This window comes from Solidesulfovibrio sp. C21 (genome assembly GCF_047785625.1).
Lineage (GTDB): Bacteria > Desulfobacterota > Desulfovibrionia > Desulfovibrionales > Desulfovibrionaceae > Solidesulfovibrio.
On record NZ_JBLODY010000010.1, the window covers coordinates 1 to 86,990 of the forward strand.

Below are 86,990 nucleotides of genomic sequence, written 5' to 3' on the forward strand. Positions count from 1 at the left end.
ATGATGGTCCGGCTGCGGTTGCAAAAGCCGAACAGATGGCCCGCGAACGGATCGAGTTGCATCTGCCGCGAAACCAGGATGGACAGGCCGTCGATGGATTTGCGCATGTCCGTGGCTCCCAGGGCCAGGTAGACCCGGACGCCGTTTACCGGCAACATCATAGCCGCGTCAGTGTGCGAACGAGTTTCTCAAGCACCGGTGCGGCGAAATCGCCGCGTATCTCGATGCGAAAGGCGTTGCCCACATGCACCAGCATCGGTTCCGGTGCGGTGGCAATGTCTGGTTGAGTCGACGCGGACAGCGGCACGGGGACGATGGTGACGAAAGACGCGGCATCCCTGTCATTCTTTGCGCCTAAACGCTTGCGCCAATAGCTCAGGGAACTCTGGGAAAGGCCATGCTGCCGACAGTATGTTCCCTGGCTCAGACCGCTACGCTGACAAGCTGCAACATGCTCCGACCAATACGCCGCCTTCAAGGAACGCACTTCTGTAGCTGGTGCTGCCATGGTCGTCCTCCTGTGGGATAAACCATGGCAGAAAATTCAAGCGACGTAAGAAGGACCTATTTGGACGCTTACAACGAGACTCCCCTGCTATAGAAATCTCCCCTTTGCCAATAACTATAGATAAATCGTCTACTTTGATCTAAGTTTTTCTGCGAGAGCTTCTCTCAGGAGCTTGAGGTCATAATTGACGTTAAACCAGTATTCATTGAGTTCATCCGTATTTGCCAGAATTGTGTCTAATGTGCCGAGAATCTTTATATCGTCCTTGGTAATTTTCTTTGATTTTGCGTAATCACATTTAAAGTAGTTCTTTTTTATATAGTCTTACATGTTGTGAATCGTTCCCATAATCTGACCTTTCTTAAATAATAGTTGATTGTTATTCAAACAAATAAGGCGGAAAACCTTTGCTCAGGAATCCCGCCTTCGCCTCTTACGCAACCGCTAAACCCGGCAGCAGCCGGACAGCGCGTTCCTTTTCCCCTGACATGTAGTGGTAGTAGGTATCAGCAGTCAGTTTTACGGTCGAATGCCCCATCATCTTCGACACGGCGGCCAGATCTGCCCCTTTGTTGAGCAAAGTGGTCGCGAACAGGTGCCGCAGGTCGTACATCCTGGTCGGGTAGGTGATCCCCGCCCGTTGACAAGCGTTCTTGAAGGCCTTTCGGATGGTGGTGAGCCCTCGGCCCATGTACTCGATGACATACCCGGACACCGAATCCTTCTTCTCGTCCTCCATCCGTTTCAGGAAGTCAGGGTTAATCGGAACCGTCCGATAGGTCTTGGTCTTGCTGGCATAAATCCTGACGGTACCGGCAGCGAAGTCCACGTCATCCCATCGCAAGGACAAGAGTTCGGACTCCCCAGGACGAGTGCCCAGGTTGAAGCAGACCTCCTACCCGGGTCCACCTCGATCTTGATGGTGTCGGCCTGGATGGACTTCATGCCGGCCGTCTCGGGCAAGGGGATTGCCCCAAGAGCCTTTGGGGCCCTACTGTTGTTACATTTGGGATAACCTTTTTACTAAAGAAAGCTCTCTTAAGTAATAAGGGCTACCACGGCTTGACGACGGAGCACGAGGTGGACATTATCCAGAGAAATGCTTCATTGGGGGTTGTATGAACGACACACTGGATGCACTACGCATCGACAAATCAGATAAGTTTCGACCTAACTCCAACCATAGACGACAAAATAAACGCAAATTCTGGCCAGCAATTTTGGCGCTACTGATCATTTTTTGTCTTGTCGTCTGGACACTGTCGCCGCGAACCGTTGCAGTACAGGCCGTAACCGTGGTCCTGGCCTATCCTTCCCGCACCATCACCACCCTGACCGCCAGCGGCTATATTGTGGCCCAGCGCAAGGCCGCCCTGGCCACCAAGGCCACGGCCCAACTCGTCTGGCTCGGGGTGGAGGAAGGCAACCGAGTGGAAAAAGGGCAAATCCTGGCCCGCCTGGAGAGCGCCGATCTGCAAGCGGCCCGCGATCTGGCCCGCCATGACCTGGAGGCGGCCCAATACCAGATCGCCGCGAACACGGCCGAACTGACCGACGCCCGGCTGCACTTCACCCGCATGGGAAAGCTTGTGGCCGGCGACTATGTGGCCCACTCCGAGTACGATACGGCCAAGGCCCGCCTGGACAAGGCCATCGCCACCCTGGACCAGGCCAAAGCCACCCAGGCCTCTCGCATCGAGGCCTTCAACCAGGCCGAGGCCACCCTGGCCTACACCGACCTCGAAGCGCCCTTCGACGCCGTGGTGCTGACCAAAAACGCCGACGTGGGCGACATCATCTCGCCCCTTGGCGCGTCCACCACGTCCAAGGCGGCCGTGGTCACCATCGCGGACATGGGATCCCTGGCCGCCGAGGTCGATGTGGCCGAGTCCAGCCTGCACCTCGTGAAAGTGGGCGAGCCGTGCGAGATCACCCTCGACGCCATCCCGAGCGAACGCTTTCCCGGCAAGGTGCACATGATCGTGCCCACGGCCGACCGCACCAAGGCGACCGTGCTGGTCAAGGTGACCTTCGACAAACTGGACCCGCGCGTGCTGCCGGAAATGAGCGCCAAGGTGGCCTTTCTCTCCCGTCCCCTGACCGCCGCCGAAACCACCCCCCGGGTGGCCATTCCGGACACGGCCGTGGTCACGCGGAATGGAAAGCCGGAAGTCTTCGTCATCCAGGACGGCAAGGCGGTGCGCACCGGCGTGGCCCTGGGCGAGGCCCTGGGCGACATGCGGGTCGTGACCTCGGGCCTGGCCACCGGCCAGCGGCTGATCCTCTCGCCTCCGGACAAGCTGCAAAGCGGGGACGCCGTGACCCTGGCCGAAGGATAGCCGGAGCCCGCCATGCCCATCCATCCCGGAATGACACCTCCCCCCAAGGACAACGCCTTTTCCCGTCCCGCCATCAAAGCGCGTGAAAACGCCCGGGCCGGGTCCACCCTGTACCCCCGGCAGGCAGCATGAACACCCCGCTTATCGCCATCGACCGACTCTCCAAATCCTACCGGCGCGGTGACCAGATCCTGCCGGTGCTGACCGATATCACCTTCGACATCGCGGCCGGAGAATTCCTGGCCCTCATCGGTCCCTCGGGATCGGGCAAATCGACCCTGCTCAACTGCATCGCCGGCATCGACGGCGTCAATGGCGGCAGCATCGTCATCAACGGCACGGACATTACCACCCTAAGCGAAGGCGAGCTGGCCGAATGGCGCAGCCGGCACGTGGGATTCATCTTCCAGTTCTACAATCTCATTCCCGTGCTGTCGGCCCTGGAAAACGTGGAGCTGCCGCTCCTGCTCACCACGCTCCCCGCCCGCCAGCGCCGGGACCACGCCCGGGCCGCCCTCGAGGCCGTGGGCCTTCCCGACCGCAGCGACCACAAGCCCTCCCAGCTCTCCGGCGGCCAGCAGCAACGCGTGGCCATCGCCCGGGCCATCGTCACCGATCCGGACATCATCGTGGCCGACGAACCCACGGGCGATCTGGACCGCACCTCCGCGACCGACATCATGCATCTGCTCGGCCGCCTCAACAGGGAGCTTGGCAAGACCATCATCATGGTGACCCACGACCAGCGGGCCGCCGCGGCCGCACATCTGGTGCGCACATTCGAAAAGGGTGAACTGCGTGTTGCTCCTTAAGCTGATTCTCAAAAACGCCTTCCGGCACCGTTTGCGCTCGATCCTGACCATTGTGGGCGTGGCCGTGGCCCTGCTCGCCTTCGGCCTCATGCGCACGGTGCTCGACGCCTGGAATGCCGGCTCCTCGGCCGCGGCGGCCAACCGGCTGGTGACCCGAAACGCCGTGTCCCTGGCCCAGCCCCTGCCCTATCCCTACAAGGAACGCATCCGCCGGACATCCGGGGTGGATGTGGTCATCGCCGGCAACTGGTTCAGCGGCGTCTACAAGGACAAGAAAAACTTTTTCGCCAACCTGGCGGTGGAATCGGACGGCTTTTTCCGCCTCTACCCGGAGATTCAGGTCACACCGGCCGAGCGCAAGGCCTTTGTCACGGACCGCAAGGGCGCCATCATCGGCCGCAAACTGGCCGAACGCTTCCACTGGCGCGTGGGCGACACCATCACCCTGCGCGGCACCCTTTTTCCCGGCGACTGGCCGCTGACCATCCGGGGGATCTATACCGGGGGACGACCGGACACCAACGAGTCCGTGCTGTATTTCCAGTGGGCCTATCTCAACGAAACCATGAAGCAGCGCAGTCCGAGCCGGGCCGGCCAAGCGGGCTTTTTCATCATCGGCATCGCCGACCCCAACCGGGCGGCGGAAGTCTCCAAGACCATCGACGCCCTGTTCGTCAATTCCCAGGCCGAAACCCTGACCGAGACCGAACGCGCCTTCCAGCTCGGTTTCCTGTCCATGAGCGAAACCATCCTCCTGGCCGTCAAAATGGTGTCCTTCATGATCATTTTCATCATCCTGGCCGTGGCGGCCAACACCATGACCATGTCGGCCCGGGAACGTCTGGGAGAATTCGCGGCCCTCAAGACCCTCGGCTTTCGCGGCCGGCCCCTCGGACTCATGTTCCTGGCCGAATCCCTTCTCCTGTCCCTTACCGGCGCCGCCCTGGGCATGGCCATGCTGCCGCCCCTGGCCCGGGCCTTCGGCGCCAGCCTGGCCCAATACTTTCCCGTCTTTCTCGTCTCACCCCAAACCATCGCCTTGGTATTCGCCTTCGGGCTGCTGGTCGGCGTGTGTGCTGCCATCGTGCCGGCCTGGCGGGTCTCATCGGTACGCATTGCCGAGGCGTTCCGGAGGATCGGCTGATGCCCGTGCCCCTGGCCTATTCCTGGCGCAATCTGCGCACCCGCTGGCTGACCACCCTGCTCACCGCCGGAGGCATGGCCCTGGTGGTCTTCGTGTTCACGGCCACCCTCATGCTGGCCGAGGGGCTGCGCCGGACGCTCGTGACCACTGGGTCCCCGGGCAACGCCATCGTCCTGCGCAAAGGCTCGGATACGGAAATCAAAAGCAGCATCGAACGTCCCACCGCCTCGGCCATGGCCACCCAGCCGGAGATCGCCTTTGACGGCCAAGGCCGGACCATGGTCGCCAGGGAAACCGTGGTCCTGATCGGCCTCCCCAAAAAATCCACGGGCAAAGTCGCCAACGTGACCATCCGGGGCACGGACGCGGCTTCCCTGGAACTGCGGCCCCAGGTGCGCCTCATCGCGGGCCGTCTGCCCCGGCCCGGGACGCCGGAAGTCATGGTGGGCAAGGCCGTGGCCTCGGGATTTACAGGCGCCGGGCTTGGCCAAAGCCTGCACTTCGGCAAGCGGGAATGGCCCGTGGTCGGCGTCTTTGACGCCGGAACCACGGGATTTTCCTCGGAAATATGGGGCGACGCCAACCAGCTCATGCCGGCCTTCGGCCGCAACGCCTATTCCACGGTGGTGGCCGGATTGCGCGACCCCGCGCTTTTTGCCGCCTACAGGCAGGCCATCGAAACCGATCCCCGGCTCCAGGCCGAGACCTGGCGAGAAACGCGCTACTACGAGAAGCAGTCGGACAGGATGCGCAAGTTTCTCACGGTGCTCGGCGTGACCCTGACGGTGATCTTTTCCCTCGGCGCCGTCATCGGGGCCACCATCACCATGTATTCGGCCGTGGCCAACCGGGTTCCCGAGATCGGCACCTTGCGGGCCATCGGCTTCCGACGCGGGGCCATCCTGACCGCCTTTCTGCTGGAATCCCTCTTCCTGGGCCTGCTTGGGGGCATCTCCGGGGTGGCCCTGGCCTCCTGTCTGTCGTTTCTGACCTTTTCCACGACCAATTTCCAAACCTTCTCCGAACTCTCCTTCAAGTTCACCCTGACCCCCTGGATCACCGGCCTGTCCCTGGCCTTTGCGGCGATCATGGGCGTGGCGGGCGGCTTTTTCCCGGCGGTGCGGGCGGCCCGCCTCAACATCGTGGCAGCGTTGCGGGACGACTAGGACCGGCTTCCAGCCAACGGGGGAAAAGACGCCTCCGGCGGCCAAAGGACTCCGTCCTTTGGAATCCTGTCATGCTTGGAGCTGCTCACGCAGGCGGCCCGACGTTCGGAAAAGCCGGCCCGCCTGCGTTTCTCAGGGGGTTCCCCAACGCTGCCTCAAAACGGATGGGCGAGGCGCGCTACCCCCAATGTTCCCCCTGCCAAGGGGTCCGGGGGAAGGCTTGCCCCCCGGCCGCCGCAGGCGATTCCATCCGCTGGCGGCCCGGCGCGGCTGCCTTCGATCGCCGGCAACGAGGCCGAAGACGGTTGCGGTATTGCCGCGGACACACGCCGAATCGATCCCGAAAAGCCCGGCTGAACGAGGGAAGGCTCTGGTAGCCCACGGTGAAGGCGGCGTCCGTGATGTTGATGTCGCTGCTTTCCAACAGGCGTCGGGCCTCTTCCAGCCGCAGGACGCGCAAATAGCCGAAAACCGTGGCCCCGAAGTGATGCCGGAATTCCCGGTTGAGCCGTGGGGGGGAAACGCCCACCCTGCGGGCGAGATCCATCAGGCGGGGGGGCGTTTCGATGTTGTCGCGCAGGATATCGGCCGCCTCCAGGGCTGCCGGCATGGCGGCGCCGGGGCATGCGTTCGCAAAGGACGTACTTTCACATCGCATCATGTCGTCTCCTTTCGGCCGCGATCCAAGTGGCACTGCCCTGGCGAGCCAAGACGCGCGGTTTCGGGAGCGCCGTCAACGTTCCGGGAAGGCAACCCCCTCCCGGACAGGCATCCCGTTCCCGATTTCGTCCGGGCACTTGCCCGAAGCATCTTGCCTTTGACCTTGGCAGCCCAAGGATCTAATTTAAAAAATAAAATCGACATATTACCCAAACACCGAATCTGGGTTCACCTTGCTGTCGGGTTGTACAGGATTCCCCGTGTTATTGAAAATGAAATTCATTATCCATCAATTATTGTTCTGGAACAGTTAGTGGTCCCAAAGGGGCCCTGCTATCGTACGTCAGCATCCGAACATACTCTTTGATGGATATGGTGAACTATGCTGTCTGATTTTTGTGAATACCCGGATCATTTCAAACAACACTACCGAGACAAAGGCTACTGGTTGCCAAAATCCCTCTCAGACCACTTGCGAGAGTGGGCGATGACCCAAGGCAGCCGCATTGCCATTGTGGAACGCAACAGTCGTCTGAGCTATGCCGAGCTGGATATCAAGGCGACATCCTTTGCCAACGGCCTGCGCCGCCTGGGTATTAAAAAAGGGGACCGTGTCCTGGTCCAGTTGCCGAACAGCCTGCGGTTTGCCGTCTGCGTCTTTGCCCTGCTGCGCCTCGGCGCCATCCCCATCCTGTCCATGATGGCCAACCGGGAATCGGACATCCACGCCTTTTGCTCCCTGGCAAAACCCGTGGCCGCCATCACCGTGGAAAATTTCCTGGGCTTCGACCACGGGACGCTCGCCCGCAACGCGGCCCGGCGGCATGCCTGCCTGCGCCATGTCATTACCGATGCGGGACTGCAGGGCTCCCTGGCCTGGGACGCCCTTTTCCTGGATACGCAAGACATGCCCGGCCCTGCCCCCGACGACATAGCGGTCCTGCTCCTGTCCGGCGGCACCACGGGCACGCCCAAGCTCATTCCGCGCACCCACGCCGACTATTCGCTCAATGCCCGGGCCTCGGCAGCGCGTTGCGGCTTCACCAAGGACACCGTCTACCTGGCGGCGCTTCCCATGGCCCACAATTTCCCGCTCTGCAGCCCCGGGCTCCTCGGCACCCTGTCCCAGGGCGGGCGGGTCGTGTGCATCCAGACGCCCAGTACGGACGAAGCCTTCCCGGCCATCGCCAGGGAACGGGTCAACGTCACCGCCCTGGTGCCGCCCCTGGTCAATCTCTGGCTGCCGGCCGTGCAATGGGACAAAAACGACCTGTCCAGCCTCAAAACGCTCCAGGTTGGCGGCGCGAGGATGGAGCCGGAGCTTGCCGCACGGGTCAAGCCCACCCTGGGCTGCGACCTGCAGCAGGTGTTCGGCATGGCCGAGGGAGTGCTGTGCTTCACCCGGCCGGGCGCTGACGACGACGAAGTCCTTTTCACCCAGGGAAAGCCGCTTTGCCCTGCCGACGAGATCCGGGTCGTGGACGAGGACGGCCAGGACGTGCCCCCGGGCGCCGTGGGCGAACTCATGGTGCGCGGCCCCTACACCATTCGCGGCTACTACCGGGCCCCGGAGCACAACGCCCGCTCGTTTTCGCCCGACGGTTTCTACCGATCCGGGGACAGGGTCCGTTTCACCCCGGAAGGCAACATCCAGGTCATGGGCCGCATCAAGGACCACATCAACCGGGCGGGCGAAAAGATTTCCGCCGTGGAGATCGAAACCCACCTGCGCTGCCATCCCCAGGTGGTGGATGCCGCCCTTGTGCCGCTGCCGGACGCGGACCTCGGCGAACGCAGTTGCGCCTTTCTCATGCCGGCGGGGGGAGAGCTTTCCCTGCGCGACATCCATGATTTTCTGCGGCAACGCGGCGTGGCCCGCCACTGCATGCCCGACCAGTTGGAGCACATCGCCATGTGGCCGCTGACCGCGGTGGGAAAAATCGACAAACGAAAGCTCGCTGCCATGGCCGGATGACCAGCGCGGCCAGATCGGCGCGCCCCGCGCCCTTGGCCGGGAACACCGCCATGGCCGGTCGCCGGCCCGCCCGGTTCTTGCGGCACGTCAGGGACGGCCCGGGGGCCGGCGACATCCTTCCAACGGTGGCACGAACAAGACCACACAACAACGGAGTGTGTTCCATGGGTAATGTTGCTCCGGCAGCAGCCGTAATGCGCCCCGAAGACGTTTCCATCCTCAAGGAACCCGGCGCGTCCGGGGGCGAAGCGCGCCACGGCCAACTGGTCGAATACGGCAGGCGGAAGGTGGCCGCGGTGCTGCACATCGACGGCGCCATGCTGGAGCAGAGCACGCATCTGATGCTCTACGGCATGGATTCGCTGCTCTTTTTCAGGCTGCTGGAAAGCATCGCCACCCAGTTGCGGATCGCCATAACGCCAAGCGAGGCCATCGCAGCGTTTCAGCACCTGACCCTCGACACCCTGGCCGCCCTGCTTGCACGCGCCCTGGAGACACAAAACCCGCAGGACGGTCCCACGGGCATGGCCCAGGCCCTGGGCGCTCCCATCGTCCCCGACCCGGCCAACCGCCACAAGCCCTTTGCCCTCACCGACATCCAGTACGCCTACTGGATCGGCCAAAGCGGCGCCATCGGCTGGGGCAACGTGCCCTGCCACGCCTACGCGGAGTTTGACAGGACCGACCAGGGTCTGGACTTCGACCGGCTAAGCCGCGCCCTGCGGCAGGTGATAAAGCGGCACGACATGCTGCGCGCCGTGGTTCTGCCAAGCGGGGAGCAGCAGATCCTCGAACACGTCCCGGACTACGCCGTGCAGGTGCGCGACCTGCGGGGCACAGACGGAAAAATAACCCGCCAGGCCCTGGAGGCGATCAGGCGGGAGATGACGGAAGCGGGGCCGCGAAGCGACACCTGGCCCCTGTTCGAATTTCGAGCCAGCCGTTTTGGCGACGGCATGGTCCGCTTTCACATCAGCCTGGATCTGCTCGTCTTCGACGGCCAGAGCATCCAGATCCTGTTTCGGGACCTGGCGCGCTGCTACGAGAACCCCGAGTCCCTGCCCGCGCCCCTGTCCCTGTCCTTTCGCGACTACGTGACCTGCCTGGCCGGCCTGCCCGCCACCGAGCACTACCAACGTTCCCGGCAGTATTGGCTGGACAAGCTCCCGACCATGCCCCAGCCGCCCGAGTTGCCCATGGTCAAGGACATGGCCACGGTGTCCGATTTCCATTTCTCTGGACGCCAGTGCGACCTTTCTCCCGAACAATGGCGCCGCTTCAAGGAACAGGCCGCCCGGGCCGGTCTGACCCCGTCCGCGGCCCTGCTCACAGCCTACGCCAAGGTGCTAGGCGCCTGGAACCGGCATGACAGCTTCACCCTGAACCTGACCCAGTACAACCGCCAGGGGCTGCACCCGGAAGTGACGGAAATACTGGGCGACTTCACCTCCATCCTGCTCGTGGCCGTGCGCAACCACAGCGCGGACAGTTTCGCCGCCGCCGGCCGTCGCCTCCAGCGGGAAATCTTGGAGGGCATGGAGCACCGCGCCTACAGCGGCATCGAGGTCATGCGGGAGCTGGCCAGGCGTCAGGAGGGCAACGCCCCCTACATCGTGCCCTATGTCTTCACCAGCATCACGGGTGTGGGCGGCAGCATCGACCAGGACGGACAAGAGGAAACCTGGGAAAGCCTGATGGGCGAGTGCGCCTTCATGTCCGTGCGCACGCCCCAGGTGGTCCTGGACCACCAGATCCGCGAAAGGCACGGAGCCCTGTCCTGCCGCTGGGATGTGGTGGAGGAACTCTTCCCCCAGGGGCTCATCGACGACATGTTCGCCGCCTACCGCTCCCTGCTTGGGCGCCTGGCCGACGACGCCTCGGCCTGGGAGCGTCCGGCCGAGATGGCCCTGCCCGCGCACCAGGAATCCAGACGGCTTGCCCGCAACAGCACCGACGGCGAATGCGCCACCGACCTGCTCCACACCCTTTTTGCCCGCAAGGCCCAACAACAGCCGGACGCGCCGGCAATCATCACACCCCGACGGACCCTCGGCTACGGCGAACTGGACCATCGGGCCCGCCATCTGGCCAGGGAACTCGTGGCGCTCGGCGCGGGCCCCAACCGTCTGGTGGCCGTAGTCATGCACAAGGGCTGGGAGCAGGTGGTGGCGGTGTTGGGCATTTTGTACGCCGGAGCGGCCTACCTGCCCATTGACGCGGATTTTCCGGAAGCGCGCATCCGGCACTTGCTGGCAAACGGCGAAGCCGAACTCGTGGTCACCCAACCGGAAATGCGGGAACGGATGGGCTGGCCCCAAAAGACGCATGTTTGCGTTGTGGAATCCACGCAGCCGGCCGCCACCGACCTGCCTGTCCCGGAAACCCGACAAACCGGGGGCGACCTGGCCTATGTCATCTACACCTCCGGTTCCACCGGGATGCCCAAGGGGGTCATGATCGACCACCACGGCGCCGTGAACACGGTGCTGGACGTCAATGCCCGCTTCGGGGTCACGCACCGGGACCGGGTGTTCGCCCTTTCCGAACTCAACTTCGACCTTTCGGTCTACGACATCTTCGGCACCCTGGCCGCGGGCGGGGCTTTGGTCATCCCCGAGGCCGGCCGGCGCAAGGACCCGTCCCATTGGCTGGAGCTTATGGGCAGGGAGCGGGTGACCATCTGGAACTCGGTGCCTGCGCTCATGCAGATGCTGGTCGAGCACGCGGCTTCCCGGCCGGATCAGCCCTTTGCGCCCCTGCGTCTCGCCCTGCTCAGCGGCGACTGGATTCCCCTGGACCTGCCCGAACGCATCCGCCACCTGACCAAGGACACGACCATCATCGGCCTGGGCGGCGCCACCGAAGCCTCCATCTGGTCGGTCCTCTACCCCATCGGGGAGGTAGACGCCGCCTGGAAGAGCATTCCCTACGGCTACCCCATGAAAAATCAACGCCTGTACGTGCTGGGTCCCTCCCTGGAACAACGCCCGGACTGGGCCGTGGGCCAGATTTATATCGGCGGCCTGGGGCTGGCCAAAGGCTATTGGAAGGACAAGGCAAAAACCGATGCCAGCTTCGTGGTCCACCCCGTCACCGGGGAACGCCTCTACCGCACGGGCGACCTGGGTCGGTTCACGCCCCACGGCTCCATCGAGTTTCTGGGCAGGGAGGACTCTCAGGTCAAGATTGGGGGCTATCGCATCGAACTGGGCGAGATCGAAACCACCCTGCTCGGCCATCCCGAAGTCCGGGAGGCCGCCGTGGTGGTCAGCGGGACAGCCCAGGGCAATGGTCGCCTGGTAGGCTATGTGGTGGCCGGGAACGGTTCGGGCCTGACATCGGAGAGTTTACGCGCCTTTGTGGGGCAAAAGCTCCCTGACTACATGGTGCCGCCGGCGGTCATCCGGCTGGACAAACTCCCCCTGACCCCCAACGGGAAACTGGACAAGAAACAGCTCGCCCGCGACGCGGCCCGCCATCTCGAAGCCAACCGTCCGCCACGGGTTTTGCCCCGGGACGCCACGGAAAAGCAGGTGGCTGCCATCTGGCGCGACCTGCTGAAGTGCGAACATGTGGGCGTCCACGACAACTTCTTCGAGATGGGGGGCAATTCCCTGCTCGCCCTGCGCCTGCACGCCCGGTTGCAGGAGCATGCGCTCCGGGAACTCTCCATCGTCAACATCTTCGAATATCCCACGGTCAACGCCCTGGCCCGCTTCATGACCGCCAACCAGGACGCCGGGGCCGACGCCGCAAGAACCACCCGCCGGGGCGGGCAGCGCCGGGAAAGAATGCAAAACGCCCTGCGCGGCCGGCAACAGACCGCGTAAGATTCCAGCGCGATTTGCCGTCAGCAAACCGGAGCCAGTCAGGTCTCCAGGGGAAAAGACTTTGCCATGAGCACACCAACTCTGGAAAACGCATTCGGCGTCGCCATCATCGGCATGGCCGGACGTTTTCCCGGCGCCCGGGACATCGACCAATTCTGGGATAACATCCAAAACGGGGTCAATTCCTTACGCCGGTTCTCGGACGAGGAACTGCTCGCCAGCAACATCGCCCCGGAACTGCTCCGGCATCCGGATTTTATCAAGGCCGGGTACATCCTGGACGACGTGGAGCTCTTCGACGCCGGTTTCTTTAATATTTCCCACGGCGAGGCGGAATACATCGACCCCCAGCAACGCCTGTTCCTGGAATGCGCCTGGCAGGCCATGGAAAACGCCGGCTATGTGCCCGGCACCGGAGACGCCGTGGTGGGCGTGTTTGCCAGCGCCGCCTTCAGCACCTATTTCCTGAACCTGCTCCAGGACTTTTCCCTGGCCAAACCAACCCGCGCCCTGAACGTGCTGCTGGGCAACGACAAGGACTACCTGGCCAGCCGGGTGAGCTACAAGCTCAATCTCCGGGGGCCGGCCGTGCTCGCCCAAACCGCCTGCTCCAGCTCCCTGGTCGGCATCTGCATGGCCTGCCAGGCGCTTATGGAATACCAGGTGGACATGGCCCTGGCCGGCGGGGTCAGCGTGGATATCCCCAGCAAGCACGGTTTCCTGCACCAGGCAGCCGACGGCGCCATTTCCCGCGACTGTCTGTGCCGCGCCTTCGACGCCGAGGCCTCGGGCGTGGCCACCGGCAACGGCCTGGGCATCCTGGTGCTCAAACGCCTCCAGGACGCCCTGGAGGACCGGGACACCATCCATGCCGTGATCCGGGGCTTTGCCACCAACAACGACGGTTCGGACAAGGTGGGTTTCACCGCCCCCAGCGTGCGCGGCCAGCGGGAGGCCATTGCCGAGGCCGTGGCCATGGCCGACGTGTCCCCGGCCACCATCGGGTACGTGGAGACCCACGGCACGGGCACGGTCATGGGCGATCCCATCGAGATCCAGGCCCTGACCGCAGGCTACGACGGCACGAAACTGCCCCGGCAAAGCTGCGCCATCGGCTCGGTGAAAACCAACGTCGGCCACCTAAACGCGGCGGCGGGTGTGGCCTCGGCCATCAAGGCCGCCCTGTGCCTTCGGGACGCCAAACAGGTCCCCAGCCTGCATTTCCACACCCCCAACCCGGCCATCGATTTCGAAAACGGCCCGTTTTACGTCAACACGCGCCTTGTGGACTGGCAAGGCGGGGACACGCCCCGGCGGGCCGGGGTCAGTTCCTTTGGCCTGGGCGGGAACAATGCCCACATCATCATGGAGGAGCCGCCACGAACGGACATGTCTGACGCCCCGCCCAGGCAATGGCACCTCCTGCCCCTGTCCGCCCGTTCGGAAAGCGCTCTGGAAACGGCCAGCCACCAACTGCGCGACGCCCTTGAACGCATTCCGGACGCCGATCTTTTCCACGCAGCCCACACGTTGCAAAATGGCCGCACCCCCTTTCCCCACAGAAAGGCGATCCTGTGCCGGGACCGGCAGGACGCGATCCGGATACTGACCACCGGGGATCCCAAACATACCCTGTTCTCCCGCGCCCCTGTGGGCGGCTCGGACAAATCCGTGGCCTTCCTGTTTCCCGGGGCGGGAACCCAGTATGCGGGCATGGGCGCGGAACTCTACGCCAAGGAACCGGTCTTTCGGGAAGCGGTCGACCATTGCGGCGCTCTCCTGGCTCCCCGTCTGGAGAGCGACATCCGCCAGGTACTCTACCCCGGACCGGATGCCTCGGAAAAGGCGCTTGCCGCCTTGTCCCAACCCATGCCTGGGCTGCCGGCCATCTTCGTCACCGAATATGCCTTAGCTGCCTTATGGCGCTCCTGGGGGGTGCGCCCCCGGGCCATGCTCGGCCACAGCCTCGGGGAATACGTGGCCGCGACCCTGGCCGGCGTGTTTTCCCTGGAAGACGCGCTCACCCTGGTGGCATGCCGCGCCGCCTTGATGGAGAACGTCCCCGAGGGCGCCATGCTCGTGGCGTTGGCCTGCGAGGAAACCTTGCGGGAATTCCTGGGCGACGCCCTCTCCCTGGGCGCCGTCAACGGGCCCAGCCTGTGCATGGTTTCCGGCCCCGTGGAGGCCATGACCGTCCTGCAGCGGCAGCTCAAGGAAAACAGGATCGGTTTCCGCCCTCTGGCCAGCGGACGGGCCGGGCACAGCGCCATGGTGGAACCGATCATGGAGGACTTTCGTCGAACCGTTTCGCGGGTGGCGCGCAACGCTCCGGAAATCCCGTTTCTCTCCAATGTCACCGGCGATTGGATCACCCCGGAGCAGGCCACGGACCCGGAGTATTGGGTGCAGCACCTGCGCGGCACCGTGCGTTTTTCCCAGGGCCTGGCGAAATTGCTGGAAACCCCGGACACGCTTCTCCTGGAGCTGGGCCCCGGGCAGGGGCTGAAAGCCCTGGCCGGCCGGCACCCGGACATGACCGACGCCCATCATGTGGTCGCCAGCATGCGCGATGCCCGCCAGACCGATCCGGACCTGCTGGTCTGCGCCAGGGCCCTTGGCTCCCTGTGGCTGGCCGGACTGGACGTCGACTGGAAAAAGGCCATGGACCCCCAGGACAAAGGCAGGAGGATTCCCCTGCCCACCTATCCCTTCGAACGGCAGCGCTACGCCATCACGCCCAAGCCCGGCCAGCGGCAACGGACCCTTGAGGAAGCGGCGGCCAAACGCCCCGACATCGCCGAATGGTTCTACGCGCCTTCCTGGAAACGCGCCCTGTCCCACCGGGCCTGGCGTGGTCCGGTCTCCCTGGCCGAACGGGAGACCTGGCTGGTTTTTACCGACATCCACGGATTGGGAAAGGCGTTTGTCGGCCATTTGTCCCGGTCCGGGCAGGATGTCGTGGAGGTTCGGGCCGGCGACGGCTTTGACGGCAGCGGAGGGACGTTTACGATCCATCCCGGCCATCAGGAGGACTACGACGCCTTGCTGCGGCGCCTGGCCGAGTCAGGACAAGGGCCACAACGGATCGTGCATTTGTGGAATATCTCGCCGGACGACCAGGTGGAGAGCGGACTTGCCTATTACGAGGCCGTGCAGGACCTCGGTTACAACAGCCTCATCTACCTCATGCGCGCCATAACGGCCGTCAACCTCGGTGGTAGAGACACCCAGCTGACCGTGGTGAGCACCAACCTCCAGGCGGTCACCGGGGCGGAACGCTTGTCCCCGGAAAAATCCACCCTGCTCGGCCCCTGCCGGGTCATCCCCAACGAGTTCCCGGCGTTTCGCTGCAAGAACGTGGACATCGAGCTGCCCGATACCGGGGCGGACTTGAGCCGGCTCGCTCGCCTGCTCCTTGGCGAATGCACCGCCTCCCAGGAAACCTTCCGGGAGGAAAAGACCGTGGCCTATCGCGGACGGCACCGCTGGATCCAGGATTTCACCCCCATCCCGCTGCAGGCGGAGGCCGGCAAGACCCCGCCGTTTCGCGACCGGGGGGTCTACCTGATCACCGGCGGCCTGGGCGGCGTGGGCTATGTGCTGGCCGAGCACCTGGCGGGCAGTTGCCACCCAAGGTTGGCACTGCTTGGCCGCACACGCCTGCCCAAGCGGCAGGACTGGGAGCGGTGGCTGGCCGAGCACGACCAGGACGACCGCACCAGCGAAGCCCTGACCAAGGCCCTGCGCCTGGAGAAACTGGGGGCCGAGATCCTGCCCCTGTCCGCCGATGTCAGTTCCCCGGAAGAAATGGGGGAAGCCTGGCAACGGATCGTGGACCATTTCGGCCCGATACACGGCATCATCCACGCCGCCGGCGTGGAGGGCGGCGGCATGATCGAGCTGCGCGACCTGGCCGATACCGACAGCAACGCCAATGCCAAGATTCGCGGCACCCTGGTCCTGGAGGCGTTGTCCCGGGACACGCCCCTGGACTTTTGCATCCTGTGCTCCTCCCTGGTCTCGTTTATCGGTTCGGTAGGCGGGGTGGACTACGCCTCGGCCAATATCTTTCTGGACACCTTCGCCAATGCCCGGGCCCGGGACAGCCGGCAGGGCATCATGGCCGTCAACTGGGACTACTGGGCCAACATCGGCATGGGCCGGGCCATTTTCAAGCGCCACCGGGCCGTGTTCGGCGAAACCCTGGACAAACTGGCCGGCGAGGACATGGCGGAGGCCATCGCCCCCCACGAAGGGGCCGACGCCTTCAACCGTTTGCTGTCCACGGCCTTCCCACAGGTGGTGGTTTCCACCCGGGATCTGCCCGCCCTCCTGGCCAACCTGCAAAAAACCGCCGGGGCCATGCGCACCGTGTTCGACCAGGCGAATCTGGAGGCCAAGGCCCATCCACGGCCCAGGCTGTCCAGCCCCCGCGCGGCTCCCGGCAATGAAACGGAACGGATCATCCTTGCGGCCTGGGAGGATGTGCTTGGCATCGAAGGACTTGGCGTCAACGATCCCTATTTCGAACTGGGCGGCGACTCGTTGCACGCCATGCCGCTCGTTGCCCGCCTTCGGGAGGCGTTTGGGATCGAGATCCCGCTGCGGATCGTCTACAGCCATGGCACGGTAGCGGAAATGGCCAGATTCGTAGCCGAAAGCCGCCAAGCAGACGAGCAGCAGGCAGACGCCGACGACGTGGCCTCGACCCGGACAGTTCCCAGGCCCATGCCGACGCCCTCCCGCGTACATCCCAATTGCGCGGCCGACAGCGCCGGCTCGTGATCCCAAACGGGCGAACAGAGAAGAGGAGGTCTTCTCATGAAAGAAGAACTGCGAGCCATCCTTGAATGCATCGAGTCCGAAAAGACCACCACCGAGGATTTCGCCCATGCCCGGCTGCCGGAAAGCATGACCGCCGTGCAGGTCCGGCGGTGCGACGTGGATATGTTTCAGGGCCTGGCCTTTAAGGACAAGGACCCCAGAAAATCGCTGCAGATCGATGAAGTCCCCTTGCCGCCACTGGGGCCCAACGACGTGCTCGTGGCCGTCATGGCCGCGGCCGTCAACTACAACACCGTGTGGACCTCCATTTTCGAACCAGCTCCTGGGTTCACCTATCTGGCCGACTTCGCTCGCATGAACAAGTACAACCGGCACCACAATCAGGATTACCACATTATGGGCAGCGACGCCTCCGGCGTGGTGATCCGGACCGGGGAGGCTGTCACGCGATGGGAACCGGGCGACCGGGTCACCATCTACGGCGCCGTGGTGGACCCGGAAGCGCCCGAAAACTACGCTGACTCCCTGCGCAACCCGAAGCTGCGGGCCTGGGGATTCGAGACCAACTTCGGCGCCTTCGCCGATTTCACCGTCGTGCGCCAAAACCAGCTTTTGCCCAAGCCCGAGCACCTGACCTGGGAGGAAGCCGCGTCCATGGCCCTGACGGCCAGCACCACCTATCGGATGCTGGTCTCCGAGCGGGGCGCCCGCATGAAACAGGGGGACAACATCCTCATTTGGGGCGCTTCCGGCGGCCTGGGCGCGTTCGCCCTCCAAATGGCGCTCAATGGCGGCGGTTTTCCCATCGCCATCGTCTCCAGCGACTGGAAAGCCGAAATGGTGCGCAGGCTGGGCTGCTCGGCGGTCATCGTCCTTGACCACCACAAGGGAGAAGGCAATTTCCTCAAGGACGACGGCAGCGTGGCCCTTCGGGACATCCAGCGGCTCAAAGTCAGGATTCGCCGGCTCACCGGCGGTGAGGACGCGGACATCGTCTTCGAGCACACGGGCCGCGCCACCTTTGCGGCCAGCGTGGGTGTGGCCAAAGTCGGCGGCAAGATCGTCACCTGCGGCTCCACCTCGGGTTACGAGCACGTCTACGACAACCGCTATCTTTGGCAGACCGTGAAATCCATCATCGGCTCCCACGGCGCCAACTACATGGAGGCCATGGACACCATCCGGCTCGCCTGCAAGGGCAGCATCACCCCGGTGCTGTCAACGGTCTATCCCTTCACCGATGCCAAGGAAGCCGTGTACAAGCTGCACAACAGAAGCCACGTGGGAAAAATCGGTTTGCTGTGCCTCGCCCCCCAGGAAGGGCTCGGCATCCGGGACAGGGAACTGCGCGAGCAGGTCGGGGAAGAACGCATCAATGTCTTCAGAGAGACGCCCCTGACGGTTGCGGCCAAGCGACACCGCCGCAACGCGGCGGCCTAGGCTTCTTGTCGAGATCGCATATGAAAAGACAATACAAGGACATGCCCTGGCTCATGGGCGCGGAAGGCGGAGACGATCCGCTCTTGCGGCTGTTCTGCTTCCCCTACGGCGGGTCCGGGGCCTCCATTTACCGCCACTGGCAGGAAGACGTCTCCGACGGGATCGAAGTCTGCCCGGTCCAGTTGCCGGGCCGGGAGAACCGGATCAACGACCCCCTGGCCACGGACATGGAAGGCCTGCTGGATTCCCTGCTTGCCTGCGTGGAAGACGGCTCCGATATCCCCTTCGCCTTTTTCGGCCACAGCATGGGAGGGATCATCGCCTTCGAGCTGGCCCGCCACCTGGGCGAGCGACACTTGGTCGAACCGGTCCACCTGTTTATTTCCGGCACCCCGATTCCCCGGATGTTCGAGGAGCACGCGCGGACCGGACGATGCTACCACAGGCTGCCCGACGATCAGTTCCTGAAACTCGTCCTGGGCACGTCCAAGGGAATCCCGGACCAGGTCCTGCTTTCCGAGGAAATGATGCGTCTGATCCTGCCCATCCTCCGGGCCGACCTGGCGCTTATGGAGTCGTTACCGCTGGCCTCCGGCCGCGCCCCCCTGCCCATTCCCATGACCGTCTTCGGGGGCGCCCACGACGAGCTGGTGGCGCCCACGGCCGTGGCGGCATGGGAAAACTACACCACCGCAAGCTTCACCAAGATCATGTTCCCCGGAGGGCACTATTTTCTGCACACGGATCACGACATGCTGTTGCGCCACATCAACGAAACAGCTCTTCTCTACCTGATATGACCGGGCAGCTCCGGCCCGACTTGCAGCAGGCCTTGTGCATGTATGATCCCGGTGCCATCCCGTGGTGGGCCTTGAAGGACTTGGCAAAATGGCTCAGACTCGAATAGCCCACGGCATACGCGACTTCCGTGACGTTCATGCAGCCGTTGTCCAGCAGACTCTTGGCCCTGTTGAGACGCAACTCCCGCAGATACCCGAAGATGGTGGTGCCGAACATCTCACGGAAGCACTGGTTGAGCTTGGTGTGCGACAACCCGACCACCCTGGCCAGTTCCTGGAGCCGGGGGGGGGTTTGCAAATCCTGCCCGATGAGTTCCTTGGCACGGTGGATCTGCTTGACCTCCTCGTCGCTGCAATTATTTTTCTTTTTCCAAATGGCCTCAGGGCTGAAAAACTGCGACAGGCTGTAGGTCAAAAGCTCCAAGGTCTTGCTTTCAAGATAAAGCCGGTTCATGGCTCCCTGGTAGGGACAATTCAGAATCTGATTGATGACCGTATTGATGTTGGTGGTCATCTCTAAAGGCTGTGAGTAGAACTGGTTGCAATCCTTGTTAAATATCGGATGGGTGCAAGGCAAAAACGACCGTCGGTGACAATCCATGAACGTCCTGAGCAGCTCCGGCGTGATATAAACCGTAACCGTTCCCACATGGGCGCGCACAGGCAACTTGGCGGTACCTTTCCATTGCGGCTGGTAAAAAATAGCGCTTTGCCCCGGTTCATAGTTCCAGTTGCATCCGTTCTGATCGAATGTTGCCTTCTCCGGATCTTTGGCCACGTTGAACGCCAGCACCCAGAAGGGATTTTCCAGGGAAAAATCCACCTCCGTCTCCCTGGAAAGATGATAATTGCCCACGGCCAACAGCAATCCTGGGCGAAACTTTATCATGGAAAGAGAGCCGACTCCGATTTCCCTGGGCCAACGCCAGTGATATTCATAGCCGACCTCGGCGTCCTGTATATTGTGCAAAGTGGAGAAACTTCCAAATAGTTCCTCCGCGCTCATTCTCTTCGTGTCCTTTTCCATTTTCCTGCGCTCATTGATTGCCGGCAATTCGATAGGCGCCCTGCGCTCGCGCCTTTCCCGCGCCGTGTCCGCAAACGTTTAGACACTGCGGGCTCATTTCCTACGATCATGCTGTCGTTCGATGATTCGCGACGTCGGCACGTCCAGCGGCCCCAGACACCGTATCGAAAAAGCCGTTTCGTTGCAGCCGCTCGGGCGTGGGAGGCCGCACCCCCACCGTCCTGGTCAGGCCAAGCCTCTGCCCCAATTCCTGCCAAACACGACAGGCAGTCAAGCAGTATTGGCCATGCCGCATGGCATCAACGCCTAGGACCATCTCCGACTTGAACCGCAAAAGAGCCCTTTTGATGGCATCTGTCCACACTTCGCCCAAAACATCTCCGTATGCACGTTCCTTGAAGGGACAAAGCATTTCCGTGGCAGGCAAGTCCAGGTACGATGAAGCGCCGAACATATCGAGCACACCGTTCTTGTCGCGCTCCACATACAGCCGTGGACTCCACAACACCGGTCCATGGGTCTCCGGCAACATGAGGGTGCCGTTTTCCGTGCACAGGACGATCCTGTGCAGCAGCAGTCCGGAATTGTCCGGGTCCTCGGGGGCAATGGTGTTCTGAATGCCCAGGCGCAGGGGAACCCCTCCCAGCCGCCCGGTCAAGGAGGTCAGGGGATCGTCGGCCCCAGCGTCAAGAGGGGCCGAGAAGGTCCAGGGCCGGAGTCCTCCCAGGACCCGGCCGAGGATATCCACCAGCGGATAGAGGACGTTGATGCCGCAGGCGGCGTCGACATACACTGCCCGGCTTCTTGCCAAGGCCTGCCTGGCCGCCGCGATGAAACCGCGCACCGACGGCAGGTCCGGATAAAAGCCGTTGAGGGCGTACCGACAACCGGCCCCCTGGGCCGCCTTGAGGCAGCGAACCAGATCGTCGTGATGCACGGGATGCTCCTGGAGCACATGGACGCCATGGCGCAGCAGTTCCAAGGCCAGGGCTGTCCCCGGGCCACCCACCACGGCCGAGCGCACCACCACGCAGGCCATGTCGATCTTGCCGAAAGGCAAGGCCGCAACCGTCGTGTAGCAAGGGACGCCATAGCGCCGGGCGCAATCCCGGGCCTGGTCGCTGCCGCGCGCCAGGATGCCGACCAGTTCGAAATCGCCGGCCAGGCGGGCAATGCCCTTGAGGTACACCCGGCCAAAGGTCGTTCCGCACACGACAACACGCAACCGGCTGTTTTGCGACGTCATAATACGCCCGCCTCCAGGGAAACACCCGATTTCGATTCCAGATCCGGGGCAATGTCCACGACGGTGAGCGACTCCACCACTGGGACAGCGCGGAGACGCTCCACCATGCTGTCCGGATCGAGCACGGCAAAAGCCCAGTGAACGCCGTTGTCCGGCCGGTCTTCCAGGATATGCCGGGCCACGGCAGCCGCCATGATCCCGCTGATCGTATAGCTGTCGGAGCTTTTGAGCATGGCCCGTTTGGCCACCGCCCGGCCTTGGCGCCTGCCCCGGACTTCCACCGTCATGGCGTACCAGGAATGGCGACCGGCCATGGCCAAGCTCGCCGCACGCACCAGTTCCCCCACAGCTGCGTCAAGGACCTCCGGCCCGGACTCGATGAGGCGTGAGCAGCCGCCGGACAGGGCGGCCATGGTCACCTCGTCGGCCATCACCGTATGCCAGCGGGCCTCGTCCAGCCCGGATTGCCGGGCCAGCAGGATGGTTTCCCTGTTGATGAAGGGCTGGACGAAAACACCGTCCCTGAAACCGGGAACGGATACGGGGCCGGACCTGTCCGGTTGTTGCCGCACCACCCGCCCCTGCCGCCAGATGGCATCGGGCGTGCCGAACCCGGCCACGGCACTGAGGAGCACATCCGCTCCGGCTCCCCACGAACAATACTCCCGGCCTCCGGCATGGCCGGACATGGATTCCACCATGTCGAAGCCCTGGGAAAAAAGCCAACGGGGCAGCACCCCGGACACCCCCGGAAACACCCCGGCCCCGAGCACGAACAGGCCTTGCTCCCCGGCCGGACCCGTCAGCAGCTTTCGCTCCAACACGTCTCCGCCAAAGGCGTCCACATAGGCGGCCCCGGCCTCCAAGGCGGCCATGGCCACGACATCGCCGATACGGTAGGACGGTCCGGCGCAATTGAGCACCACCGCACATCCCTGACAAAACCGGTCCAGGGACGCCCGATCGTGGAGATCGACGCGTACGGCCTCAAACCCTGCACCGCTATCCTGATCCGGGTCGACCCTGCGCTGGCCGCCACGGACCGGCCCCAGCCTCCGCAGCACGTCGCAGGCCACACGGCCCACCATGCCCCCATACCCGAGAATGCCTATGCCGTGAGGCGCGGTCATGCCTGTCCCTCCCCGCCGAGCAGCGCCTTGGCCACGCCCGCGACATGGGGTGGCTGCATGCAGGACATGTGGTTGCCTTCCACCTCGATGATCTCCAAACCGCCTATGGCCACTTCCCGCCAAAACGCCCTGATATCCGATGACACGCCGGGAATGGCGTGCAGGCTCGTATCCTTGGCATGAAACAGCCGGATGTCATGGGCCACGGGCATGGGCTCGTACCGGGCCACGGCGCCGAAGGTGTGCTTGAACACCTCGTAGAGCAACCGGGTCACGCCCAACTGGTACCCAGAGGAGGCGGCGTCCGCATTGGGCAGGGCCGCCGCGATGGCCGCCAGGCGCTGCTCCTGGTTTTTCCGGGCCAGAGCCCCATAGCATTGGCCCATGGCGGCGTACTCCCCGTCGAGGGATTCCAGGAAGCCGGCCTCGATGACATCGCCACGGGCGTCGAGGTTCCGGTTGATGGCTTCGCCCAGCCGGGCCTCGTCGGGATAATGTCCGGCCTTGACCACATCGGCCCCGAACAGGCGGCCAAAGGCGCGCTCCATCAGCATCTCGTCGCGCACCTGATACCGAAACGGCCCGCTGCTCACGATGACCAGGGGGGCGAGGTCCTTGCCGGACTCCAGCAGCACCCGCGCCGTTTCCAGGGCGATGAGCCCGCCGCTGCAATAGCCGACAAGTTCGAACCGGCCCGCGCCGGACGCCATGAGGCTTTGGGCATACCGCCGCCCCAGTTCCTCGATGATCCGGTCCTGGGGGATGGCCAGGAAGGCGTCGATGTCGGCGACGCTGAGCCCGGCGATGGTCCTCTCCCTGGCCGGCCCGTCGATGAAGTGAGGCAGCAGATGCCGATACGGCGCCAGGTTCCCGTTGCCGGTGTGGAAGAACACCGTCAAGGGGCTGTCCTTGTCACTGCCGGGAGCCAGAATGACCAGGGGCGAGACAGGGCCGGCCTTCCCCTCTGCGTCGTCGGAGGCGGCAACGCAGGCGCCCGCGACCAGCTTTTGGGCCACCGCGGCCACGGTGGGCTCCTGCAGCACCGCGCGCATGAGCCGCTCCCACTCCCACTGCCGGGCCTCGGCCAGGGTTTCACGCATCTTGGCCACCACCTGGGCGATGAGCAGGGAATCGCCGCCCGCCGCGAAAAAATCCTCCTTGCGGCCGATGTCGCCCCGGTTCAGGGCAGCGGTCCATATGGCGGCCACGCGTTGCTCCAGGCCCTCGTGGGGTGCTTGGCCGAGGCGCGGGGCGGCCTCCTCTTTCCTGGCGCCTACGCGTTGTGCCAGGGCCATTCTGTCCACCTTGCCATTGGCGGACAGGGGCATGGCAGGCAACACCTCGATATGGGCGGGGACCATGTACCGGGGAAGGCGCTCCCGGGCGAACGAGGCGAGTTCCCCGGCCGAAACCGCCCGATGTCGCCGGGGAAAACGCGTGACAAACGCGACCTGTCCCATGGCGGCCAGCCGGTCCTCGGGCCCGGGATACTGGCACAGCAGGTCGGCGCCCACGGCCGAGAACATCTCCAGCCACTGCTCCCGGGTGAAAAACGTCTGTCCCGTTTCGGCCCGCACGTCGGCAAATCCGGTCAATCCCTCCTTGAACTCCATGGAGGTCAACAGCGAATACTGGTTCCCGATGGCCTCGATAACCATCAGGATGCCGCCGGGAGCGGCAAGTTCCTTGAGGACGGCGAGCACCGTGGGCGCATGGTTGGAATTGTGCAGTACATTGGCGCAGACAATGACGTCGAACGCGCCCGCGGCCACCCCCTGCTCCCAGTACGGTTTGTTGATGTCGAACAAGCCATAATCGACCCAGGGATAGCGGACGAATCGTTCCCGGGCCTCATTGAGAAAAAAGGTGGACACGTCGGTGAACCGATAGGTCACGGGCTTGCCGTCCAGGTCTTCGATCAGGGCGCGCGTGGTGCCGCCGACGCCAGCGCCGATTTCCAGCACCCGCAACGGCCGGTCCGGCGTCTCCTTGCGGGCGTTCGCCAGGGTGAGCAGCGCCTCTCTGATGATGTTGTTCAAACAACGGCTGACCAAGTTGTCGTTATAGGCGGAAAGCGCCGTATCAAGGCTGCCCCGGGGGAACAGCAAATCCAGGGGATCGGTCCGTCCCTGGAGCAGGGCGGGCAGGTGGTCACTGGAAAGCCGCAGATAGTCCAACAGCTTTTGCCCGTAGTGCAGCTCGTTTTCCACGCGCTGCAGTTCGTCCCAGCAAAGCGGCAACTCCCGCGCCTCCGGAGGCGTTGCCGCCAGCTTGTAGAGGCCCGAATCCGCCTCCAGGACCAGCAATCGCTGGTCGCACAGCACGGCGAGCCAGCGGGACAGCAAGCGGCGCATGCGAGGATGCACCCGGCCGGCCGTCATGATGTCCTCAAGACTGTGCCTGGCGGCCTTGTCCGCAAAAAAACCCAGCCCGCGCAAGGTCCCGACCATGCCCAGCAACGCCGTCCGGTTCGCCAACTCCATCCAGCGGCCAAGCAGCTTCCGGTCCACCCGGGCAATGGCTGCGTCACCCGCCGCAGCGCACACATAGCCGAGGATCTCGACCTCCTCAGGCAGGGTGCCTTCGACCTGGCGGCAGGGCTCCACAAACGCGGCCAGCTTATAGCGCTGGGGCGTCTCCCCGGTGATCAGGGCCACAGCGGCGCGCACCGCCGGATGACTCCCAAGCACGCTTTCCACTTCGCCCAGTTCGATGCGGTGTCCGCGAATCTTCACCTGGGTATCGTCGCGTCCCAAGAATTCGATGACCCCGTCTGGACGGTACCGGCCCAGGTCGCCGGTATGGTAGAGACGCTCGCCGCTTTGGGGATGCACGATGAACCGCTCCCTGGTGCGCTGGGCGTCGTTCAGATAGCCCCGCGCCAGGCCGGCGCCGCCGATGTAGAGATGCCCCACCGTCCAATCGGGACACGGCCGCAACCGGCTGTCGAGCACATGCAACCACTGGTTGGCCAGGGGCGCCCCGTAGGGAATGGCAACACCCTCCTCCATGTCCCGGGGCACTTCATAGCCGATGGACCAGATGGCGGCCTCGGTGGCCCCGCCAAGGCTCATGACCGTGATGTCCGGGAAGGCAGCGCGCAAGGCGGGGGGCAGCGCGGACGGAATCCAATCCCCGGAAAGCATGGCCAGGCGCAAGCCCAAAGCCCGCTTCAGGGGCGCTTCGCCCGCCAGGGAGGTCAGCAGCATGTGCATCTGGGCCGGCACGGAGTTCCACAGGGTCACCCCATGCTCGCGGACAAGCCATGCCCAATGCCCCGGGTCGCTTCGCCTGTCCTCGTCGGGCAGCACGAGCACGCCGCCCGCGGCGAAGATCCCGAAGATATCATAGACGGAAAGATCGAAGTTCAGATTGGCCACGCCAAGCAGCACGTCCCGTTGGGTGACCTGAAAGCGGCTGTTGATATCGGCCACGGTGTTAAGCACCGCCCCATGCTCCAGCATCACGCCCTTGGGGGTGCCGGTGGTGCCCGAGGTGTAGATGACATAGGCCAGATCGGCCGGGTCCTTGGGCCAGGAGCGGAGAAGCGCCGCCTGGCCGGGTTCCAGGGAAGCGACGTCCAGGGAACGCACGGCCTCAGGCCAATCCGAGACCTCGCCCTGCACCAGGGCCAGACGCACCCGGGCGTTTTGCATGATGGCGTTTCGCCGCGCCGCGGGCTCCTTCATGTCCATGGGCAGATAGGCCGCGCCGGCGCAGAGCACGCCGAGCACGGAGGCCACTTGCAGGGCGCTTTTGGGCTGCATCACGGCCACGATGTCGTCCGGGCCGCACCCGGCTTCCACAAGAGCGCGCCGCACCGCCTCGGCCTGTCCGGCCAGGTCCCCATAGGAATGCCGCTGTCCCTGGCAGATCAAGGCGGTGCTGTCCGGAGCCTGGTCCACGGTGCGCAGGAATCCGTCCTGGAGCAGCCCCTCGGGCAGAGGCGCGCCGGTATCATTGACAGCCTGGCGAAGAGCCTGCACGCGAAAAGACAGTTCCAGAGGCGACGGCTCCTCCCACGCCTCCGGCTCCCGGGCCAGCCGCCCGAGCAGGGTTTCAAAAGCCGAGAAGGCATCCTTGACCATGCCCGGCGGGAAAACCCCGTCGCGGACATCCCAGTTGAGGCGCAGTTCCCCTTGCCGCTCGCTGACCTGGCAATCCAGCCAGACCTGGGGGGTCTGGCTGATGCTGTAGACAAGCTGGGCGTCGCGCATGAAGTCGCCGTCCAGACGGCTTTCCTTCCCCAGGCCCAGCATGCTGGTGAACACCACGGGGTAGACCGCCCGGGTCTCGCGACGGCGGCCAAGCTCGCGCAGAACCTCGATGCCGGAAAACGTCGCGTGCTCCATGTCCTGCCACAGACGATCCTGACTCTCCCGGGCGCGAGCGGCAAAGGGCCGGTCGCCGCCGGTGTGGGCCTCAAGGAGATTGACCGCCGTGAAATCCCCGATGATGCCGTCCATGCCCGGATGCAGGGCCGGACGGTCGAGCAGGGTGATGGCGAGGCAGAAGGAAGGCTGTCTTGCCCAGCGGCCCATGACCTCGGCAAAGATGGCCAACACGGCGCAGGACGGGGTGAGCCGATGTGCCTGGGCCTGCTCCCGGAAGGTCTGCCAGGCTTTGCGGCCCAGGCTGAGTTCATGGCGGGTAAAGGAAATCTCCCGAGCACCCGACCCACCGCCCAGCACCGGGAGTTCCGGCCCCTCGGGCATGGTTTCCAGCCTGTCCAGCCAATACTGACGGTCCTGCTCCCGGCGCGCGGCAAAGGACGGCAGTTCCCGCTGCCTTCGTTGGAACAGGACCACGTCCCTGAAGGTGATTTCCGGCTCCGGAAGAGGGCGCTCGGGAGTATGATACAAGTGGTCCAGCTCCGAAAACAGGATATCCACGCTCACGAAGTCGGCGATGAGCATGTCGATGGAGCAGTGCAGGATGCTCCCCGCGTCCGTCAGGGACAGGGCCAGTTCGCACAGCGGCCACTCGTCCGGGACATACTGCTTGGCCGCAAGCTCCCCACGGATGGCTTCACGTTGCCGCTGCTTGGGCATCGGATCGAGCCCGCGCAGGTCATGCACGGCCAGGGCCGGCGGGGTGACATCCGGCAGGACTTGCTGGAAACCGTCCTTGTGGACCACCGCCCGCAACATGTCGTGGCGCGCGATCACGGCATGCCACGCTTTTTCCAGTCGCCTGGGGTCCAGTTGCGGCATGCTGAGTTCCACATAGCCGTGGCAGCCCACCCCGCCAAAGGCGTAGTCGTCCGTGCGCCCCACGAGATAGGCCGCCTGCACGTCCGTCACCGGAAACGGCTCATGGCGGTGCGTTGGGTCAGGCGTCAGGGCCACATCCTCCACGGACTCAAGGTAGGCGATCAAATCCTCCTTGATGCCCCGCAACTCGGTCAAATGTTCCTCGTTGAGGGTTTCGGAAGGCGCCTTGAAGTGCAGCCGGCCGGACCGAACCCACAGCTTCACACCCAACGCTTCATATTTATGAATTATCTCAAGAGCTGTCACAAAGCACCTTCCTCAAAATGGTTGTTTTGCGGGGCTCGAGCCGACGCCACCCTCCGGTCCAAGGAAAGGAGCTGGTCGGCAAAACGGGCGATGGTCGGGGCCGCGAAAAAGGCCCGCAAGGATACGTCCTCGGGGACAAGCTCCAAGGCATGCAGCTGCCGTATGATCCTGGTTGCCTTGAGACTGTCGCCCCCGAGATGGAAGAAGTCGTCGTGGCGCGAGATGTTGCCGAGTCCCAGATGCTCCATCCAGATGGCGGCCAGCCGCCGTTCCAATTCGCCGGACGGGGATTCGGGCTCGCTGGCCCGCTGCCGGGGCCGGTGGCCTTCCAGGGCCGTGGCCAGGGCCTTGCGGTCCACCTTGCCGTTGTCATTGAGCGGCAAGGCGGCAAGGGGCATGATTTTCCCGGGGATCATATACTCGGGCAAATGCTCCCCGAGAAAACGCGCCAGTTCCTCTTCGATCCCGGGGTCCTCGAGCCGGTCCGGCGCCACGACCGCAGCGGCGACCAGAACGGCCGGGGCTCCCGTGGTCAGGGCCACTGCCCGTTGGACAAGGCCGTTGCGTTCCAGCACGGCCTCGATCTCGCCAAGCTCTATGCGATGACCGCCCACCTTGACCTGGGTGTCTTCCCGGCCCAGGAACTCGATATTGCCGTCGGGCAGATAGCGCCCCAGATCGCCGGTGCGGTACAGGCGCTCGCCAGTGACCGGATGGGTGACAAAGGCCGCGTCCGTTTTAGGGCCATCACCCCAGTAGCCCCGGGCCAGGCCGACCCCCGCGATGTACAGGTTGCCCGGCACCCAGTCGGGCCTGTCCCGAAACGCCTGGTCCAGGACATGGTAGCGCTGGTTGGCCAGGGGTTTGCCGTAGGGAATGCTTTTCCAGTACGGAGCGAGTGCGTCCACATCGAAGATGTTGGACCAGATGGAGGCTTCGGTGGCCCCGCCCAGGCCCGAGACGCGAAGGCCCGGGGCAAGCGCCCTGACGGCCCCGGGCAGGTCCAGGGGGATCCAGTCGCCGCTTAAGAGCACGGCCCGAAGGGAAGCCAAGGCCCCCTCCGCCCGGCCCGCGGCGGACTCCACCAGCATCTGCAACATCATGGGCACCGAGTTCCACAGCGTGACCCCATGCTCGCGCATAAGCGCCGCCCAGTGGGCGGGGTCCCTGGCCAGGTCGGCCCGAGGCAGGACAATGGCCCCACCCGCGGCCAGGATGCCGAACATGTCGTACACCGACAGATCGAAGTGCAGGTTGGACAGGGCCAGCACCCGGTCGCTTGGCCCCACGGCAAACCGGGAATTGATGTCCAGGATGGTGTTGCCCGCGCCGCGATGGTCGATCATGACCCCTTTGGGCTGTCCCGTGGACCCGGAGGTGTAGATGACATAGGCCAAATCCTCGGGAGACTGGACCGGCTTGGGCGGGGTCGTTTCCCGTGGCACCAGGGTATCCACGGCCACGAGTTCCACGCCCTCGGGCCACTGGATGCGGCCCATGAGCCAGGTCTGGGTCAGCACGACGCGTACCCGGGCGTCAGCCAGCAGATGGCGCATCCGTTTGGACGGCAGCGCCGGATCAAGCGGCAGGTAAGCCGCGCCGGCGCCGAGAACCCCCAGCACTCCGGCCACCTGCTCCCAGCCCTTGTCCATGACCACCGCCACCAGCTCCCCGGGCTTGGCGCCCCTTGCCCGCAGCAGATGCCCCAGGGTGGCGGCGTAGGCCCCAAGTTCGCCATGGCGTAAACATCTGTCCGGGGCCACCACGGCGAGCGCGTCCGGCCGGGCCTGTGCCTGTTCCTGGACCAGGGTGTGGAGCAAGGCCTGGGACACGGGCACGTCCGTGGCGTTGACGGCCCGGCGACGGCGAAGATGCGCCTCAGGCGCAAGCGACGGCACGGGCGCGTGCCAGGCCCGGTCGTCTTCGGCCAGACGGACGAGCAAGGCGCAAAACCCCTGGAACATGTCGTCGATCATGCCTTCCGGGAAAAGCCCGTCCACCGCGTCCCAGGTGAGCACGGCCTCGCCGTCGCTCTCGTAGGCCTGGCAATCCAGCCAGACCTGGGGGGTCTGGGAAACACTGTAGCCCATGGTGCCGAACAGGCCGAACCCGGCATCGTTGCCCAGGGAGCCCATGCCCAGAGCGCTGGTGAACACCACCGGCATGGCGGCGCGGCTGAACTCGCCGCGCCGACGGGCAATCTCCCGCAATGCCAGCACGCCGTTGTAGCTCCGGTGATCGAGGTCCCGCAGAAGTTGCCGCTGCTTGTGGACGGCCCGGGCCAGAAACGTCTCCTCGTGGTCGTTTTCCACGGCCAGCAGGGTCAGGGAGGTGAAGTCGCCCACGATGTCCTCCACCTGGGCATGCATGGGCAACCGGTTAAACAGGGTCAGGTTGATGGTAAACGCCTGGTTGCGACTCCACTGCCCGAGCACTTCGGCATAGACCGCCGCCAGCACCCCGGATGCCGTGATTTCATGGGCCCTGGCCCGCCGTTTGAGGGCATCCCAGGCGGTTTTGCCCAGGGTGAAGCCGCGCCGCCGGAACCGGGGCGTCTCGATGTCGGACGGGGCCTTGGCCAGAGGAAGATCCGGGGCCGGCGGCAGGGTGTCGAGGCGGTTGAGCCAGTAGTCCCGGTCGCGCTCGTACCGGGCGGTTTGGGGCAGCGCCTGGGCGGCCAGCACGTAATCGCGAAAGGAAAGTGGCACCTCGGGCAGGGAGGCGTCCCCCTCCGCGTAGAACCGATGCCAGTCCCGCATGAGCAGGGACAGGCTCCAGGCATCCACGATCAGGCAGTCGAAGCCCACATGCAGGCGCTGTTTTCCGCCGCCGAGCAGGGACACCCGGATATCGAACAAGGGCCAGCGGTCCGCGGGCAGCATCCGGGTGGACATGTCCCGGCGGACCGCCTCCAAGGCGGCCTGGCGCGCCTGGGGGGACAGGCCCGAGAGATCCGCAGTGGGGAAGGTAGCGTCGGGCACGGTTTCCAGAATGCGCTGGCTGCCGTCGGGCAGGATGACCGCCCGGAGCATGGCATGCCTGGCCACGACCCTGGCCCAGGCGCGGCCAAGGGCCGCGAGGTCCAGGTGCGCGCAGTCCAGCTCATAATAAAACAGGGCGGCCACATTGCCCAATTCCAGCTCGCGGTTCCGGCCCACCCAATAGGCGTGCTGGATCTCGGTCAGAGGAAAAGGCGCATGCAGACTGGCGGGGTCCGGCACGATGGCCGGCAGCCCGGCGGCATCGGAGCCGGCCTCCGAGTCCGGACCAGAAACGGCGTCCATGCCGGCGGCCAGTTCGGCCACGGTGGGCGTGGCAAAGAGCTTTTCCAGGGGCAGCTGCCAGTGCATGTCCCGATGCACGGCGGCCACCAGCCGGGTTCCCACCAGGGAATCGCCCCCCAGTTCGAAAAAGCTGTCATGCCGCCCCACCGGCCCGGTTCCCAGCACCGAGGCCCAGATGGCGGCCAGGCGTTTTTCGGTTTCGGTTTCCGGAGCCGCGAACCCGGGCGCCTCGTCCGCACTGCCGGCGACCAGGGCGGCAAGCGCCTTGCGATCCACCTTGCCGTTGGCTGTAAGGGGCAGTGCCGGCAGAATGTTCCAGATGCGAGGCACCATGAAGTCGGGCAGTTGCCCGACCAGATGATCCGTCAGCTTGCGCTCCAGGCCGTCTCCGGCCGGACCGCGCCCCACGGGCGCTGCCGGCACGACATGTCCGGCCAGATGCCTGCTCCCCTTGTCCCCTTCCACCACGGTCACCACGGCGCTCCCCACTTCGGAATGGCGCAGCAAGGCGGCTTCGATTTCGCCCAACTCGATGCGGTGGCCGCGTATCTTGACCTGAAAGTCCTGGCGTCCCAAAAATTCGATGGTGCCGTCGGGCCAGAACCGCCCCTGGTCCCCGGTGCGATACCAGCGCAGCCCGCCCGCTTCCACAAAGCGTTGCGCCGTCAGTTCCGGACTCCCCCGGTAGCCCTTGGCCACCCCGGCCCCGCCGATCCACAGTTCGCCCGGCACCCAGTCCGGGCAATCCCGGCCCAGGGTGTCCACCACGCGGTAGACCTGGCTGGGCAGGGGCCGGCCATAGGGAATGGAAATCCAATGCCCGGGCAAGGGCAGGGTCACATCGCAGTGGTTGGACCAGATGGCGGCTTCGGTGGCGCCGCCCAGGGCCGCCAGCCGGCAACCCGGCGCCACGTTTTGAAGCCGCTGGGGCAGATCCAGGCCGATCCAATCCCCCGAGAGCAGGGTCTGACGCAAGGGCAGGTCCCGGCGGCCTTGCCCCTCGGCCGCCACCAGCAGCATCTCCAGCAGGGTGGGCACGGAGTTCCACAGGGTGATGCCATGGGCCTCGATCAGGGACAGCCAGCGGGCCGCGTCCCGGTGCGAAGCGTCGTCGAGCAGCACCAAGGAACCGCCCACGGCCAGCAACCCGAAGATGTCGTACACGGAAAGATCGAAATCCAGGGCGGACACGGCAAGCGCCCTGTCGGTATCGCGCACGCCGTAGATCGTGTTTATGGCCTTGATGGTATTCCAGGCGGCGGCATGGCTCACCTCAACGCCCTTGGGTTCGCCAGTGGAACCCGAGGTGAAAATCACATAGGCCGTCTCGCCTGGGGCGACGGCCACAGGGGCGGGTAGCGGCTCCCGGCCGATTGCCTGGGCCACGTCCAGGACCACCGTGCCGTCCGGCCAAGGGACCTGGCCCCGGACGGCGTCCGTGATCACGAAGCGGACGGCGGCCTTTTGCAGGATGCGGTCCCGGCGCAAGGCCGGCTGGCCCGTGCCGATGGGCACGTAAAAGGCCCCGGCGGCGAGAATGCCGAGCACCGCGGTGATTTGCGCCGTGCCACGCGGCAGCACCACGGCCACCGGTTCCCCGGGCGTCACCCCGCTGTCCTTGAGGGCAGCGGCGACGCCCAAGGCGGTGGAGGCCAATGCGCCGTAACCGAGACCCGGTCCGGCGTCGCCCTCCACCAGGGCGATGCGCTTGGGCGTCCTGGCGGCCTGGGCGAAAAAGGACAGGTGCAGGCAACGCGACTGGCGGGACACGGCGGGGACCAGCCCCCTGGCCCGCCGCTTTTCCTGGTCCACCGGCAGCAACGACGGCATGGTCGTCCAGTCGTTGCCATCCCGGGCCAGCCACTGGGCCAAGCGCACAGAGGCGGCGAACATGGCGTCCACCATCCCTTCCGGAAACAGCCCCTCCACCGCGTCCCAGGCCAAAAGCAGCGTGTCATCGGTCTCGTAAATCTGAAAATCCAGCCAGACCTGGGGCGTCTGGGACACCATGAAGGAAAGCTCCCCCAGATGCTCCCGAAACTCCTGCGTCAAAAGCGGCGTCCCCAGGTTGCAGGCGAAAACCACCGGTGCCAGCAGGCGCTCTCCCTGGCGCATCCGGGCCAGATCGCGCTGGACCTGCACGCCGGAATAGACGGCGTGGGCCACATCGTTTCGAAATTGATTCTTAATATCATTAAGAGCATCCAAAAAAGAATCACCGGCGCGGCAAGCGACTTCCAGCAACAGGACCGTGGTAAAGTCCGCCACCACGTCCTCGATGCCCGGCATATCGGCCAACCGATCAAACAGGGGGATATTGATGAGAAAACGTGGCTGGGCGCTCCAACATCCCAGCACCTGGGCATACATGGTCAAAAGCACCATGGCCGGCGTGGTCCGGTAGGCCGCCGCCCGGGAGCGGATCACCTGCCAGACCCGGGGATCGAGCCGGTGCTGCCGGCGTCGAAACACGGGCACGTCCAGGGCCTCCGGCTTTTGGCGCAGGGGCAGGCCGGGCGCGCCGGGCAGCGTGTCCAGGCGGTTGCGCCAGTAGCTGGCGGCCGCTTCGCGATCCCCCTGCCGCTGGGCAACCATGCGGGCCAGACAGCGGGAAAAGCTCCAGTCCACCGGAGCCTGGGGTGCGGCATCCCGGGCATAGCCGGCGGCCAAGTCGCGCAGCAGGATATGCAGGCTTTGGACATCGGCCACCAGCAGATCCACATCGAGGTGCAGACGCGCCCGCCCCTGGGGCAGCAGGGTTAGGGAGAGGCCGGCCACCTCCCCGTCCTCCACGGCCAGTCGGCGATGGGACAACCGCTCGCGCAGTCCCACCAGATGGCTTTCCACAATTTCCCGGTCCGCCTGCCGCAGGTCATGCACGACCACGGTGTCGCCATGGGCGGTCTCGCCAATCGTCTGGGTCCCGTCCGCCAGAAATCGCGCCCGCAGCATGGGATGATGTCGAAACAGGCGCTTCCAGGCCGTTTCCAGACGCCGCGGGTCAATGTCCCGGCCATCGAATTCCAGATAGGCGTGGCAGCCCACGCCGCCCAGAGTCTGGCCATCCCTGCGCCCGATCCAGTAGGCATACTGCACATCGGTCAGGGGAAAAGCGGCCGCCTCGTCTTCCGGACAGGCCGCTTCCACGGCCCCCGGGGACGGCGAGTCCCCGGGTTGCCGCAGCAGGGCGAGCCAATCCCGCAGACAGGGACGCTCCATGAGCCTGGCAAAGGTGACGGGAGCTCCGGCACGGCGCCATTCGTTGGCAAGCCGCATGATCTTCAGGGAATCCAGACCGAATTCCAACAGGTTGTCGGACTCGGCCAGGGCGACAGGCGTCGGCAGCAGGGTCTGTATTTTGGCGTACACGGCCTCCGGAGCAAAGGGAGGTGCCGCACCGGCAGCATTTTTTTGCATCATGGCGACTATTGTTGCGCGGACGGCCCGTCTCCCGAGCCCCGGCCATAAAATGGTCCATGGAATGGATGGCGAGCGGCAGGCCGGGGAGACCCGGCAAGGGATCATGCCGACGCTGCCGGCAACCCCTCGCCCGGGCCTCCCCTTGCGAGCCCGACAACCGCGAAGCGGTCACGCCATGTTTTTCACGTCAGAAGCGGAAGACCACCTGCACGCCCATTTCGCCGGGATCGCTGTAGACGTCCATTCCGTTCCACTTTTTGATGTCGTGCCGGCAGTCGAAAATGTTCTTGCCGTAGACATAAATGTCGTACCGATCCCTCTCGAAGCCGATCTTGGCGTTGACCAGGGCGTAGGGATCGCGGTATCCGGTGTTTTTCTTGTCGAAATAGGTATTGCCGTAGCCCACCACGTCGCCGCGTACATAGAACCCGTTCTGGGCCCGGTACTGCGCGCCGATGTTGACGGTGTACTCCGGGGCGTACGGCAGCTTGTTGCCTTTGTAGTCGCCGGCGCTGTCCGAAAAACTGGTGAATTGCGCGTCGGTATAGCCGAACCCGCCGTTTAGGGTGAGCCCTTCCGTGACCACGGCCGTCATATCGAGTTCCACGCCCATGGACCTGGCCCGACCCGCGTTGGTGAGATAGGACTCGGTCTGGGAAACGCTCTCCTCAACCTGGGCGTTGGAGATATCCATGTAGAAAAAGGCGATATTGGCCATGAGCCTCTTGTCGAACAGGGTGTTTTTGAAGCCGATTTCATAGGACCACAGGGTTTCTGGATCATACTTGTAGTACTTGGGATTGGTGGAACTCTGGTTGAACCCGCCCGGACGGTAGCCCTGGGCCACGGTGGCATAGCCCATGATCTCCGGGGTGAAATTGTACTCCAGGCCGAACTTGGGGGACAGATTGGTCCAGCCGTCGCTCTGCTGGCCGGAAAGGATGCTGCTGTCGAATTTCAACACCTGGTATTCATACCGCAATCCGCCAAGAAGCTTCAGATCGGGGGTGATTTTATAGCCGACGTGGGCAAACGCGGCGTAGCAATTGCCCTGCAGCTTGGTGCTCAGCCTGGTTTGGTAGTCGGTATAGATGGAATTTATCCTGTAATTGTAGTCGAGCTTGTCCCAATCGAGATAGCCGCCGAGCAGCCAGTCCCAGGCGCCGTAGGTGCCGTTGAGCCTCAGCTCCTCGGACAGGGTCGTCTTTTCACTGTCTATCGCCGGATGGGCGTAGGTCACATCGGAGTAGTCCAGGTCGAGTTCGCCGCGGAGCTTCCCGTTGCGCCGGGCCGAAATGGAGGTCAGCTTGAGGTTGTCGTTGATGGTGTAGCCGATGTTGAGCGCCTGCAGGTCGATGTCGGCGTTCTGCCAGCTGACCAGGTTGGAGGCGACGATCCGATCCGCGGCGTCGGCGGTGTTGAAGCGGGTCCCCTTAAGGCGCAGGGCTTCGCGGGAGTAGGTGAAGCCCACGTCCAAATCCTCGGTCGGCGTCCAGCGGAGCTTGCCGTCACCGTAGAAGTTGGTGGGCTCACACTCGGGCCGGCTGGTGACGGGATTGCCGATGAAGCCGTTCTTGTGATCGGCCCTGCCCGCCACGGAAAAAAAGAGCTTGTCCTTGACCACGGGACCGCTCAGGGCCATGCTCGCCAGCCCCGTCAGCCTGCTGCTGCCCGAGTCCGTGGAGGACAGCAGCAGGCCGCCCTCGCTGATGACCTTGCCCTTGAACTGGTTGGTGGGCTTGGCCGTGACGATGCTGACCACGCCGGACTGGGTGCTTTTCCCCCATAGCGTGCCCTGGGGACCGCGCAGCACCTCGACGCGCTCCACGTTGAGCAGGCCCGAGGCGTACCCGAAGGAGGAAAGCACGGGCGCGCCGTCGATGTACATGGCGATGGAAGTGTTGCGCGAGATGGGCGAAGCCGTGATGCCGCGCATGGTGACGACGTTCTCGCCAAGGGCGTTCGTCTGAAACGACGCCATGTTGGGCACGAAGTGCGTCAGGTCCGGCAGGCTTTCCACCATCCGGTCTTCCAGGGCCGTGTCGCTGAACACGGTCATGGCGACCGGCGTTTCCTGCTCGGTTTCCTCCTGTTTCTGGGCGGTGACCGTCACGGGCTCAAGCACCGTGGTCCTGCGTTTTTCCTCCTCCTGCTGGGCCCCGGCCACGCCGGCCAGAAAAACCGCAAGCAGCACCATGATGGTTCCGGCGGCAAACCCGGTTTTCCCCCCGTTGCCTGAACGCATACGACTAACCTCTCCCGTGTTTATTGTTGCAATGCGCCTTTGTGTCGCGCATTCCCCGGCAGCGCATATGCCGTAGCCACGCCATATATGCCGTCTTCGGCTGGCCCCAAAAAACGCTTTCCTCCTTCAATGCATGCCTGCCCTCGTCATTTGGCTTCAAGCCTTGCGCCGATGCATGCGAGCGTTTTTCCCCGTCGCCTGCCGCATCAAAAACGAGCATTTCATGCGATGTTTCAAAAAATAGAGGCACAAAACATTTCCCGCTAACGATCCAGGCTGCTTTTTTGATGGATAATGAATTTCATTATCATGGACAACCGCCAGGCCCCCCCCGGGAAAGGGTGCCGCGCCCCACCAGCAGCCACCATGCGGTCACCGATGGTTGAGGGCCCATTGCTTGCCTTGGCTGCGGCTCTTCCAGAGCGTGGCGTAAAGCCCCCCCCGCTCCAGCAGCTCCCGGTGGGTGCCGGACTCCTCGATGGTTCCCTGCCTGTTGAGGACCAGGATATGATTCGCCGCCGTGATCGACGAAAGCCGGTGGGCGATGATGATCAGGGTTTTGGATTCCACCAGGGCATTGATTCCGTTTTGAATCAGGGCCTCGTTTTCCGGGTCCACCGAGGCCGTGGCCTCGTCCAGCAAGATGATGGGCGCATCCTTGAGAATGGCGCGGGCAATGGAAACGCGTTGTTTTTCCCCTCCGGAAAGCGTTGCCCCGCCCTCGCCGACCATGGTGTCGTAGCCTTTGGGAAGGCGCATGATAAAATCGTGGCAGTGCGCGGCCTTGGCCGCCGCCTCCACCTGTTCCCTGGTCGGAGCGGGCGCCCCATAGGCGATATTCCGGTAGATGGTGTCGTGAAAGAGGTAGACGTCCTGAAACACCATGCTGATGTTGGAAAGCAGCGTCTCCTGGCGCATTTCCCGGATGTCGCGGCCGCCGATGGTGATCGAGCCGCTGTCCACGTCCCAGAACCGGGCGAGAAGCCTGGTGATGGTCGTTTTTCCCGAGCCGGAGGGACCGACCAGGGCCGTGACGGAGCGGGCGGGCACATCGAAGCTGATGTCATCCAGCACGTTGCGGTCGCCATAGCTGAAGCTGACATTGCGGAACCGAATCTCATGCGTTTGCGGCGCCGCTCCGACCCGGGGCACGGGCAGGGGCGGAGTTTCAAAAAGCCGCCGCAGCTTGTCCACGGCCGGTTCGGCCAGCTTCAAAAATGCCGTGGCCAAAAAAAAGCCCTTGAACGGCTCATAGATGCGCAAGCCCATGATCAAAAAAACCAGAAACACCGTCAGAGACAAGGTGCCGCCGTACATGAAGGCAATGGCGCAGGCCGGGATCAGGCAGATGCCCAGGTCCAGGATGATCCAGATCAGCTTGATGGGAAGGCCGCCCCGAAAAACCGCCCGCTTGTTGACGTCACGGAAATCCCGCAGGGTCTTTTCAAACGCGTTGAACTGGTCCTGGGAAATCCCGAAAGCCTTGGAAACCTCGATGCCCTGGATGTACTGCACGATCCCGTCGTTGACGGCCGCCAGGCACTCCGATCGCCCCCGCAGGTCCTCGGACAGGACCCGCCGGCTCCAAAGGTACAAGGGAATGGCCAAAAGGATGACGGAAACCGTCACCAGAGTCAGCCGCCAGTCGATCCAGGCCAGCACCAGCGGCGCCAGGACCACAAAGACCAGGGTGGTGATGCCGTCGGGCAGGCCCTGATAGAGAAAGGCCTGGACGAACTTCATCTCGTCGGCCACCAAGGAATGGAGGCGCCCGGTGGTGTTGCGCGAGAAGTAACTCATGGGCAGATGGCGCAGATGTTCCCCCACCATGAGGCGCAGCCGCTTGACCATGTTGTTGGCGGTGGGCCAGATGAGACGGTTGAACCAGTAATTGCACGCCCCCTGCAGCAGGTAGCAGACGGCCATGCCCAGCACATACAGGACAACGCGGCCGGAGGTCAGGGTCCGGGCCAGCAGGTCGTCGAGGACCAAAAAGGCGAACACGTAGGGCCCGGCCGAAAAAACGGATTCCAAGACCTTGCACAGGACCGCCACGGCAAATTCCCGTCTGATTTCCGGAACCCAGCGCAACAACTGCAGAGTGAGCGTCAGCATGCATCCCCCTCCAGGGTCCAGGCCTGGGCGGCCATGTGAGCGTCCCACATGGATTTGTAGAGATGACTTTCGGCCAAAAGCTCCTTGTGGGTGCCCTGGGCCACCACCCGCCCCTGGTCCAGCACCAGGATCTGGTCCGCCGCCACGATGGAGGAAAGCCTATGGGCAATGGCCACCAGGGTCTTGTTGGCCACCAGCCGGTTGATGGACTGCTGGAGGAGGACTTCGTTTTCCGGATCAATAAAGGCCGTGGCTTCATCCAGAATCAGAATGGGGGCGTTTTTCAGCAGCGCCCTGGCAATGGAAAGGCGTTGCCGTTCCCCGCCGGAAATCCTGCTCCCGCGTTCACCGATGACCGAGTCGTAGCCCTGGGGCAGTTCCATGATAAACTCGTGGCAACAGGCGGCCCGGGCGGCGCTTTTGATCTCCTCATCCGTGGCCCGGGGATTGCCGATGCGCAGGTTGGCCAGCACCGTGTCGTTGTAGAGGTAGACGTTTTGAAAAATGAACCCGTACTGGGCCATGAGGTCATCGAGCTTGATGTCCCGGATATCCGTATCCCCCAGCCGAATGGACCCGCCGCTGACATCCCAGAAGCGAGGCAGCAATCGGGCCAGGGTCGTCTTGCCCGCTCCCGAAGGCCCGACCAGGGCCACGAAGCTGTGCTCCGGGATGGCACAATCCATCCCGTCCAGAGCCTTGCCGCCGTTGTTCCCATAGGAGAAGACCACCCCTTGGGCGGCCACGTCCCAGCCCGCGGCCCGGCGTTCCCCGGTTTCACGCAGGTCCGGCGCCTCCAGGATGGCGTCGATGCGCACCTGGCTTTCCCTGTTGGACACCATGCCCCGGCCGAACTGCACCAGCACCCACATGGGGGAGCCAAAGCCGATGCCCATGAGGATGAAAAAAACGTATGTCCCCAAGGAAATCTCGTTTTGACCGAGCAATACCGCGCCAAGGGGCACGATGCACAGCATGTTCAGCGTCAGAAACACGGCAAAAACCGCCATGGGCAGGTACCAGCACCGGCTGGTTTCATTTTCCAGGAGGTTGCCCTGCTCCAGGGTTTCGGAGAATTTCAAGAAGGACGTGGTGGTGTGACCAAAGGCTTTGATGACCTGCATGCCCTGGATGTACTCGATGATGGCATGGCTCAGCTTTTCCGCAAGCGTGAACCACTGGGCCGTTTTTTCCTTGCCCCGGCCCATGGTGACCATGATAAAAACAAAGCCCAGGGGCACGAAGGCGATAGTGGCCAGGGCCATTCGCCAGTCCACCGCAAAAAGTGCCACCGCCGCCAGCAGCATGTACATGACCGCGCCCAGGCAATCGGGAAGGTTGTGGGCCAAAAATATCTCCATCTGCTCCACGTCTTCGCTCATGACTTTTTTCAGCTGTCCGCTGGTCCTTTCGTTGAAGTATCCCAGCGGCAGGCGGAGCAGTTTTTGGGAAATGGCCAATCGCAAGTCGTAGAGCACGTCATAGGCGGCCACATGGGAAAGCCCGGAGGAGACGGCCATGCACACATGCTTGAGCACCAGGCCCACGGCGCCGTAGATCAGGGGCAGATAGAGCTCCCCGGAAGGAATTGCGCCCAGCGGCCTGGCGGCCAATAGCGTGATGACTGAGGCGATCATGAAAAACGGCACCAACCCGGCGCCCTGGCCCAGCACGGCGAACGCAATGGAGCCGGCCAGCCTGGCCCGCTGTTTCTTCACGACCTGAAGAAATCCCTTGCCGCCGCCTGTTTTGACTGTTTGTCCGGTCTTGATCATCAGTTCTCTCCAGCCTGGGCTTGCAGTGGCATTTGCGGCGCCCGGGGCGAAACAGGGCCTTGCGGCAACGCGGGCGCGCCGGAGGCAGGCGCCGCTTTGCACACTCGGGACCGGATATCTGGTTCCCGACAATGCCCGCCGCGTCCGACCGATGCCCAGGCACCGGCGCCGAGGGAATGTACCTGACAGTCTGGTTGCCGCTACCGATGGAAGATTTGTTTTTGACGGATAATGATAACCATTATCATTTTATTGACTTTCTCTCCCACACGTCGGAAAAGACGCCCAGTGGTGCAAACACAGGCAACAACGACGGTCGCCCGCCCCGTCTTCGCCAGGGCCGGGGAGAACACCCACGCCGCCCGCGCGGCAACCCGGGCCACAGTTGCAAACCCAGGGAGACAGCATGTCCAGCCTTTCGAACACCACCACCTGGATGGTCGAGGGAAACGTCCGCGTCAAACCCAAGCTGCGCTTGGTGTGCTTTCCCTACGCCGGCGGAGGCGCCTCACTGTACCGACAATGGCAGGCGGCCATGCCCCAGGGCGTGCAGGTCTGCGCGGTGCAACTTCCCGGTCGGGAAAACCGCATCGCGCACCCCCCCCTGGCCCGCCTGGACGAGGTGATCCCCGCCCTCGGCCGGGCCATGGAGCCCTACTGCGATACCCCGTTCGCCTTTTTCGGGCACAGCCTCGGCGCCAAAATCGCCTTCGAACTGGCCCGGACGTTGCGCCGGGACAAAGGCCTGGAGCCGCGCCACCTGCTGGTGTCGGGAGCCCGGGCACCGCATATCCCGGAACCCTCGCCCATGCACCAGCTTTCGGACCAGGCCTTTATCGACGGCCTGCGCCGCTATTCGGCCATGCCCGAGGAAGTGCTCCAAAACAGGGACCTCATGCAGCTGTTCCTGCCGGTCCTGCGCGCGGATTTCAGCATTGATGAGACCTATGCCTTTCAGGAGGAAGCGCCGCTTGCCTGCCCCATCACGGCCTTCGGAGGCAGCGAGGACCACGAGGCCGATCGGCAGGAACTCCTCGCCTGGGACGACTACACCACGGCCTCGTTTGCCTGCCACATCTTTCCCGGCGACCACTTCTTCATCAAGACGGCGCAAAAGGCCGTTGTGCGCGCCGTGACCCAAATCATAGACCCGGCGGCCAGCCCCGCGTCATGACGATCATCTTCCATACGATCCCCCCCTTGGGCCAAGGCCCGGCCTTGAAACCGAACCAGGCGCACCTTTTCACGGTGCGGGTGGACCAGGCCCAAGCCCTGCTCCCGGCGCTTCACTCCTGCCTGTCCGAGGAGGAATGCCACAAGGCCGCTGCCTTTCGTTTCCAGGAAGATCGTGACCGGTCGGTGGTGGCCAGAGGCGTCCTGCGCCGGCTGCTTGGCCAGGCCCTGGACCGGGAGGCCGGGGAGGTGTCCCTTCAGGCCGATGCCAACGGGAAGCCCAGGCTTGGCGCAACCCACCACGACCTGCCGCCCATCGGGTTCAACGTGTCCCACTCCGGCAACATCGTCCTGATCGTCCTGGCCCTGGGGCGGGAGGTCGGCGTGGATGTCGAGCAGATACGCCCGCTTCCCGATCTGGAACGGCTCGTGGAGCTGTGTCTTTCCCCGAACGAGGCCCGGCAGCACCGCAGCCTGGCCCGGGAACAGCGTCTGGAGGCCTTTTATACCTGCTGGACCGGCAAGGAGGCCTTGGTCAAGGCCACGGGCCAGGGTCTCGGCCGCGACCTGCGCGCCTTGGACATCGGCTTGGACCGGATGGCCCGGCCGCGCATCCTGCGGCTCGCCGCGACCAGCGGGGGAGCTCCCCAACGCTGGCACCTGCGGCCATTTGTGCCGGCACCGGGCTATGCCGGGGCCTGCGTGCTGGGCCCATGGCCATGACATCCCCCGGAACGGGGAAACGCAACCGAGGCATCCCGGATGCGCCTGCCAGGCCGGTGCGCGTTCATTGACGGAGTACCGGGGCAAGGCCGGCCCGGTTGGGGTCGATCCCCTCCAGCATGGTGGCGAACTTGAGCTGCGTCTCCTGAAACTCCGCTTCGGGATTGGAACCCGCCACGAGCCCGCAGCCGGCAAAAAGCGAGGCGCACCGACCGCTTATCAAGCCGGATCGGAGGGAAACCATGAACTCGCCGCTTCCCTTGGCATCGAGCCAGCCCACCGGCCCGGCATACCAGCCGCGATCGATTCCCTCATGATCCCGCAGGAATGCCAAGGCCGGCCCGAGCGGAACACCGCCCACGGCCGGAGTGGGATGGAGCCGCCCCACAATATCCAAAAGGCTCCGGCCGGCCTGGAGTTCGCCCGTAAAGTGCGTCACGAGATGCTGCACCCGTCGCAGCTTCTGCAACGAGGGGCTGGCATCCGCCGCAATCCGGACGCACAAGGGCTCCAGGGCCTGTCGGATGGTCCGCACCACCACATCGTGCTCGAACCGCTCCTTGGCACAGGCGAGCAGCTCCTGCCCGAGACGCGCGTCCAGCACCGGGTCCTCGCTTCGGGGGGCACTGCCGGCCAGGGCCATGGTGCGAAACGACCCCGCGTCAGCGGTAAAAAGCGTTTCCGGCGTGGCCCCGATAAACGAGGCGCCATGCCGCCGGAAGGCAAAGACGCAGGCAGCGGGGTTGTCCGCGCGCAGCCGGCGCAACACGTGAAGAAGCGGAATCGGCCTGGAGGATTCCAGGCGCAGCATGCGCGCGGCCACCACTTTTTCCAAGTCGCGATGGTCAATGGCATCGAGCGCGCGTTGCACCAGGGAGACCCATTGCTCTTTCTCGTCAGCAGCCCCCGCAACCGCCATCAGGCCGCAACCATCCGCACCAGAGGCCCCCGCCTCGGCCGCGCTGTCCACCCAGGACGCCAGCAACGCGTCCACCCGGCGCTCGGCATCCACCCCAACGGGGACAAGATCGGCCAGAATAAGCCGGCTCAAGCCGGCCTGGCACCGGATCGCCAAGCGCGGGACCACCAGCGATCCGTCCGGGAAACCGCGCCATAATGCGGAAACGGGACGATCCGTGTCGAACCGGAACCCGCCCATGGCAATGGGGCCTGCCTCGCCGACGACCACGGCATCCCGGATCGCGGTTCGCCAGGCCAGGGCGATGGAGGCGAAACGGTCCGCGCCCCGGGCCCTGCACTCGGTGGCGATGCCAAGGCCCAGCAAGGCATGGGCACCGGTGCCGAGCCAAAGGCTCGTGGCCAGGCGGGGCCAATAGCGGTCAAAGATCCCGAGCAGATCGGGTTGCGGCACCGCAAGGCTCGCAACGGCAAGGACCGGGCGGTTGAGCCGGTAGGCGCGCTTGGCCGCGTCACGCAGTGCAGCGAGAAGATTATCGCGAAGGGCCGCAACCATCATGGGCGCCCCCCCTGCTCGGCGCGCAGTTGCCGCCAACGCTCGGTCTGGGCGGCGATGTACCATTGCGTGATTCGGGAAAACAACTCGGCGACAAACGTCGGGGACAAGCCGCAGCTTGCCGCCCAGGCCTGTCGGTCGCCGAGCATGGCCGCGACCCTGTCCGGGGCGGCGATGCTCTCCTCGGTGGGCTTAAACCGCGCCGCCGCGAACACATAGCCGAGCCGGCAGCCCAGCAGTTCGACAATTTCCCTGTCAATGGCATCGATCTCGGTCCGGATGTCTTCCAGACTGGAACATTCTTCTGGCTTTTTCATACGGCCATTCCGGAATCGTCCTTTGGATTCAGTCCGTTTCAAAGACGGAAACAGCCTCGGGCGCAAGGGCCTGCCGCCCGTTCCCCAGGCGCAACGTCGCCAGGAACAGGCCCATTGTCAGCAGCACCGCCGCGGAAATCGCGCCCGGATACCCCCAGTGCTGGGCCAACACGGTGCTCGCGCCGGCACTGATGTAGCCCGTGGTGTGGAACACGCTGTATTGCAAGGTGAAGTCCGTGGCAGGGCTCTCGGGCGAGGCATGGTCCATGATCAGGGTGGTGGCGATGACCATGAGCAGGGAGGGGCACAGGTAAAAAAACGTCAGGCAAGCCACGGTTGCGCCCACGCCAACGCGCATCTCGGCGACCGGCAGCAAGGCGGCCACGCCCACGATCTGGAGCGCGGAAATGACGATCAGGGCCGTGCGGCGAGGCAGGCGCTGCACGGCCCAGCCGGCCAGGGCCGCCGCCAGAGCCCCGGTCAGGGAGCCTCCGACGTTGGTGACCAGGCCGATACGCTCCATGGACCAGCCGCCGTCGGTGAGCATGGGCGTGATGAGCCCAAAACCCATGCCGCAACCGCAGGGCGCAAGCAGCAGCACGAGCAGCCACCGCCCCCGCCCCGGCTCCTTCCAAAAACGCCAGAGCCGCCGGAAACCGACCTCGGCCACGTTGGAGCGGACCGGTCGTTGCGGTTCCCGGAAAAACAGCAATTGCCCAAGAGACAAGGCCGTACCGCCGGCCAGAATAAGCAGACAGGCCCTCCAGCCGACATGAGGGTAAGCCATGAGCACCACGCCGCCGCCGATGACGTTGCCGAGCAAGCCGCCCGCGGCCTGCACCGCGTTGCCCATCCCCCGCTGGCCGGGGGACAAAAGCAGACAGGCCAGCGCGTCCGCGGCCACGTCCTGGGTGGCCGACAGCAACGCCAGCAGCAGGCAAAACCCGAGCACAACGTAAAAGTCCCGCACCACGTCCAACTGTCCGATGACGAGCAGCGTCGCCACCATGCCCGACTGGGCCGCAAGCAGCCAGCCCCGGTAGTGTCCCAGGCGGCCGAAACGAATGCGGTCCACATGGTGGGCCCAAAGCGGCTTGGCCATCCAGCAGACCCCCATGAGATAGACGAGGCCGGCCTTTTCCAGGGACGCGCCCCTGCTGCGCAAAATGGCCACCAGGGCGATCATGAAAAAACCCTGGCCAAGATACTGGGTGATATAGAGGCTGCCCAGGAGCAACCAGCGCGACGGCGTCATCATGCCGCCACCTCCCCACCGGCACGAGCGGTCCCGCCCCGGAACTTCCAGCCCCGGGCGCGTTGCTGCTCGTTCCAGAGAGTGGCGTAGAGCCCGCCGGAAGCCAAAAGCGTTTCGTGGACACCGGACTGGACGATGCGTCCCTTGTCCACGACCAGGATCTGGTCGGCCCGGGCAATGGTCGTCAGCCGGTGGGCAATGACAAGGAGCGTTTTGCAGCGCACCATGGCGGCAATGGCCTGCTGGATGAGCAGCTCGTTTTCCGGGTCCAGGGAGGCGGTGGCCTCGTCGAGGATGACGATGGGAGCGTCCTTGAGCAGAGCCCGGGCAATGGACAGGCGCTGTTTTTCGCCCCCGGACAGGGTGCCCCCGCCCTCCCCCACCATGGTGTCGTAGCCCTTTTCCAGCCTCTCGATAAAATCGTGGCACCGGGCGGTCCGGGCCGCCCGGATCACCTCCTCCCGGGAGGCGTTTCGCTTGCCGATCCGGATATTGTGCAGGATGGTGTCCCGGAAGAGGTAGACCTCCTGGAAGACCACGCTGATGCTGGCATTGAGCGTTTCGAGGGGGATGTTGCGCAGATCCACCCCGCCGATGGCAATGCTCCCGGCGTCCACGTCCCAGAACCGGGCAATGAGGCTCGTGATGGTGGTCTTGCCGCTGCCCGAAGGGCCGACCAGGGCCGTCATGGCCTTTTCGGGCACGCGAAAGCTCACGCCCTCGAGCACTTTTCGTTGTCCGTAGCCGAAGCGGACCCGGTCAAAGACGATGTCCATGGGGCCGGGCTGGAGAGGAACCGCCGGCTCGGCCAGGGGAGGCGTGTCCAGGACTGCGGCGATGCGGCCGGCGGCGATGTTCATGTAGCGCATCTCGGAGAGGAACACGCCGAAATTGATCAGCGGCTCGAAAAACTTGTAGCCGATGACCAAAAACAGGACGAACACCGGGATGGCGAGGCTGCCGGCGGCCAGTCGGTTGGCACCCACGACCAGCAGCCCGACAAATCCCAGTTCCAGGATGATCACGTACAGCATGACCGGCGCGCCGGCCGCGGCTTCCAGGCGGATGCTGTCGTCACGCAGGCGGCGCATGCTCTCGTCGAGACGACGGAAATTGCGCCCGGTCAGGCAAAAGGCCTTGAGGACCTTGATGCCCTGCAAATACTCCAGCAGCCGCGAAGCCGTGCGGTTGCGGGAAACGATGTGCCGCCGGCCGAAGCGGTCGATGACCCGGCCGGCCAGGAGAAGCCCCGGCACGGCCACGGCCACGGCCCCGACCATAAGCAGGGTCAGGCGCCAGTCGCTGGCCAGGAAGAAGGCGCACATCATGGCCGGCAGCACCAGGCAGGCCATGGCGTCCAGAAAAAAGTGGCCGAAAATCGACTCCACCTTGGCCATGTCCTGGAGCAGCAGGGCGGAGATGTCGCCGGGATCCCGCTTCTTGAAAAACCCGAGCGACAGCCGCCGCAAATGGTCGCCCAGGCGCAGCCGCGCCTCGGTGGCCAGGGCATAGGCCGAAATATAGCCCCGCACATGCACCCGAACGGCCACGAACAGATTGAGAAGCATGATCGCGGCCATAGCCGCGAAAAGGCCGATCAGGCGCGCCACGCGCACCTGATCCCGAGGGGACAGCAGTTCGAGAACGACCAGGAACAGGATGCCGGCGGGCGCTCCCGTGAGCATCAGATGCAGGACATTGAGCAGGGTCAACCCGTAAAGATGCCGCAAATCGCCGGCAATGACGCGCATGGCTCCAAGCATGATCCCTCCTTAGACTTGCAGGGTCCAGGCCCTGGCCGCCGTATGGGCCTGCCACATGGCGTGGTACAGGCCGCCACGCGCGAGCAGTTCCTCGTGGCCGCCCTGCTCCGCCACCACGCCGTCCTTGACCACCACGATGGCGTCGGCATCGGTGATGGTGGACAGGCGGTGGGCGATGACCAGGACGGTCTTTCCCTGCATGAGCGCGGCAAAGGCGTCCTGGATTTTGGCCTCGTTTTCCGCGTCCGCGTAAGCCGTGGCCTCATCCAGCACCACGATGGGCGCGTTTTTGAGCATGATGCGGGCCATGGCCACGCGCTGCTTCTCGCCGCCGCTCAAGTGGACCTCCCCGCCCTCGCCCACCCGGGTGTCAAACCCCTTGGGCAGGCGGCGCACGAATTCCTCGCACTGGGCCGCCCGGGCCGCCCCCTCGATGTCGGCGTCGGTGACCCCGTCAAGCCCCATGCGAATGTTCTCGCGCAGCGTGTCGCCAAACAGGAATCCGTCCTGGAATACGAACCCGACCTGGCGCATAAGTTCGTCCGAAGCCATGTCCCGGATATCCACGCCGCCGATGCGGATCGCGCCCTCCCAAACGTCCCACATGCGCACCAGCAGTTGGGCGATGGTGGTCTTGCCCGCGCCGCTCGGCCCGACCAGGGCGGTGACGCTGCCCGGGGCCAGGCGCAAGGACAGTTCCCGCAGCACGGGCCTGTCGCCGTAGCCGAAGGTGACCTTGTCGAATTCGATGGCCGAGGACCGGGGGGACCGGGGCGAGTCCGGTTCGGGCAGGGGGGCCACCGCCAGGATGGCGTCCACCCGGGCAAGCCCCTCCAGCAGATGCCCGAGCTGCCCGCCGAGCATGGCCAGCCGCAGCAGCGGGGCCATGTAGCCCGAACCGAGCATCAAAAAAAGCAGCAGGACCGGCAGGCTGATCTGTCCGGCGAGATACAGCCACAGGCCAAAGGGCAAGATGAAAAGCAGGCCCGAGGCGGTGACCACGACGAACAGGGCCCAGGCCGGAGCCATGGCCCGGGTGATCGCCTCGATGCAGCGCCGATAGTCCAGGGCGGCGTTTTTGAGCCTGGCGAACGACGCCACCGTCTGGTTGAAGACCTTGATGACCGGCATGCCCCGGACGTATTCCACGATGGTGGCATTTAAGGCCTCCAGGGCGTTGTGGTAGCGGATGCGGCGCTCCTCCTGGCCGTCCCGGGCGAACGCCCGGCGTTGCAGGAAAAACGCCAGCGGGAGCGGCAGCAATGCCACCAGGGCCAGCCGCCAGTCCACCACGAAAAGCACTCCGACGATCAGGACCGGAAGCACGGCCCCGGCGACAAGGTCCGGAATGTGGTGGGCGATGAATCCTTCCAGATCCTCCACGTCCTCGTAGAGCACCTTTTTGATCTGCCCGCTCTGGCGGACGCTGAAATAGCCCATGGGCAGCCGCCCCAGGTGGGCGGACAGGGCGCACCTGAGGTTGTAGAGGATGTCGAAAGCCGCCGCGTGGGAACACATGGTCGAGGCAAAAAGGGTCAGGCCGCGCAGTACGAGCACCCCCACGGCCACCAGGGCCAGGGTCCTGATCTCGGCCACGGCCCGGGGCCCGAAATCCGGGGCCAGAAGCCTGATCAGGACCAGATAAACGATGTAGTACGGCGCCAGGGCGCAGGCCGAGGCGACAACCGACAACAGGGCCGAGGCGATCAGGTGGCTCCTCTTCGTGCCGGCCAGTTCGAAAAGCCTGGCAAGCCCGGAACGTCCCGAGCGTTTCATGTATCTCCTTTCCTTTGTTCAGGGAGCAAAGCCAGGGCTACGCGGGGTTGTTCCCCCCGCGCCCGCTGCCTTTTCCCGACCGAGCGCCCCGTCTTGCCCCAAACGATCCTGCCCGATGCCCTTTTCTGGAACGCTTTCGCCCCAACCGGAGGCCTCCAGCTCTTCACCAGCCGCCGGCGAAAAAGGCCCTACTCCAGTTCAAAGGCGATGGGCAGGATGGCCACCCAATGCACGGGCGCGCCCTTTCGGGTGCCGGGCTTGAAGCGCCAGTGGGCGAGAGTGGTGCGCACGGTTTCGGCAAAGGCCTCGGCATGCTCCCCGCGCAGGATGTCCACGCGTTCCACCCGGCCAACCGTGTCAACGAGCAGGCGCACCTGGAGCAGGGCCCGCAGGCCGCGCCGCTTGGCCTGAAACGGATATTCGGGCTTGGGTGCGAAGACCAAAGCCGGCTGGTTGTCGAGTTCGTCGGCGCCCAGGGGGGAACCGATGGATCCGGGCCCAGCCCCGCCACCCGAGGGCAGCGGCGGCCCGGAGGATGCGCCCGAGCCGCCCCCCGGCCGGGCAGCCGTGGCCTCGGTCGGCCCGGCCGCGGGCGGGGTGGCTGCGGCAGCGACCGACTTGGGTTCGGGCTCTGTTCTAGGCTTTTTCACCTTGGCCACGGGAGTGACGGGCCGTTTCGGCGTGACCGGCTTGGGCTCCTTTTTGGGCGGCACCACCGGATCGGGAGTGGGCGCGATCGCATTGGCGGCGACTGGCTCCACAGGCGGCCGTGGCGCCTCTTCCGGCTCCGGCGCGGCCGGCGCGGCCGGCGCGGCAGCGGGACCGGCCGGACCACTGCCGCAACCCGCCGGTGCCAAGGCAGCGGTCAACACGATGCGCGGCAGCATGGGCGGACACGACGGCGGTCCGGCCATGGCCGCCATGCCGGCCACGGCCAGACCATGGGCCAGCACGGAAACCGCCAGCGCCCCCCAGGCCGGCGACAGGTGCCGCCCGGGCTGGCGCCGGCCCGGCCTCGGGCTCACGGCTGGCCCCCGGCTGGTTGGCTCTCCTGCCGCGCCTCGGACACAAGGGAGAGACTGGACACCCCGCACCCCCCCATCCGGCCGAGCAGCTCCATGACCCGACCATAATCAAGGCTCCGGTCGCAACGCACGAAGACGGTCCGCCCTGGATCGGTGGTCACCATTTCCGTAAGACGCGCCGCCATGGCATCCTCGGCCACGGCCTCGTCGCCGAGATACATCCGGCCATCCTTGTCCATGCTGACCACAATGGGTTCCTTGGGCTGGGCCAGGGAGGAGGCCGTGGTCTTGGGCAGCCTAAGCGGCACGCCGGCCATCATCAGCGGCGCCGTGACCATGAAGATGATAAGCAGCACCAGCATTACGTCGATAAACGGCGTGACGTTGATCTCGGCATTGAGCCCCGCCCCCTGTTCGGCGCCTCCCGAGGCGTCAAGCGGCGTCATCGAGGCTCTCCATGTTCCCTTCCGGGGCTTGGCGCGCCAGCGTCGCGATGGCCAGGAACAGCCGACGGGCCAGGCTGTTGAAATCCGAGGCGATCTTGTTGTAGGCCACCGAGGCGGGAATGGCCGCCACCAGCCCGGCCGCCGTGGTAAAAAGCGACTCGGCGATACCCGGCGCCACCACGGCTAGGCTGGTGTCATTGCTCTGGGCGATACCGATAAAGGCATGCATGATGCCCCAAACCGTGCCGAAAAGGCCGATAAAGGGCGCGACCGACCCGATGGTGGCCAGATAGGGCAGACGCCGTTCGGCCCGCAGCAGCACGCCCGACACGGCATCACGCATGGTCCGTTCGATGCGATCCCGGTGGTCGGCGTCACTTTCGCTGCTTCTGCGCCGCTCCAAAGCACGACGCCCCTGCGCAAGCAACGCGTCGGACAATTCGCCTCCAGGCGATGTCCAGGTCTCTCCCGAGCCGACCAGGGTCTCAAACCAGCGCGCCTGCCGTCGATATTTATGGAGCAGGACACATTTCTCCAAAATGACCGCCCAGCATACGACGGAAGACACGATCAGGATGACCAGCACCCCCTGCACCGGCCCCGTGGCCTGGGAAAAAATCCATCCCAACGATAATTCGATCTGCGGCATGACAGACATCCTTTTTTGCCCCGACCGATTTTACCTGAGCAGGCGTCCCAGGACTTCGGACGCTTCCAACCGGCAGCAGTCGGGCGCAACACGAGTTTCCCGGTGGAAAACCGGAAAACCTTTTTGGAAATGAAACTCAGTATCATATACGGGAGACGACCGACGCTGTCTTATCCGAAAAGAACAGTCCCGCCCGCCTCCGGTTTCAGGTGCGGCGCAAGGCGTGCAAAGACGGTCGCGGAGTTCATCACCGCGCTGACGAGCTACGCGGGCAGCGAGAAGGCCATGCCCTTCAGCGCAAAGTCCGCCTTCGCCCGGTTCATCAGGGTGTGGACCGCATGGGCGCACAATCGCAAGCGCTTCCCTACGAAATTGTCGCAAGCGTTCCTTGAGGTACGAACGCGGGGAGGCCGGGCCTTGCGTGCGCAAATCCCGACCCCCGGTTCTGGCCGGTAATGGCCGGCGATAGACGGGGAAAAAGCCCTTTTCATACGTTGAAGGCTTCTGATTCCCGGAACTGTCAAACTCTGGGAGTCCCCCGGCAAAGCCGGGGGTTTACCTGGTATTATTATCTTCAGCGCAACAGGTCGAAGCAATTGACACTAAACACACGAAAAACAATATTAGTCTCAACATAGAAAAGCTCCTTTTTCTTGTGCAACAAAACTTTTTGCAGACTATTATTTTCAAAATGCCTTGCTGGCTGCCATGGTAGGGTCCACGGTAAACGCCTAAGACGGCGCATCTTGTCAGGTCGAGAGGAAAGCTGCAGAAGCTCAGGCAGGGATGATTATGGAGCAGGGATCGAGATATTGGGGCAGGAGCGCCTTGCGCTCAGGACAGGCATCAGAACTTTGACTGAAGAGCGCGGTTATTTGCAGACCCAGATCGAAGCCGACGTTGAAAGGCAAAACTCGGATCAAATGAGCTTATTTTCGACAATCCGGTTGTTTTTCAGCGAAATTGTCGAAGATGTGATCGATCGAAAAGCTTTGCTGAGCGTATCACCGAATCAAGCAGGACATCTGGAGTTTAAAGCGGAAATTCTTGACGAGTCTGGCAACGCTACAAGTGCGGACCTCGGTCACACATATCGTAAATTGCTGTGTATGGCTTTCGACATGGCGGTACTTCGCGCACATCTTGACGATAAATTTCCACGTTTTGTCTATCATGATGGTGTGTTTGAATCTTTGGATAACCGGAAAAAAGAAAATTTACTGGCAGTCATTCATCAATATGCCGCTCTCGGCTTGCAACCGATAATCACTCTTATCGACTCAGACTTGCCTGTTCGCACAGATGAAGAGCCAGTATTCACAGAAGACGAAATCATCCTGACCCTACACGATGAAAGTGAGCAGGGGTGCCTATTCAGGATGCAGGCATGGTAAAGATTGCTGCCGCGGGGTGGCAAACGAGGAACGGTGCGGCATAGCGCTCAACAAAAATAACATTGTTAGATGGTGGAATCTTAATATAAAGTCCAGCATACGATACCATGCCAAGTGCGCATAGTTGCATCACCTTTTCCCCCCCGCCAGTCGTTCCGCCAGCCGTCCCGCTCGCAGATGGGAATACCGGGCCAGCATCTGCATGGACTTATGCCCCGTGATCCCCTTGATTTCCATCACGTCTAGGTCCGTGTTCTCGAAAAGCCGGCTGGTCGCCTCATGCCTCAAATCGTGAAAATGAAGATCCTCAAGCCCCGCCTTTCTCGCAGTACGAGCCATCATTTTTGAGACTCGATCCGGATCTCGCAGCAGGGGGAACACGCGCCCCGAAATCGCACAGGGCAGCGCGACAAGCACCGCCAAGGCATCCGGTGACAACGGCACCGTCCGCGACTCTCCGTTTTTTGTTTTTGGAAGAAAAACGGTTCGCGCCTCAATATTGATATTCTCCCAGGTCAAATCGGCGATCTCTCCGCGCCGCATAGCCGTCGCCAGCGCAAAGCGCACGATAAGTGCGAATTCGAAATCACACTCCTCGAGAAGCCGCTTTTCCTCATCAGGATCAAGCCGCCGGGCGCGGCCGCCAGGCAAGCTGGGCTTGTCGACCAGCTTCACGGGGTTGTCGAGGGCGACCATTCCCCAGTTGCGCCGGCAAATCTCAAAAACCTTCGAAATCGTATTCAGATCATGGATGATCGTTTGCGCCCCAACCCCCTCGCCTTCTCTCTCGCGGATATAATCCGCGACATCCTTGCTTCGGATCGCGGCCAGCGGTTTCGCGGCAAAGGGCCTGGCGGCTATCGCCTCGGCTCGCTTTTGCACTTTATAGGCCGTTATCAGAGCCGGCACCCGTTCCTGGACGTACCGCGTAATCGCCTCGGCCAAGGTCACCTTCTCCGCCTCGCGGGCGGCAGGCAGGTACGCGGCCGAGCCGCGATCAATGTCTGACTCAACACCCTTTGCCCAGCGCTCCGCTTCCGCCAACGTGTCGAAGGACCGGCTGACGCATGGATGCCCCTTCTTCTGAATCCGTACATTCCAGGTCGCGCCGCGCTTGCGGAAGGTCGCCATAACTGCCCCCAATTGCCCACGATTAGACACCCGTTGACGTCAGTCACTAGACCAAAATCAGACCAAAACGCAAGCTAGACCAAAGAAAAGGGCTTAGACTGTCTCTAAGCCCTTGGAATAATGGTGCGCCCGACAGGATTCGAACCTGTGGCCGTCTGCTTAGAAGGCAGATGCTCTATCCGACTGAGCTACGGGCGCGTGCAGGCATACCTAATAAAGCCCCCGCACGCGGTCAAGGCCGCGCTTGACGAAACATCACCGCAAGCCCAAACTCCTTGACCCCGGCCGTCCCCGCAACCAGGAGGGAGACATGAATCTACGCGTGCTCGGCTGCTCCGGCTCGGACCTCCCCGGTCACAACCTGACGTCCTTTCTGGTCAACGGCACCGTCCTGCTCGACGCCGGCACCGTCACCTCAGCCCTCGATCTGGCCGCCCAGGCCCGCATCGAACATATATTCGTCAGCCATGCCCACCTGGACCACATCAAGGACATCCTGTTTCTGGCCGACAACCTCATCGAATTTTTCGCCGGCAAAAAACGGCCGCCGCTGCAAATCCACGGCCTGCCCGAGGTTCTCGACGCCATCGCCGCGCACCTTCTAAACGACACCATCTGGCCGGATTTCACCGTCATCCCGGAAAATTCACCGGTTTTGACCTATGCCCCCATGACGCCGGGCGAACCGGTCGTCATCGACGGGCTGACCGTGGCCACCCATCCGGTCAACCACGCCAAGGCGGCCTCGGGCTACGTGTTGTGGGAGGACGGCGGCGCGAAGAATCTGGCCTATACCGGCGATACCGGCCCCTGCGACGCTTGGTGGCGCTTTTGCGATGCGCTGCCCTTTCCCCTGCGCCACCTCATCACCGAGGCTTCCTTCCCCTCCGACATGGAGGCCCTGGCCACCGCCTCCAAACACCTCACCCCGCGTCTGTTGCACGCCGAACTGGCCAAGCTGCACGCCAACCCCGAAGTCCACATCTACCATATGAAAGCCCCCTTCGCCGCCCAGATCGAGGACGAACTGGAACGCGAACTGGCCGGGCATTCCTACCATCTGCTGCGCGAACATGACTGCATCACCATCTGATTTCACCGATTTTGCCACGCTTGCGGCCTATCTCGACAGTCTCGGGCTTTTCCACATGGACCTTACGCCGGACCGGATGCAGGCGGCCCTGGCCGGCATGCGGCTGACCACCCTGCCCCATCTGGCCGTGCAGGTCGTCGGCACCAACGGCAAGGGCTCGACGGCCGCCTTTCTGGCCGCCATGCTGGCCGCCCACGGCCTGCCCACGGGACTGTACCTGTCGCCCCATTTCGTGGACGTGCGCGAGCGCATCCTCATGAACGGACGCATGCTCGACCCGGCCGAATGGGTGGCGGCGGCAAACGCGGTTCTTGGCGCCACGCGCGGCGGCGGCGAAAAAGGCAAGCTCACCTATTTCGAACTGCTGACCGCCATGGCCGTCCGGCTTTTCACCGACCAGGGCGCGGAAGCCGCCGTGTACGAAGCCGGACTCGGCGGCGCGGGCGACGCCACCACCGTCCTTAGCCGCGATTTGGTGCTTTTCACGCCCATCGGCATGGACCACGCGGCGGTCATCGGCCCGACCCTGGCCGACATCACCCGGGACAAGGCCGGGGCCATGGTCCCGGGCGGCGTCGCCATAACCGGCCCGCAATCCACGGAAGTCATGCGTGTCCTTCGGGAAGAGGCCACGACCCGGGGCACGCGGCTCTACCTTGCCGGCGAGCTGGCCCACCACGACGCCGGCAGCCGCCATGCCGTGCTCAAAAGACGGCCGCGCCTGGAGATCCCCACCGCCCGGCTGCGCCTGGCCGGGCCGCACCAGTCCGACAACGCCACCCTGGCCCTGGCCGGATTCTCCCTTTGCGCCGACCTGCTCGGCATCGCGCCGGACCCCGACGCCGTCTCCCGGGCGCTGACCGAAACGTTTCTTCCCGGCCGGCTCCATCTGCTCAAGCTCCCGGACATGGCCCCGGGGCTGCTTTTGGACTGCGCCCACAACCCGCCGGCGCTAGCCGCCCTGACCGAGGCGCTCGCGTCCCTGCGCATCGCCCCCACGGGATTGATCTTCACCTGCCTTGGCGACAAGGACCTTGCCGCCATAGCGCCCCTGGCCGCCAGACTGACCACCGGTCCCATCTACGTGCCCGAACTGCCGGGGGTATCCCGGGCGCGGCCCGCGGCGGAAGTCGTGGCCGCCCTGGGCGATCGCGCCAAGGCCGTGGCCGATCCGGCCGCCGCCCTCGATGCCGTGCGCCGCCTGGAAGGGACGGTGCTGGTGTGCGGCTCCATGTACCTGCTGGCAGCGCTTTTCGCCGCGCCGCAAAATTGATCTTGCCCGGGTTTGCGGCTAGGCTGATGCTTCCACGCGGCTGCGACGTGCCTGCGGCAATATCCTGAAGATGTTGCCGGTTGGCTGCGCGCGCCGCCAACCCGAACTTCCCGGAAGCGCCCGTGCAAAACCTCTTTCGCCTGCTGCCCGCCGTGGACGCGGTCCTGGCCGATCTCACCGCCCTGCCCGATCTCGCCGGCGCGCCGCGCCCGCTCGTGCATGACGCGATCACGGATTTCCTCGACGGGCTGCGCGCCGACATCAAGGCCGGCCGCATCACCGATCCGGCCCAGCTCGCCCCCGAGGCGCTTTCGGGTCAATGCGCCCAGTTCGCCGTGGCCGCCTGCCGGCCCCATTTCAGGCGCGTGGTCAACGCCACGGGCGTGGTGGTGCACACCAACCTCGGCCGCTCGCTTCTGGCCGAAGCCGCCATCGACGCCGCGGCCGCCGCCTGCCGGCGCTACTCCAACCTGGAATTCGACCTCGCCGCCGGCGAACGCGGCAGCCGCTACAGCCACGTGGTGGCGATCCTGCAAAAGCTCACCGGGGCCGAAGCGGCGCTCGTGGTCAACAACAACGCCGCCGCCGTGCTCATCGCCCTGGAGACCCTGGCCAAGGGCCGCGAGGCCATCGTCTCGCGCGGCCAGCTGGTCGAGATCGGCGGTTCGTTTCGCATCCCCGAGGTCATGGCCAAATCCGGGGCCATCCTGCGCGAGGTCGGGGCCACCAACCGCACCCATCCCCGGGACTACGAAAACGCCATCACCGAAGACACGGCGCTTCTGCTCAAGGTCCACGCCTCCAACTACCGCATCATCGGCTTCACCAAGGAAGTCTCGCTGCCGGAGCTGGTGGCCATCGGCCGCGCCCATAACCTGCCCGTGATGGAGGACCTCGGCAGCGGCAACCTGACCGATTTCGCCGGCATCGGCCTGCCCGGCGAACCGACGGTGCAGCAGGCCGTGGCCTCGGGCGCGGACATCGTGACCTTTTCCGGGGACAAGGTCCTCGGCGGCCCCCAAGCCGGCATCCTCGTGGGCAAGGCCCACTATATCGAGGCGATCCGCAAAAATCCGCTCAACCGGGCCGTGCGCATCGACAAAATGACGCTGGCCGCCCTCGAGGCCACGCTGCGCCTCTACCTCGACCCGGCAACCGCCAGAAAGGAAATCCCGACCCTGGCCATGATCACCGCCGCGCCGGAAGCGCTGGCCAAAAAAGCCCGGCGACTGGCCGCGATCCTGAAAAAATCCCTGGCCGGACGCTATGCCGTCAAAGCCGCGCCCGGAGCTTCGCGGGTCGGCGGCGGCGCGTTTCCGGAACACGACCTGCCGACCACGCTGGTCTCCCTGACGCCCCTTGCCGGCGCGCCGTCGCCGGACGCCCTGCGGGAACGGCTGCTCGTCACCGACCCGCCGCTGGTCGGGCGCATCGAGGGCGACGCCTTTCTCCTGGACCCGCGCACCCTGGCCGACGATGAACTGAAACTCGTGGCCCGGGTTCTGGACGCGGCCCTGGCCGGCTAGATCCATTGCGCGACAGGTCCGGGGGGCTTCCCACCAGGGGCCTGGGCGCTTACTATGTCCCCATTGCCATTATTGATTGAAGGAGCCTTAGCGATATGAGCGATGCAAACGAAACGAAAAACGGTGTCTCCTCCCACGCCATCGAGGCCAAAAGCTGCTGGGAGACCTACGCCTCCCCGGAACAGCGCGCCGGCATGCGGGAGCTGGCCGACCGCTACATTGCCTTTATCACCGCCTGCAAGACCGAGCGCGAAACCGTTGCCTACACGCGCAAGGCGCTCGCCGAGGCGGGCTATGTCGAATCTCCGGACGGAGACTTTAGCGGCGACGCGGTCTTTCGCGTCATGAAGGGCAAGACGGTGTTCATCGCCCGCAAGGGCAAGAAGCCCCTGCGCGAGGGTTTCCGGCTGGTCGGCGCCCACTGCGACACGCCGCGCATCGACCTCAAGCAGCGCCCGCTCTACGAATCCTGCGGCGTGGCCCAGCTCAAAACCCACTACTACGGCGGCATCCGCAAGCACCAGTGGCTGGCCCGGCCGCTGGCCCTGCACGGCGTGGTGGCCAAAAAGGACGGCACGGTCATTCCCGTGACCATCGGCGAGGACCCGTCCGATCCGGTCTTCGCCATCCCGGACCTGCTGCCGCATCTGGCCTACAAGCAAGTGGAGCAGAAGCTGTCCGACGCCTTCGAGGCGGAAAAGCTCAACATCCTGATCGGCCACAGCCCCGAAGCCTCGCCCGAGGCCGCGGAAGGCGGCGAGAAAAAAGAGGCCAAGGACCCGATCAAGGCCAAGGTCCTCTCGCTGCTCTACGACAAGTACGGCATCGAGGAAGCCGACCTCTACAGCGCCGAGCTCCAGGCCGTGCCGGCCGGGGCGGCCCGGCCCGTGGGCCTGGACAAGGCACTCATCGGCGGCTACGGCCAGGACGACCGGGTGTGCGTCTTCACCGCCCTTTCCGCCCTGCTCGAGAATCCGACGCCGGAGCACACGCAGATCGTGCTGTTCTGGGACAAGGAAGAGATCGGCTCCGAAGGCTCGACCGGGGCCAAGTCGCGCTTTTTCGAGTACTGCCTGGAAGACCTGATCGACGCCTGGGACCCGGGCGCGCGCAAAAGCCGGGTGCTGGCCGCCGGCAAAGCCCTGTCCTCCGACGTGCATGCCGCCCTTGACCCGGACTACCAGGACCTGCACGAAAAGCTCAATTCCGCGACGCTTGGTTATGGGCCGGTCTTTTGCAAGTTCACCGGGCACCGGGGCAAGGTCGGGGCCAACGACGCCCATCCGGAGTACGTGGCCTGGCTGCGCAACCTCCTCGATGGCGCCGGCATTCCCTGGCAGATGGCCGAACTCGGCAAGGTGGACCTCGGCGGCGGCGGCACGGTGGCCAAGTTCCTGGCCGTCTACGGCATGGACATCATCGACTTCGGCCCGGCCGTACTCAGCATGCACAGCCCCTTCGAGATCACCAGCGCGGCCGACGTCTACACCGCCGTGCTGGCCTACAAAGCCTTTCTTTCGAGCTAGCCCCGATCCCCTGTAAAGGGGGTCCGGGGGGCATCAAGCCCCCCGGTGGTGGGGTCCAGGGGAGGCAACGCCTCCCCTGGCCGCCGGAGGCTCCTCTCCACACCACCCCAACCAAGGAGCGCACCATCCATGCCAGTCATCATGGGGACGGCCGGGCACATCGACCACGGCAAGACGACGCTGATCAAGGCGCTGACGGGCATTGACTGCGACCGGCTGGCCGAGGAGAAAAAACGCGGCATCACCATCGAGCTGGGATTTGCCTTCATGGACCTGCCGGGCGGCGTGCGGCTCGGCATCATCGACGTGCCGGGCCATGAGCGCTTCGTCAAGAACATGGTGGCCGGCGCGGCGGGCATCGATTTCGTCACCCTCGTCATCGCCGCCGACGAAGGCGTCATGCCCCAGACCCGCGAGCACCTGGACATCTGCACCCTGCTCGGCATCGAGACCGGAGTCGTGGCCCTGACCAAGGCCGACATGGTGGACGCGGACTGGCTCAATATGGTCACGGACGACGTGCGCGCGGAGCTTGCCGGCACGTTCCTGGCCGATGCCCCCATTTTTCCCGTCTCGTCCCATACCGGAGCCGGCCTGCCCGAGCTGCGCGCGGCGCTTATCGAGCTGGCCGCCAACTTCGCGCCCAGGCGGCGTTCCGATCTGGCCCGGCTTCCCATCGACCGCGTCTTTACGCTCAAGGGCCACGGCACCGTGGTCACGGGCACGCTCATTGCCGGCACGTTCGCGGTCGGCGACGAGGTGCGGCTTTTCCCCTCGGACAAGCGCAGCAAAATCCGCAGCCTGCAATCCCACGGCGAACCCGTGGAAGTCTCGCCGGCCGGACGGCGTACAGCCGTCAACCTGGCCGGGCTCGAGGTCGAGGACGTGGAACGCGGCGAGGTGCTGGCCCGGCCGGGCACGCTTTTCCCGGAGGCCGCCTGGGAGGTGAAGCTTTCCTGCCTGGCCTCGGCCCCGCGCGGCATCAAGCACCGCACCGAGGTGCATTTCCACCACGGCACGCGGGAAGTCCTGGCCCGGGTGCATCTGCCCGACCGCGACAAGCTGGAGCCCGGCGAGACGGCCGTGTGCCAGATCCGCTTTCCCGAGCCCCTGGCCGGAGTCTACGGCGACCGGGTGGTCATCCGCTCGGGCGCGCCGCTGCGCACCATGGCCGGCGGGCGCATCCTTTCGCCGCTTGCCCGCAAGGTCAAACGCTTCGACGCCGACGCGGCCGCGACGCTTGCCGCCCTGGCCACGGCCGAGGGACCGGAGCTCGTCGCCCTGCAACTGGCCCGGGCCGGCGCCGAGGGACTGGGATTCGCCCGGCTGATGACGCTCACCGACCTCGAATCCAAAGCCCTGGACAAGGCGCTTTCCGGCCTGTGCGACAAGGGCGCGGCCGCGCTTGTCGACCGCGAAGGCAGGGAAGGACGCCATTTCGTCCACGGCGACGTCGTCGCCGCCCTGACGCAAACCCTCACCGATTTCGTGGCCGCCTACCACAAGCGCGAGCCGCTGAAACTCGGCATCTCGCGCAGCGAGCTGGCCTCCACCTGGGGCAAGTATCTCGCGCCCAAACTTTTCCATTTCGTGGTCGAACGCCAGCTTCGGGCCGGCAGGCTGGCCACCGACCAGGACGTGCTGCGCCTGCCCGACCACAAGGTCTCCCTGGCCTCGGACCAGGCCAAGCTGCGCGAAACGCTCCTTACCGCCTACCGCGCCGGCGGCCTGACCCCGCCCAACGTCAAGGATATCCTGGAGCCCCTGGACCTGACCTTCAAGGAGGCCCAGCCGGTCTACAAGGTGCTCATAGACGAAAGGCTCCTCGTCAAGGCCCAGGAAAACATGTATTTTTGCGCCGAGGCCATAACCGGGCTCATCGAGAAGGTGCGCGCCTACTACGCCGCCGGGGCCACGGACATGGGGCCGGCGGAATTTCGGGAACTGACAGGGCTGTCCCGCAAGTTCCTCATCGCCCTGCTCGAATACCTGGACAAGGAAAAGGTGACCGTGCGCGTCGGCGACAAGCGCCAGTTGCGCCGGAGATAGGGGAAGGGCGGGAGACGTGCCTCCGGCGGCCAGGGGGAAACTTTTTGAAAAAAGTTTCCCCCTGGACCCCCTTCAAAAACTTTCAAAGGGGATATGGGGGGAGGCACCGGAGGCATCGCGGAAGAGTTGCGTATGGGGCGGCCGCCCCGCGCGGAAAGGGGTCCCCGGGAAGAGAGCGGGTGGGCCCGGACCGGCGGGAAGGCGTCTGGAAAAATGCCAAAACGGCGGGAAGCCGGAGCCGCCCGCCGTGAAAAAATCTGACTCACCAGGAGCCGGTACTACCAGTCCTGGTCCTCGGGTTTGGCTTCCTGCTGCGCCTTGATGACCCGAAGGGCGATGAACACGGAAATAAAGCCGAACAGCACGATGAGACCGGAGAAATCGAATGTCACGGTGAACCTCCCCCAAACGGATGTATTTCGTGAAATAAATCTTTAGCCCCAAAGGGACGCGATGTCCAGATACCCCTGCCGGCCTCGCCCGGTTCCGGCCCTTCTGGCCCTGCTCACAGCGCTTGCCCTGTACGCCGCCACAGCCATGGCCGGCGTCATCACCGTCAAGGACAACACCTACAGTCTCGACGGCGGCAGACCCGTCACCGGGGCCTGGGAAGTGGCCGAAAAAATCGCCGTAGGCAAGGACGTGGCCATCGTGGTCATGGAGGAAAAGGCCAACCCGACCACCATCCAGATCATGCTCCAGCTCCTGGAAAGCCTCCATGTCCCCACGCTGCTCACCAAGCGGGCCGACTACAAGCCCCTGGTCGACCGGGGCGTCATCAAGCCCACCCAAACCCCCGCCTATCCTTGACAGCCGCACCCGCCCCCGGTACTGCGCGGAAACGATCCGGGCGCCCGCATGGGCTCAATAGGGAATCCCGTTTGATTCGGGAGCGGTCCCGCCGCCGTAAGTCCCCCACAGTCGGCTTCCTCGCGCGCCACTGGGAAAACATTCCCGGGAAGGCCGGAGCCGATGGGACAAGCCGGAAGACCTGCCCGGTCGATCACAGGCCAACCCGCCGGCAACGAGGGCTTTTGCCGGCCGGGCGTAAGGACCGGGGCGTCAACCCGTAGCGCGGGGACTACCCGTTACCCTTTTTTATCAAGAGCCCTCCATGCCCATGGAGGTTTTCCCATGCTCCGTTTTCCGCGAGCGCTTTTCGCATTATGGTTGTGTCTGGCCATGGCCGCGCCGGCCCTGGCCGGTCATGAGGCCAAGAAGGAACCCAAAAGGGCCATTGTCGTGGCCGCCTTCGGCACCAGCGTTCCCGAAGCCGCGCCGGCCATCCAGAAAATGGTCGACCGCGTCAAGGCCGCCTATCCCGGCGTGCCCGTTTCGCTTTGCTACACTGCCTCCATGATCCGCCACAAACTGGCCAGGGAAGGCAAGGCCGTGCCGCCTGCGCCGGCCGAAGCCCTGGCCGTGCTGCCCGACAAGGGTGTCACCGACGTGGCCCTTTTCTCCCTGCAAACCATTCCCGGCCACGAGTACGACGACCTCGTGCGTCTGGCCGAGGCCTTCTCCGGCCTGCCCAAGGGGCTGACCCACGTGTCCGTCAGCGCCCCGCTGCTTTTCGCCAAGGAGGATTTCCCGCGCGTGGCCAAGGCGCTGCTCGCTTCGGCTCCCAAGGACCGCAAGCCCGGCGAGGCGCTCGTCTTCGTCGGCCACGGCACCGACCACCCGGCCAACATGGCCTACCCGGCCCTGCAATACACCCTGTGGCAGCTCGACCCCAACGCCTTCGTGACCACGGTCGAGGGTACGCCGAGCTTCGAGAATCTTATCGCGGAGCTCAAAAAGCGCGGCATCAAAAAGGCCTGGCTCATGCCCATGTTCGCCGTGGCCGGGGACCATGCCCATAACGACATGGCCGGCAAGGAAAAGGATTCCCTGGCCTCGCAGCTCGCCGCCGCCGGCATCGCCGCAACGCCCCAGATGCAGGGCAACGGCGACCGTGACGCCGTGGCCGCCATCTGGATGGACCACCTGAAAAAGACCGTGGACGCCCTGCCCGGAAAATAATGCCCCGAAACCGCTTACAAGGCGCGGGAGTGCGCGCCCTGCTCCCGGCCCTGGCCGGGCTGGCCGCCCTGGCGACGGCCTGCCTGGCCGGGGCCTATCCGGCCGGTCCGGGCCAGGTGGCCGCCGTCCTCGGCCGGGCCATGGGCCTGCCCGTGGCCGCCCCGGCCGATCCGGCGCTGACGGCCGTGGTGCTCGACCTGCGCCTGTGGCGGGGGGTGCTGGCCTACGGCGTGGGCGCGGCCCTGGCCATGGCCGGCGGGGTGTTCCAGGGGGTGTTGCGAAATCCCCTGGCTGATCCCTTCACCCTCGGCGTCTCGGGCGGTGCGGCCTTCGGCGCGGCTCTTTCCCTGACCCTCGGTCTGGCCGCCGCCTCGGGAAGCGTCATCGCCACCCCGCTTTGCGCCCTGGCCGGCGGCGGGGCGGCCCTGGCCTTCGTGCTGGCCCTGGCCCGGGCCTGCGGCGGGTTGCGCCGGGAGACGGTGGTTTTGGCCGGCATCATCGCCGCCACCTTCCTTTCGGCCCTGCTCTCGCTCACCAAGGCGCTCAACGAGGAATCCGTGGCCGGCATCGTCTTTTGGATCATGGGCGGCTTCCAGGGACGGGGCAAGGCCGAGCTGGCGCTTTTCCTGCCCTGCTTTCTGGCCGGTGTGGTCCTGATTCGCCTGTACATCCGCGAGTGCGACATCCTGCTTCTGGGTGAGACCCAGGCGCGCCAATTGGGCGTCGCCGCCGGCCGGGCACGGCTTGCACTGCTCACCGGTGCGAGTCTCCTGACCGCCGGGGCCGTGGCCGTTTCCGGGGTCATCGGCTTTGTCGGGCTCATCGCCCCCCATGCCTGCCGCCGGCTCTTTTCCGCCGAACACGGCACGCTCCTGCCGCAAAGCGCGCTGTGCGGCGGGGCGCTCCTGGTTTTTGCCGACGTGCTGGCCCGCACCATCCTGCCCGGCGGCGCGGAGCTGCCCGTTGGGGTGGTGACGGCGCTTCTCGGCGGCCCGTTTTTCTGTTTTCTGCTTGTCACGGGCCGCGACGGTGGCCGGGCGTGATCCGCATCGAGGGACTTCGGGCCGGGTACGGCGGCCGCGATGTGCTGGCCGACATCGACCTGCACATCGCCCCGGGCGAGATGGTGGGACTCCTCGGCCCCAACGGCGCGGGCAAGACCACGCTGCTTTTGGCCGCGACCGGCATACTTCCCCCAGTGGCCGGAAGCGTCTCCCTGGCCGGGCGCGATATCGCCAGCCTCTCCGCCCGGGAGCGGGCAAGGCTTGTGGCCGTGGTGCCCCAGCGGGCCGAAAGCGCGGGAGGGCTCACCGTGCGCACGGTGGTGCGCATGGGCCGCTATCCCTACCTGCCCTTCCTCGGCGGCTACGGCGAGGCCGATGCGGACGCGACCAAGGCGGCCATGGCGGCGGTGGGCGTGGCCCATTTGGCCGACCGGCGCATGAACGAGCTTTCCGGCGGCGAGTTCCAGCGGGCGCTGACGGCCCGGGCCCTGGCCCAGGACGCGCGCGCCATGATCCTGGACGAAGCCTCGGCCAGCCTGGACATGGCCCGGAAAATGGAACTCTACGGGCTCCTGGCCGCCCGTAACGCCGCCGGCACGACCATCGTGGCGGCGCTGCACGACATCAACCTGGCGGCGCTTTTCTGCCGTCGCCTGATATTTATTAAAAACGGCCGCATCGAGGCCGACGGCCCGGTGGCCGCCGTCTTTACCAGCCAAACATTGTCGAGGATCTATGAAACCGAAATCCTGGTCATCGCCCATCCGAAAAGCGGCCTGCCCCAGGCTTTGGCCGTACCTGCCGCTTGTGCTGCTGTCGCTGCTCCTAACGGCCCAGGCGGCCCCGGCGGCTCCGGCGGGAACGGGCATCACGGATGACCTGGGCCACGTCATAACGCTCAAGGCTCCGGCCAAACGCATCGTGGCCCTTTACGGCGCGTACAACGAAATGCTCGCCGGCATGGGACTCACCGATCGCATCGTGGCCCGCACCGACGCCGACGACAAGCCGGCCGCCATCGCCGCCCTGCCCGTCATCGGCACCCACATGCGCCCCAACCTGGAGCGCGTGCTGGCGGTCAAGCCCGACCTCGTGCTGCAAACCGCCGGGCGCGGCGAAGCCGAACAGGCCGCCGCCAACCTGGCCAAACTGGGCGTGCCGGTGGCCGTTTTTTCCATCCACGATTTCGACTCGCTCTTTGCCGCGATAGACCGCATCGGCGTGCTGACCGGGGCGCAAAAGCGGGCGGCAGAGCTTGACGCAAGCCTCAAAAAACGCCTCGCCGCCGTGGCCGTAAGCGCACCCGGGGGAAAGAAGCCCAAGGTCTTTTTCGAGGTCCGTTCCGGCAACCTGCTGGCCGCCGGCAAAGGCTCCATGGTCGATGCCGTGATCCGCGCCGCCGGTGGGGAAAACGCCGTGAGCCTGGACAAAAAGCTCGTACGCTTAACCGACGAGGAACTCTTGCGCCTGGCTCCGGACGTGTGCCTGACCCAGCGCGGCCCCATGAACGCCGAAGCGCGGTCCATGGCCGACCGGCCGGAGTACGCGTCACTGCCCTGCGTCAAAAACCGCCGGGCCTTCGTCGTCGACGAGGCGCTTTTCTCCCGCCCCGGACCGGGAAGCGTGGACGCCGTGGAGGAACTTGCCCGGATACTGGCCGGCAAGCCGGCAACGCCGGCCCGGGAGGCGCGTCCGTGACCACGCTCGGAACGCTTTACGGCCTGGGCGTCGGCCCGGGGGACCCGGAACTGCTGACCCTCAAGGCGGCCCGGATTCTCGGGGAGGTGGACACGGTCTTCGCCGCCTCGTCGAGCAAGAACGACTATTCCATCGCCCAGGCCATCATCGCGCCGCACCTGCCGCCGCAAGCTACCGTCGTGCGCCTGCCCTTTCCCATGACCCGGGACCCGGCCGCGCTGGACGCCGCCTGGGAGGCCAACACCGCCGCCATGGCCGCAGTGCTTGCCGCCGGGCGCGACGCGGCCTTTATTACTCTTGGCGATCCGCTGCTCTACAGCACCTTCGGCTACGTGCTGCCGCGCCTGACCACGCGCCTGCCGGGGCTTGCGGTCAACATCGTGCCGGGGATCACCTCGTTTCAGGCGGCGGCGGCCAAGGTTGGCGACGTGCTGGTCGAATCCGGCGAGAACCTGCTGATCGCCTCGGGCGTGGACGAGAGCGGCCGGTTGGAAAAGGGACTGGCGGCGGCGGACAACGCGGTCATCCTCAAGGCCTACCGCAATTTTCCCCGCCTGCGCGACCTGCTTGGCCGTATGGGCCTGACCCGGGCGACCACCTTCGCCACCCGCATCGGCCACGACGGCGAGGCCATCGTGCGCAAGCTGGAAGACGCGCCGGAAAAGCCCCATTACCTGTCGCTTTGCCTCATCAAGCGCACACGCGTTTGAAGTCGGAAACTTTTCCTGATCACGGTTCGGAGAGGGAACAGGCCGCAATAACGGCCTCACCTTTATAAACTTTAGGAAGGGGAGAGCGCGAGAGGGGAGAACCCTTTTGAAAGGGTTTTCCCCTCTCGCACCCTCTTTTCTCTCTTCACTCCGTCAAAGCGACAGGCACCGCACACGCCACGAAAAAAGGGGGCTCCGGATGGAGCCCCCTTTCGTTGCAATGCGATGCGGCGCGACAGCCTATTCTTCGGGGCTGGCGCTCGTTTCGGCCAGGATCGGATTGTCCTCCAGCTCCTCCAGGAACCGGTCGGGACGCTCGGGCTGGCGCGGCACCTCGATCTCGCTGTCCATGTAACGGCGATACCCGGTGCCGGCCGGGATGAGCCGGCCCACGATGACGTTTTCCTTAAGGCCCCGCAGGGAATCGTCCTTGCCCATGAGCGAGGCTTCGGTCAGCACCTTGGTCGTCTCCTGGAAGGAGGCGGCCGAGATGAACGAATCCGTGGACAGGGAGGCCTGGGTGATGCCCAAAACCAGCGGTTCGGCCACGGCGGGCTTGAGCCCCTCGGCCACGCAGCGCTGGTTCTCCTCCATGAAGCGGATCTTGTCGACCTGTTCGCCAATGAGGAAGGTCGTCTCGCCGGAATCGAGCACCGAGACCTTTTTGAGCATCTGGCGCACGATGATTTCGATGTGCTTGTCGTTGATGGCCACGCCCTGGAACCGGTACACGTCCTGGATTTCGTCCACGAGGTACTTGGCCAGGAACTTCTCGCCCTTGATCTTCAGGATGTCGTGCAGTTCCGGATAGCCTTCGGTCAAAAGCTCGCCGGCCTCCACGAAGTCGCCTTCCTGGGCCGTGATGTGCTTGCCGCGGGGAATGAGGTATTCCTTGGCGTCGCCGGCCTCGGGGGTGACGATGATCTTGCGCTTGCCCTTGGTCTCGGGGCCGTAGGAGACGATGCCGTCGATCTCGGAGACAACGGCCATCTCCTTGGGCTTTCTGACCTCGAACAGCTCGGCCACGCGCGGAAGGCCGCCGACGATGTCCTTGGTCTTGGACGATTCGCGGGGCTTACGGGCGATGATGTCGCCCTCGAAGACCTCCTGGCCGTCACGCGCCATGAGCAGCGCGCCGACCGGCATGGAGAAGACGGCCAGACTGTTGGTGCCGGGCCGGGTCTTCGGGTTGCCGCGCTCGTCCACGATGGACACGGCCGGCTTGAACGAGGTGGTGCGGTATTCGATGATGGTCTGGGTCGCCCGCTTGGTCGCGTCGTCCACCTTCTCCTGATAGGTCTTGCCCTCGACGATGTCGGTGAACTTGATGATGCCGGCGACGTCCGTGACAAAGGGTTCGTTGAAGGGGTCCCACTCGGCCAGCAGCTGGTCCTTTTTGACCTCCTGCCCGGCCACGGCATAGAGCTTGGCGCCCGACGGCAGGCTGTAGCGCTCGCGTTCGCGGCCCTGGTCGTCGACCACCGATACCTGCCCGGACTTGCCCATCATGATGGTGTGGCCCTGGCGGTTGACGATGGACTTGACGCGGGAGAGCGCGACACGGCCGTTGTGCTGGGCCGTCACCGACGACTGGGCGATTTCACGGGCCGCCGTGCCGCCGATGTGGAAGGTGCGCATGGTCAGCTGGGTGCCGGGCTCGCCGATGGACTGGGCGGCGATGATGCCGACCGTCTCGCCGACGTTGACCAGATGCCCCCGGGCCAGGTCGCGGCCGTAACACATGGCGCACACGCCGTGCTTGGCCTGACAGGTGAGGGTCGAACGGATGGTCAGCGAATTGAGCCCCTTGTCCTCGATCAACTGGGCGTAGGCCTCGTCGATGATCGTATTGGCCGGGATGATCACCTCGTCGGTCTCGGGGTCGAGCACGTCGAACATGGTCACGCGGCCAAGGGCGCGCTCGTGCACGCGCTGCTTGATGTCGCCGGCCTTGACGTAGTGGGTGATCTCCAGGCCGTCGACCGTGCCGCAGTCGATCTCGGTGATGATGACGTCCTGGACCACGTCCACCAGACGGCGGGTGAGGTATCCGGAGTTGGCGGTCTTGAGCGCCGTGTCGGCCAGGCCTTTCCGGGCGCCGTGGGTCGAGTTGAAGTACTGGGTCACCGAGAGGCCTTCACGGAAGTTCGAGGTGATGGGCGTCTCGATGATTTCACCAGAAGGCTTGGCCATAAGGCCGCGCATGCCGGCGAGCTGGCGCATCTGGTCCTGGTTACCACGCGCTCCGGAGTGGATCATCATGAAGATCGGGTTGACCGAGGTGTTGCGCTCTTCCTTGCCGGTCTTGGGATCCTTGACGATATCCCAGGAGATTTCCTTCATCATCTCGGAGGCAACGTCGTTGGTGGCCTTGGTCCAGACGTCGACGACCTTGTTGTACTTCTCGGTGCGGGTGATGATGCCCTCGCCGTACTGCAACTCGATGTCGTCCACCTCGTTCTGGGCCGCCTCGAGGATCGTGACCTTGGCCTTCGGGATGGTCAGGTCCTTGACGCCGATAGAGACGCCGGCCCGGGTGGCGTATTCGTAGCCCAAGCCCTTCACGCGGTCGCACAACAGGACCGTGGCCTTGGTGCCGCGCATCCGGTAGGTGTCGCCCACGAGCTTGCCGATGGCGCGTTTGGTGAGCACCGTATTGACGAGTTCGAAGGGCACGCCCTCGGGCAACAACTCACCCACGATGACGCGGCCCGGCGTGGTATGGATGCGTTCGCCCTTGATGCGGCAGACGATACGGGCGTGCAGATCGACCACTCCCGCGTCCACGGCGCAAATGACTTCGCCGGGGTCGGAGAAGATCTTGCCCTCGCCCTGGGCGAAGCTCCGTTCGACGGTCAAATAGTACAGCCCGAGCACCATGTCCTGGGAAGGCACGATGATCGGATTGCCGTTGGCCGGGGACAGGATGTTGTTGGTGGACATCATGAGCACGCGGCACTCGATCTGCGCCTCGACCGACAGCGGCACGTGCACGGCCATCTGGTCGCCGTCGAAGTCGGCGTTATAGGCCGAACACACGAGCGGGTGCAGCTGGATGGCCTTGCCCTCGACCAGGGTCGGCTCGAAGGACTGGATGCCGAGGCGGTGCAACGTCGGGGCGCGGTTGAGCATGATCGGGTACTCGCGCACCACGTCTTCCAGGATGTCCCAGACCACCAGTTCCTCGCGCTCGACCATCTTCTTGGCCGTCTTGATGGTGGTGGCCAGGCCCTGCTCCTCGAGCTTCGAATAGATAAAGGGCTTGAAGAGTTCCAGAGCCATTTTCTTCGGCAGGCCGCACTGGTGGAGCCTGAGCTTGGGGCCGACCACGATGACCGAACGGCCGGAGTAGTCGACGCGCTTGCCGAGCAGGTTCTGACGGAAGCGGCCCTGCTTGCCCTTGATCATGTCGGACAGCGACTTCAGCGGCCGGCCGTTGGTGCCGGTGATGGCCCGGCCCCGGCGGCCGTTGTCGAACAGCGCATCCACGGCTTCCTGGAGCATGCGCTTTTCGTTGCGGATGATGATGTCCGGCGCGCCGAGCTCGATCAGGCGTTTGAGGCGGTTGTTGCGGTTGATCACCCGGCGGTAGAGGTCGTTTAAGTCCGAGGTGGCGAACCGGCCGCCGTCGAGAGGGACCAGGGGACGCAGCTCGGGCGGAATGACCGGGATGACCTCCATGATCATCCATTCGGGCTTGTTGCCCGAATCGAGGAAGGCCTCGACGATCTTGAGGCGCTTGATGATCTTTTTCTTCTTGGTCTGCGACTTGGTGGTCATGGACTCTTCGCGCAGCTCGGCGCGGATCTTGACGAGGTCAAGCTCCTCCAAAAGCGAGCGCACGGCCTCTGCGCCCATGCCCACTTCCACCGCGTCCTCTCCGCCGTAGTGGTCGATGACCTGGATATACTGCTCTTCGGAAATGACCTGGTACTTGGTGAGGTTGGTGTCTTTCGGGTCCAGCACCATGTAGGAGTCGAAATAGAGGACCTTTTCCAGGTCGACCATGGTCATGTCGAGCAAGGTGCCGATTTTCGACGGCAGGGTCTTCAGGAACCAGATATGGGCAACGGGCGCGGCCAGTTCGATATGGCCCATGCGCTCGCGGCGCACCTTGGAGGCGATGACCTCGACGCCGCACTTTTCGCACACGATGCCCCGGTGCTTCATGCGCTTGTACTTGCCGCAGTTGCACTCGTAGTCCTTGACCGGGCCGAAAATCTTGGCGCAGAAAAGCCCGTCGCGTTCGGGCTTGAAGGTACGGTAGTTGATGGTTTCGGGCTTCTTGACTTCCCCGAAAGACCATTCGCGGATTTTTTCCGGCGCGGCGATGGAAATGCGGATGGATTTGAGCGTCCGGCTGGACACACTGGTCTGGCCGATGCCGCGCATGCTGAACAGTTCGTCCAGAGACATACGGTTACCTCGTATGGCGGGAGGACCCTTCCCGCATCTGGGCCCGGCCGGGGAACCGGCGGGCGTTGGCTAGGCGAAACACGCTGTCGAAGGCCAGTGTCGGCTATGGCATGGGGCCCGGGGTCGGCCTGCCGTGTCTCCCCTCCGGGCCCGATGCACGGCATCGGACCCGCAGGGGCGGCGGGCTCCCGGACGCACAGCCCTAGCGCCGAGGGGGGGCCTTGACTATTTTCTTCTCGTCCTGGATCAGGTCCACGTCGAGGCCAAGGGACATGAGCTCCTTGACCAGGACGTTGAAGGACTCGGGCAGTCCGGCTTCCAGGAAGTTATCGCCCTTGACGATCTTTTCGTACATCTTGACGCGCCCGCCGACGTCGTCGGACTTGACGGTCAGGAATTCCTGCAAAAGGTAGGACGCGCCATAGGCTTCCAGCGCCCAGACTTCCATCTCACCCAGACGCTGGCCGCCGAACTGGGCCTTGCCGCCAAGCGGCTGCTGGGTGACCAGGGAGTAGGGGCCGGTCGAACGGGCGTGGATCTTTTCGTCGACCAGGTGGTGGAGCTTCAGCATGTACATACAGCCCACGGTCACGGGACGGTGGAAGGCTTCGCCGGTGCGGCCGTCGTAGAGGGTGACCTTGCCGTCCTCGGGCAGGCCCGCCTGCTTGAGCCAGCCCCACATCTCGTCTTCCGTGGCGCCGTCGAAGACCGGCGTCTTGGCCACGATGCCCTTTTTGAGGGATTTGAGCGCCACGCGCAACTCATCGTCGGACATGGCGTCGATCATGGCCACGGTCGCCGCCTCGGGGAAGACGGCCTTGGCCTCGGCGCGCACGCCCTCCATGGGCTTGCCCGAGGCGATCAGGGCGGCCAGCTGCTTGCCGAGCTCCATGCCGGCCCAGCCGAGGTGGGTTTCCATAATCTGGCCGATGTTCATACGCGAAGGAACGCCCAGCGGGTTGAGCACGATATCGACCGGGGTGCCGTCGGCGAAAAAGGGCATGTCCTCTTCCGGCAGGATACAGGACACGACGCCCTTGTTGCCGTGGCGGCCGGCCATTTTATCGCCCACGTTGAGCTTTCTTTTGACGGCCACGTAGACCTTGACCATCTTGATGACGCCGGGGGGCAGGTCGTCGCCCTCGGTCACCTTCTCGCGCTTCTGATCGTAGACGCCCTTCACGAAGTGGACATGGCGGTCGTAGTCGTCGAGCATCTCGGCCACGGCCTCGTTGGTCTCCTTGGAGGCGAAGATGCCGGAGAGCTTTTTCACCGGCAGCTGGTCCAGGATTTCCTGGGTCAGCGGGTGGTTGGCCTCAAGGAGCACCTCGTTTTTCTTGTTTCCCTTGATGGTCTGGAAAACGGCCTTGCCGGACACGACGGGCCACAAACGGCGGCGCAGGTTGTCGGCGATGGCGTCGATGTGCTGGCCTTCCTTGACATCGATGCTGGCCAGCTCGAAATCCTCGATCTGGTGGGTGCGATCGTCCTTCTCGCCAGAGCGGCGGTTGAAGACGCGCACATCGATGACCGTGCCCTCGATTCCGGGCGGGACCTTCAGCGAGGTGTTTTTCACATCGCGGGCCTTGTCGCCGAAAATCGCGCGCAAAAGCTTTTCTTCCGGAGTCAGCTGGGTCTCGCCCTTGGGCGTGATCTTGCCGACCATGATGTCGTCCGGCGCGACCCGGGCGCCGATGCGGATGATGCCGCATTCGTCGAGGTCGTTTAACATTTCCTCGCCGACGTTGGGGATATCGCGGGTGATCTCCTCGGGTCCGAGCTTGGTGTCGCGGGCCACGACCTCGAATTCCTCGATGTGGACCGAGGTGAAGGTGTCCTCCTTGACCGTCTTTTCGGCGATCAGGATGGAGTCCTCGTAGTTGTAACCGCACCAGGGCATAAAGGCGACCAGCAGGTTCTTGCCGAGCGCCAGCTCACCGTCGCGGATGCCCGGCCCGTCGGCCAGCACATCGCCTTTTTCCACATGCTGTCCGACCCGCACGCGCGGCACCTGGCCGAAGCAGGTGTTCTGGTTCGATTTGTGGTGCTTGAGCAACACATAGGTCTTGGCGCCGCCAGAGGCCGCGGCCACCTCGCCGTCGTAGCAGACGACGACGCGCTCGGCATCGGCGTAATGGACAAAGCCCGAGCCCTCGGCCAGCAGGCAGGCACCGGAATCCTTGGCCACCGGGCCTTCCATGCCCGTGCCGACCAGCGGCTGCTCGCAACGCAGAAGCGGCACGGCCTGGCGCTGCATGTTGGAACCCATGAGCGCGCGGTTGGCGTCGTCGTGCTCGAGGAAGGGAATGAGCGCCGCGGATACGGACACGATCTGGCTCGGCGAGATGTCCATGAGCGTGATCTGCTCGCGCGGGGTCATGATCAGGTCGCCGCGGATGCGCGCGCCGACCATGGGATGCACGAACCGGGAATCGGCGTCGAGCTCGACGTTGGCGCCGGCGATGATCTCGTCGATCTCGCGGGTGGCGTCCAGGTAGACGACCTCGTCGGTCACCTGGCCGTCACGCACCACCCGATAGGGCGTTTCGATAAAGCCGAAGTCGTTGACCTTGGAATGGGTGGTCAAGGACACGATCAGGCCGATGTTCGGACCTTCCGGCGTTTCGATCGGGCAGATGCGGCCGTAGTGCGAGGTGTGGACGTCGCGGACCTCGAAGCCGGCGCGCTCACGGGTCAGACCGCCGGGTCCCAGGGCCGACAGGCGGCGCTTGTGGGTGACCTCGGACAGGGCGTTGGTCTGGTCCATGAACTGGGACAGCTGGGAGGTGCCGAAGAACTCCTTAAGCACAGCTGCCACGGGCTTGGGGTTGATCAGGTCATGGGGCATGAGCGTGGCCACTTCCTGGAGGCTCATGCGCTCCTTGATCGCCCGCTCCATGCGCACCAGTCCGATGCGGTACTGGTTTTCCACCAACTCGCCCACGGGGCGCACCCGGCGGTTGCCCAGATGGTCGATGTCGTCGGCCGGACCGTGGGAATCCTTGAGGAAGGTCAGGTGCTTGACGGCCTTCAGGATGTCGTCGTTGGCCAGGGTGCGGAAATCGAGCGGCTGATCGATCTTGAGCCGGGCGTTGAGCTTGTAGCGGCCCACGGGCGACAGGTCGTAATAATCCGGATTGCGGAAGAGGTTCTCGAAGAAATTGGCCGCGATTTCCGGGGTCGGCGGCGAGGAAGGGCGCAACCGGCGGTAGATTTCGACCTGGGCCGTGATGGTGTCCGTGGTCTTGTCGAGGACGAGGGTGTCGCGGATCGACGACGAGGTGTCGATGCCCCGGGTATGCAGCACCGGAAGATTGACGATGCCGGCGTCCTTGAGCTTCTCCATCACTTCGGGGGTCAACTCGTCGGCGGCCTCGACCAGGACCTCGCCCGTGGCCGGATCGGCGATGTCCTCGGCCAGGAACTGCCCGGTCAGGGTGGCGGGATCGACCTCGATCTTCTCGATGCCGGCCTCGATCATCAGGCGCCAGGCCCGCTTGGTGATGGGCTTGTCCACGGCCACAATGACGTTGCCGTCGGCGTCGCGCACCTCGGCGTAGGCCTTTTCCTTCCGGTAGAACTCGGGCAACACCGGCCGGAACACACGGGGGCCTTCGACGAAGAAGTGCTCGATTTCGTAGAAATAGCGCAGGATGTCGACGCGCGACATGCCCATGGCCTTGAAAAGGATGGTGGCGGGCATCTTGCGGCGGCGGTCGATGCGCACGTACAGGATGTCCTTGTGGTCATAGTCGAAATCGAGCCACGAGCCACGCATGGGGATCACACGGCAGGAGTAGAGCACCTTGCGGCTGGTGTGGCTCTTGCCGGAGTCGTGCTCGAAGATGATGCCCGGGGAGCGCTGGAGCTGGTTGACGATGACGCGCTCGGTGCCGTTGATGATGAACGTGCCCTTCTCCGTCATCAGCGGAACGGTGCCGAAATAGATGACCTGTTCCTTGATGTCGCGGATGGTGCGGTTTTCGGTCTCCTCGTCCACGTCGTAGACGACGAGGCGGACCTTGATGCGCAGTGGGGCTTCGTAGGTGAGTCCCTTGGCGATGCACTCCGGAACGTCGTATTTTGGCTCGCCGATTTCGTAGCTGACATACTCCAGCGAGGCGGTCTTATTGAAGTCCTCGATGGGAAAGACCGAACGGAACACGCCCTCGAGCCCGGCATCCTCCCGGCTGGTGGGGGGGATGTCCTTTTGCAGAAAGAGCTCGTAGGAGTCGATCTGCAGGTTGAGCAGATGGGGAATGGTCAGCGTTTTGACGATCTTGCCGAAATTTTTGGTCAGCTGGGCCATTTTTTCCTCTGTGCAGGGCTACGACGTTGGAAGGGAGTGGGGCGCGGCGCCCCGCATCGGCCTTGCAAGGCGCGCCTGGCGCCGGTTTCGCCCCGGTCCGGCGATGCTGCGCCGGGGTGGTGGCTACGGAATGCTTTTACAGGATAAAAAGGCAAAAAGAGCGCCCCCGCCCCTGTGGAAAGGGGGCGCTCTTTCACGTCGACAACAAAAACGCGCGGCGCGTTACTTGATTTCGCAGGTCGCTCCGGCTTCATCCAGCTGCTTTTTGGCTTCCTCGGCGTCAGCCTTGGCCACGCCTTCCTTGATGGTGGAGGGCAGCTCGTCGACCTTGGCCTTGGCCTCCTTGAGGCCCAGACCGGTCAGGGCGCGCACAACCTTGATGACGGCAATCTTGTTGCCGCCGGCGCCGGTCAGCACGACGTCGAACTCGGTCTTCTCTTCCTCGGCCGCGGCGGCATCGCCACCGGCGGCCGGGGCGGCCATCATCATGCCCATGGCCGGGGCGGCGGCGGACACGCCGAACTTCTCCTCAAGCTCCTTGATGAACTGGGAAAGTTCGAGAACGGTCATATTGGCGATGAAATCGACGACTTGTTCCTTGGTGATGTCGGACATGGACTGTTTCTCCTTCAAACGTTCGCTTTGGCGAAAGCCGGTAGCTTACGCGGCTTCCTTTTTGTCCTTGATGGCCGTCAGCGCGTACAACATGCCGCGGATGACGTTCGCAAACAGGCAGACAAAGTTGGTGGGCACGGCGTTCATGGTGCCAAGGGTATGGGCCAGAAGTTCGGGCTTGCTCGGCAGCTTGGACAACTCGACGACCCCGTTGGAATCGATGAGCGAGCCGGCGAGGCTGGCGTGCTTGACCGTGAACTTCTTGCTGGTCTTGGCGTAGTCCACCAGGGCCTTGGCGGCGACGACGGGGTCGTCGTAGCCGAAGGCGATGGCGTTGTTTTCCTTCAGGTGATCCTTCAGGATGTCATGGGCGCCGTCTTTCACCGCCAGACGGGCCAGGGTGTTTTTCACAACCTGGTAGTCGATGCCCGCGGCGCGGAGCTTGACACGCAGTTCGGTCAACTCCTCGACGGTCATCGTCCGAAAGTCGGTGACCACCGCAATGCCGGCACGGTCCGCCTTGGCGCGCAGTTGTTCGATAATCTCGTTTTTTTGCGCACGTTGCACGGTACCTACCTCCACATGCGGGTTGGAGGGCCTTCAAGGGAGCCAAAGCCGAATCTCGGCGGGAAATTAAGGGGGACGTCCCCACCCGCTGTCTCTGACTCGCCTTCCATGCCCTGTTTTATATCGAAAAATCGTCCCTGGCCAAAGGACGCACCTTTGGCCGGGGACAATTGGTTGCCTAAAGGGGGGCTAGGGTTAGCCCTCGATGAGCTTGCGTACCGACTGGGTGTCCACCTTGATGCCGGGACCCATGGTCGTGGCCAGGGCCATGGCCTGCAGATAGGTTCCCTTGGCAGCCGAGGGCTTGAGCCGCATGACCGTGTCGATCAGAGCCCGGAAATTGTCGAGCAGCTTCTCGGAGCCGAACGAACGCTTGCCGAGCGACACGTGGAGCACGCCGGCCTTGTCCACCTTGAACTCCACCTTGCCGGCCTTGAGTTCCTGGACGGCCTTGGCGATGTCGAAGGTGACGGTGCCGGTCTTGGCGTTGGGCATGAGTCCTCGGGGGCCGAGGATCTTGCCGATCTTGCCGACCGAGGCCATCATGTCCGGAGTGGCCACGGCCTTGTCGAAGTCGAGAAAGCCGCCCTTGACCTTTTCGATCAGCTCGTCGCCGCCGGCGAAGTCGGCCCCGGCCTCACGGGCCTCGGCCTCCTTATCACCCTTGCAGAAGGCGATCACGCGCACGTTCTTGCCGAGCCCATGGGGCAGCGAAACGGCGCCGCGCACCATCTGGTCGGAGTACTTGGGGTTGACGCCCAGGCACAGGGCGACGTCGACGGTCTCGTCGAACTTGGCCACGCCCGTCTTGACGGTCAGGGCCATGGCTTCGTTCAGTTCGTATTTGTTCGTGAGGTCAAGGTCTTTGACCGCCTCGCGGTATTTTTTGCCGTGCTTGGCCATTTCGAAATATCCTCTCGCGGTCGTGCCGGTTAGACGATGTCGATACCCATGCTGCGGGCCGTGCCGGAGATGGTGCGGCAAGCCGCCTCCACGTCCTTGGCCGTCATGTCCACGAGCTTGAGTTTGGCTATTTCCTCGATCTGGGCCTTGGTCACCTTGCCCACCTTGGTCTTGTTGGGCTCGCCCGATCCCTTGTCGATCTTGGCGGCCTTGACCAGCAGCACCGAGGCCGGCGGCGTCTTGGTGATGAACGTAAAGGAGCGGTCGGCGTAGATGGTGATGAGCGCCGGGATGATGGTGCCCTTCTGCTCCATGGTCTTGGCGTTGAACGCCTTGCAGAATTCCATGATGTTGACGCCGTGCTGACCCAGGGCCGGACCGACCGGCGGAGACGGGTTGGCCGAGCCGGCCGGAAGCTGCAATTTGACCTTGGCGACGATCTTCTTGGCCATGATGCGTATCCTTAAACGGGGCGACGCCCGTTAGTTTTTGCTCACCTGCACGAAATCGAGCTCCACCGGCGTCTGCCGCCCGAAAATGGATACCGAGACGCGAAGTTTGCCCTTGTCGTAGTTGACGTCCTCGACAACGCCGTTGAAGCCGCCGAAGGGACCGTCGATGACGCGGACGTCGTCGCCCCGCTCGAAATGATACTTGGGTCTGGGCTGCTCCTGACGGCTGACCATCAGGTTCAAAATCTTGTCAGCCTCGCTGTCGCGCATGGGCGTGGGCTGGTTCTTGCCGCCAATGAATCCGGTCACGCGGGGAATGGACTGCACAAGGTGCCAGGAGTTGTCGTTCATGGCCATCTTGACCATGACGTACCCCGGGTAGAACTTGCGGGTGGAGGTCCGTTTCTCCCCCTTGACCAATTCGATGACCTTTTCCGTGGGAACGACGACTTCCTCGATGCTCCCGCCATCCTGGCCGGTGCGCATCATCTCACGGATGGTCTGCTCCACACGATTCTCGAAACCGGAGTAAGTGTGGACTATGTACCACCGCGCGGGTATGCGCTGTTCGCCGGAGCCTTCCTGTTCGGTCATGATCGATCCCGTTACGATAGAATGAACGCGACAAGCCTGGACAGGGCCATGTCGACGACACCGAGGTAAATGGCCATGATGACGCTGAAAACCAATACGGCGACGCCGGTCTTGACGGTTTCCTGGCGCGTGGGCCAAGTCACCTTTTTCAGTTCGACCTTGGACTGTTCGAAAAATTCCTGGGCCGCCTTGGCGTAACCCACAAGGGATTTTCCGGACTTGGCCGGGGCCTCCGCCTTGGCGGTGGACTTGCCAGCCGCAGCCTTGAGGGGCTTGTCGGCGCCCTGGGCTGTCTGTGTCTTTTCTTTGGCCATGACCTCGCCTTGCTCGAATAATGGCAGGGCAGGAGGGATTCGAACCCCCAGCCCTCGGATTTGGAGTCCGATGCTCTACCGTTGGAGCTACTGCCCTGCGTTAATACCCGGCGCCTACTTCGATTCCCGATGGACCGTATGCTTATGGTCGAACGGGCAGTACTTCTTGACCTCGAGGCGGCCGGTGGTATTTTTCTTGTTTTTTTCCGTCGAATAATTCTTGCGCTTGCACTCGGTGCACTGCAACTGAATATTGATACGCATCACTTACTCCACGATTTCAGAGACAACGCCGGCACCGACGGTACGGCCGCCTTCGCGAATGGCGAAGCGCAGGCCCTTCTCCATGGCGATGGGGGCGATCAGCTCCACGTTGAACGTAGCGTTGTCGCCGGGCATCACCATTTCGACGCCCTCGTCCAGGGTCACGACGCCCGTGATGTCGGTCGTGCGGAAATAGAATTGGGGACGGTAGCCGGTGAAAAACGGGGTGTGGCGGCCGCCCTCTTCCTTGTTGAGAACGTAGACCTCGCCCTTGAACTTGCGGTGCGGCGTGATGGTGCCGGGCTTGGCCAGAACCTGGCCGCGCACGACATCGTCGCGCTTGACGCCGCGCAGCAGCACGCCGACGTTGTCGCCGGCCTGGCCCTGGTCGAGGATCTTACGGAACATTTCAACGCCGGTGCAGGTGGTCTTGACCGTGTCCTTGATGCCGACAATCGCCACTTCGTCGCCCACGGTGATGATGCCGCGCTCGACACGACCGGTGACGACGGTGCCGCGGCCGGAGATGGAGAACACGTCCTCGATGGGCATCAGGTACGGCTTGTCGATGTCGCGCTTGGGCTCGGGAATATAGGAGTCGCAGGCGTCAAGCAACTCGAAGATCGGCTTGGCGTCCGGGCTGTCCGGGCCTTCGGCCTCAAGGGCCTTCAGCGCCGAACCCTTGATGATCGGGATTTCGTCGCCGGGGAAACCGTACTTGGTGAGCAACTCGCGCACTTCGAGCTCGACGAGTTCGAGCAGTTCGGGGTCGTCGACCAAGTCGACCTTGTTCATGAAGACGACGAGCTGGGGCACGCCGACCTGCCTGGCGAGCAGGATGTGCTCACGGGTCTGGGGCATGGGGCCGTCGGTCGCGGCCACCACCAGGATGCCGCCGTCCATCTGGGCCGCGCCGGTGATCATGTTCTTGATGTAGTCGGCGTGACCGGGGCAGTCGACATGAGCGTAATGCCGCTTTTCGGTCTCGTATTCGACGTGGGCCGTGGCGATAGTGATGCCGCGTTCCTTTTCCTCGGGGGCCTTGTCGATCTGATCGAAAGGAACGTATTCGCCAAAACCCTTAAGGCTGGCCAGACGCGTAATGGCGGCCGTCAGCGTGGTCTTGCCGTGGTCGATGTGCCCGATGGTACCGATGTTGACGTGCGGCTTTTTCCGCTCAAATTTCGCCTTGCCCATGTCGTCCCCCTAAGCAGCGGTTTGACTTCGAATTTTTATGGTGAATTTGGATATGGAGCCCACGACCGGATTTGAACCGGTGACCTCTTCCTTACCAAGGAAGTGCTCTACCGACTGAGCTACGTGGGCCTTTATAAAATGCGTAGGACACGGGAGGCATTGGAGCGGGAAACGAGACTCGAACTCGCAACCCTCAGCTTGGAAGGCTGATGCTCTAGCCAATTGAGCTATTCCCGCGTATGTCACACGTAGTACATGCGACAGGTCTTCCTGTCTCCTACAGCATTCGCGCGTTATGGTGGAGGGGGGTGGATTTGAACCACCGAAGGCGTACGCCGACAGATTTACAGTCTGTTCCCTTTGGCCACTCGGGAACCCCTCCGCTCTGGAGCTGGCGATGGGACTCGAACCCGCAACCTGCTGATTACAAATCAGCTGCTCTGCCAGTTGAGCTACGCCAGCGCCCAAGAGGCAGCTAGTTAGCTCGGCAAAGCCGGGGCGTCAAGCCTTTTTTTCATCCGCTCACAGCCGCATCCGCTTCAGGCGGACGCGAAGTGGGTTTATTACGCTGGAGCCCTGTCCTTGGCAACAACTATTTTCAAATTACCCTATTTTTTTCGCCTTCCCTGCCGACCGCCCTTTCCAGCCCGCGTTGCCAAGAGGCGCGATTTTCCGTAGGAACCATAACGATAAAGACCGAACCCAAACCTTCCACCCATCGAGCTCCGCGTGAAAAACATGGAAAAGCATCATCGATTTTCCTTTTGGTATGTGCTCATCGCCATCTGGGGCGTTTTGCTGCTCAACAACTTCATCGTCACCAACTACGGCCCCAAAAACCTGCCCTATTCCGAATTCCTAAAAAAACTTCAGGCCGGCGACATCACCGAGGTCTCCATCACCGGCGACGTCATCGCCGGCACCATGAAGGTACCGGACGCGGAAACCAAGGAACCCAAGGACGAGGAGTTCGTCACCCGCCGGGTCGCCCAGGACCTGTCCAACGAGCTGGCCAAATACAACGTCCATTTCCGGGCCCAGCCCGAATCCACCTTCCTGCGCGACATCCTGTCCTGGGTCATCCCCATCCTGATCTTTTTCGGCATCTGGTATTTCCTCATGCAGCGCCTGAATCCTGGAGCCGGCGTCATGGCCTTCGGCAAGAACAAGGCCCGGGTCTACGCCGAAAAGGACATCCCCACGCGCTTTGACGATGTGGCCGGCTGTGAGGAGGCCAAGGCCGAACTCGTGGAGATCGTCGACTACTTGAAGACCCCGGACCGTTTCCGGAGGCTTGGCGGCGAGATGCCCAAGGGCGTGCTTTTGATCGGCCCGCCGGGCACGGGCAAGACCTTGCTGGCCCGGGCCGTGGCCGGCGAGGCCGGAGTGCCGTTTTTCTCCATCTCCGGCTCGGAATTCGTGGAAATGTTCGTGGGCGTGGGCGCGGCCCGGGTGCGCGAGCTTTTCACCCAGGCCAAGGAAAAAGCCCCGTGCATCATCTTTATCGACGAGCTCGACGCCATCGGCAAATCCCGGGCCGGGGCCATCGTCGGCGGGCATGACGAGCGGGAGCAGACCTTAAACCAGTTGCTCGTCGAGATGGACGGCTTCGACCCGCGCGTGGGGGTCATCATCATGGCCGCAACCAACCGACCCGAAACCCTCGATCCGGCGCTGCTGCGGGCCGGCCGCTTCGATCGGCAGGTTCTGGTGGACAAGCCGGACGTGGCCGGGCGCGAGGCGATTTTGCGCGTCCACGCGGCCAAGATCATCCTGGCCCCCGAGGTGGACCTTTCGGTCATCGCCCGCAAGACGCCGGGATTTTCCGGGGCCGATCTGGCCAACGCCATCAACGAAGCGGCGCTTTTGGCCGCGCGCAAGGACAAGGACGCGGTGGGCATGGCCGACCTGGAGGAGGCCGTGGACCGCATCATGGGCGGCCTGGAAAAAAAGAACCGCGTCATCAACCCCAAGGAGAAGCAGGTGGTGGCCTACCACGAGGCCGGCCACGCCGTGGTTGCCACCTGCACGCCCGGAGCCGACGCGGTGCACAAGATTTCCATTGTGCCGCGCGGCATCGGGGCCCTTGGCTGGACCCAGCAACTGCCGACCGAGGACCGCTACCTCATGACCCAGACGGAATTGCTCGGCAAAATCGACGTGCTGCTCGGCGGACGCGGGGCCGAGCGCCTGATTTTCGGGGAAATCTCCACCGGGGCGCACAACGACCTGCAACGGGCCACCGACATCGCCCGGGCCATGGTGGCCGAGTACGGCATGGGCAGGACGCTTGGACCGGCCACCTTTCCGCGACAGAGTCGGCCGATCTTCCTGGGCACGGAGCAAAGCGGGCTGGCCGGCCGGGAATATTCCGAGGCCACGGCGGCCAAGCTCGACAACGAAATCAAGGAAATTATGGAAGCGTCGCAGGGCCGCGTGGCCGAGCTTTTGGCCGATAAGAAGGAGTTGTTGGAAAGCATCGCCAAGACGCTACTGGAAACGGAAACCATCGACGAGGCGCGGTTTCGGGCCCTGGTGGACGCGGCCAAAGACGCCCCCGCAGCCTAGTGTCGCGTTCTCGAAATTCGTGCATGCGAATTTTGAGAATAATATATTTAAATAATTATTTTTTCTCTAAAAAATATTGTCATATTTTTTAGAGAACGCCACACTAGCGCCTTTCTTTCGGGCGATAAAAAAGGCGGGCTTTCCTCTCCTTCGGGTTGGGGAAAGCCCGCCTTCGCGCTTCAGGCCGCCCGCCCGAAGCGTGGACAAACCGTCTTCCGCGCAGGGGGCGGCCCGGGCGCGGACGGCCCTTACGGCGTTTTCGGCGGCGTCATGACTGGCGGCGTCGCGGCCGCCGGGGTTGGCGGATTGCCGGCCTGGGATGCGCCCGCCGGGGCGGCGTTTTCCCGGGTTTGCATCATGAGCGTCTTTTCGGCGCTCCCGGAACTTGATCCGAAGAAATATTGCACGACCGCAGTGAAGGCCGTGACCAGCGCACCGACCAGAAAGGCGAACTGTGGATTATTGGCAGCCGTCGACTTGTCGATGAGAAAAAAAAACAATCCCACAAAGAAGCCGATCACCACGAGCCCCCCCACAACCATCTTCGCCCAGAGATTGAGCGCCTTGGTGTTGTCGTAGTCCCGCACGTTGATGGTGCCCATGTTGATCCGGGCCTGACGCTGCTCCAGCGCCTGCAAGGCGCTGACCCTTTCCAGCCACAGCAAAATGTCTCTGTTCGCCGCCGCCAGTTTCTCCTTGTTGCCCGGATCGCCGGCGGCCGCAAGCAGCTTGTCCAGGTCGCAGGACTCGCCGCAGGCCCTGGCCCAGACATCCACGGCCAACTTGAGGCAGGGCTCGTTGTCGGCCATGCGCAGGCACCTGGCCAGAAACGGCGCATCCCCCTCCACGGCTTTCGCCAGTTCCTCGTACGTCGCCATTACGCCTCCTCGAGCCGGTCATTCGCGGCTCAATCACACAAGCGGCAGCGCGTCGACGTCATCTTTGACACACCTTCCCCGGCCAACGGGCCAGGGAACTCCCTGGCCCATGGCATTGTAATGTCATGGGCTATATTTTATAGCAAATAAAAAACATCCATATGGGAATCTGCAAAAAAAAATAGCCGAAGGCGACATCTGGTTCCTTCAGATTCCCCCTGCGTTTCTGCGCACGAAAAGCAGGCTGCCCCGGCCGCGACGCGCCAGCCGCCAGCCGGGGTCGGCCGCCAGGGCGGCGGTGACCGGATCGTGCACGCTTAAAAGGATCACGTCCGGCGGGTAGGCCTCGAGAAATTCCCGCCAGCCCGGCCCGGCATTGATAAAGCGGAAATAGGCCTCATGGACCGGGCGCGGATAGACCGTCTCATAGCGGCCGTCCATGGCCACCTTGACCGCCGGATAGTCGTTCCAGGACAGCCACTCGCCCCAGTTGAAATGGGTAAGCACCCTGCCGCTGAGGCGACCGTGCTCCCGCAGCCACGCGACTGCGGCCACTGGGTAGGAAAACGCCCCCGCCCCCGGCGCGTCGCAGTCCGGGGCCGTGATGCGCCAGGGCGTCGCCAGCACGAGGTTGACGGCAAGGACCGCCACGAGCCCCCCGAACGCCACGGGCAGCCAGCGGAATCGCTCGGCCAGCCTGGCCAGGACCGGCCCGGCCTCCAGCCGCCTGCCGTCGGCGAAGATCGACGGCAGCAGCGCGGCAAAGGCCAGGACGAAAAAAATCTGGTGGCGCAGGTGCCCCATGGCCATCCAGGCCGTCACGCCAAGGACCAGCCAGTCGGTCAGGTCGCGGTGGCGGCGTTTGATCAGAAAAAAAGCGGTCAGCGCGGCCATGCCCAGAAATATCCAGGCGTTAACGGCCAGCCTACCCATGGTTAGCACCCGCCAGACCGAGGCCCACTCGGCCACCTCCGGCCGGGGAAGGCGTATGGCCGCGAGCAGATAGGTCCAATAGTCGGGCCCATACGGGTTGACCAGCGTCGCCAGGGCGCAGGCGAGAGCGCAAACGGCAAGCGTAACCACGCCGCGCCGCCGTTGCAGCGCCCCGGCCGCGTACAACCCGATCAGCCCGAGCCCGGCCAGAAAGCCGCCGTGCAGATTGGCCCAGACGAGCATCATGGGCGGCAGCCAGGCAAGTCGCCGCCACTTTCCGTCCGCGCGAAAGGCCTCCAGCCGCCACAGGAACACGGCGAAAAAAAGGTAGGTGAAGATCTGCGCCCGGGCCGGGGCGAAGCCGATCACCAGCAGCTCGCCGGCAACGAAGCAGAACAGGCCGCTGGTCACGGCATCGGCCCGCCGGGTCCGGGCGGCGGCGAAAACGCCCAGGCAGACCCCGGCGGCGGCGAGGTAGCGCAGGGCCTGGATGCCGGCCATGCCGCAGGCGGTCAGAAGCGGATAGTAGACGACCCCGGTCAGCCACTCGTGGTAGACCCACGGGGTCAGCGTCGGGGTGTAGGCAAAGACGTCTTTATAAGGAAAACCCTGCCGCCAGAAGAGACGGCCGAAGGCGAGGTAGCCCCAGAGATCGAAGTCGGCGGCAGTCAGGGCCAGCCTGCCCGCCACCAGCAGCGCCGGCACGGCCACGGCAAGGGCAAGCAGGACTTTTTCCCTGGTCGAACGCGGCGGCATGGGACCTCTCTTTCCCGGCCCGGACCGGACCGTTGCTGGGATATCCGGTCCTAGCCCACGGCCTGGGGCGAGGCAACCCGCTCCACCGACGCTCAGCCGGGCTTTCGCCCCTCCACCACCCGGTCGTGGCCGGCCAGATCGCGGCGCACGGCCACATCCGCGAAACCGGCCCCGGCCAGAATGGCGGCGGCATCCGGTCCCTGCTCCCAGCCGATTTCGACGAGCAGCCAGCCGCCCGGGGCCAGCCGGTCAAAGGCTGTCCGCGCCACCACCGGCACGGCTTCGAGCCCGCTTTCTCCGGGCACCAGCGCGCCTTGCGGCTCGAAATCGCGCACCTCGAAGGAACAGGCCCGGTACTCGGCCGCGCTCACGTACGGCGGGTTGGATACGACGAGCCCGTACCCGCCTTGGCGCGCCGGCAGGGCGGCAAAATCCGCCTCCACGAAATCGAGCCGGCCGTCCACGCCATGGCGCGCGGCATTGCCCCGGGCAACCGCCAGCGCCCCGGTGCTTTTATCCAAAGCCACGCCGGTTGCGAGGGGCCATTTGACGGCCAGGGTCACGGCCAGACAGCCCGAGCCCGTGCCGAGATCGGCAAAGCTCTCCGGCCCGTCGCCCTCAAAAAGCTCCAAGGCGCGATCGACGAGGCCCTCGGTCTCCGGGCGCGGGATGAGGGTGTCGGGCGAAACGGCAAAAGAGAGACCGTAAAATTCGCGCTCGCCGAGCAGATAGGCCACGGGCTCGCCCTGGCCGCGCCGGGCGACAAGGGGCCGGTAGGCGTCCAGTTCGGCCGCTATCACGGGGCGGTCCATGGCCAGAATCAGCCCCAGCCGGTCCAGTCCCAGCGCATGGGCGAGGAGGAGCTGGGCCGAGAGCCGGGGCGCATCCACGCCCTTTTCGGCCAGGTACGATTCCGTTTTTTTGAGGAGTTCGCGGACAGTCATAAGAAGAATGCCTCGGGCGGTCGGGGGGGGGGG

General features: G+C 64.3%; 57 protein-coding genes, 6 tRNA genes, 1 pseudogene and 1 riboswitch. Of the genes and pseudogenes, 24 read left to right on the top strand and 40 right to left on the bottom strand.

The window, feature by feature from the left end; genetic code table 11:
* The 3 genes and pseudogenes from tnpB to ACMZ6R_RS05260 all read right to left on the bottom strand — a co-directional run.
* A partial coding sequence (gene tnpB, locus ACMZ6R_RS05250; RefSeq protein WP_416109890.1) for an IS66 family insertion sequence element accessory protein TnpB occupies positions 1–161 on the bottom strand: 161 nt, incomplete at its 3' end.
* Positions 158–508: an IS66 family insertion sequence element accessory protein TnpA gene (tnpA, locus tag ACMZ6R_RS05255; protein WP_416109836.1), complete on the bottom strand. Its 351-nt coding sequence runs from the start codon at positions 506–508 to the stop codon at positions 158–160. The genes tnpB and tnpA, both read right to left, overlap by 4 nt.
* Before the next feature lie 433 nt (positions 509–941).
* Positions 942–1,403 (bottom strand): annotated as a pseudogene (locus ACMZ6R_RS05260) (tyrosine-type recombinase/integrase); the annotation flags it as partial.
* A 325-nt stretch (positions 1,404–1,728) separates the two neighbouring features.
* Here ACMZ6R_RS05260 and ACMZ6R_RS05265 point away from each other — a divergent pair.
* From ACMZ6R_RS05265 to ACMZ6R_RS05280, 4 genes are all read left to right on the top strand, one after another.
* Positions 1,729–2,847: an efflux RND transporter periplasmic adaptor subunit gene (locus tag ACMZ6R_RS05265; protein ID WP_416109837.1), complete on the top strand. Its 1,119-nt coding sequence runs from the start codon at positions 1,729–1,731 to the stop codon at positions 2,845–2,847.
* Positions 2,848–2,975: 128 nt separating this feature from the next.
* Entirely contained in the window at positions 2,976–3,659 is a 684-nt protein-coding gene (locus tag ACMZ6R_RS05270) for an ABC transporter ATP-binding protein (protein ID WP_416109838.1), read from the top strand.
* Complete coding sequence (locus ACMZ6R_RS05275; protein WP_416109839.1) at positions 3,646–4,803, top strand: ABC transporter permease; 1,158 nt, start codon at positions 3,646–3,648, stop codon at positions 4,801–4,803. Before ACMZ6R_RS05270 ends, ACMZ6R_RS05275 begins: the two co-directional genes overlap by 14 nt.
* Positions 4,803–5,969, top strand: a complete 1,167-nt coding sequence (locus ACMZ6R_RS05280) for an ABC transporter permease (RefSeq protein WP_416109840.1) — start codon at positions 4,803–4,805, stop codon at positions 5,967–5,969. The genes ACMZ6R_RS05275 and ACMZ6R_RS05280 overlap by 1 nt, the downstream gene beginning before the upstream one ends.
* 178 nt (positions 5,970–6,147) lie before the next feature.
* Here the strand turns inward: ACMZ6R_RS05280 and ACMZ6R_RS05285 are convergent, their stop codons facing one another.
* Positions 6,148–6,579 (bottom strand): helix-turn-helix transcriptional regulator, encoded by a 432-nt coding sequence (locus ACMZ6R_RS05285; protein ID WP_416109841.1) that lies wholly within the window; start codon positions 6,577–6,579, stop codon positions 6,148–6,150.
* Between the two features lie 537 nt (positions 6,580–7,116).
* Between ACMZ6R_RS05285 and ACMZ6R_RS05290 the strand changes: the two genes are divergently transcribed.
* The 5 genes from ACMZ6R_RS05290 (at position 7,117) to ACMZ6R_RS05310 (ending at position 19,459) form a co-directional block, all read left to right on the top strand.
* Complete coding sequence (locus tag ACMZ6R_RS05290; RefSeq protein WP_416109842.1) at positions 7,117–8,604, top strand: (2,3-dihydroxybenzoyl)adenylate synthase; 1,488 nt, start codon at positions 7,117–7,119, stop codon at positions 8,602–8,604.
* A 194-nt stretch (positions 8,605–8,798) separates the two neighbouring features.
* The gene (locus ACMZ6R_RS05295) at positions 8,799–12,434 is read left to right on the top strand and encodes an amino acid adenylation domain-containing protein (protein WP_416109843.1); all 3,636 of its coding nucleotides are present in this window, start codon (positions 8,799–8,801) and stop codon (positions 12,432–12,434) included.
* Positions 12,435–12,500: 66 nt separating this feature from the next.
* Positions 12,501–17,219: an SDR family NAD(P)-dependent oxidoreductase gene (locus ACMZ6R_RS05300; RefSeq protein ID WP_416109844.1), complete on the top strand. Its 4,719-nt coding sequence runs from the start codon at positions 12,501–12,503 to the stop codon at positions 17,217–17,219.
* Positions 17,220–17,255: 36 nt separating this feature from the next.
* Positions 17,256–18,659: a crotonyl-CoA carboxylase/reductase gene (gene ccrA / locus ACMZ6R_RS05305; RefSeq protein WP_416109845.1), complete on the top strand. Its 1,404-nt coding sequence runs from the start codon at positions 17,256–17,258 to the stop codon at positions 18,657–18,659.
* Positions 18,660–18,679: 20 nt separating this feature from the next.
* A complete protein-coding gene (locus ACMZ6R_RS05310) occupies positions 18,680–19,459 on the top strand; it encodes a thioesterase II family protein (protein WP_416109846.1) in 780 nt (259 codons plus the stop codon).
* Here ACMZ6R_RS05310 and ACMZ6R_RS05315 read toward each other — a convergent pair.
* From ACMZ6R_RS05315 to ACMZ6R_RS05350, 8 genes are all read right to left on the bottom strand, one after another.
* Complete coding sequence (locus ACMZ6R_RS05315) at positions 19,428–20,486, bottom strand: helix-turn-helix domain-containing protein (protein WP_416109847.1); 1,059 nt, start codon at positions 20,484–20,486, stop codon at positions 19,428–19,430. The genes ACMZ6R_RS05310 and ACMZ6R_RS05315 overlap by 32 nt on opposite strands.
* 106 nt (positions 20,487–20,592) lie before the next feature.
* Positions 20,593–21,732 carry a Gfo/Idh/MocA family oxidoreductase gene (locus tag ACMZ6R_RS05320; RefSeq protein ID WP_416109848.1) on the bottom strand — a complete coding sequence of 380 codons (1,140 nt, stop codon included), beginning with the start codon at positions 21,730–21,732 and terminating at the stop codon, positions 20,593–20,595.
* Positions 21,729–22,862, bottom strand: coding sequence for a saccharopine dehydrogenase NADP-binding domain-containing protein (locus ACMZ6R_RS05325; RefSeq protein ID WP_416109849.1), 1,134 nt, complete (start codon positions 22,860–22,862; stop codon positions 21,729–21,731). Before ACMZ6R_RS05325 ends, ACMZ6R_RS05320 begins: the two co-directional genes overlap by 4 nt.
* The gene (locus ACMZ6R_RS05330) at positions 22,859–28,381 is read right to left on the bottom strand and encodes an amino acid adenylation domain-containing protein (protein WP_416109850.1); all 5,523 of its coding nucleotides are present in this window, start codon (positions 28,379–28,381) and stop codon (positions 22,859–22,861) included. The genes ACMZ6R_RS05325 and ACMZ6R_RS05330 overlap by 4 nt, the downstream gene beginning before the upstream one ends.
* Positions 28,378–35,034, bottom strand: a complete 6,657-nt coding sequence (locus ACMZ6R_RS05335; protein ID WP_416109851.1) for an amino acid adenylation domain-containing protein — start codon at positions 35,032–35,034, stop codon at positions 28,378–28,380. The genes ACMZ6R_RS05330 and ACMZ6R_RS05335 overlap by 4 nt, the downstream gene beginning before the upstream one ends.
* A gap of 238 nt (positions 35,035–35,272) precedes the next feature.
* A complete protein-coding gene (locus ACMZ6R_RS05340; protein WP_416109852.1) occupies positions 35,273–37,330 on the bottom strand; it encodes a TonB-dependent receptor in 2,058 nt (685 codons plus the stop codon).
* 372 nt (positions 37,331–37,702) lie between these two features.
* Positions 37,703–39,445, bottom strand: a complete 1,743-nt coding sequence (locus ACMZ6R_RS05345; RefSeq protein WP_416109853.1) for an ABC transporter ATP-binding protein — start codon at positions 39,443–39,445, stop codon at positions 37,703–37,705.
* On the bottom strand, positions 39,439–41,220 hold the full coding sequence (locus tag ACMZ6R_RS05350) for an ABC transporter ATP-binding protein (protein WP_416109854.1): 1,782 nt from the start codon (positions 41,218–41,220) through the stop codon (positions 39,439–39,441). Before ACMZ6R_RS05350 ends, ACMZ6R_RS05345 begins: the two co-directional genes overlap by 7 nt.
* 406 nt (positions 41,221–41,626) lie before the next feature.
* Here ACMZ6R_RS05350 and ACMZ6R_RS05355 point away from each other — a divergent pair, with 406 nt between their 5' ends.
* Both ACMZ6R_RS05355 and ACMZ6R_RS05360 read left to right on the top strand, forming a co-directional pair.
* Positions 41,627–42,394, top strand: a complete 768-nt coding sequence (locus tag ACMZ6R_RS05355) for a thioesterase II family protein (RefSeq protein WP_416109855.1) — start codon at positions 41,627–41,629, stop codon at positions 42,392–42,394.
* Positions 42,391–43,116: a 4'-phosphopantetheinyl transferase family protein gene (locus ACMZ6R_RS05360; RefSeq protein ID WP_416109856.1), complete on the top strand. Its 726-nt coding sequence runs from the start codon at positions 42,391–42,393 to the stop codon at positions 43,114–43,116. Before ACMZ6R_RS05355 ends, ACMZ6R_RS05360 begins: the two co-directional genes overlap by 4 nt.
* Positions 43,117–43,180: 64 nt before the next feature.
* On the opposite strand, the gene ACMZ6R_RS05365 is transcribed toward ACMZ6R_RS05360, so the two are convergent.
* The 8 genes from ACMZ6R_RS05365 to ACMZ6R_RS05400 form a co-directional block, all read right to left on the bottom strand.
* A complete protein-coding gene (locus ACMZ6R_RS05365; RefSeq protein WP_416109857.1) occupies positions 43,181–44,593 on the bottom strand; it encodes an isochorismate synthase in 1,413 nt (470 codons plus the stop codon).
* A complete protein-coding gene (locus ACMZ6R_RS05370) occupies positions 44,590–44,907 on the bottom strand; it encodes an isochorismate lyase (protein WP_416109858.1) in 318 nt (105 codons plus the stop codon). The genes ACMZ6R_RS05365 and ACMZ6R_RS05370 overlap by 4 nt, the downstream gene beginning before the upstream one ends.
* Positions 44,908–44,935: 28 nt before the next feature.
* Positions 44,936–46,165 carry an MFS transporter gene (locus ACMZ6R_RS05375; RefSeq protein WP_416109859.1) on the bottom strand — a complete coding sequence of 410 codons (1,230 nt, stop codon included), beginning with the start codon at positions 46,163–46,165 and terminating at the stop codon, positions 44,936–44,938.
* Positions 46,162–47,925 (bottom strand): ABC transporter ATP-binding protein, encoded by a 1,764-nt coding sequence (locus ACMZ6R_RS05380; protein ID WP_416109860.1) that lies wholly within the window; start codon positions 47,923–47,925, stop codon positions 46,162–46,164. Before ACMZ6R_RS05380 ends, ACMZ6R_RS05375 begins: the two co-directional genes overlap by 4 nt.
* Positions 47,926–47,934: 9 nt before the next feature.
* Positions 47,935–49,701, bottom strand: coding sequence for an ABC transporter ATP-binding protein (locus ACMZ6R_RS05385; RefSeq protein WP_416109861.1), 1,767 nt, complete (start codon positions 49,699–49,701; stop codon positions 47,935–47,937).
* A 188-nt stretch (positions 49,702–49,889) separates the two neighbouring features.
* Complete coding sequence (locus tag ACMZ6R_RS05390) at positions 49,890–50,726, bottom strand: energy transducer TonB (RefSeq protein ID WP_416109862.1); 837 nt, start codon at positions 50,724–50,726, stop codon at positions 49,890–49,892.
* On the bottom strand, positions 50,723–51,172 hold the full coding sequence (locus tag ACMZ6R_RS05395; RefSeq protein WP_416109863.1) for an ExbD/TolR family protein: 450 nt from the start codon (positions 51,170–51,172) through the stop codon (positions 50,723–50,725). The genes ACMZ6R_RS05390 and ACMZ6R_RS05395 overlap by 4 nt, the downstream gene beginning before the upstream one ends.
* On the bottom strand, positions 51,159–51,821 hold the full coding sequence (locus ACMZ6R_RS05400; RefSeq protein ID WP_416109864.1) for a MotA/TolQ/ExbB proton channel family protein: 663 nt from the start codon (positions 51,819–51,821) through the stop codon (positions 51,159–51,161). Before ACMZ6R_RS05400 ends, ACMZ6R_RS05395 begins: the two co-directional genes overlap by 14 nt.
* A 746-nt stretch (positions 51,822–52,567) precedes the next feature.
* Here ACMZ6R_RS05400 and ACMZ6R_RS05405 point away from each other — a divergent pair.
* Positions 52,568–53,215, top strand: coding sequence for a DUF2326 domain-containing protein (locus tag ACMZ6R_RS05405; protein ID WP_416109865.1), 648 nt, complete (start codon positions 52,568–52,570; stop codon positions 53,213–53,215).
* Positions 53,216–53,344: 129 nt separating this feature from the next.
* Here the strand turns inward: ACMZ6R_RS05405 and ACMZ6R_RS05410 are convergent, their stop codons facing one another.
* Both ACMZ6R_RS05410 and ACMZ6R_RS05415 read right to left on the bottom strand, forming a co-directional pair.
* On the bottom strand, positions 53,345–54,346 hold the full coding sequence (locus ACMZ6R_RS05410; protein WP_416109866.1) for a tyrosine-type recombinase/integrase: 1,002 nt from the start codon (positions 54,344–54,346) through the stop codon (positions 53,345–53,347).
* Positions 54,347–54,467: 121 nt separating this feature from the next.
* Positions 54,468–54,544, bottom strand: a tRNA-Arg gene (locus tag ACMZ6R_RS05415).
* Positions 54,545–54,656: 112 nt separating this feature from the next.
* Between ACMZ6R_RS05415 and ACMZ6R_RS05420 the strand changes: the two genes are divergently transcribed.
* The 11 genes from ACMZ6R_RS05420 to cobI all read left to right on the top strand — a co-directional run bounded on the left by ACMZ6R_RS05420 (position 54,657) and on the right by cobI (position 67,247).
* Positions 54,657–55,439, top strand: coding sequence for an MBL fold metallo-hydrolase (locus ACMZ6R_RS05420; RefSeq protein WP_416109867.1), 783 nt, complete (start codon positions 54,657–54,659; stop codon positions 55,437–55,439).
* Positions 55,420–56,712, top strand: a complete 1,293-nt coding sequence (locus ACMZ6R_RS05425; protein WP_416109868.1) for a bifunctional folylpolyglutamate synthase/dihydrofolate synthase — start codon at positions 55,420–55,422, stop codon at positions 56,710–56,712. Before ACMZ6R_RS05420 ends, ACMZ6R_RS05425 begins: the two co-directional genes overlap by 20 nt.
* Before the next feature lie 122 nt (positions 56,713–56,834).
* Positions 56,835–58,238 (top strand): L-seryl-tRNA(Sec) selenium transferase, encoded by a 1,404-nt coding sequence (gene selA / locus ACMZ6R_RS05430; protein ID WP_416109869.1) that lies wholly within the window; start codon positions 56,835–56,837, stop codon positions 58,236–58,238.
* Between the two features lie 95 nt (positions 58,239–58,333).
* Positions 58,334–59,764 (top strand): aminopeptidase, encoded by a 1,431-nt coding sequence (locus tag ACMZ6R_RS05435; RefSeq protein WP_416109870.1) that lies wholly within the window; start codon positions 58,334–58,336, stop codon positions 59,762–59,764.
* 129 nt (positions 59,765–59,893) lie between these two features.
* Positions 59,894–61,813 (top strand): selenocysteine-specific translation elongation factor, encoded by a 1,920-nt coding sequence (gene selB, locus ACMZ6R_RS05440; RefSeq protein WP_416109871.1) that lies wholly within the window; start codon positions 59,894–59,896, stop codon positions 61,811–61,813.
* Between the two features lie 453 nt (positions 61,814–62,266).
* Complete coding sequence (locus ACMZ6R_RS05445; protein ID WP_416109872.1) at positions 62,267–62,623, top strand: hypothetical protein; 357 nt, start codon at positions 62,267–62,269, stop codon at positions 62,621–62,623.
* 21 nt (positions 62,624–62,644) lie between these two features.
* Positions 62,645–62,827: riboswitch (cobalamin riboswitch) on the top strand.
* Between the two features lie 120 nt (positions 62,828–62,947).
* Entirely contained in the window at positions 62,948–63,835 is an 888-nt protein-coding gene (locus tag ACMZ6R_RS05450) for a sirohydrochlorin cobaltochelatase (protein WP_416109873.1), read from the top strand.
* On the top strand, positions 63,835–64,878 hold the full coding sequence (locus ACMZ6R_RS05455; RefSeq protein WP_416109874.1) for a FecCD family ABC transporter permease: 1,044 nt from the start codon (positions 63,835–63,837) through the stop codon (positions 64,876–64,878). The genes ACMZ6R_RS05450 and ACMZ6R_RS05455 overlap by 1 nt, the downstream gene beginning before the upstream one ends.
* Positions 64,875–65,717, top strand: coding sequence for an ABC transporter ATP-binding protein (locus ACMZ6R_RS05460; RefSeq protein ID WP_416109875.1), 843 nt, complete (start codon positions 64,875–64,877; stop codon positions 65,715–65,717). Before ACMZ6R_RS05455 ends, ACMZ6R_RS05460 begins: the two co-directional genes overlap by 4 nt.
* Before the next feature lie 43 nt (positions 65,718–65,760).
* Positions 65,761–66,537: an ABC transporter substrate-binding protein gene (locus tag ACMZ6R_RS05465; RefSeq protein ID WP_416109891.1), complete on the top strand. Its 777-nt coding sequence runs from the start codon at positions 65,761–65,763 to the stop codon at positions 66,535–66,537.
* Positions 66,534–67,247 carry a precorrin-2 C(20)-methyltransferase gene (gene cobI, locus ACMZ6R_RS05470; protein ID WP_416109876.1) on the top strand — a complete coding sequence of 238 codons (714 nt, stop codon included), beginning with the start codon at positions 66,534–66,536 and terminating at the stop codon, positions 67,245–67,247. Before ACMZ6R_RS05465 ends, cobI begins: the two co-directional genes overlap by 4 nt.
* Positions 67,248–67,487: 240 nt before the next feature.
* On the opposite strand, the gene rpoC is transcribed toward cobI, so the two are convergent.
* The 15 genes from rpoC to ACMZ6R_RS05545 all read right to left on the bottom strand — a co-directional run bounded on the left by rpoC (position 67,488) and on the right by ACMZ6R_RS05545 (position 81,340).
* Positions 67,488–71,663 (bottom strand): DNA-directed RNA polymerase subunit beta', encoded by a 4,176-nt coding sequence (gene rpoC / locus ACMZ6R_RS05475; RefSeq protein WP_416109877.1) that lies wholly within the window; start codon positions 71,661–71,663, stop codon positions 67,488–67,490.
* 202 nt (positions 71,664–71,865) lie between these two features.
* A complete protein-coding gene (rpoB, locus tag ACMZ6R_RS05480; RefSeq protein WP_416109878.1) occupies positions 71,866–75,972 on the bottom strand; it encodes a DNA-directed RNA polymerase subunit beta in 4,107 nt (1,368 codons plus the stop codon).
* A gap of 222 nt (positions 75,973–76,194) precedes the next feature.
* Positions 76,195–76,587: a 50S ribosomal protein L7/L12 gene (gene rplL, locus ACMZ6R_RS05485; protein ID WP_416109879.1), complete on the bottom strand. Its 393-nt coding sequence runs from the start codon at positions 76,585–76,587 to the stop codon at positions 76,195–76,197.
* Positions 76,588–76,632: 45 nt separating this feature from the next.
* Positions 76,633–77,154, bottom strand: coding sequence for a 50S ribosomal protein L10 (gene rplJ, locus ACMZ6R_RS05490; protein WP_416109880.1), 522 nt, complete (start codon positions 77,152–77,154; stop codon positions 76,633–76,635).
* Between the two features lie 195 nt (positions 77,155–77,349).
* Positions 77,350–78,057: a 50S ribosomal protein L1 gene (gene rplA, locus ACMZ6R_RS05495; protein WP_416109881.1), complete on the bottom strand. Its 708-nt coding sequence runs from the start codon at positions 78,055–78,057 to the stop codon at positions 77,350–77,352.
* Between the two features lie 29 nt (positions 78,058–78,086).
* Positions 78,087–78,509 carry a 50S ribosomal protein L11 gene (gene rplK, locus ACMZ6R_RS05500; RefSeq protein ID WP_416109882.1) on the bottom strand — a complete coding sequence of 141 codons (423 nt, stop codon included), beginning with the start codon at positions 78,507–78,509 and terminating at the stop codon, positions 78,087–78,089.
* A 30-nt stretch (positions 78,510–78,539) separates the two neighbouring features.
* A complete protein-coding gene (nusG, locus tag ACMZ6R_RS05505; RefSeq protein ID WP_416109883.1) occupies positions 78,540–79,103 on the bottom strand; it encodes a transcription termination/antitermination protein NusG in 564 nt (187 codons plus the stop codon).
* Between the two features lie 11 nt (positions 79,104–79,114).
* Positions 79,115–79,417: a preprotein translocase subunit SecE gene (gene secE / locus ACMZ6R_RS05510; RefSeq protein WP_416109884.1), complete on the bottom strand. Its 303-nt coding sequence runs from the start codon at positions 79,415–79,417 to the stop codon at positions 79,115–79,117.
* Between the two features lie 21 nt (positions 79,418–79,438).
* Positions 79,439–79,514, bottom strand: a tRNA-Trp gene (locus ACMZ6R_RS05515).
* Between the two features lie 17 nt (positions 79,515–79,531).
* Positions 79,532–79,681, bottom strand: coding sequence for a 50S ribosomal protein L33 (gene rpmG / locus ACMZ6R_RS05520; protein ID WP_416109885.1), 150 nt, complete (start codon positions 79,679–79,681; stop codon positions 79,532–79,534).
* 3 nt (positions 79,682–79,684) lie between these two features.
* Positions 79,685–80,878, bottom strand: a complete 1,194-nt coding sequence (gene tuf / locus ACMZ6R_RS05525) for an elongation factor Tu (RefSeq protein ID WP_416109886.1) — start codon at positions 80,876–80,878, stop codon at positions 79,685–79,687.
* A 53-nt stretch (positions 80,879–80,931) separates the two neighbouring features.
* Positions 80,932–81,007, bottom strand: a tRNA-Thr gene (locus ACMZ6R_RS05530).
* A 31-nt stretch (positions 81,008–81,038) separates the two neighbouring features.
* A tRNA-Gly gene (locus ACMZ6R_RS05535) sits at positions 81,039–81,115 on the bottom strand.
* 59 nt (positions 81,116–81,174) lie between these two features.
* Positions 81,175–81,260: transfer RNA gene (locus ACMZ6R_RS05540), tRNA-Tyr, on the bottom strand.
* Positions 81,261–81,264: 4 nt separating this feature from the next.
* Positions 81,265–81,340: transfer RNA gene (locus tag ACMZ6R_RS05545), tRNA-Thr, on the bottom strand.
* Between the two features lie 276 nt (positions 81,341–81,616).
* Here ACMZ6R_RS05545 and ftsH point away from each other — a divergent pair.
* The gene (gene ftsH / locus ACMZ6R_RS05550) at positions 81,617–83,446 is read left to right on the top strand and encodes an ATP-dependent zinc metalloprotease FtsH (RefSeq protein WP_416109887.1); all 1,830 of its coding nucleotides are present in this window, start codon (positions 81,617–81,619) and stop codon (positions 83,444–83,446) included.
* A 248-nt stretch (positions 83,447–83,694) separates the two neighbouring features.
* On the opposite strand, the gene ACMZ6R_RS05555 is transcribed toward ftsH, so the two are convergent.
* The 3 genes from ACMZ6R_RS05555 to prmC all read right to left on the bottom strand — a co-directional run bounded on the left by ACMZ6R_RS05555 (position 83,695) and on the right by prmC (position 86,957).
* Positions 83,695–84,324: a hypothetical protein gene (locus ACMZ6R_RS05555; protein WP_416109888.1), complete on the bottom strand. Its 630-nt coding sequence runs from the start codon at positions 84,322–84,324 to the stop codon at positions 83,695–83,697.
* Between the two features lie 207 nt (positions 84,325–84,531).
* Positions 84,532–86,013: a hypothetical protein gene (locus ACMZ6R_RS05560; RefSeq protein WP_416109889.1), complete on the bottom strand. Its 1,482-nt coding sequence runs from the start codon at positions 86,011–86,013 to the stop codon at positions 84,532–84,534.
* Positions 86,014–86,105: 92 nt separating this feature from the next.
* The gene (gene prmC, locus ACMZ6R_RS05565) at positions 86,106–86,957 is read right to left on the bottom strand and encodes a peptide chain release factor N(5)-glutamine methyltransferase (RefSeq protein WP_416109892.1); all 852 of its coding nucleotides are present in this window, start codon (positions 86,955–86,957) and stop codon (positions 86,106–86,108) included.
* Positions 86,958–86,990 lie beyond the last annotated feature (33 nt).

Bases quoted from the DNA above. Each gene is read 5' to 3' on its own strand.
- tnpA (WP_416109836.1), bottom strand. From the start codon at position 508: ATGGCAGCACCAGCTACAGAAGTGCGTTCCTTGAAGGCGGCGTATTGG.
- ACMZ6R_RS05270 (WP_416109838.1), top strand. From the start codon at position 2,976: ATGAACACCCCGCTTATCGCCATCGACCGACTCTCCAAATCCTACCGG.
- ACMZ6R_RS05280 (WP_416109840.1), top strand. From the start codon at position 4,803: ATGCCCGTGCCCCTGGCCTATTCCTGGCGCAATCTGCGCACCCGCTGG.
- ACMZ6R_RS05285 (WP_416109841.1), bottom strand. From the start codon at position 6,579: ATGCCGGCAGCCCTGGAGGCGGCCGATATCCTGCGCGACAACATCGAA.
- ACMZ6R_RS05290 (WP_416109842.1), top strand. From the start codon at position 7,117: ATGACCCAAGGCAGCCGCATTGCCATTGTGGAACGCAACAGTCGTCTG.
- ACMZ6R_RS05295 (WP_416109843.1), top strand. From the start codon at position 8,799: ATGCGCCCCGAAGACGTTTCCATCCTCAAGGAACCCGGCGCGTCCGGG.
- ACMZ6R_RS05300 (WP_416109844.1), top strand. From the start codon at position 12,501: ATGAGCACACCAACTCTGGAAAACGCATTCGGCGTCGCCATCATCGGC.
- ccrA (WP_416109845.1), top strand. From the start codon at position 17,256: ATGAAAGAAGAACTGCGAGCCATCCTTGAATGCATCGAGTCCGAAAAG.
- ACMZ6R_RS05310 (WP_416109846.1), top strand. From the start codon at position 18,680: ATGAAAAGACAATACAAGGACATGCCCTGGCTCATGGGCGCGGAAGGC.
- ACMZ6R_RS05315 (WP_416109847.1), bottom strand. From the start codon at position 20,486: ATGGAAAAGGACACGAAGAGAATGAGCGCGGAGGAACTATTTGGAAGT.
- ACMZ6R_RS05320 (WP_416109848.1), bottom strand. From the start codon at position 21,732: ATGACGTCGCAAAACAGCCGGTTGCGTGTTGTCGTGTGCGGAACGACC.
- ACMZ6R_RS05325 (WP_416109849.1), bottom strand. From the start codon at position 22,862: ATGACCGCGCCTCACGGCATAGGCATTCTCGGGTATGGGGGCATGGTG.
- ACMZ6R_RS05340 (WP_416109852.1), bottom strand. From the start codon at position 37,330: ATGCGTTCAGGCAACGGGGGGAAAACCGGGTTTGCCGCCGGAACCATC.
- ACMZ6R_RS05345 (WP_416109853.1), bottom strand. From the start codon at position 39,445: ATGCTGACGCTCACTCTGCAGTTGTTGCGCTGGGTTCCGGAAATCAGA.
- ACMZ6R_RS05350 (WP_416109854.1), bottom strand. From the start codon at position 41,220: ATGATCAAGACCGGACAAACAGTCAAAACAGGCGGCGGCAAGGGATTT.
- ACMZ6R_RS05355 (WP_416109855.1), top strand. From the start codon at position 41,627: ATGTCCAGCCTTTCGAACACCACCACCTGGATGGTCGAGGGAAACGTC.
- ACMZ6R_RS05360 (WP_416109856.1), top strand. From the start codon at position 42,391: ATGACGATCATCTTCCATACGATCCCCCCCTTGGGCCAAGGCCCGGCC.
- ACMZ6R_RS05365 (WP_416109857.1), bottom strand. From the start codon at position 44,593: ATGATGGTTGCGGCCCTTCGCGATAATCTTCTCGCTGCACTGCGTGAC.
- ACMZ6R_RS05370 (WP_416109858.1), bottom strand. From the start codon at position 44,907: ATGAAAAAGCCAGAAGAATGTTCCAGTCTGGAAGACATCCGGACCGAG.
- ACMZ6R_RS05375 (WP_416109859.1), bottom strand. From the start codon at position 46,165: ATGATGACGCCGTCGCGCTGGTTGCTCCTGGGCAGCCTCTATATCACC.
- ACMZ6R_RS05380 (WP_416109860.1), bottom strand. From the start codon at position 47,925: ATGCTTGGAGCCATGCGCGTCATTGCCGGCGATTTGCGGCATCTTTAC.
- ACMZ6R_RS05385 (WP_416109861.1), bottom strand. From the start codon at position 49,701: ATGAAACGCTCGGGACGTTCCGGGCTTGCCAGGCTTTTCGAACTGGCC.
- ACMZ6R_RS05395 (WP_416109863.1), bottom strand. From the start codon at position 51,172: ATGACGCCGCTTGACGCCTCGGGAGGCGCCGAACAGGGGGCGGGGCTC.
- ACMZ6R_RS05400 (WP_416109864.1), bottom strand. From the start codon at position 51,821: ATGCCGCAGATCGAATTATCGTTGGGATGGATTTTTTCCCAGGCCACG.
- ACMZ6R_RS05410 (WP_416109866.1), bottom strand. From the start codon at position 54,346: ATGGCGACCTTCCGCAAGCGCGGCGCGACCTGGAATGTACGGATTCAG.
- ACMZ6R_RS05420 (WP_416109867.1), top strand. From the start codon at position 54,657: ATGAATCTACGCGTGCTCGGCTGCTCCGGCTCGGACCTCCCCGGTCAC.
- ACMZ6R_RS05425 (WP_416109868.1), top strand. From the start codon at position 55,420: ATGACTGCATCACCATCTGATTTCACCGATTTTGCCACGCTTGCGGCC.
- ACMZ6R_RS05435 (WP_416109870.1), top strand. From the start codon at position 58,334: ATGAGCGATGCAAACGAAACGAAAAACGGTGTCTCCTCCCACGCCATC.
- selB (WP_416109871.1), top strand. From the start codon at position 59,894: ATGCCAGTCATCATGGGGACGGCCGGGCACATCGACCACGGCAAGACG.
- ACMZ6R_RS05445 (WP_416109872.1), top strand. From the start codon at position 62,267: ATGTCCAGATACCCCTGCCGGCCTCGCCCGGTTCCGGCCCTTCTGGCC.
- ACMZ6R_RS05450 (WP_416109873.1), top strand. From the start codon at position 62,948: ATGCTCCGTTTTCCGCGAGCGCTTTTCGCATTATGGTTGTGTCTGGCC.
- ACMZ6R_RS05455 (WP_416109874.1), top strand. From the start codon at position 63,835: ATGCCCCGAAACCGCTTACAAGGCGCGGGAGTGCGCGCCCTGCTCCCG.
- rpoC (WP_416109877.1), bottom strand. From the start codon at position 71,663: ATGTCTCTGGACGAACTGTTCAGCATGCGCGGCATCGGCCAGACCAGT.
- rpoB (WP_416109878.1), bottom strand. From the start codon at position 75,972: ATGGCCCAGCTGACCAAAAATTTCGGCAAGATCGTCAAAACGCTGACC.
- rplL (WP_416109879.1), bottom strand. From the start codon at position 76,587: ATGTCCGACATCACCAAGGAACAAGTCGTCGATTTCATCGCCAATATG.
- rplA (WP_416109881.1), bottom strand. From the start codon at position 78,057: ATGGCCAAGCACGGCAAAAAATACCGCGAGGCGGTCAAAGACCTTGAC.
- rplK (WP_416109882.1), bottom strand. From the start codon at position 78,509: ATGGCCAAGAAGATCGTCGCCAAGGTCAAATTGCAGCTTCCGGCCGGC.
- nusG (WP_416109883.1), bottom strand. From the start codon at position 79,103: ATGACCGAACAGGAAGGCTCCGGCGAACAGCGCATACCCGCGCGGTGG.
- secE (WP_416109884.1), bottom strand. From the start codon at position 79,417: ATGGCCAAAGAAAAGACACAGACAGCCCAGGGCGCCGACAAGCCCCTC.
- rpmG (WP_416109885.1), bottom strand. From the start codon at position 79,681: ATGCGTATCAATATTCAGTTGCAGTGCACCGAGTGCAAGCGCAAGAAT.
- tuf (WP_416109886.1), bottom strand. From the start codon at position 80,878: ATGGGCAAGGCGAAATTTGAGCGGAAAAAGCCGCACGTCAACATCGGT.
- ftsH (WP_416109887.1), top strand. From the start codon at position 81,617: ATGGAAAAGCATCATCGATTTTCCTTTTGGTATGTGCTCATCGCCATC.
- ACMZ6R_RS05555 (WP_416109888.1), bottom strand. From the start codon at position 84,324: ATGGCGACGTACGAGGAACTGGCGAAAGCCGTGGAGGGGGATGCGCCG.
- ACMZ6R_RS05560 (WP_416109889.1), bottom strand. From the start codon at position 86,013: ATGCCGCCGCGTTCGACCAGGGAAAAAGTCCTGCTTGCCCTTGCCGTG.
- prmC (WP_416109892.1), bottom strand. From the start codon at position 86,957: ATGACTGTCCGCGAACTCCTCAAAAAAACGGAATCGTACCTGGCCGAA.